The 115,343-nt window shown below is 32.3% G+C and carries 107 protein-coding genes (1 of these 107 running past the window's edge); 78 read left to right on the forward strand and 29 right to left on the reverse strand.

Annotation, left to right across the window (positions count from 1 at the left end; translation table 11 throughout):
* The first annotated feature begins 344 nt into the window (after positions 1-344).
* Entirely contained in the window at positions 345-545 is a 201-nt protein-coding gene (locus G9F72_RS03585) for a DUF1450 domain-containing protein (RefSeq protein WP_164958598.1), read from the forward strand.
* A gap of 57 nt (positions 546-602) precedes the next feature.
* On the opposite strand, the gene G9F72_RS03590 is transcribed toward G9F72_RS03585, so the two are convergent.
* On the reverse strand, positions 603-2,735 hold the full coding sequence (locus G9F72_RS03590) for an RNA degradosome polyphosphate kinase (RefSeq protein ID WP_164958597.1): 2,133 nt from the start codon (positions 2,733-2,735) through the stop codon (positions 603-605).
* 16 nt (positions 2,736-2,751) lie between these two features.
* Positions 2,752-4,293 carry an HD domain-containing protein gene (locus G9F72_RS03595; RefSeq protein ID WP_164958596.1) on the reverse strand — a complete coding sequence of 514 codons (1,542 nt, stop codon included), beginning with the start codon at positions 4,291-4,293 and terminating at the stop codon, positions 2,752-2,754.
* A gap of 225 nt (positions 4,294-4,518) precedes the next feature.
* Between G9F72_RS03595 and ppx the strand changes: the two genes are divergently transcribed.
* Both ppx and G9F72_RS03605 read left to right on the forward strand, forming a co-directional pair.
* Positions 4,519-6,021 carry an exopolyphosphatase gene (gene ppx, locus G9F72_RS03600; protein ID WP_164958595.1) on the forward strand — a complete coding sequence of 501 codons (1,503 nt, stop codon included), beginning with the start codon at positions 4,519-4,521 and terminating at the stop codon, positions 6,019-6,021.
* Positions 6,022-6,118: 97 nt separating this feature from the next.
* Positions 6,119-6,706, forward strand: a complete 588-nt coding sequence (locus G9F72_RS03605; RefSeq protein ID WP_164958594.1) for an HD domain-containing protein — start codon at positions 6,119-6,121, stop codon at positions 6,704-6,706.
* 57 nt (positions 6,707-6,763) lie between these two features.
* Here the strand turns inward: G9F72_RS03605 and G9F72_RS03610 are convergent, their stop codons facing one another.
* From G9F72_RS03610 to G9F72_RS03625, 4 genes are all read right to left on the reverse strand, one after another.
* Positions 6,764-8,368: an ATP-binding protein gene (locus tag G9F72_RS03610; protein WP_164958593.1), complete on the reverse strand. Its 1,605-nt coding sequence runs from the start codon at positions 8,366-8,368 to the stop codon at positions 6,764-6,766.
* 117 nt (positions 8,369-8,485) lie between these two features.
* Positions 8,486-9,661, reverse strand: a complete 1,176-nt coding sequence (locus G9F72_RS03615; RefSeq protein WP_202054877.1) for an NADP-dependent malic enzyme — start codon at positions 9,659-9,661, stop codon at positions 8,486-8,488.
* Between the two features lie 26 nt (positions 9,662-9,687).
* Positions 9,688-11,004: a 2-hydroxycarboxylate transporter family protein gene (locus G9F72_RS03620; RefSeq protein WP_164958591.1), complete on the reverse strand. Its 1,317-nt coding sequence runs from the start codon at positions 11,002-11,004 to the stop codon at positions 9,688-9,690.
* A gap of 177 nt (positions 11,005-11,181) precedes the next feature.
* Complete coding sequence (locus G9F72_RS03625) at positions 11,182-11,889, reverse strand: response regulator (RefSeq protein ID WP_164958590.1); 708 nt, start codon at positions 11,887-11,889, stop codon at positions 11,182-11,184.
* 172 nt (positions 11,890-12,061) lie between these two features.
* Here G9F72_RS03625 and G9F72_RS03630 point away from each other — a divergent pair, with 172 nt between their 5' ends.
* Positions 12,062-13,021: a 2-hydroxyacid dehydrogenase gene (locus G9F72_RS03630; protein ID WP_164958589.1), complete on the forward strand. Its 960-nt coding sequence runs from the start codon at positions 12,062-12,064 to the stop codon at positions 13,019-13,021.
* A 127-nt stretch (positions 13,022-13,148) separates the two neighbouring features.
* Here G9F72_RS03630 and G9F72_RS03635 read toward each other — a convergent pair whose 3' ends face one another.
* Complete coding sequence (locus G9F72_RS03635; RefSeq protein WP_164958588.1) at positions 13,149-13,649, reverse strand: hypothetical protein; 501 nt, start codon at positions 13,647-13,649, stop codon at positions 13,149-13,151.
* A gap of 306 nt (positions 13,650-13,955) precedes the next feature.
* Between G9F72_RS03635 and G9F72_RS03640 the strand changes: the two genes are divergently transcribed.
* Positions 13,956-14,138 carry a hypothetical protein gene (locus G9F72_RS03640; protein ID WP_164958587.1) on the forward strand — a complete coding sequence of 61 codons (183 nt, stop codon included), beginning with the start codon at positions 13,956-13,958 and terminating at the stop codon, positions 14,136-14,138.
* Between the two features lie 117 nt (positions 14,139-14,255).
* Here the strand turns inward: G9F72_RS03640 and G9F72_RS03645 are convergent, their stop codons facing one another.
* Complete coding sequence (locus tag G9F72_RS03645) at positions 14,256-15,575, reverse strand: amino acid permease (RefSeq protein ID WP_164958586.1); 1,320 nt, start codon at positions 15,573-15,575, stop codon at positions 14,256-14,258.
* An 825-nt stretch (positions 15,576-16,400) separates the two neighbouring features.
* On the opposite strand from G9F72_RS03645, the gene G9F72_RS03650 reads away from it, so the two are divergent.
* The 8 genes from G9F72_RS03650 to G9F72_RS03685 all read left to right on the forward strand — a co-directional run bounded on the left by G9F72_RS03650 (position 16,401) and on the right by G9F72_RS03685 (position 24,149).
* A complete protein-coding gene (locus G9F72_RS03650) occupies positions 16,401-17,252 on the forward strand; it encodes an AraC family transcriptional regulator (protein WP_164958585.1) in 852 nt (283 codons plus the stop codon).
* A 269-nt stretch (positions 17,253-17,521) separates the two neighbouring features.
* Positions 17,522-17,968: a DUF3887 domain-containing protein gene (locus tag G9F72_RS03655; protein WP_164958584.1), complete on the forward strand. Its 447-nt coding sequence runs from the start codon at positions 17,522-17,524 to the stop codon at positions 17,966-17,968.
* A 20-nt stretch (positions 17,969-17,988) separates the two neighbouring features.
* Positions 17,989-18,369, forward strand: a complete 381-nt coding sequence (locus tag G9F72_RS03660) for a GntR family transcriptional regulator (RefSeq protein WP_164958583.1) — start codon at positions 17,989-17,991, stop codon at positions 18,367-18,369.
* Between the two features lie 11 nt (positions 18,370-18,380).
* Positions 18,381-19,502 (forward strand): DUF1648 domain-containing protein, encoded by a 1,122-nt coding sequence (locus G9F72_RS03665; protein WP_164958582.1) that lies wholly within the window; start codon positions 18,381-18,383, stop codon positions 19,500-19,502.
* Between the two features lie 215 nt (positions 19,503-19,717).
* Entirely contained in the window at positions 19,718-20,596 is an 879-nt protein-coding gene (locus tag G9F72_RS03670; protein ID WP_164958581.1) for an ABC transporter ATP-binding protein, read from the forward strand.
* Positions 20,597-20,610: 14 nt separating this feature from the next.
* On the forward strand, positions 20,611-21,408 hold the full coding sequence (locus G9F72_RS03675) for an ABC transporter permease subunit (RefSeq protein WP_164958580.1): 798 nt from the start codon (positions 20,611-20,613) through the stop codon (positions 21,406-21,408).
* Positions 21,409-21,667: 259 nt separating this feature from the next.
* Positions 21,668-22,060, forward strand: coding sequence for a BlaI/MecI/CopY family transcriptional regulator (locus tag G9F72_RS03680; RefSeq protein WP_164958579.1), 393 nt, complete (start codon positions 21,668-21,670; stop codon positions 22,058-22,060).
* The gene (locus G9F72_RS03685; protein WP_164958578.1) at positions 22,041-24,149 is read left to right on the forward strand and encodes a M56 family metallopeptidase; all 2,109 of its coding nucleotides are present in this window, start codon (positions 22,041-22,043) and stop codon (positions 24,147-24,149) included. Before G9F72_RS03680 ends, G9F72_RS03685 begins: the two co-directional genes overlap by 20 nt.
* Positions 24,150-24,571: 422 nt before the next feature.
* Here G9F72_RS03685 and G9F72_RS03690 read toward each other — a convergent pair whose 3' ends face one another.
* Positions 24,572-24,928, reverse strand: coding sequence for a hypothetical protein (locus G9F72_RS03690; protein WP_164958577.1), 357 nt, complete (start codon positions 24,926-24,928; stop codon positions 24,572-24,574).
* A gap of 173 nt (positions 24,929-25,101) precedes the next feature.
* Here G9F72_RS03690 and G9F72_RS03695 point away from each other — a divergent pair, with 173 nt between their 5' ends.
* The gene (locus tag G9F72_RS03695) at positions 25,102-25,539 is read left to right on the forward strand and encodes a putative immunity protein (RefSeq protein WP_164958576.1); all 438 of its coding nucleotides are present in this window, start codon (positions 25,102-25,104) and stop codon (positions 25,537-25,539) included.
* Between the two features lie 290 nt (positions 25,540-25,829).
* Here G9F72_RS03695 and pyk read toward each other — a convergent pair whose 3' ends face one another.
* The 3 genes from pyk to G9F72_RS03710 all read right to left on the reverse strand — a co-directional run bounded on the left by pyk (position 25,830) and on the right by G9F72_RS03710 (position 30,050).
* Positions 25,830-27,263 carry a pyruvate kinase gene (pyk, locus tag G9F72_RS03700; protein ID WP_164958575.1) on the reverse strand — a complete coding sequence of 478 codons (1,434 nt, stop codon included), beginning with the start codon at positions 27,261-27,263 and terminating at the stop codon, positions 25,830-25,832.
* A 303-nt stretch (positions 27,264-27,566) separates the two neighbouring features.
* Positions 27,567-28,301, reverse strand: a complete 735-nt coding sequence (locus G9F72_RS03705; RefSeq protein ID WP_164958574.1) for a GntR family transcriptional regulator — start codon at positions 28,299-28,301, stop codon at positions 27,567-27,569.
* A 15-nt stretch (positions 28,302-28,316) separates the two neighbouring features.
* Positions 28,317-30,050, reverse strand: coding sequence for a class I mannose-6-phosphate isomerase (locus G9F72_RS03710; RefSeq protein WP_164958573.1), 1,734 nt, complete (start codon positions 30,048-30,050; stop codon positions 28,317-28,319).
* Positions 30,051-30,327: 277 nt separating this feature from the next.
* Here G9F72_RS03710 and G9F72_RS03715 point away from each other — a divergent pair, with 277 nt between their 5' ends.
* From G9F72_RS03715 to G9F72_RS03760, 10 genes are all read left to right on the forward strand, one after another.
* Positions 30,328-30,753 (forward strand): PTS sugar transporter subunit IIA, encoded by a 426-nt coding sequence (locus G9F72_RS03715; protein ID WP_164958572.1) that lies wholly within the window; start codon positions 30,328-30,330, stop codon positions 30,751-30,753.
* Between the two features lie 18 nt (positions 30,754-30,771).
* A complete protein-coding gene (locus G9F72_RS03720) occupies positions 30,772-31,263 on the forward strand; it encodes a PTS system mannose/fructose/N-acetylgalactosamine-transporter subunit IIB (protein ID WP_164958571.1) in 492 nt (163 codons plus the stop codon).
* A gap of 24 nt (positions 31,264-31,287) precedes the next feature.
* The gene (locus G9F72_RS03725) at positions 31,288-32,100 is read left to right on the forward strand and encodes a PTS mannose/fructose/sorbose/N-acetylgalactosamine transporter subunit IIC (RefSeq protein WP_164958570.1); all 813 of its coding nucleotides are present in this window, start codon (positions 31,288-31,290) and stop codon (positions 32,098-32,100) included.
* Between the two features lies 1 nt (position 32,101).
* Positions 32,102-32,923 carry a PTS system mannose/fructose/sorbose family transporter subunit IID gene (locus G9F72_RS03730; RefSeq protein ID WP_202054876.1) on the forward strand — a complete coding sequence of 274 codons (822 nt, stop codon included), beginning with the start codon at positions 32,102-32,104 and terminating at the stop codon, positions 32,921-32,923.
* Positions 32,924-33,004: 81 nt separating this feature from the next.
* Positions 33,005-33,259: a hypothetical protein gene (locus G9F72_RS03735; protein WP_164958568.1), complete on the forward strand. Its 255-nt coding sequence runs from the start codon at positions 33,005-33,007 to the stop codon at positions 33,257-33,259.
* 51 nt (positions 33,260-33,310) lie between these two features.
* Positions 33,311-34,090 (forward strand): glucose-6-phosphate isomerase family protein, encoded by a 780-nt coding sequence (locus G9F72_RS03740; RefSeq protein WP_164958567.1) that lies wholly within the window; start codon positions 33,311-33,313, stop codon positions 34,088-34,090.
* 81 nt (positions 34,091-34,171) lie between these two features.
* On the forward strand, positions 34,172-34,729 hold the full coding sequence (locus tag G9F72_RS03745) for a glucose-6-phosphate isomerase family protein (protein ID WP_164958566.1): 558 nt from the start codon (positions 34,172-34,174) through the stop codon (positions 34,727-34,729).
* A gap of 76 nt (positions 34,730-34,805) precedes the next feature.
* A complete protein-coding gene (locus G9F72_RS03750; RefSeq protein WP_164958565.1) occupies positions 34,806-35,579 on the forward strand; it encodes a GntR family transcriptional regulator in 774 nt (257 codons plus the stop codon).
* A gap of 335 nt (positions 35,580-35,914) precedes the next feature.
* Entirely contained in the window at positions 35,915-37,090 is a 1,176-nt protein-coding gene (locus tag G9F72_RS03755) for an ATP-binding protein (protein WP_164958564.1), read from the forward strand.
* On the forward strand, positions 37,080-38,687 hold the full coding sequence (locus G9F72_RS03760; RefSeq protein WP_164958563.1) for an ATPase: 1,608 nt from the start codon (positions 37,080-37,082) through the stop codon (positions 38,685-38,687). The genes G9F72_RS03755 and G9F72_RS03760 overlap by 11 nt, the downstream gene beginning before the upstream one ends.
* Positions 38,688-38,882: 195 nt before the next feature.
* Here G9F72_RS03760 and G9F72_RS03765 read toward each other — a convergent pair whose 3' ends face one another.
* On the reverse strand, positions 38,883-39,308 hold the full coding sequence (locus G9F72_RS03765; RefSeq protein WP_164958562.1) for a hypothetical protein: 426 nt from the start codon (positions 39,306-39,308) through the stop codon (positions 38,883-38,885).
* 347 nt (positions 39,309-39,655) lie between these two features.
* Between G9F72_RS03765 and G9F72_RS03775 the strand changes: the two genes are divergently transcribed.
* From G9F72_RS03775 to G9F72_RS03805, 7 genes are all read left to right on the forward strand, one after another.
* Positions 39,656-40,102: a MarR family winged helix-turn-helix transcriptional regulator gene (locus G9F72_RS03775; RefSeq protein WP_164958561.1), complete on the forward strand. Its 447-nt coding sequence runs from the start codon at positions 39,656-39,658 to the stop codon at positions 40,100-40,102.
* Between the two features lie 100 nt (positions 40,103-40,202).
* The gene (locus tag G9F72_RS03780; RefSeq protein WP_164958560.1) at positions 40,203-40,907 is read left to right on the forward strand and encodes a pirin family protein; all 705 of its coding nucleotides are present in this window, start codon (positions 40,203-40,205) and stop codon (positions 40,905-40,907) included.
* 120 nt (positions 40,908-41,027) lie between these two features.
* Entirely contained in the window at positions 41,028-41,627 is a 600-nt protein-coding gene (locus G9F72_RS03785) for a nitroreductase family protein (protein ID WP_164958559.1), read from the forward strand.
* Between the two features lie 310 nt (positions 41,628-41,937).
* Positions 41,938-43,344, forward strand: a complete 1,407-nt coding sequence (locus tag G9F72_RS03790) for a L,D-transpeptidase family protein (RefSeq protein WP_164958558.1) — start codon at positions 41,938-41,940, stop codon at positions 43,342-43,344.
* A gap of 459 nt (positions 43,345-43,803) precedes the next feature.
* On the forward strand, positions 43,804-44,238 hold the full coding sequence (locus tag G9F72_RS03795) for a hypothetical protein (RefSeq protein ID WP_164958557.1): 435 nt from the start codon (positions 43,804-43,806) through the stop codon (positions 44,236-44,238).
* A gap of 528 nt (positions 44,239-44,766) precedes the next feature.
* The gene (locus G9F72_RS03800; RefSeq protein WP_164958556.1) at positions 44,767-44,919 is read left to right on the forward strand and encodes a hypothetical protein; all 153 of its coding nucleotides are present in this window, start codon (positions 44,767-44,769) and stop codon (positions 44,917-44,919) included.
* Positions 44,920-45,282: 363 nt separating this feature from the next.
* On the forward strand, positions 45,283-46,716 hold the full coding sequence (locus G9F72_RS03805; RefSeq protein WP_164958555.1) for an MFS transporter: 1,434 nt from the start codon (positions 45,283-45,285) through the stop codon (positions 46,714-46,716).
* Positions 46,717-46,775: 59 nt separating this feature from the next.
* Here the strand turns inward: G9F72_RS03805 and G9F72_RS03810 are convergent, their stop codons facing one another.
* The 5 genes from G9F72_RS03810 to G9F72_RS03830 all read right to left on the reverse strand — a co-directional run bounded on the left by G9F72_RS03810 (position 46,776) and on the right by G9F72_RS03830 (position 52,778).
* On the reverse strand, positions 46,776-47,987 hold the full coding sequence (locus tag G9F72_RS03810) for an ABC transporter permease (protein ID WP_164958554.1): 1,212 nt from the start codon (positions 47,985-47,987) through the stop codon (positions 46,776-46,778).
* Complete coding sequence (locus G9F72_RS03815) at positions 47,975-49,201, reverse strand: ABC transporter permease (protein WP_164958553.1); 1,227 nt, start codon at positions 49,199-49,201, stop codon at positions 47,975-47,977. Before G9F72_RS03815 ends, G9F72_RS03810 begins: the two co-directional genes overlap by 13 nt.
* A 333-nt stretch (positions 49,202-49,534) precedes the next feature.
* Positions 49,535-50,704, reverse strand: a complete 1,170-nt coding sequence (locus G9F72_RS03820; RefSeq protein ID WP_164958552.1) for an ABC transporter permease — start codon at positions 50,702-50,704, stop codon at positions 49,535-49,537.
* Positions 50,691-51,833, reverse strand: coding sequence for an ABC transporter permease (locus tag G9F72_RS03825; protein WP_164958551.1), 1,143 nt, complete (start codon positions 51,831-51,833; stop codon positions 50,691-50,693). Before G9F72_RS03825 ends, G9F72_RS03820 begins: the two co-directional genes overlap by 14 nt.
* Before the next feature lie 12 nt (positions 51,834-51,845).
* Entirely contained in the window at positions 51,846-52,778 is a 933-nt protein-coding gene (locus G9F72_RS03830) for an ATP-binding cassette domain-containing protein (RefSeq protein WP_164958550.1), read from the reverse strand.
* 205 nt (positions 52,779-52,983) lie between these two features.
* Here G9F72_RS03830 and G9F72_RS03835 point away from each other — a divergent pair, with 205 nt between their 5' ends.
* The 8 genes from G9F72_RS03835 to G9F72_RS03865 all read left to right on the forward strand — a co-directional run bounded on the left by G9F72_RS03835 (position 52,984) and on the right by G9F72_RS03865 (position 60,141).
* Positions 52,984-54,066, forward strand: coding sequence for a sensor histidine kinase (locus G9F72_RS03835; protein WP_224675945.1), 1,083 nt, complete (start codon positions 52,984-52,986; stop codon positions 54,064-54,066).
* On the forward strand, positions 54,063-54,701 hold the full coding sequence (locus tag G9F72_RS03840) for a response regulator transcription factor (protein WP_164958548.1): 639 nt from the start codon (positions 54,063-54,065) through the stop codon (positions 54,699-54,701). Before G9F72_RS03835 ends, G9F72_RS03840 begins: the two co-directional genes overlap by 4 nt.
* Positions 54,702-54,861: 160 nt before the next feature.
* Complete coding sequence (locus G9F72_RS03845; RefSeq protein WP_411955947.1) at positions 54,862-55,224, forward strand: BCCT family transporter; 363 nt, start codon at positions 54,862-54,864, stop codon at positions 55,222-55,224.
* A gap of 255 nt (positions 55,225-55,479) precedes the next feature.
* Positions 55,480-55,605: a hypothetical protein gene (locus tag G9F72_RS26885; protein WP_263486723.1), complete on the forward strand. Its 126-nt coding sequence runs from the start codon at positions 55,480-55,482 to the stop codon at positions 55,603-55,605.
* A 165-nt stretch (positions 55,606-55,770) separates the two neighbouring features.
* Entirely contained in the window at positions 55,771-57,708 is a 1,938-nt protein-coding gene (locus G9F72_RS03850; protein WP_164958546.1) for a Cache 3/Cache 2 fusion domain-containing protein, read from the forward strand.
* Positions 57,709-58,531: 823 nt separating this feature from the next.
* Positions 58,532-58,978, forward strand: a complete 447-nt coding sequence (locus G9F72_RS03855) for an NUDIX hydrolase (protein ID WP_164958545.1) — start codon at positions 58,532-58,534, stop codon at positions 58,976-58,978.
* 100 nt (positions 58,979-59,078) lie between these two features.
* On the forward strand, positions 59,079-59,402 hold the full coding sequence (locus tag G9F72_RS03860) for a DUF3784 domain-containing protein (RefSeq protein WP_164958544.1): 324 nt from the start codon (positions 59,079-59,081) through the stop codon (positions 59,400-59,402).
* Positions 59,403-59,511: 109 nt separating this feature from the next.
* Positions 59,512-60,141 (forward strand): class I SAM-dependent methyltransferase, encoded by a 630-nt coding sequence (locus G9F72_RS03865; protein ID WP_187356086.1) that lies wholly within the window; start codon positions 59,512-59,514, stop codon positions 60,139-60,141.
* A gap of 320 nt (positions 60,142-60,461) precedes the next feature.
* Here the strand turns inward: G9F72_RS03865 and G9F72_RS03870 are convergent, their stop codons facing one another.
* On the reverse strand, positions 60,462-61,547 hold the full coding sequence (locus G9F72_RS03870) for a hypothetical protein (protein WP_164958543.1): 1,086 nt from the start codon (positions 61,545-61,547) through the stop codon (positions 60,462-60,464).
* Between the two features lie 85 nt (positions 61,548-61,632).
* Positions 61,633-62,706 (reverse strand): hypothetical protein, encoded by a 1,074-nt coding sequence (locus G9F72_RS03875; protein ID WP_164958542.1) that lies wholly within the window; start codon positions 62,704-62,706, stop codon positions 61,633-61,635.
* A gap of 299 nt (positions 62,707-63,005) precedes the next feature.
* On the opposite strand from G9F72_RS03875, the gene G9F72_RS03880 reads away from it, so the two are divergent.
* The 3 genes from G9F72_RS03880 (at position 63,006) to G9F72_RS03890 (ending at position 64,874) form a co-directional block, all read left to right on the forward strand.
* A complete protein-coding gene (locus G9F72_RS03880; RefSeq protein WP_224675946.1) occupies positions 63,006-63,194 on the forward strand; it encodes a hypothetical protein in 189 nt (62 codons plus the stop codon).
* A gap of 28 nt (positions 63,195-63,222) precedes the next feature.
* Positions 63,223-63,588 (forward strand): ThiF family adenylyltransferase, encoded by a 366-nt coding sequence (locus G9F72_RS03885; protein ID WP_318010970.1) that lies wholly within the window; start codon positions 63,223-63,225, stop codon positions 63,586-63,588.
* 158 nt (positions 63,589-63,746) lie between these two features.
* Positions 63,747-64,874 carry a peptidoglycan-binding domain-containing protein gene (locus tag G9F72_RS03890; protein WP_164958541.1) on the forward strand — a complete coding sequence of 376 codons (1,128 nt, stop codon included), beginning with the start codon at positions 63,747-63,749 and terminating at the stop codon, positions 64,872-64,874.
* 230 nt (positions 64,875-65,104) lie between these two features.
* Here G9F72_RS03890 and ftsH read toward each other — a convergent pair whose 3' ends face one another.
* Positions 65,105-66,904, reverse strand: a complete 1,800-nt coding sequence (gene ftsH, locus G9F72_RS03895; protein WP_164958540.1) for an ATP-dependent zinc metalloprotease FtsH — start codon at positions 66,902-66,904, stop codon at positions 65,105-65,107.
* Positions 66,905-67,102: 198 nt separating this feature from the next.
* Here ftsH and G9F72_RS03900 point away from each other — a divergent pair, with 198 nt between their 5' ends.
* Entirely contained in the window at positions 67,103-67,741 is a 639-nt protein-coding gene (locus tag G9F72_RS03900; protein WP_164958539.1) for a TetR/AcrR family transcriptional regulator, read from the forward strand.
* A gap of 207 nt (positions 67,742-67,948) precedes the next feature.
* On the opposite strand, the gene G9F72_RS03905 is transcribed toward G9F72_RS03900, so the two are convergent.
* Positions 67,949-69,400, reverse strand: coding sequence for an APC family permease (locus G9F72_RS03905; RefSeq protein WP_164958538.1), 1,452 nt, complete (start codon positions 69,398-69,400; stop codon positions 67,949-67,951).
* Between the two features lie 474 nt (positions 69,401-69,874).
* Here G9F72_RS03905 and G9F72_RS03910 point away from each other — a divergent pair, with 474 nt between their 5' ends.
* Positions 69,875-70,519, forward strand: coding sequence for an alpha/beta hydrolase (locus G9F72_RS03910; RefSeq protein ID WP_164958537.1), 645 nt, complete (start codon positions 69,875-69,877; stop codon positions 70,517-70,519).
* A 66-nt stretch (positions 70,520-70,585) separates the two neighbouring features.
* Positions 70,586-71,017, forward strand: coding sequence for an SRPBCC domain-containing protein (locus G9F72_RS03915; protein ID WP_164958536.1), 432 nt, complete (start codon positions 70,586-70,588; stop codon positions 71,015-71,017).
* Between the two features lie 134 nt (positions 71,018-71,151).
* Here G9F72_RS03915 and G9F72_RS03920 read toward each other — a convergent pair whose 3' ends face one another.
* Together G9F72_RS03920 and G9F72_RS03925 are read right to left on the reverse strand one after the other, a co-directional pair.
* The gene (locus tag G9F72_RS03920) at positions 71,152-72,570 is read right to left on the reverse strand and encodes an IS1182 family transposase (protein ID WP_164958535.1); all 1,419 of its coding nucleotides are present in this window, start codon (positions 72,568-72,570) and stop codon (positions 71,152-71,154) included.
* A gap of 161 nt (positions 72,571-72,731) precedes the next feature.
* Positions 72,732-73,139, reverse strand: coding sequence for a hypothetical protein (locus tag G9F72_RS03925; protein WP_164958534.1), 408 nt, complete (start codon positions 73,137-73,139; stop codon positions 72,732-72,734).
* A 762-nt stretch (positions 73,140-73,901) separates the two neighbouring features.
* On the opposite strand from G9F72_RS03925, the gene G9F72_RS03930 reads away from it, so the two are divergent.
* From G9F72_RS03930 to abc-f, 28 genes are all read left to right on the forward strand, one after another.
* Entirely contained in the window at positions 73,902-75,212 is a 1,311-nt protein-coding gene (locus G9F72_RS03930) for a peptidoglycan binding domain-containing protein (RefSeq protein ID WP_411955927.1), read from the forward strand.
* 35 nt (positions 75,213-75,247) lie between these two features.
* Positions 75,248-76,516 (forward strand): D-alanyl-D-alanine carboxypeptidase family protein, encoded by a 1,269-nt coding sequence (locus tag G9F72_RS03935; RefSeq protein ID WP_224675947.1) that lies wholly within the window; start codon positions 75,248-75,250, stop codon positions 76,514-76,516.
* Between the two features lie 391 nt (positions 76,517-76,907).
* Positions 76,908-77,984, forward strand: a complete 1,077-nt coding sequence (locus tag G9F72_RS03940; RefSeq protein ID WP_164958533.1) for a M24 family metallopeptidase — start codon at positions 76,908-76,910, stop codon at positions 77,982-77,984.
* 96 nt (positions 77,985-78,080) lie between these two features.
* Positions 78,081-79,880: an aminopeptidase P family protein gene (locus tag G9F72_RS03945; protein WP_164958532.1), complete on the forward strand. Its 1,800-nt coding sequence runs from the start codon at positions 78,081-78,083 to the stop codon at positions 79,878-79,880.
* A 33-nt stretch (positions 79,881-79,913) separates the two neighbouring features.
* On the forward strand, positions 79,914-81,278 hold the full coding sequence (locus tag G9F72_RS03950; RefSeq protein ID WP_224675948.1) for a peptide MFS transporter: 1,365 nt from the start codon (positions 79,914-79,916) through the stop codon (positions 81,276-81,278).
* A gap of 240 nt (positions 81,279-81,518) precedes the next feature.
* Positions 81,519-82,220, forward strand: a complete 702-nt coding sequence (locus G9F72_RS03955) for a DNA alkylation repair protein (protein ID WP_202054875.1) — start codon at positions 81,519-81,521, stop codon at positions 82,218-82,220.
* A gap of 241 nt (positions 82,221-82,461) precedes the next feature.
* The gene (locus G9F72_RS03960; protein WP_164958531.1) at positions 82,462-83,538 is read left to right on the forward strand and encodes an SGNH/GDSL hydrolase family protein; all 1,077 of its coding nucleotides are present in this window, start codon (positions 82,462-82,464) and stop codon (positions 83,536-83,538) included.
* 317 nt (positions 83,539-83,855) lie between these two features.
* Positions 83,856-85,331, forward strand: coding sequence for a protein adenylyltransferase SelO (locus G9F72_RS03965; RefSeq protein ID WP_164958530.1), 1,476 nt, complete (start codon positions 83,856-83,858; stop codon positions 85,329-85,331).
* Positions 85,332-85,659: 328 nt separating this feature from the next.
* Positions 85,660-86,574: an ATP-binding cassette domain-containing protein gene (locus tag G9F72_RS03970; protein WP_164958529.1), complete on the forward strand. Its 915-nt coding sequence runs from the start codon at positions 85,660-85,662 to the stop codon at positions 86,572-86,574.
* A 7-nt stretch (positions 86,575-86,581) separates the two neighbouring features.
* Positions 86,582-87,418, forward strand: a complete 837-nt coding sequence (locus G9F72_RS03975) for an ABC transporter permease (protein WP_164958528.1) — start codon at positions 86,582-86,584, stop codon at positions 87,416-87,418.
* 95 nt (positions 87,419-87,513) lie between these two features.
* Positions 87,514-87,831 (forward strand): hypothetical protein, encoded by a 318-nt coding sequence (locus G9F72_RS03980; RefSeq protein WP_164958527.1) that lies wholly within the window; start codon positions 87,514-87,516, stop codon positions 87,829-87,831.
* A 290-nt stretch (positions 87,832-88,121) separates the two neighbouring features.
* On the forward strand, positions 88,122-88,697 hold the full coding sequence (locus tag G9F72_RS03985; RefSeq protein ID WP_164958526.1) for a TetR/AcrR family transcriptional regulator: 576 nt from the start codon (positions 88,122-88,124) through the stop codon (positions 88,695-88,697).
* A 125-nt stretch (positions 88,698-88,822) separates the two neighbouring features.
* Complete coding sequence (locus tag G9F72_RS03990) at positions 88,823-89,803, forward strand: DUF5692 family protein (protein WP_164958525.1); 981 nt, start codon at positions 88,823-88,825, stop codon at positions 89,801-89,803.
* 123 nt (positions 89,804-89,926) lie between these two features.
* Positions 89,927-91,696: an oleate hydratase gene (locus G9F72_RS03995; protein ID WP_164958524.1), complete on the forward strand. Its 1,770-nt coding sequence runs from the start codon at positions 89,927-89,929 to the stop codon at positions 91,694-91,696.
* Positions 91,697-91,720: 24 nt separating this feature from the next.
* Positions 91,721-92,392, forward strand: coding sequence for a hydrogenase nickel incorporation protein HypB (hypB, locus tag G9F72_RS04000; protein WP_164958523.1), 672 nt, complete (start codon positions 91,721-91,723; stop codon positions 92,390-92,392).
* Positions 92,393-92,426: 34 nt separating this feature from the next.
* A complete protein-coding gene (locus G9F72_RS04005; protein ID WP_164958522.1) occupies positions 92,427-95,096 on the forward strand; it encodes an FAD-dependent oxidoreductase in 2,670 nt (889 codons plus the stop codon).
* 98 nt (positions 95,097-95,194) lie between these two features.
* On the forward strand, positions 95,195-95,536 hold the full coding sequence (locus G9F72_RS04010) for a hydrogenase maturation nickel metallochaperone HypA (RefSeq protein WP_164958521.1): 342 nt from the start codon (positions 95,195-95,197) through the stop codon (positions 95,534-95,536).
* Positions 95,537-95,767: 231 nt separating this feature from the next.
* The gene (locus G9F72_RS04015; protein ID WP_164958520.1) at positions 95,768-96,019 is read left to right on the forward strand and encodes a hypothetical protein; all 252 of its coding nucleotides are present in this window, start codon (positions 95,768-95,770) and stop codon (positions 96,017-96,019) included.
* A 424-nt stretch (positions 96,020-96,443) separates the two neighbouring features.
* A complete protein-coding gene (locus G9F72_RS04020; RefSeq protein WP_164958519.1) occupies positions 96,444-97,475 on the forward strand; it encodes a helix-turn-helix domain-containing protein in 1,032 nt (343 codons plus the stop codon).
* 653 nt (positions 97,476-98,128) lie between these two features.
* Positions 98,129-98,689 carry a sigma-70 family RNA polymerase sigma factor gene (locus tag G9F72_RS04025; protein ID WP_164958518.1) on the forward strand — a complete coding sequence of 187 codons (561 nt, stop codon included), beginning with the start codon at positions 98,129-98,131 and terminating at the stop codon, positions 98,687-98,689.
* A 1-nt stretch (position 98,690) separates the two neighbouring features.
* Positions 98,691-100,163, forward strand: coding sequence for a DUF4179 domain-containing protein (locus G9F72_RS04030; RefSeq protein ID WP_164958517.1), 1,473 nt, complete (start codon positions 98,691-98,693; stop codon positions 100,161-100,163).
* 325 nt (positions 100,164-100,488) lie between these two features.
* Positions 100,489-101,421 carry an ABC transporter ATP-binding protein gene (locus G9F72_RS04035; RefSeq protein ID WP_164958623.1) on the forward strand — a complete coding sequence of 311 codons (933 nt, stop codon included), beginning with the start codon at positions 100,489-100,491 and terminating at the stop codon, positions 101,419-101,421.
* A gap of 11 nt (positions 101,422-101,432) precedes the next feature.
* Positions 101,433-102,590 (forward strand): ABC transporter permease, encoded by a 1,158-nt coding sequence (locus tag G9F72_RS04040; protein WP_164958516.1) that lies wholly within the window; start codon positions 101,433-101,435, stop codon positions 102,588-102,590.
* The gene (locus G9F72_RS04045; RefSeq protein ID WP_164958515.1) at positions 102,587-103,699 is read left to right on the forward strand and encodes an ABC transporter permease; all 1,113 of its coding nucleotides are present in this window, start codon (positions 102,587-102,589) and stop codon (positions 103,697-103,699) included. The genes G9F72_RS04040 and G9F72_RS04045 overlap by 4 nt, the downstream gene beginning before the upstream one ends.
* A 121-nt stretch (positions 103,700-103,820) precedes the next feature.
* Entirely contained in the window at positions 103,821-104,921 is a 1,101-nt protein-coding gene (locus G9F72_RS04050; protein ID WP_164958514.1) for a sensor histidine kinase, read from the forward strand.
* A complete protein-coding gene (locus tag G9F72_RS04055; RefSeq protein WP_164958513.1) occupies positions 104,902-105,525 on the forward strand; it encodes a response regulator transcription factor in 624 nt (207 codons plus the stop codon). The genes G9F72_RS04050 and G9F72_RS04055 overlap by 20 nt, the downstream gene beginning before the upstream one ends.
* Before the next feature lie 72 nt (positions 105,526-105,597).
* Entirely contained in the window at positions 105,598-106,506 is a 909-nt protein-coding gene (locus G9F72_RS04060; protein WP_164958512.1) for a CPBP family intramembrane glutamic endopeptidase, read from the forward strand.
* Positions 106,507-107,034: 528 nt separating this feature from the next.
* Positions 107,035-109,014, forward strand: coding sequence for a ribosomal protection-like ABC-F family protein (gene abc-f / locus G9F72_RS04065; protein WP_164958511.1), 1,980 nt, complete (start codon positions 107,035-107,037; stop codon positions 109,012-109,014).
* Between the two features lie 365 nt (positions 109,015-109,379).
* Here abc-f and G9F72_RS04070 read toward each other — a convergent pair whose 3' ends face one another.
* From G9F72_RS04070 to G9F72_RS04085, 4 genes are all read right to left on the reverse strand, one after another.
* Positions 109,380-110,063 carry a class I SAM-dependent methyltransferase gene (locus tag G9F72_RS04070; protein WP_164958510.1) on the reverse strand — a complete coding sequence of 228 codons (684 nt, stop codon included), beginning with the start codon at positions 110,061-110,063 and terminating at the stop codon, positions 109,380-109,382.
* A gap of 514 nt (positions 110,064-110,577) precedes the next feature.
* Positions 110,578-111,123: a ferritin-like domain-containing protein gene (locus G9F72_RS04075; RefSeq protein ID WP_224676263.1), complete on the reverse strand. Its 546-nt coding sequence runs from the start codon at positions 111,121-111,123 to the stop codon at positions 110,578-110,580.
* Positions 111,124-111,358: 235 nt separating this feature from the next.
* Positions 111,359-111,790 carry an ImmA/IrrE family metallo-endopeptidase gene (locus G9F72_RS04080; protein ID WP_224675949.1) on the reverse strand — a complete coding sequence of 144 codons (432 nt, stop codon included), beginning with the start codon at positions 111,788-111,790 and terminating at the stop codon, positions 111,359-111,361.
* A gap of 23 nt (positions 111,791-111,813) precedes the next feature.
* Positions 111,814-112,266, reverse strand: a complete 453-nt coding sequence (locus tag G9F72_RS04085; protein ID WP_164958508.1) for a helix-turn-helix domain-containing protein — start codon at positions 112,264-112,266, stop codon at positions 111,814-111,816.
* A gap of 330 nt (positions 112,267-112,596) precedes the next feature.
* On the opposite strand from G9F72_RS04085, the gene G9F72_RS04090 reads away from it, so the two are divergent.
* The 5 genes from G9F72_RS04090 (at position 112,597) to G9F72_RS04110 (ending at position 114,590) form a co-directional block, all read left to right on the forward strand.
* Positions 112,597-112,929 (forward strand): hypothetical protein, encoded by a 333-nt coding sequence (locus G9F72_RS04090; protein ID WP_224675950.1) that lies wholly within the window; start codon positions 112,597-112,599, stop codon positions 112,927-112,929.
* Positions 112,899-113,399, forward strand: a complete 501-nt coding sequence (locus G9F72_RS27330) for a DnaD domain-containing protein (RefSeq protein WP_224675951.1) — start codon at positions 112,899-112,901, stop codon at positions 113,397-113,399. The genes G9F72_RS04090 and G9F72_RS27330 overlap by 31 nt, the downstream gene beginning before the upstream one ends.
* Before the next feature lie 35 nt (positions 113,400-113,434).
* Positions 113,435-113,968 (forward strand): sigma-70 family RNA polymerase sigma factor, encoded by a 534-nt coding sequence (locus G9F72_RS04100; protein WP_164958507.1) that lies wholly within the window; start codon positions 113,435-113,437, stop codon positions 113,966-113,968.
* A gap of 76 nt (positions 113,969-114,044) precedes the next feature.
* Positions 114,045-114,269, forward strand: coding sequence for a DUF1659 domain-containing protein (locus G9F72_RS04105; RefSeq protein ID WP_164958506.1), 225 nt, complete (start codon positions 114,045-114,047; stop codon positions 114,267-114,269).
* An 84-nt stretch (positions 114,270-114,353) separates the two neighbouring features.
* Positions 114,354-114,590 (forward strand): DUF2922 domain-containing protein, encoded by a 237-nt coding sequence (locus tag G9F72_RS04110; RefSeq protein ID WP_164958505.1) that lies wholly within the window; start codon positions 114,354-114,356, stop codon positions 114,588-114,590.
* A 467-nt stretch (positions 114,591-115,057) separates the two neighbouring features.
* Here G9F72_RS04110 and G9F72_RS04115 read toward each other — a convergent pair whose 3' ends face one another.
* Positions 115,058-115,343 carry the 3' portion of a helix-turn-helix domain-containing protein gene (locus G9F72_RS04115; protein WP_164958504.1) on the reverse strand. The gene runs 506 nt beyond the window's last position, so only the last 286 of its 792 coding nucleotides appear in the window; its start codon lies off the right edge, out of view; it ends in the stop codon at positions 115,058-115,060.

Below are 115,343 nucleotides of genomic sequence, written 5' to 3' on the forward strand. Positions count from 1 at the left end.
CTAGAATTTATGTGTGTAAATTAAAAATCATATTTGTAATACACATTATTGTACTTTTTTTTCATGTTGGGTTGTTAATTTTTAGGAATAGCTACCTATTTGTAGGGAGCTAACTTTTTATTGTCTAGCCTTTAATTTTAAAAAAAAGAAATAATAATTATTTTCGTATAATAATATATATTAATTACTTGCAAAAATGATAAGGACAAGGTAATGTATTACTATGAAGATAAATCCTACAAAAATCTTTTTAGAACAAAAGAAAATATACTCTTGGCAATTCTAAATGTAAAATTCATTTTACAAAACAATAAAAAGAAACAAATATAAGGATGTGACATAGAATGATTAAACTTTGCAAATCAAATAAAAGCTATGATGAGTTAAGTAAAGCACTAAAAGATAATAATATTGAATTTGAACATAAAAAATGCCTAAGCAAATGCGGCATGTGCCATAAATCTCCTTTTGTAAAAGTGCATGGTGAGTTTATCACCGCTGATAGTGTGGAGAAATTAGTTAAAAAATTAAAAAAAGATAAATAATAAGGTCGGATAGATTTTAAAATCTATCCGACCTTATTATTTATCTATATAGATTTCCTATATGGATTTTTCAGATACCCTTGGTGTAAAGCCGTTCTCTGACCAATATTCCTTCAAATTATGGGTTTTATCCTTTGACTCGCTATCATCTTTAAGTACAAGAGCATAAAACGCTTCTTGACTATTGATCAGTTCTTTTCCTCTTCTATCAACCCTTATATAAATCCCATCCTTATTTAAAATTCTAGCCTTCTCGGTATCTAATAGTGAAATATCTAAAATCTCTTTTATTTTATTTCTTGACTCATGATCTTCAATTGGAAATAAAAGTTCTACCCTTCTATCTAAATTTCTAGTCATCCAATCTGCACTTGATAGATAAATTCCTTCCTGTCCGTCATTATAAAAATAGAAAATACGACTATGTTCTAAAAATCTTCCTACAATGCTTCTAACAGAAATATTTTCGCTTACTCCTGGTATTCCTGGTTTTAGACAACAAATTCCTCGCACTATTAAATCAATTTTTACTCCCGCAGTGGAAGCTTCATATAAGGCTTCAATGATTTCCATATCAACTAATGAGTTTACTTTTGCGATGATTCTAGCCTTCTTACCTTTTTTAGCATTTCTTGCTTCCTCAAATATCATATGTAAAAATCTATCTCTTAACTGCAATGGTGCCAAACTAAATTTATATAAGGCTGTTGGCTTAGAATGGCCTGATAACATATTAAATAGAGCAGATGCATCTGCTCCAAAATATGGATTAGATGTAAATAAGCCTATATCAGTATAGAGCCTGGCAGTAACATCATTATAGTTTCCTGTTCCCATATGAACATAACGCTTAATTCCATCTTCTTCTCTTCGAACTACAAGCAATATTTTACAATGAGTTTTCAGTCCCACAAGACCATAAATTACGTGACAGCCTGATTCTTCTAATTGCTTTGCCCAAAGTATGTTACTACTTTCATCAAATCTTGCCTTAAGCTCTACCAAGACTGTAACTTGTTTTCCCATTTCTGCAGCCTTTACTAATGCTTCTATAATAGGTGAATTTCCACTTACACGGTATAAGGTATGTTTTATTGCAAGAACGTGTGGATCAACAGCTGCTTGCTTAACTAACTCAACAATTGGGTCAAAGGATTCATAGGGATGATGTAATAAAATATCCTTCTCTGCAATTGCATTAAATATACTATTAAATTTTAAAAACGGCTTTGGTATCTGTGGCTTTAAAGGTGCATATTCTAATTTTTCATAACCCTTAGTTCTTCCCAGCTTCATTAAAAAGGTTAAATCTATGGGACCATTTATCTCATACTCCTGCTCACTTGAGATTTCAAGCTCCCTCTCAAGAATTTCAAGTAATTTAACATTCATACCTTTTTCTATCTCAAGACGCACAGCCGTGCCCCATTTACGTTGCTTTAGAGATTCTTCAATTGCTTCAAGTAAATCTTCTGCTCCTTCTTCATCTAAGGTCATATCTGCATTTCTGGTAATACGATAACAACTTGCAGCTATAATTTCATGTCCACTAAAAAGAGAATTTAAATTCATCTTAATAATATCTTCTAAAAACATAAAGGATATTCCTTCTTCATCTGGAATTTTTATAAGTCTATCTATAACTGAAGGAGCCTTTATTGTTGCAAATATATTTTCATCCTTGCTATCCTTTAGTAGAACTGCAATATTTAAGCTTTTATTGGATATAAGTGGAAAAGGGCTGCTTTGGTTAACAACCATAGGTGTTAGTACTGGATAAATATTTTTAAGATAATAATTTTCAACATATTTAACTTGGATTTCACTCAAATTATTGGATTTTAAAAATTTAATTTTTTCTTTTTTAAGACCTTTTTTTAATGAACGATTGTAACAATTAAATTGATTATAAACAAGTTTATGTACTAATAGTCCTATTTGCTTCATTTGTTCTCGTGGTGAAAGTCCTGATGGATCTTTTTTATCAAATTCAGCTGTAATTTGATCCGATAGTGAACCAACTCTAACCATAAAAAACTCATCTAAATTTGAGCTTACAATAGCTATGAATTTTAATCTTTCCAGCAATGGATTTGTAGTATCCTGTGCTTCTTCAAGTACACGCTCATTAAATTGAAGCCAACTTATTTCCCTACTAATAAAATATTTAGGCAATGAATAAACAGTCATTTTTTATCTCCCTTTTTTATAGTATTGGTTTTACACCAATTACTTGTTCAAAAAAATCTACATGCTTAGAGAATTCCCATTCTTCTAAAATAATATCTTCCTCAGATTTTAAATTGAAAAACAAGCTATCCTTAGTTCCTACTAATTTCATTTCTTTTATCTTTTGAATATGCGATATATCTAAAGCTTCAGAAAGCTTTAATATTGCAGCTAAGGTAGATACCACCATTTTATCTGAATCACTTAAATATCTATAGTTTTTATGAGCTGTTATAGGAATGTCTTCTGCGTGGTATCTAGTTGCACTTGCAATAAGCTCAAGTTCTATGTCTGAAAATCCAATAATACTTTGAGATCTTATTATATTATAGGAATGAAAATCATGATCGTTAGCACTTATAAAGCCACCCACATCATGGAGAATAGCTGCAACCTGCAAATAAAGCCTTTCCCTATCTCCTAGCTTATGTAATTTCTTCGTGTTATCAAAAATTTCAAGTGAAAACTTTTCAACAAAAACCGAATGGTTTTTATCAATTTGATATTTGTCGCCTATATACCAAACAGAGCTAATGATATCATTTATTGATTCTTTTTTTCTTGAAATATTTAGTATTTCATCAGCTAAATTATATAAAATTCCTTGCCTAAGTGATAACTTTGGAACTTGAATTCCCTCTACCTTAGTCATTTTAAGAAAACAATAAAAAATTAGTACTGAGGGTAACAGAAGTTCTGCAGTTTTATTAGAAAGTCCAAAGATGGTTTTAATTTCGAAATTATCCATATTACCAATTTCCACTATAAGTGAAATCAATGCTTCCTTTTTAATATAATAATCTTTCTTATTAACTCCTTTCTTTTTCCTTATAATCTGGCAAATTATATTTAACTCTCCACCTAACCCTAAAAAGTGATGAATTTCAAATTTTTTAATTTGAGGTTTTAGTCCATAAATCTTACTTTCTATATACTGCTCCATAGTCTCTGAAAAATCAATTGTCTTTGATTCTAATTCAGATAGTGCTTCTCTTATTCTTAGAGATCCAATCTTTACATGTTCAGTAAATTTCAATTTACCACCTTCATATATTGATGTCTCAACTGCGCCTGAGGTAATATTAACAATTAAAGATTGTTCTGATTCTTTAATATCTATTGAATTTAAATGGTTTCTAACTGCCTTTAACATAAAAAATTGTTCTTCTGCGATGTTTATTGCTTCTATATTTAACCCAGTTCTAAGCCTTATTTGTTCTAGAACATACTGTTTATTCTCAGCGTCCCTTATACCACTAGTTGCTACCACCTTATAAGACTTGATCTTATAATCCGTCATAAGCTTCACAAACCCTTTTAAATCTTCACAAGTCTTATGTATTGTCTCAACAGAGATTCTCTCTTTAGAAAAGGTATCTTTACCTATATTTGTAGGTTTTACTACATCCTCTAAAATGATTACTTCTCCATCTGTATTTATTTCCCCAATTGTCATTTTTAAATAATTAGCACCTACATCAATAGCCGCAATAATTTCCCATGCTTTAACGATGTCCATAGAAATTCTCCTTTGTATATTAAATTAATATATATGTTAATAGTACTATATTGATTATTTTTATACAATAATCTATAGTTCATTTAACCAAACTTTGACCGAAAATTAATCCTTAAAAAATATTTCTGTAGAAGAAGCATCCTCAGTAAGACTTGCAAATACTATAATTATTAATTACTATAGATATAAGTTCTATAAAAAATCATTTTTCAAAGGAGAATAAGAATGAAGAAAATAGGCATTATTGACATAGGTTCAAATTCAATACGTTTAATAATAGTTCAAATTAATAAAGATAATTCTTTTAGAGTAATAGATGAAATAAAAGAAAGTGTTCGCCTAGGGAAAGATATGACCCCAGAGGTTGGGTTAAATCCTTCTAGAATTGATAATGCTATTTATACTTTAGCTTTCTTCAAAAAGCTATGCGTTATGCAGAATACAAATGGAATCTTAGCAGTGGCCACAGAAGCTGTACGTAGAGCACCTAATCAAATGGAATTTTTAAACCGTGTCAAATCAGAACTTTCTATTGATATTCGTGTTTTGACTGGAACAGAAGAAGCTTATTATGATTATTTTGGAGCTATTAATAGTATGGATTTTTCTGATGCGCTTATAGTGGATATTGGTGGAAGTAGTTCAGAGCTAATCTTTGTTGAAAACAGAAAATTAAAGCACTCTATTAGTTTACCTTTTGGAGCCATAAACCTTACAGAAAAATTCTCACTTCAAAAGGCAATGAATAATAAAAGTGAAAATGCTATTAAAGAATTCCTAACTTCACTTTATAAAGATATTCCTTGGTTAAAGGAGGTTAAAAATGTACCTATAATTGGAATTGGTGGTACTATAAGAAATATTGGTAAACTACATAAGAAAAAAACTAATTATCCAATAGATAATCTTCATAATTATAGAATTCCTACAAATGAGGTAATAGATATATATGATCAAATTAAGGGTAAAGATGCTTCTCAAAGAAAAAAACTTAAGGGACTTTCAAAGGAAAGATCAGATATATTTGTGGGTGCAACTTCTGTTTTAGTTACCTTAATTGAATATCTTGATCTAAAAGAGCTACATGTTAGTGGTAGTGGACTTCGCGATGGGTATTTATATGAATATATTTTTAAAAATAAGAAACCTTTAATTGATGTTCTTGATTTTTCTATAAAAAATAATTTACTTAACTATGAAATAGACATTGTACATCCAAACCACGTATGGATGCTAACTAAAACCTTGTACAATGAACTGAACCCCATTATTAACATACCAATAAATCCCTATAAAATTTTAAAAACAGCATGTATGCTTCATGATATAGGAATTATAATAAGCTATTTTGACCACAATAAGCATTCCTCTTATATGATTGCAAACTCTAAAATTAACGGGCTTACTCATAAAGAGCAACTAATGGCATCATACATAGCAGCACTTGATAGAAAAAATGAATTTAAAATAAACTTAAAATTATACCAGCATTTAATAACAGAGCAGGATTTAGACATTGTAGATAAACTAAGCATATTATTGCGAATTAGTGAAAATCTAGATAGATGCTTAAATGGCAATATAAAAATGGTTAGTTGCAATATTGAATTAGACACTGTAACCATAACTGTTGATGCAGTAGCAGATCCATTACTAGAAATAACCGCTGCCTTGGATTGTGCCTCTTCCTTTGAGAAAACATTCAATAAAAAATTAATTATTATATAATTAACAGAACATAAGAATGCTATCCATAATCTTTTCATATACTTAATATAGTTTAAGGCGTAGGTAACAAGATGCCTAATATTGGAAGGGGAATAGCATGCTTAATATTACAAACTATTTAAACGAAGAGGAGCTTCGCAAAGTTGTAGATAAGTATAATGTATTTGACATTAAAGCTCATGAAGTGAAAGTTTCAAGTTATGCGTTGCGATTACTTGACTCACTGAATCCCTACTATGAATTTAAGGATGAAGAAAGAAATCTCCTGCGTTATAGTGCCCTCCTCCACGACATAGGCTATTTTATCAATAAACAAAATCATCAAAACCATACCAAATACATTATTTTAAAGGAACCACTTCTGGATAATGTTCCAAGTGGTCTTAGGGATAACTTAGCATTCATTGCTAGTAGTCATGGGAAATTTATTGACGATGCTGTGGATTATTATCCACATGCTGAAAAAGTTGCACTGCTAAAGTTAATATCTCTCCTTAGAATTGCAGATGCTCTTGATCATTCACATAAGCTCAATGTTTTACTCGAAACCGTTGAAATGAAAAACCATACTTTAAATATTCAAATTAGGGGCGAGGATTGTGACATAATATTAAAGAAAATTAAAAAGAAATCCTATTTGTTTTCAAAAATATATAATATACCAATATATGTGGAATGCTCATAAAAGGCACCTACTTTAATAGTAGATGCCTTTTGTTTGTATCAAAAAAATAATATGCTTTTAGTTATCCACAGGTAATATTACTGTAATTATACTTCCATTATTTAATTCCGATACCACAGTTATTTCACCTTTTAAATTATCAATAGCATCTTTAACTAAAGATAGACCAACTCCTGAACTTCCCGCTTTTGTAGTATATCCTCTTTGAAATATTTTATCTATATATTCTTTTTCTATGCCAATTCCTGAATCACTAATCTCAATTTTAATTTCTTTAGCCCCTTCAAGGATTTTAACATTAACATATCTATCATCTTTTACACTTTTACTAGCCGCTTCCATAGCATTTTCTATTAAATTTCCTATTATGGTTACTAAAACATTGTTAGAAATATTTTTGTGGTTATTCTCAAGATTCGTAGCTTCATCAATGATTAAATTTATTTTCAATTCCGCTGCTCTGCTAAATTTGCCTAGTATTAATGCCGCAATGGTAGGGTTCTTAATTTTATTTGTAACCTCACTTAAAAGTTTTTGTTTTTTCTCAGTAATGGTAGTAATATATTTTTTAGCCTCCTCTAATTCCCCAATGTGTATTAATCCTAGTATGACATGAAGTTTATTCATAAATTCATGATTATTCGCTCTAAGCGCTTCAAGTATCTGCTTTACACCAGTAAGTTCTTCGGCAAGATTAGTTACCTCAGATTTATCTCTAAAGGTGGCAATTGCTCCTATTACTTTGTGCCTATCTTTTATTGGAACTCTATTGGTCATAATTAGTGTGTTGTTTATATTTTGTTCTTTGTCATATTCAGATATTCCAAGTTCTGTTATGGTTAATAAACGAGTAGTTGGGAATAGGATCTCCATTTTCTGCCCTATTATTTCATTTTTATTATATTTGTGTTCTAATTGCAATATTTTTAGTGCAGAATCATTAATAAGTGTAATTTGACCATGTTTATCAATTGCTACCAAGCCTTCGTGAATGGCATCAATTATGCTCATTTTTTCGTTATAAAGCTTTGTTATCTCTTCTGGTTCTAGCCCAAGTAATGTTTCTTTTATATTCTGAGCTAATAAAAAGGCTCCTATGATTCCTACAGTTAAAGCTCCCAAGGCAATAAAAATTAAATATACAATAGCTTTATGCTTCGAATTTTCTATACTTTGGGTGAGAGTTCCTACAGCTACAAAACCTATTTGCTTGTTATTATTCAAATTATATATAGGCGTGAAGGCTCTTAAAGATTTACCTAAGGTCCCTGTAGCTTCAGAAATATAAGTTTCACCTTTTTTTAGAACTCTATATTCGTCTCCTCCAACAAATTTTGCTCCTATGAGCTTTGGATCAGGGTGGGAATATCTTGTTCCATCCATACCAACCACAATAATATATTCTATTTGTGATACTGTCTTGAGAAGTGTATCTACGTCAGAACCTATAATTTTATTTTCATCTTTTATTTCTAATGCCTTTTTTATTTCTGGTGAATGAGCAACAATTTCAGCAACATTCATTATATTTGTTTTAACTTCACTTTCAATATTACTTGTCATCCATGAGGTTACAAAAAATATAATTATAGATATAGAAATAAAGACAACTATTATTACTAATATAGTGAGTTTTGTTTGTAGCTTCATAATTTTTTTCACTGGGGTCACCTCATTTCACTGTAATTTTATCTTTCCCTTATATCCATTATATATTTTTTCTCTTAACTTTTATATACAAAAAAAGAGGTGCAATAAAGCGCCTCTTCTCTTGTATAATTAAACTCTTGCAACACCGGATTCTCTTGCGGCTTTTGCTACTGCTGTAGCCACACAAGAACATACTCTTGGGTCAAAAGGTTTAGGGACTATGTTATTTTCATTTAATTCTTCATCTTTTAACACTCCAGCAATAGCATAGGCTGCTGCTAGTTTCATCTCTTCGTTGATGTCCTTTGCGCGAACATCTAAAGCACCTCTAAAAATACCTGGGAAAGCCAAAACATTATTTACTTGATTTGGATAATCTGATCTCCCAGTAGCTACGATAGCAGCTCCTGCAGCTAATGCATCTTCTGGAAAGATTTCCGGTGTAGGATTTGCCATTGCAAATACTATTGCTTTAGGATTCATAGAAGCTATCATATCTTTGCTTACCGTTCCTGGAGCTGAAACTCCGATAAATACATCAGCGCTTTTAATTGCATCTGTAAGGGTACCGCGAATTCTATTTGGATTGGTAGCTTCTGCAATATCCTTTTGAGCTGGGTTCATCCAGCTCTCTCCCGGGCAAAGCACACCTAAACGATCTACTAAAATAGCGTTTTTTAGTCCTGCTTTAACAAGAAGCTTAGTAATAGCTATTCCTGCAGAGCCTGCTCCTTGCAGCACTAGCTTAATATCAGCAAAATCTTTTTTTACTACCTTCAAAGCATTTATAAGTCCTGATAAAACTACTATTGCGGTTCCATGCTGATCATCATGAAAAACTGGTATGTTCATTTCCTTCTTTAATCTTGCTTCAATCTCAAAGCATCTAGGTGCGGAGATATCTTCTAAATTTATTCCTCCAAAGGTGGGCTCTAATGCTTTTATAATCATAACTAACTCGTCCACATCTTTTGTTCCTAAACATATAGGGAAAGCATCTATATTAGCAAATTTTTTAAACAATACAGCTTTTCCCTCCATTACTGGCATAGCTGCCATAGGGCCTATGTCTCCAAGGCCTAGGACTGCTGTACCATCGGATACCACTGCTACCAAATTTCCTTTGGCAGTATATTCATATACTGAATCAGGATTTTTAGCTATAACAAGACAAGGCTCTGCAACCCCTGGGGTATAAGCTAAACTCAAATCATGAGGAGTATTCACTTCAACTTTACTACATACCTCTATTTTACCCTTTAACTCTTTATGCAATTTTAGTGATTCTTCTTGAATAGTGCTCATATACATACCTCCATTTAATTAATTTATTAGGAAAAGAACTTCATTAATAATGCTGCTACGACCACCATTGAAGCTCCGCCAATTCTAGTAGCAATCTGTGCAAAAGGCATTAATTCCATACGGCTTGAAGCAGATAATATTGCTACGTCTCCAGTTCCGCCAAGTCCACTATGACATGCAGTTACAATTGCAGCATCTACAGGATACATATTTACATATTTTCCTATAAAAAATCCTGAAGCAATCATAGCTATAACTGTGGATGCACATATTGCAACGTATGATGGTGTGATGGCACTTACTAAATCTGCCCATGGTACAAATAGTACTCCTAAGCCAATCATTAGTGGGTAAGTTAATGAACCAGATATAAATTTATATAATTGATGTGCACCTTGTTCCATTTTTTCTGGCATTAGCTTTAAAATTTTTAGTAATGCTGCTGTAAATATCATAATAACTGGTCCGGGAATTGGTACGAATTTACTTGCAAGACTTCCAAAAATAAATAGACTACAAGCAATTAACAGTCCGGCTCCCATTAATGAGAAATCTATTGCTTTTTCTGGGGTGGTATCTACCATATCATCATTACCACTTTTAACTAATGTACCATCACCAGAAAGCTCTGGTTTCTTTTCACCTAAACGTTTTAATAATCCTGCTGAAACAATGGCTATAACATTCCCAAGTAATGCAGCTGGAATCATTTGTGCTACAAAGACTTGCTGACCTTGATGAAGAATTTCTGAATATGATAATGTAAGAGGTAATATTCCTTCACCTATACCTCCTGCTATAATCGGCATTACAATAAAGAAGAAAGTTCTGTAAGGTGTATATCCGAATGCCAACCCTACAAGTATTCCAGCTGATATAGCTGCAATTGTTCCAATAATTAAAGGAATGAACATCCGTGTAAAACCTTTAATTAATATTTTCCTATTCATTCCAAGTATACTTCCGGCTACTAAAACAGAAATATAAAGATATAAGAAGTTAGATGTTTTCATCACAGCCGTAATCGCTTTCACGGAGGTTGGATTTAAAATGTGAGCATATAACATATAAGATGGAACGAATAGACATAGTATTGCAGGTCCACCGATATTTTTTAATATTGGTATATTTTTACCTGCCTCACCTAAAAGTATACCCATAATCATGATTGTTGCAAAACCACCAATCATATCTGCTGGAAGTTTTTTGTATATAGAAGCGGTAAAGATAATACAAGCTAAAACAATATACAATGGTAATGGAACAACGCCTATTTTTAAAGTAGTAACCTTTGAGATAAAACTTTTTGAATTCTTTTGGGAAACGTTTTCAGCTCTTTGCATAATATAGCCCCCTATTTATTAATTTTCTATAATAAGACTATAAAGCAGAACTAAATATTAAAATAGTATATGAAACTTTTTAAAGTGTTTTGTAATTAAAGTAAGTAAAAAAACAAAAAAACATACATACCAATTAGGTTATATGTTTTTTTATGTTAAGAATTCTGTAACAATGAATTATAAATAATTATTAATAGAATTAGTATTTGATTTTATGTACTTGTATTTATAGATTGGCCTGCCTAGAGAGCCATAAATCACTTCTTTTTTTAAAGCGTTTATTTCCTCTAGAAAGTTTAGATATTTTCGGATAGAAACCCTTGATATCCCTAAAAGAACTGCTAATTCGTCTGTTGAAAAAGCGGTATCTTTTATTTCTAATATTTTATCCCATACAAGTTTTAAAGTATTTTTATCAAGACCTTTAGGAAAAGCTTCAAGGCTAGATGGTTGCTGCTTGTAATGTAAAAGCTTATCTAGTTCCTCTTGGCTTATATGCTCTTTACTATTTATAAACTTTTCCCTATTTTTATATGAAGATAATGCTGCACTAAAACGTTCAAATTCAAAGGGCTTAATTAGATAATCCACAGCTCCATGCTGGAGAGCCTTTTTTATACTTATGCTATCTTTTGCTGCGCTTACTATAATAACATCAACATTTGTATCAGTTTTTCTAAGCTGAGAAAGTAGCTCAAGGCCATTAATTCCAGGCATGTATATATCTAATAATATTAAATCTATAGGTTCTTTTTCTAAAACACTAAAAGCATCATCTGCGGAAGCTGCAACTCCCTTTAATTCAAAGCCACCAACTTGTTCTAAATAATATTTATTGAATTTTACTACCATAGGGTCATCTTCAACAATCAAAACCTTAATCAAATTTCAACACCTCCTGCTTAGTGACATGGCGAGGATTTATTTGCTACTTCGTTTTATATATTTTATCACATTATTAGAAAACTTATAAGTTATAGATTTTAAAATGCATTAGATAGTTAGGAGTGATATGATTATATAATCTTTATAATAATTTAAACTTTAGGGGGTAACTATGGAAAACACAGTATTTCTAAATTTAGAAAAATTGAACTTTGATAGCAAATTGGATTTTTCGCCAATAGAAGAACTTACTACTTTCACAAAGCACGATGAAAGCAGCAGTATTGAGATTTTAGAACGTGTTAAAGATCAAACTATTATCATAACCAAGGAATTAGCATTGGGGAGGGATTTAATCTCTCAATTTCCTCCCTCCGTTAAACTCATCTGCGAAGCTGGAACTGGATATAATAACATCGATATTGTTGCCGCAAGAGAAAAGAATATTACCGTGTGCAATATTCCTAGCTACAGCACCCAAGCAGTGGCGCATCTAGTGATTACCTACATCTTGAATTTCAGCTCCTCATTGATTCAGCAGCAGATGATGCTCAAAGAGAAAAACTTTGATAATTTCACTAAACACTTAGAACTTCCACATTTTGAAGTGAAAAATAAAACTCTTGGAGTCATTGGCGGATCCGGGGCTATTGGGCGGGAGGTAATAAAAATCGCTTTAGCTCTTGGTATGAATATTTTGACATACAGTAGAACTCAGAAACCTTATGGCGACCAAAACGTACACTTTGTTTCCCTTGAAGATTTGCTCAAACAAAGCGATTTTGTAAGCCTCCATTGCCCACTTACCCCTGATACTTTGCATCTTATTGATAAGGACCGCTTGGCGCTTATGAAGCCTTCAGCTTTTATCATAAACACTTCAAGGGGTCCAATAATAAAAGAAACAGATTTAATTGAAGCCTTACAAAACAAGAGAATTGCTGGTGCTGCCCTGGATGTTCAGGACCCAGAACCACCCAGGCAGAATAATCCATTGTTTGACATGCATAATGTTATCCTCACTCCGCATATAGGGTGGAAGCGTTTAGAGTCTAGGCAAAGACTTATTAAGCTCGTGGCTGTTAACATTCAATCATTTATTAAGGGAAAGCCAATTAATGTTGTAAATTAACATTGGAGAAGGTTTCCTTAATTCCATATTACAAACAAAGCTGACACCATTTTTATATGGTGTCAGCTTTGTTTATAATTGAAGATTTAAATATTAATTTTAGATGTTTATGGGAATTAGTTAAAAATTATGTTTCGTCACACATAACAACAATTTCATAAGGTGTGGTTTGTGCTGGAATACTCCTTGTGGTAGCACCATAGATAACAATTAGATTTCGATTTGCAGGATTTTGGGTAAAGGCCTGACCGTTTTCTAGTACTATCTTAGTATCGGGGGCAATGTTTAATTTTAAAAAATTATCGCTACTGATAAGCTTACTGTTAAAATAGTCTACTTTCACGTTTTGATAGAGTGTATTTCTTGCCATAACAATTGCCCTGAATTGTGGTGGAAAAATGAGAGGAACAGGTGCATTTGCGTCATAAAATCCAGTTACCATATCTCCAACTGCCACCATCACATGGTCTACAAAGTAAGTGCTTGGTGATACCACGAAATTCACTAAAGTTCCATTACCGTTATCTACAGACATTAATTTATAACATCCATTTCCTTTTCCGTTTGCCTCAATCCAAAAATCATTAATCATGGTAATGATACCATAAAAAGGTTGAAATTTTTTCATTTTTATTTCTCCATTTCTTCATTGATATTTAAAACCTAATCTATATAGTTTATTCATTATTAAGATTTTGTGTTACTTTTACTTTATATTAAGTTATCTTTGAAAATTGTAAGGTATATAAATTATATAAATAGTTTATTGGTATATTTATCTATTATTTTATGATATACTCTATTTAGGCAAACATATGTTCTCGTATAATGAAATAAAAATTTAAAACTACATAAAAAAAGTAGGTCAAAAGTTATATATTTTAATCAAATCCTCTTACTGGGAGCAATGATATGCCATAAAGGAGGTGATCTATTGAAAAACAAAAAACAAAAGAATCCGCCAAAAGCTCACAACCACTGTTCACTACAAGTCGGCCAACCTGTAAAAGAAGGGTTTAATGAAGCTTTGAAAGATTCCTCTAAAAAAATTTTATGTTTTTGTTTTGAAAGATTTGTTTTTTTCGTAATAAACTTTTTTGTAAATTTATTTAAATAAGAGCATTTTAAATGCTCTTATTTTCAATATATTCAAATATATTTATATTTTTATTATATACCATATTATGCTTTTCTTAAACAATAACCTAAAACAACTTCGGTTTTCTGATTTTTTTTATTTAATGGCTTTATTTTTTTTAATAAAATATATAGGTAATCCTATTATTGTGAGTACAATACCTAATCCTGCATTAAGAGGTTGAGTAATCATGGTATTTATTATTATATAAAGTCCTCCTATTATTGCTATAATGGGAACTACAGGATATAAAGGTACTATATAAGGTCTTTTAAGGTCTGGTTGCTTCTTCCTAAGAACAATTACTGCAATAAATGTCATAACATAAAAAAACCAAAGTACAAATACTAATAAATCTGTTAATTGGTTAAAGTTTCCTACAAGAGTCATTATAATTGCAATAATTCCAATCAATACACCACTGTAAATTGGAGTTCTAGTTTTAGAATTTAGTGTTGATAACAATTTGCTTCCCGGTAATCTATTTTCTAAGGCCATGGCATACGGAACTCTCATTCCTGTTAATATATTACCATTTAAAGTTCCAAATATTGATATCAAAATTCCAATTGTAATAACCTTTCCACCAACTGATCCAAAAATTAATGTTGCTACATCTGTAGCTGGTGTCTTTGTTGCTGCAAGTGCAGATGCTGGTAAAACAAATAGATACGCCAAGTTAATTAATATATAGACAGCCATTACAAAAAACAGTCCACCAATAATTGCTTTCGGTAAATCTTTTTTGGGGTTTTTTAACTCTCCTGATATATTTCCAATGTGTATCCAACCATCATAAGCAAACATAGTTGCCAAAAGTGCGGAGCCCAAACTTGTAGCTATTGGATGGCTAGCAACTGTGACTGGAAATATTCTTACTACTCCACCATTACCTTTAATAATACCAAAAACAATAATTGCAAATATAGGAACCATTTTACCTATAGTAAATATGGTTTGAATATTACCACCAACTTTTGCGCCTAAACAATTCATAACTATTAAAAATAGAATGCTTATTATTGCAATTGTAACTAACATTCCATCATTCAAGCCTAACAAAGAAACAGCTTGCGTGGCAAATATTATTCCTAGTGCAGCTATATTTGCAGGAAAAGATATCACTGTTTCAACCCAACCCAATAGAAATCCCCAAATTTGTCCATATGTTTCCTCTAGCCAAACTATCATTCCACCAGTTTTTGGTATTGCGGCGGCCACTTCGGCTGCTGTAAGTCCTCCTGCTATAGTTATAAATCCTCCTATAACCCATGCAATCATACCGAGTCCTGGTGCTCCTGTTGCGGTATAAATAGCTGTAGGCTTAAAGAATACTCCTGAACCTATTACCATACCTATAACGACCGCACTTGCTGATAAAAGGCCGATTTCTTTTTTTAATTCATTTTTTTCCATTTTAGTTTCCTCCCATTCATTTTTAGCATAAGTTGAATCCATTGAATTTGGACATGATTGATGTAGAGAATAGGAATTCAACAATCATATTTCATTTACAAAATATAGTTTGTGCATGAGTACTTGAAAATATACTTTGGCAACGGCTAAATAAAAGTAATATCATTTGTAGTAAAAATTATTGAAAGAAAGGTTAAATTGCACTAAATAGCTAATGAAATTTAGCAACACTAAAAATAAACCTTACTCTTCTTATGAGCAAGGTTCATTTTTATATATAATTATTATGTGATTGTGATAAAAAAGGAAAGTTCCTACAAGAAACAGTCCTATTAGGTGTTAGAGGCTGTACATTTACATTATTACCAATGCAATTTTTTACAGCTGTAATTCTCAGTGTTACCAGGTGTGGGATGGATAGTACTTGCACAATAGTGCAACAAATTATATAAAATTAGTTTGGTTATTAGTGTATAAAATCATTGAAAACATACACAAATAGTATTATAATTTAATTATGGAAAATAAATATAGAAGAACACAGACCGCAGTAAGTTTAATTATCATTTTGTATAGCGATATTTTGTAAGGGCTACAAAATCGTTTAGCCTATGACGTAGATCAATTGATGTATAGTCAAAAGGAAAGTAAAAAAAGTAAGTTATAAGCTTTCTATGATTCAAGAGGAAGGGATGAATTATATGAAAAATTTACAAATGAGGTTAGGTGATATTCTCCATAATCTAAACCTGTCATCAGGGAGCATTTAAAGACAGGACAAATAAGTAGAAAAGATTTAATATAGAAATAGGAAGGAGTGGTTTTATGGATTGGCTAGATTCAATGAATGATGCATTAGAATATCTAGAGGCTAACATTACCGAAAAACTTGATATTGAAAAGGTGGCTAAAATTGCTTTATCTTCCACGTTTCATTTTCAGCGTATGTATCATATGATAACCGGAGTTACAATAGCTGAATATATACGTAGGAGAAGGCTTACCCTAGCTGCACAGGATATTATATCTGGTGAAAAGATCATTAATGTAGCTTACAGGTATGGCTATGAAACGCCAGAAGCATTCACAAAGGCTTTTGGAAAAATGCATGGAATAAGCCCCACAGCAGCAAGGGAGCCGGGAGCGAATCTGAAGGCATATCCTAAACTATCCTTTCATATTTCGATAAAAGGAGAAAAAGATATGAATTATAAGATTGTAGAAAAAGGAAGCTTTACAGTAATAGGGAAACAAACAAGAATAACTATGGTAGACGGAGAAAACTTCATACAGATACCTAAATTCTGGGATGATTGCAAGAAGGATGGTTCCTACGAGTGGATTTGCTCAAAGGCAGGCAAGCTTGGTGTCCTGGGTGTATGTAAGGATTTCGATAATAGTGAAGGATTTAACTATATGATCGGAGTTGAGAAAATCAAAGAACCCCTTCCCAAAGGATATATTTCGGCAACTATACCTGCAGCAACTTGGGCTGTATTTGAATCAGTGGGAAAACTACCTGAAGCTATACAAGATATTACTAGAAGAATATTTTCAGAATGGATGCCTTCTACAGGATATCAGCATGATTGTGCACCAGAGATTGAGGTTTATCCTGAAGGGGATTTTTATTCTCCGGATTACAGATGTGAGGTTTGGATTCCTATTAAGAAGTAATAGAGATGAAAAGTGGCTATAAAATATTATAGTCACTTTTTTTTGGTGGCCCTTTATTAAATTTAAAGTAAAACAAAGGAAATAGAAGATATTAACACTAGAATGGATATTTAGGTTAATTTTGGTAAAAAAATAAAGAATAGTGATGTTGAACAATAGTTATATCTGTTATAGTATATGTATAACAGATATAACAAGAAAATAAATTCAAAGCTGAGGAAAAATTGCATATATCTGTAGAATTGATAAGTATATAGGGGGGAAAGATTATGAAAAATTCTTTTAAAAGGTTATTTGTTGTTTTATGTTCAGTGCTTGTTATAGCTTCAATATTTACTGGATGCACTAAAAAGCTAACAGAAAAGGATGTGGAATTTGCTGGACCATTAACTGAGAATATGATTATGGCAATAGATAAAGGTGATTATGCACAATTTTCAAAAGATTTTAGTGCTGAAGTAAAAAAAGCTATTACAGAGGAAAGCTTTAAAACACTTTGCACTTCCTTTAGCGAGAAGATAGGAAAGTATGAGTCTAAGAAATTTTCTGCTGCATCTGAAAGTAAAAAAGATGAAAAGATATTTAAAACTGTAATATATAATGCAAAATACTCTAAGGAAGAAAATGATGTTCAGATTACCGCTAGTTTTTCGGAGAAGGATGGTAAAATACTTGTAGAAGGTATATTTTTCAAATCTCCTAATCTTTTAAAATAAACTAAAGTCAGGTGATAATAATGATTATAAAAATAGATTTTGAAAGTGAAATACCAATATATGTTCAATTAAAAAAACAAATAATTCTTGGAATGGCAAAAGGCGAGCTTTTACAGGGGGAAAGCTTGCCTTCAGTACGTCAAATGGCAGAGGATATTGGTATTAACATGCATACCGTAAATAAAACATATAATGAACTAAAAGCTGAGGGATTTATTTCAATAGATAGAAGAAAAGGTGCGTTAATAAATAGTACAAGTACACTACTCACAGAGGAATATCATGAGCAGCTGAAGGAAGAAATGGATTTTATAATTGGAGAGGCCTATTGCAGAGGAATTACTGAAGAGGAATTTATGAAAATCACTAGGGCTGCTTTTAAACAGTATTTAAATAAATGAGGTGAAACAAGATGATTAATAATACTGAAAATTTTATCTTTAATTTTTGCGTTTTTATAGTGATTTTTTTATTCCAAATTGCTAAACCAAAGATTACAAGAAAAGAAATATATTTCGGAATAAGAATACCAGAAAATGAGAGGGATAATGCACTTCTAAAAAAAGTATATAATAGGTATCTTATACTTAACACTGTTATATTTGGCATTTTTATAGTAATAATAATGTATATTTTTCTTAACTATTATGCGTCTATTGAGTATACTATATTAATTTTATTATATTTGTTATTTACACTAATCATTTATATGTTTAGCAATAAAAAGGTCTTTAAAATAAAACAGAAGCAATGCTGGAATTCTGAAAAAAAGCAGATTGTTACAATTGATACTAATTTTTCTAAAGACAAAAGTACTAAAAGCTTGGTGTCACCTTGGTGGTTTTTCGTTTCTGTATTAATGATTGCAATTACATTTTATATTGGTTTTAAATATTATAATTTTCTACCTGAGATAGTACCAACTCATTGGGACTTTGCTGGAGAAGTAAATGGAAATATGATAAAATCTTCAAAAATTATTTATGTAATCCCAAAATTCCAAGTAGTTTTCTTAATTATTTTCTTTGGATTATATAAGGTAATTGGGTGGGGGAAACAGCAATTAAATACCTCAAGTCCACAGCAATCAAAAGAGAAAAATAAAAGATTCAGATATATATGGTCAGGCTATATGGTTTTTGCTGCAACCATTATTAATTTATTTTTTCTTTATACAAATTTAATTATATTTCAAGTTGCACAATTGTCTGGCAAATCAATGATAATTCTGTTAATTATAATCATTTCGATCCTTGCTGCTGTTTTTATTTATTTATCAATATACACAGGTCAGGGAGGAAGTAGATTAAAAATTAAAGACAATGTTGCGTCTAATGGTAATAAAATGCTGGATAGGAATGATGATAAGTACTGGAAGTTTGGAATTTTTTATATAAATAAGGAAGATGCAACAATTTTTATTGAAAAAAGATTTGGGGTAGGGTGGACAGTTAATTTAGGAAGAATGGAAGGCATATTACTAGCTGTAGGTGTGGGAATATTAATATTAATATTTCCTTATATATTGAATTAAAATTAAACGCTCTAAACTTCTAATTTGAGTTTAGAGCGTTTAATATATTTGTAATACAAGGTGAGAAGTTGAAATATAGTGGTATTAATGGTAAAATATACTTTAAACAGTCTTTAGAATATTGGTAAATTAGATAATATATAGAAAAGAATGTTAGAGAAAAAAACTAATTTTAACTTATCTATATCAAAGATATGAATGATGGAGGTAAATCTATGAAAATTGTTGATATTAATAATCTAACTAAATTTTATAATAAAAAAAGTAGAGGAATAATTGATCTGAGTTTGTCCATTGAGGAAGGTGAGATATTTGGGTTTATTGGTCCAAATGGTGCAGGGAAGAGCACAACCATTAGAACACTTTTAAATTTCATTTTTCCTACTAGTGGTAGTGCTACAATATTTGGAATGGATATTGTTAAAAAATCAAAGGACATAAGACAAAATGTAGGATATATACCCTCTGAGGTATTCTACTATGATGATATGAAGGTAAGTGATCTCCTTATCTATTCAGCCAAGTTTCATAAAAAAGAAAATCCTAAAAGAATGAAAGAGCTGGCGGATAAGCTTGACCTTGACCTAAACAGAAAGATTGAAGATTTATCCTTTGGAAATCGCAAGAAAGTAAGTATAGTTCAAGCATTGCTACATGAACCTAAGCTATTAATATTAGATGAGCCCACTAGTGGACTTGACCCTTTAATCCAAAATGTATTTTTTGAGCTTTTAAAAGAGGAGAGAGAAAAAGGGACATCAGTGTTCTTTTCATCTCATGTATTAAGTGAAGTTCAAAAGCTGTGCGATAGAGTGGGAATTATTAAAGATGGAAAGCTTATAAAAGTAGAATCTATTGAAAATTTAATGAAAAGCAGATTTAAAAATATATTTTTAACCTTAGATAAAATTAAAGATTTTGAACTTGTTATTGATGGTATTGTGAAAAAAGAAGTAACGGGCAGTAGCATTAAACTATTATACAATGGAGATATGAAAGTGCTTATTAGTAAATTGAATGATATGGAATTTAAAGATCTACTAATTGAAGAGCCTTCACTTGAAGAAGTGTTTATGCATTATTACGAAAAATAGAAAGAGGGGATAATATGATTTTTAAAAGAGAAATTTCAAGAAATCTAAAGTCTTTAATTATATGGAGTATTGTACTAGGTGGTCTTGTTTTATTAATGCTAAGTATTTATCCTCAATTTAACATGAAAAATCAAAATATGAAGGCGCTTTTAAGTGCTTATCCAGAACCCCTTAAAAAGGCATTTAGTATGGACAAACTGGACATGGGTACTATATTAGGCTTTTACGGTATAGAAATTTATATGATGACCACGCTGCTAGGAAGTATTTTTGCCTCACTGCTGGCATCGAACATTATCTCTAAGGAACAGAATGAAAAAACCGTTGAATTTTTACTCTCAAAGCCTGTTACAAGGACTCGGATTGTTACTGAAAAATTGCTGGCAATGAGTGCTAATATTTTAAGCTTAAATGGAATCACTGCTATTATAAGTATTCTGGGCTTCCAATTTGCTAAAAGTGAGACAGTATCAATAAAAACTTTTTCTTTGCTGGTTATTGCTACTATATTACTACATTTTACATTTGCTACGATTTCATTTTTCATGTCTACAATAATAAAAAAGAGTAGAAATATTCTATCAGTTTCCTTAGGGCTAGTATTTGTATGTTATTTTTTTGGTATAATTTCAGGAGTATCAGATAAATTGCAAAATTTAAAATACTTGAGCCCCTTTAAATATGTGGATGCGGGGGATATATTAAAGGCTAATGCAATAGAACCATTATATATATTCATTATGCTATCAATTATGGTAATTAGTATAGCACTAACATATGCTGTATATAGAAGGAAGGATATATCTGTTTAAAGTATAAGAAAGTAAAAAAGTAGGTAGAGTTGTGAATGCAAATCTACCTACTTTCTTATTTTTGTATTTCAATAATACTACTTATTCCAAAAACTAGGAAAAACTAACAGCAGTCGGAATCGGTTACCGCTTTGTTGGTAAATAATTTAGTATATAAAAGTAAGCTTACATTTATTCTCAGTTACCTATTGACATATAAAGGTTACGGTTGTAAACTATAATTAAGGTTACAAACGTAACTCGGAAGGGAGCAGTGAATATGAGTGCATTGGTTTCGAAAATAACAGAATCTGAAGTTGAAGTTATTCGTGTATTATGGGAAGCAGGTTGTGAACTTCCTATAGCGGATATTAGAAAAACCCTTGAGCAGACTAGCAAATGGGAAGCCTCTACAATAAAAACATTACTTCGTAGACTTTGTGAAAAGGGTGTAGTAATAGCTACTAAAAAAGAGGTGTTCTATTATAAGCCTTTGGTTACTGAAAAAGAATACAATGAATATACTACCCAAAGCTTAATTAACCGATTATATTCTGGAAGTGCAAAAAAACTTGTAGCATCTCTTTTGGGAAGTAAAAAGCTTGACGATACTGACATTGAGGAGCTACGCAATTTATTTAAGGTAGGTGATAGTGACGAGCGAAATAGTTAAACTATTGTTATCACTTTCCTTATCGGGTAGCATTCTTGCGGTATTAATATTTGCTGTGAAGCCATTTATAAAGCACAAACTTTCAAAGACTATACAATACTACATTTGGATTGTGGTAATTCTAAGATTGATACTGCCATTTTCTTTTGAAACAAGTATTATGAATGAACTGTTTTATGGTAATCAAACACCAGTGGTAGCAACCTCTCAAGGTGTAATCCAACCAGTGGTGGAGACTGGTACTAATATATCAAAATCAAATTCCCTTCCCAATGTTCAAGAAAACGTATCCAATGCTGTTAATAATGGTGAGGTTGTACAGGGTAGACATTTTGTGGATTTATTTAACCGGTATAGTGTATACCTTTGGCTACTGGGCATAATAATTACACTTATCGTTAACTTAACTGGGTATGGTCGATTTTTAAAATATCTGAATGGATCAAATATTTCAGCTACTAATAGAGAAAATGAAATGCTAGTTACATTATTGAATGGACGACGTAAGGTAAGGCTTTTCCGTAATCGATTTTTAAATACACCAATGCTAATTGGGATTGCAAGACCATATATCATTATTCCGGATGCGAGCTTTAGTGAAACGCAGCTTAAAAATATTTTACTTCATGAAATTGTGCATCTTAAACGTTTTGATATTGCGGTAAAATGGCTAACAATGATAGCGTCATCAATTCACTGGTTTAACCCACTTATGTACTTTATTAAAAAGGAAATTAATAGTTCTTGTGAACTAGCTTGTGACGAAGCGGTTATTAAAAATCTTAGTCCAGCAGAAAAACAAGCTTATGGTGATACATTAATATCCGTTGTAGCACAGTATAAATATCCTAATGGGATATTGCAGGTAACTATGTGTGAAGAGAAAAAGGGTTTAAAAGAAAGATTAGTAGCAATTATGAACCATAGTAGAAAATCCAGAGGGATAATAATTTTATCAGTTATTTTGCTAGGATGCGTTATATTTGGTGCCTTATATTTAGGTGCAGGCGTCGGGAAAGGGAAAGTTGCCACATCCAGTGTCGAAGGAGTTAAAATGTCAACATACAACTTGGAAGAAATTTCAAAATATAAAACACCCTTTGTAGGAGATAATAGCAAGGTTTCTGCTATAGTAAACAACCTGCCTGTGCCTGATAGCTACTTTAAGCAACAATATATTTCAATGGTAACAGACAAACAGCCTTATAAGCTCAATGTGTATTACGAACCAAAAGAAAATATTGTAAGGGAATGGCCAATTGTGAGTCGTGATAATGTAACTTTTTCTAATATAAGTAAAAATGCATTAGTTTTATTTTGCATGATTGATAATCTTGACGAAGTAACCTTTGCATTTCGTGGTTCTCAGTCCGACGGGAAAATAGATGAATTAAAATATAACTACACCTATTCATTCATAAGGGCTGCTTTTGAAAAGAAATACGGTGACCTTTCTGTGCTTGGTGGGAAGGCAGACTTACTTAAAGATGCATTGGTAAAAGAGTTAACTGCTAACGAAATTGATATACAAACACAAATTGATAAGCATATTGAGCTTTCACCAATTGCAGAAATAAAGCTGCCCTATTCTAAGGCAAATGTTTCAGGAAACATAGAAAAACTTGTTTATGATGCGGCAGTTAAACAATATTGTAGGCACCAGGACGGATTTACTGTTGTTGCACCTACAATATTTGGTAGTTATGAGGAAGGAAATAAACTTAAAGTTTTTGTATTTGTTTTAAGTACCAAATTTAGTTTTATTGATAAAACACTGTCCGAGGTAAGCGGTAGTGACATTCCTGCGGCAATTACTTATACTAAAAATGCCAATGGTAGCTATACATTAGATGAATATGTAGAATCTATGGATGGTTCCTACTATTCTAAATCTATAAAAAACTTCTGCATAATGCCAGTTTCTAAAAGTGAAATAAAGGGGGTTTATGATAAAATTTTGGGAGATAGTGGGGGCAGTAAGAATCGTTCAGAATTGCTCCGAAAAAATCTTATTGAGTATCTAAAATTAAACAATCAAAAGGGGATTGTCCTAAAATTAATAAATGGTGAATTGGTACCATTGACATAAATATTACAGGTTAGAAGTTAAAACGAGGAATACAATAAAATGGAAAGTAATATATAAAATAGCAAGTGATATATAAAATAGCAAGTGATATATAAAATAGCAAGTGATATATAAAATAGCAAGTGATATATAAAATAGGGTAGGAAAACCCCATGGATTACTGCTTTAGGATTACGCGGTGCAATAATATCATAAAAAAACCGACTTGTCTTAAATAGGTCGGTTTTTTTATTCCCAATATCCGAAACAATAATGTTTAACGACATTTCAGAAGGGAAGTCTCCTACTTCTATAGGTGGGAGTTACATGCTGCAACAAAGAAAAAACTTAAGTGGGAGTCTAAATCTTCTTCTGAAGTCGTTAATATTGCAGCACCGCAGGTGATGATTTAATTTGCAGTTTAAGATGGAGGCTGTAGTGGTTTATTCCTCATATTTGATTTCGAATTCTTTTATAAAATCATCTATATCATTAGACAATAACCATCCCAGTATTCTGATTTCTTCTTTATTTGGAATAAATTCTACATTTGCAGTAAATAGCTTATTAAATCTATTAACATTGAATCCAGTAACTTTATTAATTTGTTCCACAACTGTTTGATTACTTTTTCTATAATTTTTATTAACTCTTTCAACTACTCTAATAAATAATTGAGATAAATCTCTATCTCTTATACTTTTTAATTGTAAAGGGTTATCCAGCTCAGCTACTATCTCTTTATTAATCATACTAACTGATTTTTTATATTTTTCAAATGCGTTACTTTTAGCTAGCATTTTACGCCTCCCAATTATTTTAAATAAAATATAAGCTCTAACAAAATTTTTGCTTAATTATATCATTATTATTGTATAATAGATATCTACATAGAGAAAATTGATAATTAATAGCTAAGTTCCTTGCGATTAAAGATTTATATTAGCTTTAGAAAATTATAAGGAGGTATAATATGAAAAAAATAAGTTTTTCAGATAAAAAAATCGATAGTGACATTAAGAAGGAGATAGCAGAGCTCACGGTCAAGATGGATCACAGAACGTTAGCAATTTGGGCTACTGATTGTGCGGAGCATGTACTATCATATTTTGAGGATAAGTATCCCGATGACAACAGACCTAGGGAAGCTATAGAGGCGGGGAGGGCATGGGTACGCGGTGAGATATCTGTGAGTGAGGCACGCTGCGCCGCATTTACTGCTCATGCTTCAGCCCGAGATGCGGATGAAGGTGAGGCCCGTGCAGTTGCTCGTGCAGCTGGGCACGCTGCAGCAACTGCCCATGTTGCTGGTCATGCAGTTCACGCTGCTAATTATGCAGCCACAGCTATTGCAAAGGAACGTGATTGGCAATACCAGCACTTGCTCGATTTGAGGGGCAATTCCAATTAGCATGATTGTACTATGATTTAACGACATTTCAGAAGGAAAGTCTCCCACTTCTATAAGCGGGGGTCATATACTGCAACAAAAAGAAAACTTTAGTGGGAGGATAACAATTGAGAATTGTTATCTACTCCAGAGGTCTACAAGGGGGTAAATCTCCTTCTGAAGTCGTTAATATTGCAGCACCGCAGGTGATGATTTAATCTATAAAAAATGAGAACAATACAAAGAAAATGGCACTCAAAATTAATTGAGAGCCATTTTTATTGATATTTATCAATAACATCAATATCCGGTTATATTTTAAGGGTATTGCCTACTGTTTGAACCTTTAATAGATTAGTTGTTCCAACTATTCCTACTGGCCCTCCAGCTGTTATTACAATAATATCTCCTTCTTTAACTAATTTAATGCTTAAAGCTCTTTTAACTCCAATTTCAAACATTTCTTCAACATTTAAAGCTTCTCTAACTAGTAATGGAACTACCCCCCAGGAAATACATAGCTGTCTTTGAACTCTTGGATTTGATGTAGTTGCTATTATGGGACAATATGCCCTAAATCTAGAAATCATTCTAGCGGTTTGCCCAGATTGAGTTGCAGAAATTATTGCAGCTGCCTTTAACTGCAGTGCAATTGCACAAGTTGCATAACTTATAGCGTTCGTAACATTTTCCACCAGGTTAAATTGCATTGCAGCTAGTTTACTACCATAATCAATAGATTTTTCTGCCGTTTGAGCAATCTTAACCATAGTTTTTACACTTTCAATAGGATATTTACCAATTGCACTTTCACCCGAAAGCATAATTGCACTAGTTCCATCATATACAGCATTTGCTACATCACTAGCTTCGGCTCTAGTAGGCCTTGGATTGTTAATCATTGAATCTAGCATTTGAGTTGCTGTTATTACTGGTTTACCACTTTGGTAACATTTTTTGATTATCATTTTTTGAACAATTGGAACTTCCTCTGTAGGTATCTCTACCCCTAAATCTCCTCTGGCTACCATAATACCATCTGAAACCATTAATATTTCATCAAAATTACTTACGCCTTCTCTATTTTCAATCTTTGAAATTATCATTATATCCTGCCCACCATATCTTTTTAACACTTCTCTCACTTCAGTTATATTTGAAGCCTTTCTTACAAAAGAACAAGCGATAAAATCAAATTCATTTTCTATAGCAAACTTTATATCTTCAACATCCTGCGCTGTTATTGCGGGTAAATGTGTGTCTGTTTCTGGAACATTTACTCCTTTGTTATTACTTACGGCGCCACCATTTAATATTTTGCAATAGATGTCCTTGCCCACCACCTTTTCTACTTCTAATTCTATAAGACCATCATTTATTAATATTATTGTGCCAATCTTAACATCTTTATATAGCTGCTTGTGGGAAATAGTTGATCTATCCTCTGTTCCTAAAATATTTTCATTTACAAGTACAAACTCATTACCATTTTGTAATATTACTTCATCTTTTTCAAATTTACCTAATCTAATTTTAGGCCCTTTAATATCTAGCAATAATGGAACTGGGATGTTTAATTTTTCTCTAACTTTTTTTACTCTATCCAATCTTACCTTTTGTTCCTCGTGAGTACCATGAGAAAAATTTAATCTTGCTACATCCATACCTCCCAGTATTAATTGTTCTAATAAATTATCATCATCTACCGCAGGCCCTAAGGTACATATTATTTTGGTCATTCTCATTGTTTATTAACTCCTTTCCTTGGTGTATAACCAGCAAAATGCTGACTTACATAGATTTATAGTGAAAAATTAAAGGGTAATATGAAAACTAATACTATTCAATATGAAATTAATTTGCATTATTATATAAGTGTTTACTAAATTATACTTTTTTATATACTAAATATAACATAAATTTCAATTATAAGTAATGATGATATATGAAGAAAATTGAAGGGGTTTTAGTGGAAATAGGAAAATTAACCTCATAGAAAATCTATGAGGTTAATTATAATATTCTCTTATAAATTGGTGTCAAAGATATTAGGAGTTGCCATTTTTAATTTCAATATAATATTCATATCTTTCTGCTACATAATTGCAAATGGTATACTCAATTATATTATTATTAATATCAAAAGATTGTCTTTTTAAAGTCAAAATAGGATCTCCAGGTTTAATATTTAACAATTGGCTAGTTTTGTTGTCTGCTATAGCAGCAGAGATACGTTGAGTTATCTTTACCACTTCTACATTTTTTTCTTTTATCAAATATTCGTACAAAGAGCCATAATATACTTTATTATCTAAGCTCATGTCAAGTTGCTTTTTAAGATAGGTTTCAAATATCACTATAGGAACATCATTTGCACAACGTATTCTGGTAAGCTTATAGGCTTCATCACCATCATTTTGATTTAAATACTTGGATGTTTCACCAAAAGACTTAGTAATTACTATTTTTGCACTTTTGGTTGAAGGAACTATACCACGATCCCTTAATTCATTTGTAAAACTTTTAATTCTTATTAGGGGTTCTTCTATTATAGGGGGTAAAATGATAGTTCCCTTACCTTTAATACGTTTAATATAACCCTTTAATACGAGCTCACGTATTGCTTGCCTTACAGTTATTCTACTTAAATTATATTTTTCTACATAATCAAACTCAGTAAGAAGCAAATCGCCAGGTTTATATTTGTCAGAGTTTATTTCTATTTCTAATATCTCAGATAATTGTAAATATAATGGTTTTGCTCCTTTGGACTTATCAAACATATTTTACCTCCATAGCTATCGTACATAGGCTTTAATTGTAGCTATTCTATTTCCAATTGATTTTCCGCAAGGTGTAATCAAATATTCCTCTACGCAGGCTGGAATTATAAAAGTTTCAGCGTAATGTACTATAAAAGGTTCAAAACTATTATTGGGGCTTTCTACAATAGCTTCTTCTCCTTGGACTAAGTTTAAAACATTAACACTGCCATTTGTGATATGGTGAACTGTTTTGTCGAACCAATTTCTTCTAGTTTCGATAAATTCTCTTTCATGTAACCCTGTCTTTTCTTCAATACAGTTGTTTTCAGTATTAATAATATCTATTTTATTTATTAAATTTGCCTTTACCCAAGTCGTGTTTCTATCCCATTGAATTACTTTTTCACCGTGCTTCAAATGAATTGGCCTAGGCAGTCCGTCGAGTCCCAATCTTCCCCAATCCCATAATTTAAAAGTAAATATATAAGGAGTTGCACTTATTTCCAAAATCATTGCGTTGGATCCAGAACAATGAATAGTTCCAGCAGGAATTAAAAAGTGATCATGTTTCTTAGCTGGAAATCTGTTAATATATTTTCCGTCTGGGAAAATCAATTCTCCACTTTCAGATTTTTTTAAATCAGATAACATTTCTTCTTTGTTTATTCCATCTTTTACTCCTAAATAAACAGTGGCATCTTCCTTCGCATCTAATATATAGTAGCTTTCATCTTGAGTATAATGCATACCAAAATTTTCTTGTATATATTCTGTTAATGGATGAACTTGCAATGATAGATTTTGTCCGTTTATGGTATCTAACAAATCAAATCTAATTGGGAATTCTGTTCCAAAACGAGCGTGAACTCTTTCACCTAATAACTTTTGTGGTTGAAAAAAAACCAGATTAATTGCAGGAATTTGAATTTTTACATCTCCGTACTTTAAATATAAACTATTTTCTTCAGGAACGCCATCGAAACTCCATGCAAAATTAGGCTGTTTTTCATCTAAATCAAAGTGCTTTTTCATCCACTGACCTCCCCACACACCTACATCAAAGTATGGGACCATTCTAAACGGTCTATGGACAAGTTGACGGAGTCCATCTCTAAGGGCTTCGCCTGAAACTAGTTTTGGTAAATTGCTAATATTTGTATCCAAAAGATAATCTATTTTATGAAAGATTTTCTTTTTATGTCTATCTGCTAAACGCCATTCTACAAAGTATCCTCTCTTATATTTAGATAATATTGGAGCATCATAATTATCCGTGTTCCAATTAGCCAGACCATTTCTATATCGCGTTTGGATCTCCCAACGAGTAAGATCTGCATAAATCAATATATCCCCTGATGTAATTAAAGAAGCACCCACCCCGTATACTAATATAACGCCTTCAGCTACAGCATCTATTTTATTTCTATATATTTGGAGTTTGTCCTCTATAAAGAATTCATCGAATTCTTTTGTTGATAAAACACCAAATACTCGATCTTCGGTTAAATAATCTTTAATCATTTTCGTTATAGTATCACCGTCGATGCAACATTCATTAGAATTTATAATTAGAGCGGGTTTTAATTTTTTAAATTCACATAAAACTTCGATTTCGTTTACTCCGGGATAGCAATCTATTACAATGATAGATTTGCTTTTTTTTGAGATATCACATTTAATTTTATTTAAAATATTCTCGTAACCTTCTAATGCAGATTCATCATATCCAAAAATTTTATTTTCTGGAAATTTATCATAATTTGACATGAAACTCACCTTCCTATTGATTAATATTACTATCATATTGTTTTAATATTAACATATGTTATAACATATATCAATTATATTTAAATATATATATAGAACAATGGATATAATTACTAACATATATGGATATGTTATAACCTTATTAAATAATGTTATAAAGAAAAAGGACTAAAAACTGAAAAAAATGTATTGACAACCATTACATAAGGGACTTATAATCAAAACAAGAATTATAGTTGATATGTAATTACATATGCATAATTTAAAGGAGGAGCTAATGAAAAAAATACTTATTGTGAGTCATGGTACACTAGCAAAAGGAAATTATGAGGCAGCTAAGATGTTTTTTGGAGAATTAACAAATGTTATTTATTTGTGCCTAGAAGAGAACATGGGAATCGAAGACTATAAGAAAAAGCTAACAGATGTAATTCAAGACATTAGTGGTTCGGAACAGATAGTAGTACTATCAGATATAAAAGGTGGGTCACCTTATAATTCTGTAGTAAGTATTTTATCTGAAAAAGGGTTGTTAAAAAAGTCGAAAATATTAACTGGGTTAAATCTGATCATGTTAATAAGCGTTTTAATGATTGAGAATGAAATTACTGAAAAAGAAGTAATCGATATAATAGCTACAGCTAGAGAGGGCATAATAAACTTTAAAATAGAGGATAAAGGTCAAGATGAAGATACAATATGAATAAAGGAGTGAATCGTAATGAGCATTAGCTTTATAAGAATTGATGATAGAATTATTCATGGGCAAGTTGTAACCAGGTGGGCAATGGAAAAACCTTGTGATGGTATTATTGCTGTGAATGACAAAGCTGCAAATGATCAAGTATTAAAAACAGTTCTTAAGTCAGCATCTGATAAAAAGACTTTGATTTTTACATTAGAAGAATTTTTAAATAAAAAGGAGCAAGTTATTAATAGCGAAAAGAAGTATTTTCTTATTACGAAAGAACCTATGACAATGGCAAAAATACTAGTAGATAATGATTTAAAGGTAAATATAAAAAAAATTAATGTGGGTCCGCAGAGTGCTAGAGATAATACTAAAAATATTAATAATAATGCTGACATTACAGATGAAGAAGCATTGGCTTATGAAAAATTGTTTCAAAAGGGATATGATATAGATTTTAGACTTGTGCCAGATGGCAAGAGTGTACTTTGGAATCAAGTAAGAAATAATTTTATAAAATAAATATTAGAAAGAGGGGGAAAAAGTATGACAGTAAGTATTTTACAGGCAACAATTATAGGAGTTCTTGCTTATTTAGGATCACTTTCAGTTCCTTGGATTTTAGGTCTATCTGGAGGATGGTATACATTAAGTAGACCACTAGTATCTGGTTTATTGATAGGTATAATTCTAGGCGATGTACAAACAGGAATAATAGTTGGTGTAGCAGTTCAAGTTGTATATATTGCACTTGTTACTCCAGGTGGATCAATGCCTCAAGACTTAAATTCTGCTGCATATATAGGAGTAGGGCTTGGCGTATTAGCTGTTAAAGGTGGCGCATCTGTAGGATCTGCTGTCGCAATTGCTACAGCTGTAGGGGCTGTAGGTACAATATTTTTTAACTTTATGATGATAACAAATTCTTTTTGGAATCATAAAGCCATAGCCTGTATTGAAAAAGGTGATGAGAAAGGATTGAGGTTTAATCATTTTGTAGGTCCTCAAATAACAACTTTCTTATTAAGATTTATACCAACTTTTACGGTGCTATATATGGGATCATCAATTGCAACTAATATTTTGAATATGTTTCCTACAACTTCATTTGTAATGAGAACTCTTACTGTTTTAGGTGGGATGCTCCCAGCAGTAGGTGTAGCGATTCTTTTAAGACAAGTAATTAAGAAAGACTTAGAATTAATACAATTTCTATTTGGATTTACATTAGTTGCAACTCTTAAAATAAATATGATTTCTCTTGCATTTATTGGAGCTTTCTTCGCTTATCTCTATTTTAAACAAAGTACATTGAAACCAAGCTTTAGTGGAAAAGATGATGAAGAGGAGGACATATAGTATGACACAGATTATAAAAAAATTAGATAAAAAAACACTTAGAAAATCTTGGTTTTCATGGTATATAGGTAATTTATCATCCATGTCTTATGAATGGTTAGAAGCATTTGGATTTGCAGTTTCTATGATGCCTGTTATAAATAAGCTGTATGGAGATAACAAGGAAGAGAAACAAAAAGCCATGAAAAGACATTCGACATTTTATAATTCTGAACCACAACTCGGATCTGTAATTAACGGAATAGTGTGCGGAATGGAAGAAGAGCGTGCAAATGGGGCTGAAATTGACGATGAAGTTATTAATAGTATAAAAATAGGGCTTATGGGACCATTAGCAGGAATTGGGGATGCGATGATTCCTGGAATGTATATACCTCTACTTATATCTATTGGTATGGGACTTTCTGAGGGGGGAAACCCTTTAGGACCAATCTTCTACATTGTAACATACTTAACAACCATAACAGCTTTAAGTTATTTTGTATTTATGAAGGGATATAAGTTAGGAACAAAATCAGTTGATCTTATTGTTGGGGAAACGGCTAAACGTGCAAGAGAATCTTTCAACCTTTTAGGAGGAATTGTAGTTGGTGGTGTAGCTGCTTCTTTTGTAAATGTCACAACCAGTTTGGTAATAGATACTGGTGCAAAAAAAGGGATTGCAGTTATGGGTATTTTAGATGGAATTTTCCCTAAACTTTTACCATTAATTTTAGTTCTATTCTGCTGGTGGTTAATGGCTAAGAAAAAGATGTCATCATTAAAGGTTATGGGGATACTTGTAATTTTATCTTGCATAGGAGTAGCACTTAAATTTTTCTAATAATTAAAAATGAGATTGAGTCTGGTACTCAATCTCTATGTTTTACCAGTGTTTAAGTAATAATTAGTGGAGGTAAATATTATGGATTGTAAAAAGGAGATAGTTCAAAGATACTCAATGTTACTTAGGATTAGAAAAATGGTTATTACTCTTGCGGTGTTAACATCTATATTATTGAGTATATATTTTTTTACGAGGAGCTTCATAGGTGGAATATTTAGTTTAACAATACTTCTATTTACATCAGTTAGTTTTATTTTATTTGTTACTATGTGGATTTCTATATTGCCAATAAAAAAAAATGTTCTTCTTTTAATAAAAAAATCTGAAAACTAAGTTATTAACAATAGTGAATTTACTAATATTAATAATAAGTGGAGGCTAAAAATGAAATTTAATCCAGGATTTAATATAGAATATAAATCTAATCCATTGGGTTTTATATATGGTGATGGAACATTTGGACCAAAAATTGAAAATAGGTCAATTAATGATATAAGAAAAAGTTTGATAGATAGCAATTGTAGCGGACCAGAAATAGTTTATTCTATTGCTATGGATGTAGGGAATGTTAAAGATAGAGATGAAATGATAAAGAGAAGTTTGTTATATGGTGCTGTTACTTATTCAAAAGGTAAACTGGGCAAAGAACCAGTAAGGTCTCAAGGACACATCCATTGGGTATCTCCTTCCTGTGGAACTTCTACGCCAGAGTTATATGAAATATGGGATGGTAAAGCTATAATATATATGCAGGAAACTGCTAAAGACAACCCTAAAAGGTGCTATGCTGTATATGCAGAAGCTGGCGAGGTTGTGCTAGTACCGCCCAATTGGGCTCATTGTACAATTAATGCTAATCCACTTGAAAATATGACGTTTGGAGCATGGTGTGTTAGAGACTTTGGTTTTGATTATGAGGATGTTAGAAAACACGAAGGGGTGGCGTGGTTTCCAATATTAGACGAAGCTAACAAAATTAATTGGGTTCACAATTCCAACTATATGTTAGGCGAACTTATCGAAAAGGCTCCTCGAAACTATACGGAATTTGATTTGAAAAAAAACGTTTCAATTTATACCCAATTTCAAAAAAATCCAAATGCATTTCTATTTATATCAAAACCCTATGAATCTGGAGTGAGTTGGGATAACTTCATACCATAATATTTATTGTGATTACAGTATTTAGTTTTAAAATATGTAAATTAAACAAATTAAGCCTTCTAAAAGATAGGAGTGGGTTAAATGAAAATTTTAGAACCTATATTATGGCATAAAATGCAAAATGGTATAATTGAAGGAGAAGGTGTAAAACATACAAAAAAATACCTAAAAGATATATTTAAAATATACAAGGCAAATTATAAACTAGAGGGAATAGATGATAACACTGTAATGTATGAAGTCTATTCGTACTCTGAGGGAAAAGAGGTACCTGGTAATTTAAATTGGGGATTAACTGTTATGAGCCCTGTAAGGATTAATGGAGAATGTAATATGACAAAAGGGCATTATCATGAGGATAGAAATTGTGTAGAATATTATTTTGGAATTTCAGGCGAAGGACTTTTATTATACATGAATATAGCTGGTGAAATGTGGGCAGAAAAAATACTTCCAGGCTCTCTTCATTATATTGATGGGAATTTAGCGCACAGATTAGTAAATATTGGTGATAGTCAATTAAAAGTAGGGGCATGTTGGCCTTCATCTGCAGGTCATAATTATGAGGATGTTGAAAAAAAAGAATTCCCAGAGAGGATTTATAAGGAAAGTGGAGAAATAGTTTTTAAAGATAGATAATAATAATATTTTTTACTTGAATAGTTAAGATTACTTGTGATATTTTTATATTAGTGAATAAAGAATGGACGGGGAGATGAACATTATTATAATAGAAAAATTTGAATTAAATAAGAATAGTTCAATTCCTTTGTATTTTCAATTGCAAAATCATATTATAAATAATATAAAGAATAATAAAATAAAGGAAGGTGATATGCTACCAACTGAAATTAAAATCAGTAATATTCTTGAAATCAGTAGACCTACAGTTAGGCAAGCTCTAGCTAATTTGGTAAATGAGGGATATTTAAATCGAATTAAAGGTAAAGGTACTTTTGTTACAAAGCCTATAATTACTCAGGAATATACCAGTATTATCGAAAGCTATAATGTGGAAATGTCTAAAAAAGGATTTATACCTAAAACTAAGGTTTTAGAGCTAGAGGTTATTGATGCAGATGAAAATATATGTAAAAAACTTCAAATTAAAAACAGTGATAAAGTAATTAAATTAAAAAGATTACGATATGCAACCCAGCAAAACGACAATAGATATAAACCAGTGTTAGTAACAACAGTGTATATGCCATATAAGTTATTACCTGAGTTAATAAGCTATGATTTTGAAGTTTTTTCATTTTATGAAGTATTAGATAAATACAATCTCTCAGTAAAAAATGTTATTAGGGAGTTGGAAGCTAAAAGGGTAGAACAAGATGATATTGCAAAGCTTTTGGATATCGAAACTGGCGCGGCAGTACATTTTATAACTTCTATTGGCTTTTTATTAAATGGAACTCCTATAGAATATTCTGAGAGCACTTATCCAGGAGAAAGAAATAAATTTATTATAAAGATATCGAAGTAAAAGAATATCTAAGAGGCAAACATGGAAATAATGAAATAATTTATTGAAGAATTACAATCAAAATTTTAAACCCATCGAATTCGACGGGTTTAAAAAAGATGCCACTTGCCACGTGAGTGGCACCTTATTTTACTTCCATAAAATAATCATTTCCTTCGGTTCCAACTTCACAAGCCTTTTTTAAGAGTGCTGTCGACGATTCAAGTAGTATACACATATGTGTTATTTTTTCTTGTATAGAATATAAACTGACAAAAAATATTTTGTTAAAACACTTGACAAAATATTTTTTGTTACGTAATATGTAAATATAAGGAATGTAGGAGGTGCTAAGTATGAAAATCATCACAGGGCAAGCAGCAAGAGGAAAAAACTTTTTCAAAAGGCCTGTTTTAATAAATAAATTATGGAGAAAAATTGATTCAGACAGTAGCATTATAATCTCAGCTCCAAGGAGAGTTGGAAAAACATCTTTAATGAGATATTTAGAAGATAATCCAAAGGATAAATACTATGTAGTCTATGTAATCACTGAGTCAGTACATAATGAAAATAAGTATTATAAGGAAATTGTAAAGGCAATTTTAAATTGTGATTCAATAAGGAAAAGAGATAAAGTAATAAATTCAATTAAAGATTTAGCTAAAAACATTTTTAAAAGTGTAGAGGAAGTTGGTATAGATTCCGTTAAGTTTAGCAAAATTACTGAATTCGATTATTATGAAAAGTTTATAGAAATTATGAGGTCTATTGATTTAGACGGTCACAAATTAATTATAATGATAGATGAATTTGCTCAAACAATAGAAAATATTCAACAAAAGGAAGGCGCCGCAGCTGCAGTTCAGCTGCTTCAAAGTAATAGAGCATTAAGACAAAATAGTGATATAAATAGTAAATTTCAATTCATATATACGGGTTCCATAAGCCTAGAGGGCATTGCTAGAAGAATGGACGCTTCAAAGTTTATAAATGATCTGGATATATTAAAAGTAACTCCGCTAAGTGAAGAAGAAGGCAAAAATCTTGTAAATGAACTACTTAAAGGGCTTTATTTTACAATGGATGAGGATACTATAGATCATATGCTTTATGAAATTAAGTGGTTAATTCCTTTTTATATTCAACTTGCTATGGATAAAATTCTGGATATTTGTGATGAAGAGAATTTAAATGCTATATATAATAACTCAGTTGATATAGCAATTAAACGTATGATAGAAGAAAATAATAAATTTAGCAGTTGGCATGAGAGGCTTAAGGTGTACAAAAATAATGACTATAAGTTCATTATAGAAGTATTAAACATAATATCCATAACCGAAGCTAAAGTGATAACTTATAATGAAATATATGATTTAGCTGTAGCATATGATCTTGAACAAACATATAAAGAACTCTTAAATACTCTTATAGATGATGGATATATAAATAATGATGAGGAAGGGAAATTATATACATTTACCTCTCCTATATTAAGAATGTGGTGGTGTAAAAAAATTGCAAACTAGTAGTTTAAGCCTTTATAATCCCAATAATTTAACCCGGGAAGAATTAGTAGATAGATTTGTAATTAGAAAAAAAGAATTTCAAAAAATTTACAAAGACATAGTGGATTCTGACATGAAGTACCCAGAGCAGCATTATATTATAGAAGCTCAAAGAGGCTATGGTAAAACTACCCTGCTAAAAAGATTATACTTTGAAATAAAAAGATATAGTGAATTAAAAGCAAGGCTTATTCCAGTTATTCTACCAGAGGAGCAATACAATATACGTAGACTATTTAAACTTTGGGAGGTAACGGCGCAGCATCTTGAAATGGAAAGTGATGAATTTATAGGGCTTTATGATGAAATGGATAAATACTCAAAGCAAGATGACTATGAAGATATTTGCTTTAAAATTCTTGAGGGAAAACTTCAAGAAAAAAATAGAAAATTAATACTTCTAATAGATAACATTGAAGGTATTCTAAAGAAGTTTAAAATCTATGAGCAGCAAAAACTTAGAGAAATTCTCTTAACTTCTGCTGAAATTCGAATTATAGGAGCATCTTCAGAGATCTTAGGGTTTACTTATGATTACAATAAGCCCTTTTATGACTTCTTTAAGCAGATTAAATTAAAAGGATTAAATGCAGAAGAAACTGTGGAATATCTTAAAAAATTAGGTGAGATTTTCAATGAAAAAGATATAGATGTGATACTTAAAAATAATCGTGGGAAAATAGAAGCTTTAAGGCGATTAACCGGTGGTGTGCCAAGAATCATGATATTAATTTTTGATATTTTTATAGATAATAGTGCACCTGTGTTTAAAGAACTAGAAATATTAATAGATAGGGTAACACCTATTTATAAACATACAATGGATAGGTTATCTCCAGTGCAGCAGGAAATTGTTGATGTTATAGCTTTAAGTTGGGATCCCGTAACCACAAAAGAAATAGGGGACAAAATAAGAATGCAAAGCAAAGAAGTATCAGCACAGCTAAATCAATTAGAAAAAAGTGGAGTAATAAACAAAATACCTGTAAACAAGAAAAATTATATGTACCAAATCAAAGAAAGATTTTTTAATATATGGTATCTAATGAGGTTTGGAGGAAAAAAAGAAAAATATAAGGTGCAATGGCTTGTAGATTTTATTGAAACTTGGTGCAGCAGAGAAGAACTAGAGGAAAAAGCATATTCCTATCCTATGGCTGAAAATCTTGCAAGAATAAATATATCTAGTGATGATTTTGATATTATCTATACTTTAGCCCAAAACTTACTTTGGAATGATCAAATAGAAGAATCCTTAGAAAAAGCTCAGTTATTTTTGCAATTAGCTAATAATATTGATAAATATAATAAGTATATTAATGAATATTTCATATTCTTAATGGCTAGAAAACAATATAATTCATTATTTAAACTTTTTAATGAAAATGAATTTATGCTAAAGGATAAATATAAGCCTACTTATTATGCGATAATGTACTTTATGAAAAATCAGAATGAACAATTTGAAATTGAGTATAGGAAGGTGGGTGAAGAATTAGAGGAAACTGTTGAAGAAATTATTGAAGAAGTTAAGAAGCGGGAAGAAAGATATAGGTAAATGAGACTTAATCCAAATAACTATCATATAGTTGTATGAACAGTTGCAGACCCACTTGTATCACATATGAAATCTATAATGAAAAAATAATTAAGAGACGGTAAGCCCAGGGATTACCGTCTCTTTCTCCTTTAAAATATAGTACCGATCAATAATTTAATATTCCGCGCAAAAGCATATGTTGGTTATACTATTTTAAAAGCATTGGAAACTACTAATATTTCTCAGGTCCATTCCAAAGTATCTCCAACCATTTCTATCCCAACGAAAGCCTGCTACAGATCTAGGGCCCACAAATGTAAGCCAAGCCCAGAATCCACTGCCTCTACGTGGCCAAATATATACGAATCTAAAGGTACAAGGTCTAATTGCACCTGGATCTACAGCTAGAGGAGTGGCACTAAGTTGTTGTGCTTGAGACTGTGATGGTGTAAAGTTTGGAGGACCAGAAGATGGTGCTCCTTGATGCCCTTGAGACCCTTGAGACCCTTGAGACCCTTGAGGGAAGAATGGAAAAGGAAGCATTTGCCTATATGGAGATGTTAAGGGAAGATCTTGAGTTTCTAGTTCATACATATAGTTTTGATAAAAAGATCTAATAGTATCCTCATCGATATACATTAAATTAACTCCTTAAAGTATTTACGATACAGTATATGATGATTTATAAGTTTTTGTTATTAAAATTTCACTAGATTACCTGCTAAGAACAAGGCCTCAACCTTTTCAAGGTGAGGATTATTTTACGCTACCACCCTGTCTATCAAAAGCAACTCCAGGAGTTCGAATTCCTTAGTTACCCTTCGAAAATGCATCTCAGGGAGGGTCTATTAGTTTTAGAAAACAGGCGTGGGATATTCTTCAGCAGCGTATTGTTAGTGTAACAAAATATTTATTAGATTTATGGCTATAAAAGTTATTTATAAAAAAAGCTTGACGATATTACTAATTAGTAATATATTATAGGTATGGATAAAGAAAAGAATACTTATGGAGAATTAGTAGATTTAAATTTAAAGGCATTAATAGCATTAAGTAGATGTACTCAAAATGTTCATAAAAGAGAATATAAAACTATTAAAGAGGGAGGGTTAACAGTTTCTCAGTTTGCAGTACTTGAGATTTTATATCATAAAGGAGATTTAAAGGTCTGCGAAATAATAGATAAAATTCTTTCCACTGGTGGAAACATGACTGTTGTTATAGATAATTTAGTTAAGGTAAATCTCGTTATGAGATGTACTGATCCAAAGGATAGACGAGTTAATTTGATAAGTATTACTGAAGAAGGGAAAAGCCTCATGAGTGATATATTCCCAAAACATTTAGAAAATATAAATGAAATCTTTAGTTACTTAACATCAGATGAAAAGAAAAATTTAATAAGTTTACTCAAAAAATTATCAGGTGTATAAATATTTACACCATATATTTTAACTATTTACTACTAATTAGTAATAAACTAATTAGTTATATAATAATTAAGAAAATTATTTAATGAAAGGAGATTTTACAATGTTAAGAAAAATAGAGAGTGAAAAAATGGGATGGAGTGATCTTGGATGGCTAAAAAGCAAATTTCATTTTTCATTTGCGCAGTATTATAACCCAAATAACATGGGATTTGGAGTATTAAGGGTAATAAATGATGATTTAGTTAATCCTCATACAGGATTTGATACCCACCCTCATCGAGATATGGAGATTATATCCTATGTTATTGAAGGAGAATTAACCCATGGTGATAGTATGGGAAATAAAGGTACATTAAAACGTGGTGATATTCAATACATGAGCGCTGGTACAGGTGTTTATCACAGTGAGCATAATTTAGGAGAAAATACAGCAAGATTCCTTCAAATATGGATACTTCCTGATAAAAATGGACATAAACCAAATTACGGTGAATATAGATTTGAATGGAATGAAAGAAAAAATAAATGGCTCAATATGGTATCAAGTAATCAAGGCAATGCAAGTATAAAAGTTAATCAGGATGTAAATATATTTGCATTGCAATTAGATGAAAATAATGAAATAGATTATTCAGTTAAAGCAGATAGGCAAGCGTATTTAGTTCAAATAGAAGGAAGATCAAATATTAATGGAATTACTCTAAATGAAAGAGATTCATTAGAAATCGTTGAAGAAGATATAAAAATAAAGGCAGAGGTACTTTCACACTTTATTGTTGTAGAGATGAGAAAGTCAGAAGATTAATATTAAATTACTCATAAGTGAATCATCTTATGATTTAGTTAGATATAAATAGGGATAGATTAGCTTGTATTTGTAAATAATGAAAAAATAATAGTTAATAAAAATTGGAGGAATAATAATATGAAAAAAGATTTTTACACTGCTGTAGCAGACAGACGTTCATTTTATGCAATTAGCAAAGAAAAGGTAACAACAGACGAGGTAATAAAAGAAGTTATTCAGCAAGCCGTAAAGAATACACCATCACCATTTAATGCTCAAAGTGCAAGAGTAGTTTTACTCTTAGAAAAACATCACGATAAATTATGGGATATTACAAAAGAAACTTTAAGGAAGATAGTTCCTGCTGACCAGTTCGGAGCTACTGAGGATAAAATAAATTCATTCCGTAATGGATATGGAACAGTTTTATTCTTTGAAGATGCTAGTGTAATTGAATCTCTTCAAAGTCAATTTGCTCTTTACGCAGACAATTTCCCAGTTTGGTCTCAGCAATCAAGTGGAATGCATCAATTCGTTATATGGACTGCCTTAGAAATGGAGGGTTTTGGTGCATCATTACAACACTATAACGTACTCATTGAGGACGATGTAAAAAAAGAATGGAATATTCCAAGTAACTGGAAACTCATTGCACAAATGCCATTTGGAAAACCAACAGCACAGCCTGATGAAAAACAGTTCCAACCATTAGAAGATCGCATTGTGGTATTTAAATAATTTGTATTTTAATTAACCAATAAAAATGTAAATGAAGGGAATGTAGGTAGATTTGTTTAAACAAATCTACTTGCATTCCCTTTATATTTAAGTTTCAAGGTTCATTTGTTAAACCTCACTTACCAATATCAGTATATTATGGTAGTCATTAATGTTAGACATAGATATCCTTTTATATTGGCCAAATATATAAAACAAAATTTGTAATATTAGTTTTAAGTAGGTCGGTTAGCACATAAAATGAAATGTAGATTTAAAAATGACACGTACTAATTATTTATTTTGGTGTAATTTAAAGGAGTGGGGTAGCATGGAAAATGAAGTAGAAAAGCCAATAATAGGGCTAATAAAAGTGCACAAGAAAATTGTTATAGGTATTATAATTTCTCTTTTTACTTTACTTGTTATATATTTTGGTATGGCAATATATTTCAATAATCATTTTTATTTTGGCTCTGCAATAAATTGCATTAATGTTTCAGGCAAAAATGTGGAAATAGTAAATAAGCAAATGGCGTCAGAGCTTCAGAATTATGTGTTAAATCTAAAAGAACGGGGCGGTAAAAACGAACAAATTAGAGCCGATGAAGTTGGTTTAAAATATAATTCAGATGGGCAATTTAAGGAATTAAAGGATAGACAGAATCCTTATAAATGGATTTCAGTATTTTTTAATTCGGATGCTTCTAAAATGATAGAAGGAGTTAAATATGATAAGCAATTATTAAAAGAACGATTAGACACGCTCTCTTGTTTTGATAGCGTTAATATAATTGAGCCTAAGAATCCTAGCTTTAAGTATATAGATGATGGATATGTGATTGTAGATGAAGTTAATGGAAACAAGGTTAATAAAGAAATTTTATACAAGCATGTATCAGATGCAATAATTAATGAGGAAACTACAATAGATATGGAGTCAATTAATTGCTATGTTAAACCACAATATACTTCAACTTCTCAAAAAATTGTTGACGCCAAAAACACACTTAACAAATATGTATTTTCAAAGATTACCTATACTTTTGGAACAAACAAAGAACTTTTAGATGGTACTACAATAAATAAGTGGCTTACAGTTGATGAGAATTTTAAAGTAACATTTCATGAGAGTGAAGTCAAAAATTATATAGACGTACTTTCTACCAATTATAATACAATTGGTAAGAGTAGAAATTTTGTTTCATCATCAGGAAAGACAATAAATGTAGTTGGTGGTGATTATGGCTGGTCCATTAATAGAGCTAAAGAAACGAAAGATTTAATTTCGATTATAAAAGAAGGGCAAACTATAGCAAAAGAACCGGCATATATTCAAACTGCCTTAGCTCATGGCAACAATGATATTGGGAATACCTATGTAGAAATAGATCTTACAAAACAGTACTTATGGTTTTATAAAAATGGCTCGCTAATATCAAAAGGAGATATTGTTACAGGCAATGTAAGCTCTAATCATATAACACCAGGAGGTATTTATACATTAAAATACAAACAAAGAGATGCTGTCCTTAGAGGATCAGGTTATGCTGCTCCTGTTACCTTTTGGATGCCCTTTAATGGAGGCATAGGAATTCATGATGCAAGCTGGCGAAGTGAGTTTGGAGGAAAGATATATAAGACAGATGGTTCCCATGGTTGTATAAATTCACCATACTATTTAGCAAAAGCAATATTCGATAATATTGAGGTAGGCATTCCAGTTGTTTGTTATTAATAAGTATGTCTTGACAAACATATGCTTTAATTTCATATTTGTTTTTCACTTGCAATGAGTTTTCAATAAAAAAGCTTATAGATATGCTGGTATGAAGAACAGCATATCCTAGTTCATACGCGCAAGGCCCAGCTTTATAGCATTTGTAAGAGCTATTTTATTTCTTATCTTCACAATGATGTATGTTATAAAATAAATCTATTGGATTAATTGACAATATATAACATATATCATATAGTATACAGTATATAATATACGTGGAAACAAGCGTATTGAGCTGTTAGAAAACACGGGGAAAGATATACTCGTTGCGGCTTATTTAAGAAAGGAAGATGAAAATATATGCATTTGACCTTTATTAACGGCATACCTAATGATGAATTTGAAATCCATTGGTAGAAGTATATCTCAATACAAAGAGTTTGAAACAGTCGATAAACTTAAGGAGCGGTGAATGAGATGAATTGGATAGAAGAATTAGTCTTACAATTAAGAGATTTGAATATTGATAAAAATGTTATTAATAGAGCTATGCAAAACTTTGTTGACGAATTTAATAGTAATCTAGACAAATATAATATAGTAGATATTCGAGCAACAACAGATTTAAATGAATATATTGATATAAAGTTTTATAAAAAAATTGAAATAAAATCTTCTAATAAAAATGTTACTTTTACCTTATTTAATAAAGACAGACTTATGCAAAATATATCTATTAAAATAAGTATTGCCGAAAAAGTTGGGGGTTACTTTATCCAGTACATTAATACGGAAGAACGTATCCCAAAATTGAGAGCATTTATTGATGAAAATACTATTGATGGAATTTTTCAAGATTTATTTGAATTAAATGAAGAAGTAAAAGCTATAAATGAAGAAATAATCAATTAAGAGCATCCATTTGGATGCTTTTTTACGGATAAGTTTCATTAGTAAGGATACGGAAAATTGTCTCCCATATTTTATACAATAAAAAAGAACTGATTATATTCACCAGTTCTTTTAAGGGGTAATATTAAATTTATATCTAATTAAAGGGGGGACTCTAATTAAAAAAAATTAATTACTTTCTATGCATTTATAATAACAATTCTATGTGTCATTATAGTGACAAAATTAATAATTAATTGTAAATTAAAAAGAGGACTAACATCTATGACTTATTCCTTGCGATAAGTCATATTTCATTTGCTATTCCTTATAAATCTGAATTTTGAAAATATAATAAATATTTGTGTATTTTGAATAAAAAAAATATTAGTTAATATGTGTCACTTAAAGTACTGTTTTTGGGGTATAATAGATTAATAAAATAACAAATGATACCTTGCAAATATTCCTTGCTAATATTAATTTAGAAGGTAGCAGTTAGTTTTAAATGTAGAAGGTATAAAAAATAAAAAAAAGATGGTGAAAAATATGAAAAATGAAGTAAACAAGAACATGGAATTAATGAAAAAAGTTATTGAAGAAAAAAAAGCAAAATCTTCAAAGCAAAAAAACACTAAGAGAGCACCAATTTACGGACCACAAAGTCCAATGTCAGGTGGTCAAGGCTTATTTGGTAAATAATCTATATGTATAAAATAAAAATTATCGTAATTAACAAGGGAATTCGAACAGATTCCCTTGTTAATTTTTTTATTCTACAAAAGGCTGCTGTCATTATAAAATTACAATTTTAATCTTCATCCTTCGCAAACACCCCAGAGGTATTTGATAAGTGCTAGGAACTTGCCTGAATGAAAAAATTAAATGTTGTAAAAATTCAAAATAATGATTAAAATTAACAAAAGGATATAATTTTTACACTAAATGAGGTGCTTGAATATGGATATTAATAATGAGTTTTGGGTGAAGGAAGTACAGAAAAATTTTGACTAAATATGTTACTTAAGATGTTTAAAATAATAATACAAGAGAAGGAGTGTTATCTTGAATAAGCTTCAAAGCAGCAGCCATAGAAAAATCCCTCTTTTAGATAAAATAGGCTATGGGTCCGGAAACTTCAGTGCAGGTATTTCTGGCCAAGTTATAGGAACCTATTTAGTGTTTTATTGTACAGCTATTCTTAATATCCCTGGTAGCCTTGTTGGTTTAGCTGTAAGCCTAAGCATAATTTGGGATGCCATCACTGATCCTTTAATGGGATACTTTTCAGACATGACTAAATCTAAACTTTTCGGAAGGCGACATCAATATATACTTATAGGGGGTATAGGCCTAGGTATATCTAATTACCTTTTATGGAATATAAACTCAGGATTATCGGATTATTTAAAGTTTGCTATTATATTCTTTCTAATACTAGTAATCAAAACCTTCAGCACAATCTATGTAACTCCTTATACTGCTCTTGGTGCTGAATTATCTAATGATTACAATGAACGAACTAGCATTCAAGGGATTAAAACTATTTTCTTTCTTCTTGGACTTGCCTTTGTATCAGTTTTTGGAATGTTTGTTTTTTTTCGTTCTACTCCAGAGTTTCCTTCTGGGCAACTAAATCCTGGTTCCTATAGTTCTATGGGGATTTTTTCCTCAATTCTAATTATTATTTTTGCCCTTATTTGTTTTTACTCTACGAAGAAATATATTCCTATCCTAAGTGGGCATGCTGTAAAGGGAACAGGCAATGCAAAACTAAAAACTCTGCTGTCAGCCTTTAAGGAAATTTTTCTTAACAAAAGCTTTAGACATGTGGCTTTTGCATTTATGTTTACAAATATAGCTTCAGCACTGGTTGCAAATACAGGATTACATGTGTTTACCTACACATTTTCACTAAGTAGCCAGCAGATTGCCCTTATCGTTGGAATACAGCTTTTTGTTTCCATATTATCTCAGCCTATATGGGCCCTAGCAGCTAAAAAATTAGATAAGAAGCCTTCAATGATTTTAGGTATTATACTTTGCATTATAAGTAGCTTACTTTTTCTTATACTAGTGGTTATGAAGCAACATATAATGGGTAATGGATTTTACTTCATTCCATTTGCAGTACTTGCAGGCTTTGGTACAGGAGGATTGTTTACGCTACCTTTTTCAATGATTGCAGATGTCATTGATTTAGATGAACTTAATACTGGAAAAAGGTCTGAAGGGAGCTATTACGGTTGTCTAACATTGTTTTATAAACTCTCTCAATCTATAACCTTGCTACTTATAGGTTTTGTATTAGATTTAGTTAAATTCGATGCCAATTTGCCCCATCAAACTGAAAGCACCGTAATTATTCTTGGCTTAATGCTAAGCATAGGCTCAGGTTTAAGCTTTATAGCAGCACTTGTAAGCATCTCAGGCTATAATCTTAATAGATCCAGCGTTGAGAATATTCAAAAGAAGATTGCTGAAAAGTTGAATTCTTAAAACATTTTACCACCTACACAAAGCCAGGTGTAGGTGGTAATGTTGCTGAGAGTCCTTTATTAATACACTATATTTTTTTCTGTTATAAAATTTATAATCATAAATACTATTCCATAGCCAATTAAAAAAATTAAATTTAATGTGATATCACCAATATTTCCATTATATAATATCAAATTAGTTATAGCGTTATGTATCCAGTATGTGGGCATTAGGTGTGCTACCGGGATTATTTTTTGTGGCATCAGCTCCATACTCCACAAACAACCTGAAAGCAAACCCATAAACAAAATAAACACCGGCATAATGCTTTGAAAAGAAATATGGCTTTTGAAAATACGAGTTAAAAGCACAAAAAAATTAGACATACAAAACATATAAATTAAACAACTTAGAATAACTAAACCAAAAATTTGAGCATCCTGCATATCCATTACTTTATATAAAAAACTAAATTGCAGTAAAACCACAAAACTTCCACTTAGCATAATACTTATTACATCACTTAATAGTAAATAAGAATAGGGAACTCCAGCCACCTTAATTCTTTTATAAACTCCTGAGGATCTAGTTTTCATTATTGTTGCACATCCTGATAATAAAAACAAGGTAGACAAAATTATAACCATTCCGAGTGAAAACTGCTTGGACACAATATCTCCTTTAGTAATAGCTGTATTTTCCACTTTAGTATTTGGGGAAATAGAGTTTATTTTTAGCGGTAAGTTAAAATTAGGATCATCAATATGATTTAAATTATACATTATAATATCATCATAAACTTTTATATCATCATTTTTACTCATTGACTCTTCACCTGTGCTAGCAGATTTAACAGCGCAAACATAATACAATAGCTGACTGGCAATTACATCTGTAATTCCGGGAGCAAAAACATTATGTGGCAAATAATGAACAGTTACAAGTTTATCAAATTTTTGTTTTTCTATATTTTCCTCTAGTCCAGAATTTAATATGTATACTCCCTGAACAAAATTATCATTAAGATTTTTATTAATATCTGTTTTTTTAATTACTGTACATTTCAGCGAGCTGCTATTGCTAAGCTCCGCTACTATTCTCTTAGAAGTTACAGAATTATCTTCATCAATTACAGCTATAGGCACTTTATTAAAAAAAGATGGCCTAGTAAAAATACTATCAACAAACATTAATGCAATAAGAGGTGCAAGGATACTAAGTAGAATAAGTATTTTCTTTCTCATTATTAGTTTCATTTTTGTAGATATTAGTATTCTTATATAATCCATTTTAATTTCCTCGTACCTCTTTTCAACATAAACATGGAGGTCATTAACATAAATATAGTTAGCAAGAGCATACCCCCTATAATATATTTAATATCATTAAGAGAATACGAATTTATTATGTACAATTCCCCTTTTATTATCCAATAGTTAGGGGTTATTTTAGAAATGTTTCTTATTGTTTCAGGCATAAGTTGTAATGGTATAAAGCTTCCACCTATAATTGCAGATATAAATACATATATATTAGCCATTAAAATATAACTCTCCTCATTGTTAAAAAAAGTAGCAAGCATTATGTAAAAACTTATTATAAGACCTACACTAATAATTATAAACACAAATAAATTGTGACATATATCCAGGTTATATAATAAAGATATAGGCGCTATAAAAAGCATTAAAAGCACACTGCAGTATATGGAATATGCTATCCACTTACTTAAGATAATCTCAAAGGTAGTAACAGGAGTGATGAGAAGCCGTTTAATCACCATTGAATTTCTCTCCTTTATAAGTAAATTCCCTAAAGCTATTCCCATATACATTAACAAAAGTACAGCTATTGCAATAATATAATATTCTACAGATGTGGTAGAGGGAATATCGTTATGAGGCTCATAGGCAAAAAATCTAGATCTACCTAAAGCGGTAAAAATCAAATTTCTTGATAAATAATCATTTACCTTAGCTTTATGTTCTTGAGGCTCTTCATATTTATCCATATAATACTGAACAGAACTAACTCCTATTCCTACAGCCCCAATAATTCGTGAATATCCTTCCATAACGTTTTTTAGTATGGAACTTTTAAGAGGCTCATCTGAATTCAGGGTTATCTCCAAAGGTAGATTTTCCATAGCCAGCAAACTTCCAGAAAAGTTTTTAGGTATCTCTATTACTCCAGTTAATAAATTGTTATTAAATTTAGCCATAGCCCCGGTGCTTGTACATACCTCTACATTTATAAAATCTGAAAAGTTTTTGCTATTCCTAAAGTTATCTAATAGCAGTTTACTTGCAATACTATTATCTTTATCTACTATTGCAACCTTTATTGGAGGTATATCAGATTCTCTTTTCATCATGTCTTTAAATGAGAAAGAAAGTATAAAAAACACTATAAATGGAAGACATAAAGAGGCGAGTAACCACTCCTTATGTCTTATAATAATCATTAATTCTTTTAATATTAAAGTTTTTAGTCTTATAATCATAAATTTTCACCCGCCAGCTTAACAAACTTCCTAATAATAATTCGAATTTATCCATTGTTTACTAATATTATTAGTATTCTTCATAAATTTTGATTATCCTCTTTTATACATTGCAGGCAATCTGCTGAGGCAGTAGGAAATATATCTAGATTAATACATGAAATTAAATAGCAAGCAATAACTTCTGGTTATTGCCTGCTATCATTTTCTTTAAACTTCTAAATTTTTGATGATTTCAACATTATTTGTGCTGTATTTTACAATGCCTACAGTCAGCATAATAGATGCTATAATGAAGATATAAAGTCCTATTCCTGATCTGCTAGAAAGAAGCTAACTATTAGTTATTCTATTTTGTTTACTTACAACTAAAGCTACTGAAAAAATAGCCATGGCAAAGCCTAGTTCTATTAACATATAAGTAAATATTGGTGAAAGATTATTAAAACTGAAATTTGACAGCGCACCTATCATATTGTTGGCTTTTACATACCAGTAGGTAGGAGTAAAGCTAGCTATAGCTATGGCTTTATCACTTAAAAATTGCTGTGGTACAAATACTCCACTTATGAAGGAAAATCCTAGTGATAGGACATTGGCTATGGCAGATTGAGCGTTTTTGTTTTTTATTAAAATTCCTACAAGGTAGCTTATACTTAAGGCTGCTATAGTAAACACTAGAGCATTGACACATAACAATAAGCCATTATAAGACATCATATGGTCTCTATTGAGGATGAATCCAAAACCGGCCAAAACTCCATAAGAGGCAAGAGCAAAAACTAGATTTCCCATAATCAATTGTAAATTAAAGGAGCTATTTTTCATTGGGGAGCATAAGTTTCTTCTCTTTAAGTTTTTATTATTAAATACCATTGAAATTGAACTTACGCCAAGGATTAGTATTGAAAATAGTGAATAGGCAAGGTAATTAAAGGAGGCTACAGCAAAGCCATTATTTTGTACTTTAGCTCCGAAGGATTTTAATTGCACCGTTGTCTCAGTGGATGCCCCTTTAGAAACTTCTTTTACCAAATTTTCCTCTGTTATTCCTGGGATATTATTAGCATATACTCTTGCCATATTAAAGTATTTATTGATTGCCATATCGACATACATCCGAGTTGTAGAGTTTGGCACTACAGTCTTTTGCACCTCTAAGGGTTTTCCCTTTAAAAAATTAGAAGTAAAATCCACAGGTATGGTTACTATATACTCCACGTCCCTAAAAAATAGTGCATCTTGTAATTTTTCTGGTTTATTCTCTACGTCAATAAAGTTTGCATTTTTTGATAAATACTCCTTAAATCCTGTAAGTAGTGCAGTGTTTCCGTCCAAATTTATGAAGGCTACATTGGTCTTAGTTTGAGAGAAGCTTTTTTCAGTTTTTGTGGTTGCCATCGTAGAATAAAGCAAGGAGATTGATAAGAAAACTACTAAATATATACTCATTTGTCCCATATTTGCTTTGATAATTTTAAAATAAACTTTAAATACTTGCATATTTTTGCCTCCTTATAATTAAGTAGGTTATTAAACAAAATACTATGGATAAAAAGGTTAGAATAGAAATATTTATAAAGAATCTTTGGTGGTTATTATAATAATATAAGGTGTAAAAACCATCGGTAATAAGTGCTGCTGGATTAATATATGATAATATTGGCATGCTCTTTTCTACAAGGTATTTTATATTCGCATACATCATCCCTGATAAAACAGTTCCTATCATAGTAGTGCTTATTAATATTCCTACTTTTAGACCTTCACTTTTTTTAATAAGTGCACTTATCATAGTCCCAAAGGAAATTCCTGCGGCACAACCTACAAAACAGAGAAGCAGAATATAAAATAGTTGATTACCAAAATCAATCTTTAAGGCAAAATGTAAATATGAAAGCAGAATGAGAATTTCTGTAAATTGAATCAAAAATGCTGCGCACAGGCTATAAATAAACATCTTCATTTTATGAACTGGAGCCATATTAATTCTAGCTGCTCTTTTTGACAAATCTCCTTGTATATCAGTAACTTCCTTTAGTCCTGAAAAGCCTCCATATAAACATGCCATGGCAATAAGTGCATAAAAATAATTAAGAGTTGTGTTTGGTTGTCCTACCGACGCTGAAATTTCTTTAGTGTATTCTTTAAAAGTTGTGGCATCCTTCACTAAATTATCATGATTTGCCATTGGACTAGACGCTATAATGGTGGCTATGGTACTTGCACTCCCTTTGTAATCATCTAAGAATGTCTTAATCACAGTTTGATTGAGTCCCTCTGACTTAACTACTAGATTTACCTCTGGATTTAGATATATATATCCTTCTATTTTACTATTTTTAAGAAGCTCCTCTGCATTTTTTTCAGAAGTTTCGGTCACATTAAAAAGTTTACCTGTGCCATCCTTAGATACCTGAGCTATTGCCCCTTTAAACCCCACATTTTCCTGGTAGTACTTACTACTTACCACCGCAATATCAATAGTTTTAAATACCTCACTGGCAGAAATATTAGCAAAAGCTACTTTAAATAAGGTGGCTAAAACTATTGGAAACATTAAAGACCAAAAAACCAGTTGCTTATCTCTTAATAAACATTTTATTCTTGTAGTAAATATATGATTAAACATGATTATTCCCCCTTAATCTCTAAGCTCTTTGCCAGTTATCTCTAAGAAAACATCATTTAAAGTGGGTAATTCAGAGTATATTTTTCCAAACTCAATATTATGGTCACTTAAAAATTCTATAATTCTAACTATATTATTTTTACCTTTTTTAGACCTAATAACTAGAGTATTTTCTCTATACTCGGCTTTATCCACCGTGGATAATTCTCTAATCTTATCTAAATCACTGGTGGATAAATTAAATATCTCTACGGTGATTTTTTCTCCAATTTTAATCATAGCCTTTAATTCCTCTTTTGTTCCAAGAGCTACGGTTTTACCCTTGTCTAGTATTGCTATTCGGTCACAAAGCTGCTCAACTTCTTCCATATAATGAGTGGTGTATATAATTGTTGTCCCTTGCTCATTCAGCTTTTTAATCCCGGTTAGAATATTATTTCTACTTTGAGGGTCTACTGCCACAGTAGGTTCATCAAGGATTAGAAGCCTTGGCTTATGAGCTATACCACAAGCTATATTGAGCCTACGCAGAAGCCCTCCGCTTAACTTTTTAGGATAAAATTTTTTATAATCATTTAGTGCAACAAAATCTATAGCTTCCTCTACAAGTGCTTTTTTCTTACTCTTATCCTTTATATAGAGTCCACAAAAATAATCTATATTTTCATATACTGTCAGTTCCTCAAAGACAGCCACATCTTGCATAACAACGCCAATATCCTTTTTAATATCATAAGCATCGGGTCCCATAGGTCTGCCAAAAATACTTATTTCACCCATATCATACTTTAATAGTGAAAGTATACAGTTTATTGCGGTAGATTTACCCGAGCCGTTAGGTCCTAGGAGCCCAAAGATTTCTCCTTCTTTAACTTCTAAATTTAAATGATCTAATGCTAAAAGCTCCTTGTATCTTTTTACTAAATTATTAACTTTTACTATCATAAAATTCTCCCAACCTTTCACTCAATATTAATTCAAATGGATTTTGTCTATAGATATATAGTACGTTCTTATGGTATGATTTGTAAGTGTATATAATCATTATTTATGGTGACAAATGTCATATAGTAATATAATACATGGCCAAATATAAAATAATATTAAAGGGGGTTTCAATGGAAATCTAGGATTACTTACTCTATTTCCATTGGTAAAACAAATGCTTGAAATTGTAGATAAACTAGTTGTTTTTCTCTGTTGCACAGGTATATATCTATTGGAATCAGCCCATGGTTTATGGATTTTTACAATAATTTTAGCATTAACAATAAGTAGTCTAAATAGCTATTTTGAAAGCAAAGAGTTACATATGCTATTTTTTGTTGTTTATATCATACTTTGTGTGTTTTTTAGTGAATTATTATTATTTCTTCCATTGCTTTTATATGATGTTATAGGGAATAAACACCTATTCATTTATCTCATTGCCCTTATACCAATAATAAGCAATCAAGGATATTTAGCTAATAGGATTATTTTTATAACCCTTGCATTTATGGCGTTAACTATACTTTTAAAGCTTCGTACAAGTTCTGATTCTAAGCTTAAAGCGGATTATATAAATTTTAGAGACAAGACTTCAGAACTTTCCATACTGCTTGAAGATCAAAATGCTACACTGATATCCAACCAGGATTACGAGATAAACCTTGCCACATTAAGTGAAAGAAATAGGATAGCAAGAGAAATTCACGATAATGTGGGGCATATTTTATCGAGGTGCCTTTTGCAAATAGGAGCTTTAATAGTTATTAATAAGAATTCTATTGTAAAAGAAAGCCTTGACGCAATTAAGGATACCCTGTCACAAGCTATGGATAGTGTCAGGACAAGTGTACATAATCTTCATGATGATTCTATAGATTTGCATGACCAGATTTATGCCCTTACAAAAGAATTTTCCTTTTGCCCTATAAAGCTTTATTATGATATTAACAAAAATCCTGAAAAAATGATAAAATATTCATTTATATCCATAGTTAAGGAAGCCATATCTAATATTATTAAGCACTCTAGTGCCACAGATGTGTCTATCACACTTAACGAGCACCCTGGATTTTATCAGCTTATTATTGAGGATAATGGAGTTGTAGAGGACTATAACATTGAAAATGGTATTGGTATTAGAAATATACTAGATAGAGTCGCCGCTTTTAATGGCAATGTTAATATAAACATTGAAAATGGGTTTAAGATATTTATATCTATACCAAAGGAGATTATAAAATGAAGGTTTTAATTGTCGATGATGATAAATTAGTCTGTGTCTCACTAAAGGTTATATTAGAATCAGATGCAGACATAGAAGTGGTTGCATTGGGGTATAACGGAAAAATGGCAATAGAGCTATATGAAACCCTAAAGCCAGATATATTATTAATAGATATTCGAATGGACACAATGACAGGCCTTAAGGGAGCAGAAATAATCCTAAAGGACCACAAAGATGCTAAAATACTATTTCTCACCACTTTTTTAGATGACGAATACATTATAAAAGCTTTAAATATAGGCTCAAAGGGTTATCTTTTAAAACAAAACTTTGAAAGCATCATCCCTTGCCTAAAAGCAGTGCAAGCCGGGCAAACAGTCTTCGGTGATGAAATAATAACTAAAATACCATCACTAATCACAGAAAGAAGTAAATTGAAATTCTCAGACTTTGATATAAATGAAAAGGAGTTTGAAATAATAGTCAAGGTAGCTGACGGCTTAAATAATAAAGAGATATCTGAGAAACTATATTTAAGTGAAGGTACTATAAGAAATTATATTAGTGCCATATTAGAAAAGCTCAGTCTACGTGACAGAACTCAACTGGCAATTTTTTATTATAAAAATAAAAATCCCAAAAGTACAGGTTAACATACCTGTGTTTTTGGGATTTTTGTTTAGGTAATAAAGTTGATTTCTAATCAATTTTATAAGCCTTAAGGGTTCTTGAAATATACGTTAAAGTTTTTTCAACTGCAATTTCTACTGTATAGTCATTTTTTCCACTTAATAATCTAGACAACATGCCTTCATAGCTGCTCCTGAAACCGCATTTTTCGTTATTATGGCTAAATATAAGCTAGGATCATTATTATCATTAATTGCGGTATTTTTGCTAGGAACTTTCTTTATTACATCAGCTAACTCTGCTACCTTTGTTTTAGGTATGCTTACATCTGGTGGAGATTTAAACCCATCAAATAAAAAGAAAATAATATGGGGAGTGGTCCAAGCATTGCTGGCAACTAGTTTGTTACTAGCTGGAGGATTGAAGGCGCTTCAAACTATTTCAGTAGCTGCAGCTTTCCCATTTATATTTGTAATGATATTTGCATGTATATCTTTGTGGAAAGCTTTAAAAAGCGAAGATATCACGTCTTATTCTAATGAATAATAAAAGAGGGCACTTTTTATATAATTTATAAAACAATTATGGAAACTTTTATATAATATTCAACAGTTATCAAAAAACAAAGAGTGGATTTCAACCCTAAATATGGGATGAAATTCACTCTTAATCAATGTAACATTATAGTTAGCTACTACCCATTCACTTTAATTTTAAAATATTCAGGATATATTGATAATGCGTGATAATCCTTATGAGTAACGCCGTCTTTAATTACTTCTTCGATTTTGGGTGGATTTAATGAGTACATGCATTTACGAAGAAACTAACAGTTTCGAGATTGTTCATGCCTTTAGAAAAACAGGCATAATCATGCATAAATATGCATTTACAAATAAAGTTTTAAATGCTAGAATTAATCCATAATTGTTATGAATTACGAAGTAATAAATTGTAGAAACTACTAAATTAAAAGTAAAAACTTGAAAAATATCACATAAAGTGAGAAATCTTAACTTATAAATAACCGCAACAGAAATGTATAATTATAGGACTTTGTTCTTTTATCATTAAAGGAGAAGTGATTATTGTATGAGTATTAAAATTAAAATAATTATTAGTTACTTAATATTAATTCTACTTACAGTAAGTTTTTTAGGGGTTTTAATTGGTAAGATAACAAAGGATGCAGTATTTAACGAAGTTAAGGAAAAAAGTAAATCTGTAACGGAATTACTTAAAACTACAATAAGCGTAAGAAATGATTCCCTTATAGAAAAGTCTTATAGCGATTTGAATTCCGCTGAGAAGTTATTATATAGTTTGGGTAATATAAATGTAGATAATACTCAAAGTATAAAAGTAGGGGATTTTTATTTACCAGTTTTATATGCTGGAACACACAAGATATCATTAGATACTAAGATTGTTAATGATATACAAAAATCTACAGGTAGTACTGCTTCTATATTTTTATTAAATAATAATAAGTTAATAAGAGTATCTACAAACCGTATTGAAGACAACCAAAGAATTGAAGGAACATACTACTCTGCAGGCTCTGATGTTTACAATAAAATAATTAATAATCAAGAGTATTTGGGTACACACTCATATGAAGGGGAAAGTTATTTATCAAGAATTAAGCCATTACTTAATAAAGATAAAAAGGTTATAGGAGCAATAGGGGTAGGGAATACACTGCTTAATAATTATTTAGAAAAAACATTAAATAACGTTAAAATCGGAAAAACAGGTTATGTATACATAATGGATTCTAATGGAAAAGCAATTATCCATCCTACTGATAAGGGAAAAAATCTAAGCGAATATGACTTTAGTAAAAAAATAATATCAAATAAAGATGGACTAATTGAATACACATATAAAAACGTACATAAATTAGCTTATTATATGTATTTCAAACCTTGGGATTGGTATATTGTCACTACAGCTAACTATGATGACTTAACATCGTCAAGTAAATCAATTTTGTATACCACATTATTAAGTGGGTTATTAATGATTTTCTTAGGTGGGATTATAGCTGTATTTATGGCCAACAATTTAGTTAAACCCATTAATAAATTAAAGTCATATATGGAGATAGCGGGTAAAGGTGATTTAACAGTACGTTCAGACATAAACAATAAAGATGAAATAGGGGTATTATCCGATAGTTTTAATAATATGATAGGTGAAAATAAGCGGTTGATGGAAGAATTAGTACAATACGATAAATTAAAAACCGAATTTATTGCCAATATGTCTCATGAATTAAAGACTCCGTTAAATATAATTTTTTCTACAGCACAGTTATTTTCAGTATACATAAGCAAAGATGTAGATTCAAATAACATTGAGAAGTTAAACGAATATACAAATTATATAAAACAAAATTGTTATAGATTGTTAAGACTCGTAAATAATATAATTGATATTAGTAAAATTGATTCTAAATTTGTGGAGTTAAATTTAAAGAATCAAAATATAGTACAAGTTGCTGAGGAAATAACCCTATCGACTATTCTGTACGTACAAGGTATGTCAAGAACAATTATTTTTGATACAGATATAGAAGAAAAAATCATGGCCTTTGACGAAGAACAGCTGGAGAGAATTTTACTTAATTTAATTTCTAATGCGACTAAATTTACGAGGCCTGGAGATACAATTGAAGTTGGAGTGTACGATAAAGATAATCACGTTATAATTTCTGTAAAGGATAACGGCATAGGAATTCCAGAAAACAAGTTATCACAAATTTTTAAAAGGTTTAAGCAGGTGGACCCTTTATTAAGTAGAACACATGAAGGTAGTGGTATAGGCCTTGCTATAGTTAAATCTTTAGTTGAAATGCATGGAGGTTTAATTAATGTAAAAAGTAAATATCAAGAAGGCACAGAATTTACAATAAGCTTGCCTGTTAAGCTGGTTGACCATAATGATAATCAGGACTCAAAAATAGATTTAATTTATCAAACAAATAGTGAAAAAATATTGATTGAATTTTCCGATATTAGTAAGTAAAAACTGCATTTAGCAAAACAAATTGCTTACAATTTGTGCAAGAAGTTTTGCTTTATTAATAATACAAAGCCAATACGAAACTTACTATTATCTCAGACAATGGTCTTTATAAAATAAAAAAGTAGAATTAGTATCTTCAAATCAATAATAATATTAATTCGCATCTATCATTTTAGACGTCACAAACAATAAAAGTTTGTGGCGTTTTTAGTTGTGATACATTGGGAAAATATGGTTAGGTAAAGTTTGGACTATTACAATCTTTACTATTATGTTATATAATGGTAACAGTGATTCGGAATCGTATAAAAAGGCGAAGCAATCCAATTCCCTATACCTAGTGTAATCTCTTTTAGCGGCATTTTTTAATAATGAGGTGAAATCTATATTTAACGACATTAAATGTATTTTATGAGAATTAAAGAGAAGTTAAAGTATTGAGAAAAAAATATGTACTCTACCCGACCTCTGACCCCTGTAATAAAAGTAGTAGTTACTAAATTAACTAATAAACAAGCTACCATATTACCAACTCCTCCCATGATACAAGCAGCGATAAATAACAGTACATATGATGAAATTAATATACTCAATTTGTCAAAAGCTATTATTTTATCACAGAGATCGAGTGCACCAGCATTCGATTTTAAGGTATAGTTATGCATGTATAGCCATAATCTTTCTTTTTTTGTTAGTAAAGGATTTCTCTTTATTCTTAAAGGGATTATTAAAATAAAAGTTTATCAGAAATACTTTACAATATACTTAAAGTTCGTCTTTAATTGTAATTAAAGAACTAATAAGTATCAATGGAGGAAAATGTATGGCTACGCAAGGGGGATTTACTATAATACTTAATGAAAATAATAATAGAATTTTACTTGTTAAAAGAAAAGATATTCCAATATGGGATTTGCCAGGTGGTAAGGTAGGTATTGAAGAAACTCCAACTGCATGTGCAGTAAGAGAAGCAATTGAAGAAACAGGCTATATAACAAATGCTTATAAAAAAATAGGTGAGTACAACAGAATTCAGTTTAATGATATTCAACATATATTTTTAGGAAAGGTTATTGGTGGACAAGAAATCGAAAATGGAGATGAAACAAGTAAAGTAAAATGGTTTAAATTAAATAAATTGCCTTTTTTTATGGTTCCTCATAGAAAAGAACAAATTAAAGATTATACAAGTGGTAATTATAACTTAATAAAGACATTAAAAGATTCTAATCTTATTATAAAAGTTATGAGGATTTTAAAAAAACATTAATTTTCGAAAGAAGTTAAATACGTATCTTTCTAAGGTTGCGTCACAACTGTAAAAAACTAAGAACTTGAAATTATTTATATTTAACTAAGGAGATGATTATATGTCTGAATTAATAGTTATGATGCTTATATTATTACCTGTAGGATTATATTTTATTTTTATAGGATGGCGTATTTGGAAAAAAGAACAGATAACGCTAATACATGATTATCATTATACAGGGGTTGCTGAAAAAGATAAAAAATCTTATACAGAAAAAGTGGGTAAAGCATGTATTATAATGGGAATAGGAATGATACTGATGATGGGTATTATTAAATTCACATCAAATACTGCATATGGTGTGATATGCTTTGGGATATTCATTGTATGGGGCTTAATTATGATATTTATGGCACAAAAAAAATATAATGGTGGACTGTAATGAGCATTCGCAATATTCATTTCATGCGTCATAACTGTAGATTATTTCAATGTGAATTTAAGAAAGAGGCAGTTAGAATTTTTTTCAACTATTTGGGGAGGTAAAAATTATGTTAGATAGTACAGGATTTGATTTATGGGCTAATGGTTATGATAAGAGTGTAAATCTTAGTGAGAAAAATAATGAGTATCCATTTGCAGGTTATAAAGATGTGTTAAATTATGTTTATAACCAAGTAAGAAAAGAAGACGGTGCAAATGTTTTAGATATTGGGTTTGGAACTGGAATTTTAGCAACTCAACTATATAATAATGGATATAGTGTAACAGGCATTGATTTCTCAAGTAATATGATAGATATTGCAAAGCAGAAAATGCCACAAGCAACATTGATAAATCGGGATTTTTCCAAGGGCTTATCAGATGAAATTAAAAATCATCATTTTGACTTCATAATTAGCACATATGCAATTCATCACTTGACAGACAAAGAAAAAATCAATTTTATAAAGTCATTTTTCCCTTTGCTAAATAAAACAGGAAAGATATTTTTGGGTGACGTTTCTTTTGAAACAAGAAATCAACTAGAAAAATGTAAGGCTAAATACAATGAGTATTGGGATAATGATGAATTCTATTTTACAGCAGAAGAAATTAAAAATAATTTAAATGATGAATATTTCTGTGAGTATATACAAATATCTCATTGTGCTGGAGTATTAATTATTGCTAATAAATAATTTTATCTAATAATATAATCTTCAAGTAAAATAATACGGATTTTTTTTATTAATAATGTAAAAATAAGCGCGAAGGGTTTATTATCTCTACCAGCTAATTTTTATTCAATAAAAAAGAACTGATTATATTACCAGTTCTTTTAAGGAGTTATATTAAATTTATATCTAATTAAAGGGGGACTCTAATTAAAAAAAATCAATTACTTTCTATTCATTTATAATAACAATTTAATGTGTCAGTATAGTGACGAAATTAAAAATTAATTGTAAATTTAAAAGAGGACCTCCTTAAATTACATACATGATCATAGCTTCTTCAACTATTTAATTAATCCTTCTGCTACGTTAATTATAAAGTCTTGAGTATTTGTAACTAATGTCTTTACTTCTAATGTTCCTCTATCAGATAGTTTGTTTACAGAGAACTCTTGTATATCTATAGAATATATATATACTGGTCTAACAACCCCATCTTTTACAGTGTACGATGGTGTCATATTTCCTGCAGCTATGGTATGAAGTACTGTTGACAAACATATAAGCATAGTTGCCTTTCTAGTATGTTTTCTCATAGCATTTTGAGATTCATACACATTATCATAAACGTTTGGCAATGTATATCTATCTCTTATACTACCAGCAAGTACTACAGGAACATCATTTTCCGCGCAAGCTTTTAATATGCCATCTTTAACTACTCCTGAATTTATAAGCGCTTCCAGGGATCCTGCGCGTCTAGCCTCATTTATAGTTGCAATATAGTTGTAATGAGCACTTTCATGAGACTCAAAAGTTTCTTGACCTGAAACTGTTTTGAACATTGCTTTTTCTAAATCATAAGTAGCAAGATTATTTCCAGATAAAACAGCTTGAGCATACCCATTTTCGACTAGCGAGGTAAAGGCAGCTCTTGATTTATCATCTAATGCAATTGAGGGTCCTAAAACCCAAACTATTTTTCCATCATGTTCCTTTTCATATTGCATAATTTTATATAATTCATCGTAATCTTTAGAGAAGGCTGTTTCTCTTGATCTTCCACTTCTAAATGCAAAGGTATCACTATCTACATCGTCAGTAGCAAACCCTCTAGTATACATATATATACCTTCACTTCCATCTTCAGTTCTTCCTACGACAACTTTATCTCCAACTTTTAAATTTCTAAATTCAACAACATTTATGTCATCATTTGGAGTAACAATAGCAACGCTATCCATACGGCTCTCATTAGCTATTACCCATTTCCCTTTAATCTTAAAATATTCAGGATATATTGATAATGCGTGATACTCCTTATGAGTAACGCCGTCTTTAATTACTTCTTCGATTTTACAGTCTGGAGCATTAGCAAGGAAATCTTGCGAGAAATCCGGTGGTGTAAACTTTGGTAATTCAAAACTCATTTAAAATCTCCTCCTACTAATATAATAATGTATGTAGTGCGTTTAGAAGTAAATAGGTTAAATCATCTTCTTCAAAGTAGTTATATCAAATCAAGTTTTTTTGAAGATTAACAACAAAATCTTGAACATTAGTAACTATTGTTTTAACACCTACGTATTCTCTAGCAACGGCTACTTGATTAACTGCATATTCAGCAATATCTACAGAATAAAAATATACCGGTCTTACTTTCCCATCTACTACTCTATAGGATGAAGCTAAGTTTGCAGTTGCTACTGAGTGAAGAACTGTAGCAAGACAAATTACTACTGTTGCTTTATCTGTTTGTTCTTTCATTGCATCCAGTCCACGAGATACATTATGATAAACCGATGGAAGTGGTCCGTCATCCCTTATAGATCCAACAAGAACTATAGGTATATTCTTCTCTATGCAGGTTTTCATGAATCCATCTTTTATATTTCCTTCTTCAAGCAATGCTTCTATAGAGCCCGCACGTCTAGCCTCATTTATTAAATCTAAATGGTTATAATGACCCATTAAAACAGATTCTTGAGTATATATATTTTGGCCCAGTGCAGTTCCAAGGAGTCCTCCCTCTAGATCATGGGTTGCCATAGCATTCCCAGCCATAAGAGCGTTTACATACCCATTTTCAGCAAGTGCAGATAGTGCGGCTCTTGTATCATAATCAAAAACAACGGCTGGTCCTAGAACCCAAACTATATGTCCATTATTTTCTTTTTCGTATTCGAGTAATTCATATAACTCACTGTAATCCCTTGAAAATGAAGATTCAACAGATCTTCCAAGTCCTACATTTGGTAAGTTATCAAATCCACTGGTATACTGGAATACACCTTCACTTCCATCTTTAGATTTACCTAAAACTACTTTATCGTAAGCTTTAAGGTTTCTAAATTCCACAATTTCTACAGTGTTGTCATCGCGAACAACGGCAGCACATTCTACAGATGTTTGGGTTGGAAGAACCCACTGTCCTTTAATTTTAAAATATTCAGGCAATATAGAAGTTATTAGGAAACCTTTAGGAGCAACCCCATCTTTTTTAACCTCGCTTATTCTAGCATCTGGTGCGTAAGCTAGAAAATCTTGTGTGAAATCTACTGATGCGAATTTTGGTAATTGAAAACTCATTTAAAAGTTCCTCCTTTAACGTAAGGTATTTAAAATAATGTCTAGATTATTTTATAAAATACAATTCATTATAACTAATAATTATATAAAGATAAAGTACAACTAAAATTTTTGGTTGTAATTATGTATTATTTTATATGTTTTATTAGCAAAACAAACTGCTTATAATTCCTTCATTACCACTGGAAGTATTCGTAAAGTATATTAGGTGGAAGTATATAAAGATAATTCACTTTGGCGCTTTTGATGTTAAAAATATATTGGTGGGTAGTGTAAGACTTATAATACCTGAGAAAGGCATGACAATCCCAATAGAAAAAATTTTTGACATTACCCCTAATTATAATCAAAAAAGATTGGAAGTTTCTAGATTAGTAATACCTAAAGATAGAAGAGGTTTAAACATTGTGATAGGACTCGTTCGCACAATTTATGCCTGGGCAATTAAAAATGGGATAACACACTTAATTACAAAACTAAATACGTAACACAACTATTCTCATAGCTGGTTGTGGAATTGGAGGTTCATTTGCTGAGGTTGCAGTTAGAATAGGGTTCGAAAATTTTATTTTAGCAGATGGTGATATAATTAATGATCATAATTTAAATCGCCAATGTTTCACTGCTGGTGATATTGGGAAACTTAAGATGAAAGCCTTGTCAGAAAGGCTTAAAGAGATTAATCCCTCGGTAAAAATCGAAGAATTTACTGAATATATATCTGGAAAAAATGTTACTAAAATTGTTAATAACGCAGATATTGTCTTTGATACAATCGATTTTCTAGATTTGACAGCAATTATAAGCTTACATGACGAATGTAAGAAACATCGATATGACAATATATGTAATGAAACAATACTTACAAGAGAAATATTGTAAATAATACTTGTATTTACCAATAATGTTTTGTACAATGTAAATGTAAGATTTTAGGAATAAGATATTTTTATAGTTTAATAATTAACAAACTATGTTGTTATTTTTTAAACTTAGAATAAAATGTTTTTATTCTAAAAAAATATAATGGGGGGGAAATGATGAAAAAAACATTAGTAACAGTTGCCTGTGCATTAACAGTAATAAGCACACTTTCATTTGCAGCAGGCAATATAAGACTAGCAGGGTTTGGTGGAGTGGATGTTGTTTCAGCAGCTACTACAACAACGCCAACAACACCAACAACACCAACAACGCCAGTAAAACCATCTACACCTGCACAAACCACTACATTTAGTGCATCTTTGACTTCATTAAACATAACCCATATAATTACATTTGGCTCATATTGGGATGATGTTAAACGTCTACAGAATTCTCTTAACACTGTTGGGTACAAGCTTAATGTTGACGGTATCTTTGGAAAAACTACTCAAACTGCCGTAATGAATTATCAAGGGAAAAATAGTCTTTGGGCTGATGGAATAGTAGGTCCAATTACTGCTGCAAGCTTAAATGCAAAAGTAGCTGCACTAAAACCAACTGTGCCAACAACTGCAGTAACTCCAAAAGCTATAAAGGTTTATCAAGGATTAGGACATAATGTAGCATTTAGAAATGGTCCTGGCGCTGACAGTGAAAAAGTACCGGTTTATAGTTTTACCGTTGGTATGGCAGATGTTAACTTTGATGCGGATGGAAGAATTCTAAGTGCATATTTAGATGCATATGAAGTTTCCACTCCAAATTATGATGGTGCATCAATGCCGCATTTTTCAGGATGGCCTAATACACCAGGATATAATGTAACAGACCATGATACAGATAAAGTAACGGGTGTATCTAAAAACACACTAGAATCAGCAACTGCTGAAGTCAACGGATGGCAAACGAAACGTCAACGTGGAGATGCTTATGGTATGAATGCAGCTAATGAGTGGTATAAGCAAATGGATTTCTACCAAACATTCTTTGTTGGTAAAACTATCCCTGAATTAGAAGCATGGTTTGCAAAGAATACAACTGCAGCTGGTCGTCCAATAAAAGCTACTACAACCAAGCAAGACGAACTTGATAAATTAGCTAAACTTACTGTCAAAGAAAAGGCTGACCTTGCAGATGTGGTTTCCGGTGCTACTATGTCACTTAAAGATCCTCATGGAGATTTCTTAGGTGCGATTCAAGATGCCTATAAGAATCGTGTTGAAGTAGTTATACCAGTTAAATAAGTCTTTATAAAGTTATCCTTTTAGATATAGATTAAGTATATTAATCAACCCCCATCTCCAGCTTCCTTGTATACACAGGGAAAGAGGGAGACGGGGGTTGATTTCTTTACAACTAACCTTGGATGAAAAAATGGCGTCTTCTTATCTTAGTATAAGAAGACGCCATTCTTTTGCACCCCTAACGTAAAGCCGTTAAGCATAGCGGAGAACATTTTATTACCTGCTATAAATTAGCTTCTTGCAAATATTTCTTGGAAATCCACTGCTTCAAGCTTCTCTCGTACTAAAAGCTCTTCCGCAACAGCATTAAGTTTACTCCTGTTTTCAGTTAGAAGTGTCAATGCTTTTTTATATGCTTCATCTATAAGTTTTTTTATTTCTAAATCTATTTTGTTTAGAGTTTCTTCACTAAAGCTTTTACTTTTACCCATGTCTCTTCCAAGAAATACCTCATCACTACCTGAACCAAAAGCAATCGGTCCAAGGGTATCACTCATGCCATAATCCATTACCATTTTTCTTGCGATTGTTGTTGCTCTTTCAATATCATTGCTTGCACCAGTACTTATATCTCCAATAACTAGTTTTTCGGCAACTCTACCACCTAATAGTCCCACAATTTCCTCTTCAAGTCTTGACTTAGACATGTATGATCTGTCCTCATCTGGAAGACGCATAGTATATCCGCCAGCCATTCCTCTTGGAACTATACTTATCTGGTGAACAGGATCCGACATTGGAAGTAAATTCATTACAATTGCATGGCCTGCTTCATGATACGCTGTGAGCCTTCTATCGGCCTCAATTATAACTCTGCTTTTCTTTTCAGGTCCAGCAATTATTCTTGTAACTGCTTCTTCAAGTTCATTCATTCCAATAAGTTTTTTATCTTTTCGTACAGCTAAAAGTGCTGATTCATTCATTAAGTTTTCAATATCTGCACCTGTAAATCCAGGTGTCCTTTTCGCAAGCACACTAAGTTTAACTTCTGGTGCAAGATGCTTATTTTTTGAATGTACTGCCAAAATTTCTTCTCTACCCTTTGCATCAGGAACACCAACAAGTATTTGTCTATCAAATCTACCTGGTCTTAGTAGTGCTGGGTCAAGTACATCTGCTCTATTTGTAGCTGCAATCATTATTATTCCTTCATTTTCTCCAAAACCATCCATCTCAACTAACAGTTGGTTTAATGTTTGTTCTCGTTCATCATTTCCTCCACCAACTCCTGCACCTCTTTGTCTCCCTACAGCGTCAATTTCATCTATAAAAATTATACAAGGCGAGTTCTTTTTCGCCTGCTCAAATAAATCTCGCACTCGGGAGGCTCCCACACCGACAAACATTTCTACAAAATCTGAACCTGATATGCTGAAAAATGGGACTCCGGCCTCTCCTGAAATAGCTCTTGCAAGAAGTGTCTTACCAGTTCCAGGCGGTCCTATTAGTAAAACTCCCTTTGGTATACGCGCACCCATTTCTATATATATTTTAGGTTGTTTTAGGAAATCGACTATCTCTGCAAGCTCAGCTTTTTCTTCATCTGCTCCAGCAACATCATTAAAACTAACTTTTTTCTTATCAGGATCTACAAGTTTCGCTTTACTTTTACCAAAATTCATTACACCACCGCTTCCACCGGCGCCCTTCGATTGTTTCATGAATATAAACACAAAACCTACAAGCATTAATATGAATAGTAAATTGGGCAAAATTTGCAACCACATTGACATACTGGATGGTGCTACGTATGTTTCCTGAATAGTTGGATTCTTTGGATGAGCGTTAATAAACTGAAATAATCTAGCGGATGGAACGATGGTTTTATATGTAGTTCCATCTACTAAAGTTCCAGAAACTGACATCTGATCTTCTTGAACCACGAAGCTTTTTATAGTATTATTTGTCCAATCATTCTGAAATTGATTAAAATTAATAATTGTTGAATTCTGATTTGGTTTAGCAAGCATAAATACTGCAATAATAACAAAAATTATAGCCCAAACAGCAATACTTGATTTCTTTTTCATCAGAGAACACCTCTCTTTCTCAATATATATTTAACTTTTTTAAGTTCTTTACGTTCTTAGTATTTCACTTATTATAAATGAGAGTATATCATAGCTAATAATAAAACACAACAGTTTCAAAACTATTTTGTTCAGTTATGTTGAAAAGATGTTTACACTGTGTTATATTTATGGAAAACAGAGAATGGAGGCAAGGGGATGGATATAATAAATAAATCCGATTTCATTAAAAATTTTGAAGGAAAAGTCCCAGGTAAGATAGGAAGACCTGTAGATAAACTGCGGGATTTTGCCATTCTAAAAGCTGCTTTGGAGCTCGTTGCGGAGCAGGGGTATGATTCGGTTACCATGGATTCTATTGCACTAAGGGCTCATGCAGGAAAAGCTACCTTATATCGTAGATGGAAATCTAAACCGTATCTTATAGCAGAAGCCATAAAATCCATGATGCCTTGTGAGCAGAAGGTTGATACGCAGCGCTGTGGAGATAATTTAAGAGATTATTTGTGTGAATCACTTAGCATATATTTTGGGATAAGAGACCAGGTTAGGCAAAAGGTAATGCTGTCCATCGCAACAGCAATAAGCAGAGATAAATTATTATCTGAAGTGATTCACTTGGATTGTATAACCAATCAAACCTGTATATTTAGTGATGCCATAGAATGTAGCATCAATAAGAAATTAGACAAGGCGCAATTGAAACTTCTGGCAGATGTGGGCCCAGCGTTATTATTTTATCAGCTCATAATTACTGGCAAACCCATTAAAATGGCCTATGTAGAACATATAGTTGATCATTTGATAATGCCACTTATCGAACTGAATAAAAAATGAAAAACTCCCTTTCAAGCAATTAAATTTGCAACCCGCAAGAAATAGTATTAATAATATAAAAAACACAAGGAACCCCTTGTGTTTTTCTAAATATCCACTGTACTAATGAAATGGGGCTTTTATTTGTTCAAAATAAAAGAACCTATTCTCTATTTTAATATTATATCTAAATCATATGGAGTGTACTTCCTATATAGTTTAATTTCCCTAAAGAACTTCCACTGATTCCGTTAAGCTATCAAAAGAACTATCACAATTTTCCACTGTTGAAATTAGCGGTGTAGTTATTTTTGAAAGTTCTATGTTTGTTCCAAAATCAGAGTATTTTTTCTTTGCAGAGAAATAAAATACTAGCCCTAGTGCGACCCATATACCTACGATTGTCCATTCAGCAAAAATCATTCCAGGTAAATATAGCAGAAGCATTAATACTGTTAAAACTATTGCTGTGTATCCTACAAATATGTGGTTTTTTATCTTGTAAGGTCTGTTCATATCAGGATGTTTCTTTCTTAAAGCCACGAAGGACATAGCCACCATTGCATAAGCCATAACAATTCCGAAGCTACCTGCATCAACCAGCCAAACCATCATACTCTTTCCAAAGAAAGGTGCGATAGTTGAAATACTGCCAATTAAAAGAATTGCATTTGATGGAGTATTATATTTCGGATGTAATTTTCCAAGAGATCCTGGAAGCATTTTATTTTGAGCTAATGCATACATTGCTCGACTTCCTCCAATAAGGAATGCATTCCAACTGGAAATGATACCTGCCATACCTGCAACAATTAAAATCTTAGCAGCTAAATCACTACCACCAAACCCTATTTTCATTGCATCTGCTGTTACGAGTACAGATGACCTTATTTGCTGATCAGTCATTAAATAACCTACTGCGAAAATAATTAATACATACCATGCTACTGCCATAAATATAGACACCATGATGGTTTTACCAATCTTATCAAAAGGCAGATCGATTTCAGCTGCTGTTTGAGGAATTACATCAAAACCTATAAACATAAAGGGTGTTGCAATAGTAACAGTTAAGATGCCATTCCAACCATGTCTTAAAAGAGGTATTGAATTAGAAAGATGGCCAGTAATTGGAGCACTTGCAACTAATGCAATTCCAGCTAAAGCAATAATTACTACTAAAATTTTTTGTAAAAAAGCTGAGTCTTTCGTTCCGCGATAATTTATCATTGTAATAATAATGGAAATTATAACGCCTATTCCTACCCAACTACCATATACATCAAATCCTGCAATCGTATACATATGACCTTGTAAAAAATTAGGCATTATATACTCAATTACATTAGGAAAAGCACAGGCTTCGAAAGCAACAACACCTACATATCCTAGTATCAGAGCCCAAGTACATATAAAAGATCCATTTGACCCAAGTGCTTTATAACTAAATACAGTAGCCCCACCAGCATGGGGTAGCGCAGATGTAAGCTCTGCATAAGCTAAACCTACAAAGATTATCATAATGCCGCTGATTCCAAATGCAATCATTGCTCCCAAAGTACCTGCCTTTTGAATCCATACGCCAGTTAAGATTACCCATCCCCATCCAATCATTGCGCCAAATGCAAGGGCCAAAACATCCTTATTACTCAATACTCTTTTTAAATTGTTATTCTCCATTAAATACCCCACCCCATTTTTATTTTAGGATAAATTGCGTTTTTATATAAATACTAATACTCTGAATATATGAAGCCTCCGTAATTATTTTACTAATATTTGACATTATATTCAAATTATTCTTATCGTCATTTTGTCTCTATATGCCCAGTATTTAGACGTTATTCTGTATTTAATGATTGCGAAGATATTACTAAAGCATTATTTTGTAAAAAAATGCTTTAATTAGTGCTGTATATATATAATTTTCTTTAAATTGCCATCTTCATTAAATTCTAAAAAGATTTGTGATTATGGACTTAAATACTAGAATAAATCTATGTAGCTAGCGTAGCACCCTATTGAATTGACAATTAATACATATGCTAGGGTGTTTTTGTGTTAATAGTATTGACAACAAATAATAGATTTGATATCTTTTAATAAACGATATTAATAAATAAATAATATTAATAAAAAGAAAGTAGTGATTTTATGAATATCAATTTAGAATATAATATTTCTCTTCCTTCTAATTTGGAAGAAGGGAAAAAATATCCTGTTATTTACGCCATGCATGGTATGGGAAGCAATGAAAAAGATATTATTAGTACAATTGAAGAGCTTAAAGATGATTTTATTATCATAGGGATTAGGGGTCCTCTAACCATGAAATCTGGTTTTGCTTATTTTACGATTAAAAGCTTTGGTAATCCTGATATTGTTTCTTTTGATGAAGTTATAGAGAAACTCGAGGTCATCATTGATAATTTCCTAAACAGGTACCCAATTGATTCCTCCAGACAGTTTTTATTTGGATTTAGTCAGGGTGCAATTTTATCTATGACTCTAGCACTGAAAATGGGCAATAAAATTAAAGGTATAGTTGCATTAAGTGGCTATATTCCGAAACATGTTAAGGAAACTTATCCAATTAAAAATGTTCATGAGCTTTCTATTTTTATTGCTCACGGTGAGTTTGATCCAGTTTTTCCATTGAATATAGGAAAAGAAAACTATGAATTCTTCAAAGCAAGAAATGAGTTATTGAGTTTTAATTCATACCCAGTAGGTCATGAGATTTCATTAGAAGAAAAAAATGATTTTATTGCATGGCTACAACTTGAAAAGGTAAAGTAGGTCCATGCAAATATTGTGGCACCGACGATTTCACTTAGAAGATATAAAATAGAAAGGGTGATAGAAATGAATAACAAATATTCTTCAACAAGTATGGTGATGATTAAATCTCCTCTTAACAAAGTATGGGATGCTTTAATAAATCCGGAATTAGTAAAACAGTACTTTTTCGGTACAAATTTAGTTACTACATGGGAAGTTGGTTCTCCCATATTATTTAGAGGGCAGTGGGAAGGAGCAACCTACGAAGATAAAGGAGTGGTGCTCTCATTTATTACAATGGAATCTTTATCATATAGTTATTGGAGTAGTTTTAGCGGTATTTCTGATATTGCTGAGTTGTACCAAATAATAAAGTTTTCTGTAGAAGCGGTTAGCGAAGGGGTGAATGTTACAATATTTCAGTCAAATGTAGATACACAGGAGAGAGCCGAACAATCGGGACAGAACTGGAAAATGGTGCTTAATAGTTTAAAGGAATTGTTGGAAAATAATTAAAGGTGACATACTTATTATTATCAAGCATAAAGGATTTTTGGATTTTTTAAAAAAAGATGCCACTTGCATGTGGCATCTCAGGTTGTTTACAAACCCAGTATAATTTTTTATTATACTGGGTTTTTTACGTGCAATTATGCGATAGCATTTTGAGATATGTACAAATTAGAAATAACTACTAAATTTTTAGTTAAAAAATCAAAAAACATGGAAGATAGTAGTTTAGCTATCTTCTTCATGTTTTGCACTGCTGCTGTAAGCAGACACTGCTCTTGCACATTTTCTAATCCACGCATATGGCAATAGCGAAGCCCGTGCAGCTGTTTTGAATCTGCAAAGCTTCGCTCTATAGTCTCTTTTCTTCTTTTATATATTTTTTTACCTTTATCAGTTTTGGTAAACTTTACTACATCTTCTTTATACGTTTCCCAAACATGCCTTCTAATAGTTTTAAACTTACTTTTATCAGAAAAACATTGAGCCCTATTTGGGCATTGCTCGCAGTCTTTTGCATTTCCAACATATTCTTTATATCCATCTCTTGTTGTAGTTTTATAATGCAAAGCCCTTAAGTCAGGGCATACGTATATATCTTGCTCTTTAACATATTGAAATTTATTCTTTGTGTACATTCCTTTTGTATGTGGAGACCTACGGTATCCCATTACGGATTTTAGTTCTCTCTCAAATAGTTCTTTGCATATAAGATTTGTAGCATACCCAGCATCAGCACCAACATATTTTGTACTAAAATTGAATTTTTTTATTTGCACATCCAATCTATCGATATAAGGGTCAACATCATTTATGTTTCCAGGGGTAACATATACATCAGTAATTATATTATATTTGCTATCAACAGTTCTGTGATCTAAATATGAGAAGCCTTCCGGCTTACCATCTCTCATCATATATCCACTATTGGGGTCAGTTGTACTAACTTTAATTTCTTTCATTTCTGGAACAACTTCTTTTTCCTTTAAAGGTTTTTTACCATGGTTTATTCTATCTTCTTCTACTGCTTTATTGAGTTCAGCTACATATTCTTTTGGTGTTTTTTCAACTTCAATTTTAACAAGCTTTCGCTTATTAGCATTTGCCTTTAGGTGTGTAGAATCTGTGTAAAGTATTTTTCCGGTTACCATATTAAGATTTATAGCTTTAAACACTATTTCGTCAAATATATTTTGAAACACATCTGTCCCTTTAAAACGTCTACGCCTATTTTGACTAATTGTTGAGTGATCTGGAATAGTATCGGTAAGGTTTAATCCTAAAAACCATCTATAGGCAACATTCACTTCAACTTCCTTTACAAGTTGCCTTTCAGATCTTATTCCAAATAAGTACCCAATGAACAACATCTTAAAAAGTAAAATTGGGTCTATACCAGGTCTCCCATTATCTAGGCAGTAATATTTATGAGTCAATTCTTTTATAAAAGAGAAATCCACGTATTTATCTATATTTCTTAAAACATGGTCTTTAGGAACTAAATTCTCTAAATAAACCATTTCAAGTTTTTGCTGTGTGAAGTTTTTTTCATTAATCATAATTCAGACCTCCGAATAAAGTTTGTATACTATATATATTCGACATTCATGGTCCAAAATCCTTTTTGCCTATAAAAAAATATCCCAATTAAAAATTGGGATATTTAACATTTTATGTTTGTCAACAGTCTGAGATGCCACTTGCATGTGGCATCTTATTTCTAATTAATTTTAGCATCAAATGCACCAGTTATATTCGTATATACACGGATTATTTCTATCTTTAAAATATCTGGTACAGATTTTATATTCGGAAATTCTAATGTTAAAACACCATATTTTTTACCTGTTAAGAGATCCTTCTCCTCATACCAGGACACCATATTTATTAAATAGCTATTGCCGTTGCTATCATATACATTTCCATTTACTTCTAGTGGTCTACTGTAGTCTTTATTGTTTAACATTTTTTCATCAGATATCTTTATTCCCAGTTGAAAAGCATAGGCTTTTTTTTCGTCATTAACTAAATTTCTCTTACCATATAAATAATCAAAATGTAAGCTTGAATCATTTATGATTTTCTTATTCTTTAAATCCACTTCAATGTATTGCTTGTCTTTTGGCATAATATAGATTCCATCACACTTTAGTTGTAAGTGTTTTTTTTTAGCAGTTAAACTTATGATTTCTAGTAATGGAATAATTATATACTATAATTTTATATTTTTACTTCTTTATACCTATTAGACCATAAAAAATGTAAGAGTGTTTTTTGTTTTTAAGATTTATTTTATAATCTTATATTTTAAAATAAATAAGTTTTAGGAGACCGCACAGAGCAAATAAGAGTAGGAATTATAAATTATGTTATTAACTATAAAGGAACAAAATCAATTTCCTAAATTATGGACACGTTTACAGTGTTGCTACCATTGAATTTTATATCTTTTACTTTATTTTTTAATTTTAGAGTGCCACATAATTTGATAAAAAACAAAGAGGAATTTAGAGAAGAGGAAAAAAAAAATGTCTCTTTCATAATGTATATAAAAGAGGTATTATTATACTTGCGTTGTTATTTGTAGTAGCTATATTTGGTGCATTATCGCATTGATGGTTCGCTCAATTTATATAAAATACCAATATCATATATCTAGTGGAGACAAGTCCGAAAATACTGAAGATTAGAACACAAAATGAAATGCAGACTTAAAATGGGAACGTACTAAGTCTGTATTTTATTGTGATTAGAAGGGGTGGGCATTACGGAAAATGAATTAGAAAAGTCAATAATAAGGCCAATAAAAAAGCACAAGAAAATTGTTATGGGTATTATAGTTTCTATTTGCACTTTACTTGTTATTTATTTTGGAGGGGCAATTTATTTCATGAATCATTTTTATTTTGGTTCAGAAATAAATGGCATTAATGTTTCAGGTGAAATTGTGGATAATGTAAATAAAAAAATGGCATCTGAAATTCAAACATATAAGTTAAATATAAAAGAACGAGGCGGTAAAAATGAGCAAATCAGTGGTAATGAAGTTGGGTTAAAGTATAAGTCAGATGGACAATTTAAGGGCTTTAAAGATAGACAAAATCCCTATAAATGGATTTCATCAGTTTTTAATAAAAAAGATTTTAAAATGATAGATGAGGTTAAATATGATAAGAATCTATTGAAGGAAAGGGTGGACAAGCTCTCTTGTTTTGATAGCAGTAGTGTAATTGAGCCTAAAAATCCTAGTTTTAAGTATACAGATAATGGTTATGTGATTGTAAGTGAAGTTGCTGGAAACAAGGTTAATAAAGACATTTTATACGAACATGTGTCAGATGCAGTAATGAAGGGGGAAACTACAATTGATTTGGAGTCAATCAATTGCTATGTTAAACCAAAATATACTTCAAAATCTCAAAAAATCGTCGACACTAGGAACATGCTTAACCAATATGTATCCTCAAAAATTACCTATACTTTTGGAGACAATAAAGAATTTTTAGATAGTTCTACAATAAATAAGTGGCTTACCGTTGATGAGAATATTAAAGTCACATTAGACGAAAAAGAAGTTGAAAATTATATAGATGTACTTGCAAGCAAATATAATACAATTGGTAAGAGAAGAAATTTTGTATCATCATCAGGAAAGGCTATGAATATTGACACTGGTGATTATGGCTGGTCCATTAATAGAGTTAAAGAAACTCAAGCTTTAATTTCGATCATAAAAGAAGGGAAAACTATAGCAAAAGAACCAGCATATACTCAAACTGCCTTATATCATGGCAACAATGATATGGGGAATACCTATGTAGAAATAGATCTGACAATACAGCACTTATGGTTTTATAAAAATGGTTTGCTGATAGTACAAGGGGACATTGTCACAGGTACTGAGGGGTCGGAGAATGCAACACCAGAAGGCATTTATAAGTTGAAATATAAAGAAAAAAATGCAATCCTTAAAGGTCAAGGTTACGCTTCTCCTGTTAACTTTTGGATGCCCTTTAATGGAGGGATAGGAATTCATGATGCAAGCTGGAGAGATAAGTTTGGAGGAAAGCTATATATGACAGGAGGGTCACATGGTTGTATAAATTCACCATACGATTTAGCAAAAGCAATATTTGATAATATTGACGCAGGTACTCCAGTTGTTTGTTATAATGAGCAAGGAGTTTTGGTGAGTAAGTAGGTACACAATAAATTAAAGTAATGGAGAGATGAAAGTTGAAAAACAAAAGATTTTTTATTTTGATTGTATTATTTCTAGTATTTTCTATGAGTTCAAATATTTTCGCTGCGGGTATAGATGGTACTACTAATTTATCATCAATATATGGGGAAGCAGCCATCACTGTAGATGTTGCAACTGGGGAAATAATTTATGCAAAAAATGTAGATAAGCAAATGTACCCAGCAAGTACAACAAAGCTAATGACTGCACTATTGCTGGCTGAGAACCTGGGAAAAAATGATGAATTAAAATATACGCAAAGTGCAAAATCTCAGCCCGCGGATTCATTAAATGTTAATTTTCATCCAATCGAGCTTTACGAAACCATGTCAGCTGTGGACGTAATGGATGGACTGTTACTGTATTCAGCAAATGATATGGCCTATATGATTGCAGACAATGTTTCAGGAAATTCTACAAGCTTTATGAAAATGATGAATGACAAGGCGGCAAAATTGCACATGACAGGTACTCATTTTGTAACTTCTAATGGGCTTCATAGTCCAGATCATTATACTACGTCTTATGATATGAGTATATTGGCGAGAACCTCATTTTTAAATCCATGGGTAAAAGAGTCAATGAATAAAAAGCAAAATACTATATCAACATCAAAAGGTACAACATTTGTTATTGAAAATAGTAACAAACTTCTTGGAACCGATGGTTGTATTGGTGGGAAAACAGGGTATACTTCAAAAGCTGGGAGATGTCTTGTAGCTTTTTATGAAAGAAAAGGAAGACAAATTATGGGAGTTGTTATGGGATCAGTCAAAGATGCCAATGACACTTATGTTTTCAATGATATGAAAAAAATAATTGACTATAGCTATAATTTACAACCCACAATACTACATGCAAAAAATGACATTATAAAAACTGAAACATTAAAATACAAACCGCTTGGCTCCTTTGGACCAGAGAAAACTGTTAGTGTACCACTTGTAGCTAAAGAAGACATTAGCTATTTCAACAACGAAGCAAACAAAAAAGATTTGCAGGAAAATATAAACTTAACCAGTATTGACCCTACTAGTCTTAAAGGGGATAAGAGCATTGGAACCTTGTCACTAACTGAAAAAGGGAAAGTCAAAACTTACAAGCTTTATTCAATGGCTTCGAAAGGAACTTTAATAAAAAATACTATAATTATTTATCTTATGATTGCTGGAATATTTATTTTATTTTTAATAGGAATAGCAGTTATAATAAGGGCCGTTAATTTAAGTAAAACGAAAAAAAGGAAATTTAAAAGGAATTAAAATTGACACAAACAATTTTTAACCAGATAAAAGAGATAAAAGGGAATTCACTTATGAATTCCCTTTTATTATAGAAATATATTTAATTTGGTACAGAAGAAGGCTTTGCCTTTGGTGTCTCTTTCAATTTCGAGTATACTACTATTAGAATTAGTATGATGTATATAAAAAAATTATTGTTAGAATTAAATAATTACAGTATTACTTAAAAAAACGTATACATTGTTAAATTATTATGATAAAATAATAAAAAGATTGCAATTTTCTGAACATTAAAGTGCTGTGTTTGCACTATCTAGCGCAGAAATTACTGATTCAGAAGTATATAATTAATTGTATGTGAAATCAGAGAGTTAATTATATAAATAAAATATTTCAGGAGGGATTTCCAATGATAAAACAAAGACTTGATAAGGTTCTAAAGATTATGAGTGAAGAGAAAATACCGCAAATGATAGTTTCTGATCCATCAGCAATATTTTATCTTACAGGAAAATGGATTTTTCCAGGAGAGAGAATGCTTGCATTGTATATTAATTTAAATGGAAACAACAAATTAATTATTAATGAGTTATTTCCTATAAGTGAAGATTTAGGTTTGGAAAAGATATGGTATAACGATACTCAAAGTCCAGTGAAAATTCTTGCAGACAACATAGATAAAGAAAGCCCAATGGGTATAGATAAAAACTGGCCAGCACATTTCTTAATAAAATTAATGCAATTAAAGGGTGGAAGCTCATTTGTCAATGGATCTGAAATTCTTGACAAAGTAAGAATGTGTAAGGATGAAAATGAAAAAGAATTAATGAGAGCAGCCTCAAAATTAAATGATAGTGCTATGGGCGAAATGATAAAACTTGTGCCTGATAAGCATTCAGAAACAAAAATGGGAAAATTACTTGGTGAGTTATGGGATAAAATGGGAACTGAAGGTCATTCCTTTGATCCGATTATAGGATATGGTGCAAATGCAGCAGACCCTCATCATGTAATGGACAAATCAACAGTAAAGCCAGGAGATAGTGTAGTTATTGATATCGGCTGTAAAAAGGATTCATACTGCTCAGATATGACTAGAACTGTATTCTACAAAAGTGTATCAGACCACAGCAGAGAAGTTTACGAAATTGTTAAAGAAGCAAACAGAAGAGGAATTGAGAAAGTTAAAGCAGGAGTTAGATTTTGCGATATAGACGCAGCAGCTAGAGACTATATAACGGAAAAAGGCTACGGAAAATACTTCACTCATAGACTGGGACATTCAATAGGTATTGAGGTTCATGATTTCGGTGATGTTTCATCTGTTAATACAGATGAAGTTCAGGTTGGACAAATATTCTCCATAGAACCAGGTATTTACTTGCCAGGAGACGTAGGAGTTCGTATAGAAGATTTGGTAATAGTAACAAAAGATGGTTGTGAAGTATTAAATCATTATACAAAGGATTTAATTATTGTAGAATAGAATATTGGGAATTAGATCTATGTATAATATATACACTTTTATCGAACACACGGAGCAGTAACTTACATGTGAATTTTATGAAGGGAAGGGAAAGTAATGAGTGAAAGTGTAAAAGAAAGAATTTCAAAACTGAGAGCATTTATGGAGGAAAAGGGAATAGATACCTATGTTGTTCCATCCGCAGACAATCATCAAAGCGAGTATGTAGGAGAATACTTTAAGGCAAGATCCTATGTAACCGGTTTTACGGGCTCTGCCGGAACGGCGGTCATTACAAAAGACAAAGCGGGTCTTTGGACGGATGGAAGGTATTTTCTTCAGGCCGAGCATCAGCTTGAAGGCAGTGGAATTAAGCTCTTCAAGATGGGAAACCCTGGAGTCCCTACTGTATTGGAATACATAAAAGCTGAGATGACTAATAATGGAAAACTCGGATTTGATGGACGTCTCATGGCGATGCAAGAAGGGGAAGATTTTGCTTTGGCACTTGCCCATAAGAATGCTACCATTGAGTATGCTTACGATCTCGTAGGTAAGGTATGGGAAGACCGTCCTAAGATAGCAAATGAACCTGTTTTTCTTCTTGAGGAAAAGTATTCCGGCGAAAGCAGATTGTCCAAGCTGTCTAGGATAAGAGGCACAATGAAAGATGTAGGAGCAAACTACCATATCATCACAACCTTGGATGATATCGCATGGCTTCTCAACATCCGAGGAAATGATGTTATGTATTCACCGCTGGTGCTATGTTATGCGGTTGTTAGCATGGAAAAGGTAGACCTGTTCATTAAAGAAAGTAGGCTTAATGTAAATGTCAGGGAAGCTTTAGTCAAGGATGGTGTGGAGTTAAGGCCTTACAACGACATTTATGAATTTGTCAAGGGCTTTAAGGCTGAAGATGTTGTGCTGATTGACCCGGACAGGATTAATTATGCGTTGTATAAGAACATTCCAGTTCAGACAAAAAAAATCGAAGCAGATAATCCTAGCATCCTGTTCAAGGCAATAAAAAACCCTGTGGAGCTAGCCAATATTGAAAAAGCCCACATTAAAGACGGTGTTGCCATTACGAAACTCATGTATTGGTTGAAAACAAATATCTCAAAAACAACAATCACAGAAATTAGTGCGTCAGAAAAACTGGAAGAGCTTAGAAAACAGCAAGAGGGTTACTTGTGGCAAAGCTTCGCACCAATTTGCGCTTTCAAGGAACATGCAGCCATGATGCACTATTCGGCTACACCTGAAACAGATGTGGAACTTGCAGAGGGACACTTATTATTAATGGATACCGGCGGAAACTACTTTGAAGGCACAACAGATATCACTAGAACATTCGCCCTTGGCGAAGTGAGCAAAGAACTTAAAAAGCACTTCACGGCCGTGGCTAGAGGTATGATGAATTTGGCCCGTGCTAGATTCCTTTACGGATGCAAAGGCTATAACTTGGATATATTGGCTAGAGAACCAATGTGGAGTCTTGACCTGGATTATAAATGCGGAACTGGTCATGGTGTCGGCTATTTGCTGAATATTCATGAAGGACCAAGCGGTTTCAGATGGTCTATCGTACCATCAAAGCATGAAACTAATACCTTGGAAGAAGGCATGGTCATAACCGATGAACCTGGAATTTATATTGATGGATCCCATGGCATCCGGATAGAGAATGAGCTCATTGTAAGAAAAGGCGTTGAAAACGAATCTGGTCAATTCATGCACTTTGATGCTGTAACTTATGCTCCAATCGATTTGGATGCTATAGCTGCAGAAGACCTTAACCGTGATGAGAAACTGTATTTAAACAGTTATCATAAGCTTGTGTACGAGAAATTAGCCCAGTACCTGAGTATTGAAGAGAGAGAGTGGCTAAAATTGTATACAAGAGAAGTTTAAACAAAAGAAAAAATTAGTTTAGGGGGGGAAATTATGAGTGAAATTGTAGTTAAAAACAAAAGACCTTTTGGTTTTTACATTTGTTGTGTCGCGTTCATGTTCGAAAGGATGGCTTATTATTCTGCGAAGTATCTGATTTTTGTTTTTGTTATGGCTACGGTGGTAACAGGCGGATTAGGTCTTACAAAGTTTGAAGCTGCACTTATTCAATCAAATCTTGTTGCGTTTACCTATCTTGCACCTATTATTGGCGGATATCTTTCTGATAGGCATATTGGTGCTAGATACTGTGTTCCGGTTGGACTAATTTTGATGGCCGGCGGGTATATAGTGGGTGGATCTGCAACTAGTGCCGTAACCATGAATGTGATGGTGGCACTTGTAGCCATCGGTACAGGTCTATTTAAAGGTAACGTTTCTGCAATCAGCGGCGCTTTGTTTGAAGACGAAAGTCAGCTGGATTCAGCATTTTCAGTTCAGTACTCATTCGTCAATATCGGAGCGTTTATCGGAACAACGGCGGTTGGTATTCTTATAGCCACAACTTTTGCCCATGGTGGCGTTCAGGGCTTCAGACCTGCGTTCCAATTGTGCGGTCTCATTTGTGCAATTGATGCTGTGTGGTTCCTGTTCGGTATGAAATTCCTTGGAGAAGTAGGCAAAAAACCCTTCAAAGAAGGCAAGCACATGGAAAAGAAAGCTGTAACTGAAAATAAGCCATTAACAAGGGTGGAAAAAAGAAAGGTCTTTGCTATTGTCTTGGTATCTATATTCTCAGTTGTATTCTGGGTGTTCTGGTACCTGACTTACCTAGCTGTTTATGATTACGGCGGTCAGTTTGTTAACATGAATGTAGGCGGATTCGCAGTGCCACTTTCATGGTTCGACTCCTTGAACTCATTTGTATGTATTGCTATGGGACCAATTTTAGGTATACTGTGGTTCAAGCTGTCCAAGAGGCCTAAAGGCGATCTGAGCTTGTTTAAAAAATTGGCTCTGGGTCTTAGTTTACTTGGGATGTCATTTTTAATGCTTGTAGGTGCAGAAATTTCAAGAGGCACATCCAAGGCAAGCATAGTTTGGATTATTGCATTCGGTGTGCTCCTCAGTATGGGTGAAATGCTGTTCTCACCACTTGGTAACTCCTTTGTTACTAAATATGCACCGAACAAGATTTACTCGGTACTTATGGGTGTTTGGATTTTAGCTTCCTTTATCGCAGGTAAATCCTATGGCTACCTGTATGAGTTTGCTTCAAAATTCCCGATTATACAGTCCTATGTTGTCATCCCGATCATTCTGTTCGTATGCGCAGTATTGCTGTTTATCTTTGACAAAAAGCTTGTAAAACTGCTGGAAGATGAAGAACCAGCAAAAAAGGTTAATATACCAGCATAATAGGTTTATTTTCTAAAAGAAAAAGATGGCTGCTGTCTTGCACAGTAGTCATCTTTTTTCTGTATTTTTGCGCAGTAACCATTTATATGGTGAAATAAACTTAAATTATGTTTACGATTTGTTTTGCCACCACGGGACATTTATGAGTGAAGCAAATTTGCTAATGGGTTCAAAAAAGTAGTTGATAACAATTATCAAAAGATATATGATCAACATATAAATAATTAAAGAGGTGATTGTATGGAAATTGAAGAGGTAATGTTGTATTTAGAGGAGCATGGGAGCGAACAAACCCGTCGTATTTATGGGAACCATGGTATACCAGATCCTAAATATGGAGTTAAAGTTGTAGATCTTAAAAAACTTCAAAAGATCATAAAAAAAGATTATAATTTATCACTGCTACTGTTTGATACAGGTAATTATGATGCCATGTACTTAGCAGGGCTTATTGCTGACGAGACGAAAATGACACTAAAGGACCTTAATCATTGGGTAGTCAATAGTCAATGTGAAAGTATAGCATGTACCACAGTTGCTTGGATTACTTCAGAAAGTTCTTTTGGTGTCCAGTTGGCTAGAGAATGGATACAGTCAGATATTGAGACAATTGCAGCAGCAGGGTGGTCAACCTATGGTAGCATTTTAGCCACACTGCCTAATGAAGTCATAGATATGGATGAGATAAGGCAGTATCTTGATCATATAGCAAAGGTTATTCATGATGAACGTGAAGGAGTTCAGTATCAAATGAACTTATTTGTTATTGCAGCTGGTGGTTATGTGCCAGGTTTATCAAAAGAAGCTAAGGAACTAGGAGACAAAATAGGGAAGGTGACTGTGGCTATGGGTAACACTGCTTGTAAAGTACCTATGATTAGACATTACATTGAAAAGATGGAATCTCGTGGCGTTAAGAAAAGGAAACAAGCACGTTGTTGAATACTTTCAATAAGCGAAGGAAATAAGTTATAAAATTGTAGAAGCCTAAGATAGAGTAAAATCTATCTTAGGCTATTTTACTAGACTCTTTTATAAAAAAAATATCAAATATTAATTAATAATGAATATTGACAAGTAGTTTAATTCAGTATACAATAAAAATACGAATATCATGTAAAAATTTATAAATATAGGAAAAATATTATAAATGGAGGAAAAATATTATACATGGAGGGAAAATATGAATAAAAAAATTATAGGTTCGTTTCTTGGTGTATTAATGGTATTGGGATTAACATCTATCCCAGCTTTTGCTTCAATGCCTAATGGTACTGTTATAATGGGCAATAAAGCATTCGACTTAAATTACGCTAATAATACAGCAAATATTAAAGAAATCAGTAATGCAATAGCTGCAGGCGGAGAATTATATGTTAAGGATTTTAGTGGAAAGTGGATTAACAATGTAAGTGGACAAACAGTAGATGCAAATGTAATACCAGCTGTAGTTTATAAGAATTCAGTTGGAGTAATTAACTATGACGCAGCAGATATAGATCAAGTGGCTATATTAGCAGCACTGGGAGACTCTATTACTAATGGAATGAGCGCAACGAAGGGTAATGGGTATGTTGATCTTTTCTATAATAACTCAAAATCAATTCAGGGAAATGAAGGGATTAAGCTTATTAACCTTGGTATACCAGGAGAAAAAAGTAGAGATCTTTTAAGCAATCTACAGAATGATGCAGCTACCAAAGATGCTGTAAGCAAAGCTAAGATGATAACAATAAGTGTTGGAGGGAATAATCTTTTAGCACCTGTCATCAATGCAGTTGCAACTTCATTCAATCTTGCCACAACTTCACCTACATTTGCTAGTGATCTAAAATTGGCTTTAGCGAGTCCGAATAATCAGCAGACGTTGAATCTCACATTGAGTAAACTACCATCTGCATTAGCGTCAGGTGTGCAACAATTTGGTACGGATTGGGTAGGTATAATCGGAGCAATAAAGACTTTGGCTCCCAAGGCAGATATTTATGTAACAACATTATATAACCCCTTAAATCAGCTAGATCCCCTTTATATTGTATTTGATCCAGCAATACAAGGAATAAATAAAATAATAAAAACACCAAATGCAGGTTATAAAGTGGCAGATGTATACACAGCATTTCATGATTACAAGGGTACAGAACCTTTGATAAATTTTAGTTTATTCACAGGAAATCTGGATCCTCATCCGACAACAAAGGGTCATGAAGTTATATACCAGAGTCATGTTAGTGCTAAGGAAATAGTAGTTGCAAAATAACCGCCAAAAGATAGGCAGTTAAATAATGAGAAGTCTCCATTAGAGATTTCTCATTTTTGAATTTTAAAATAGTAGCAGGCAAGAGTCGCTTTATGTTTTAGCCCTAACGTCTCTAATTTGAGTACATACCTAAAAAATATTTAAAGGGCACCATGTGAAGAGGGTATAATAAATTGATAGAAGTAAACACTAAAAGTGACTGACTAGTGTTTGTATAGAAAGTAGATAACTAAAAATATCATAGAATTGCATGATTTTTGATTTATGTAAAATAAAAAGATAGTATATAAAAAGATATAAGAAGAAAAGGAGATACGATGACAGAGAGAAAAGTAATAATAGAAACAGGATGGAACTTAGACAACAGTTATGCCCGTCTACCGAAATCATTTTTCACCATAATCAAACCAAACCCAGTACGCTCACCAAAGTTGATCATTCTCAATTATACCTTGGCAACATCCCTGGGTTTGAATGTCCAGGCGTTGCAAAGCAATGATGGCATAGCGGTGCTTGCTGGCAAGCAGATTCCCAAAGGAGCCTTACCTCTTGCCCAGGCTTACGCAGGGCATCAATTCGGGCATTTTACGATGCTTGGGGACGGCAGGGCTATGCTTATTGGTGAACAGATTACGCCTTTAGGTGAAAGATTTGATATTCAGCTTAAGGGTTCAGGTAAAACTCCATACTCTCGTGGGGGCGATGGTCGAGCAGCTCTTGGACCGATGCTTCGTGAATACATCATAAGCGAAGCAATGTATGCGCTTGGTATTAACACCACCCGCAGCCTAGCGGTGGTGACAACCGGTGAGTCAGTAATCCGCGAAACCGAGCAACTTGGTGCAATTATGACTCGTGTGGCTACCAGTCATCTGAGAGTCGGCACCTTTCAATACGTTTCAAAATGGTGCACTGCTGAGGAGCTACGGGACCTAGCTGATTACACATTGCAAAGACATTTTCCAGACGTTGTAGCTGATGAGAACCAATATATTTTCCTTCTTCGGGAAGTTATTAAGCGTCAGGCCGCTCTGATTGCCAAATGGCAACTGGTTGGCTTTATTCACGGGGTGATGAACACGGACAACATGGCCATTAGTGGAGAAACCATTGATTATGGTCCTTGTGCCTTCATGGATGCCTATGACCCGGCAACGGTATTCAGTTCCATTGACATTCAAGGCCGCTACGCATATGGCAATCAGCCCCATATTGCAGAGTGGAATCTAGCGCGATTTGCTGAAACCCTATTGCCGTTGCTACATGTTAATCAGGAGCAGGCTGTCAAACTGGCCCAAGAAGCGATTTCAGATTTTTCTGAGTTGTATCACCTCAATTGGCTCACGGGAATGAGAGCAAAACTGGGAATATTTAATGAGGAGTTGCAGGATGAAGCCCTTATTGAAGGCCTCCTCAGTTTGATGCAGAAGTATCATGCGGACTATACCAATACCTTCCGCTCACTAACTTTTGATACACGGTGGGATACAGACTTATTTGGCACCACGGAATTTGCTCAGTGGCATGAACTGTGGCAGGCGAGACTAGGCAGACAGAAAGAACCGAAAACCGCCTCGCATCAGTTGATGCGGAGTTCAAATCCAGCGATAATCCCTCGTAACCACCTGGTTGAAGCTGCACTAGAAGCCGCAGTGAAACAAGGAGACTACAGCGTGATGGAGCGTCTTCTAGTTGTTCTTTCAAGTCCCTATGCGCACTCTCCAGAACAGAGTAATTACTCCACACTGCCTGCTTTATCAACCCGCCCTTACCGAACCTTTTGCGGTACTTAATTTAGAAGCATTAGACCAGCTAACTGATGTCGAAAGAAACTTTAAAATAAATGTTTACAGAAAAGGGCAGGTAAGTTGGCCCTTTTTATTTATCTTTCAATTTATGAATAAGTTAACTTGAACCCGTTGCTTGATAGAATTCTAATGGTCACTGATTAACTTTAAGTGAAAACTGCTAGTGATAAAAGCTACCATCATTGTTTTTCTAGCAAATTATTGGTATAATTTTATTTATAAAAAAGTCGACCACATAAGCGAAGTATACTTAAATTTGAGCATATTACAACGTGACTTCGAAAAGCTAGAAACAATTGATAGGAGTGATACCATGAGAAACATAATAGAAGTTCGGGATTTTGTAAAGAAATATGATAAATTTACAGCAGTGGACAATGTGACCTTTGAGGTAGAAGAAGGAAGTATTTTTGCATTTTTAGGGCCAAATGGAGCAGGTAAAAGCACAACCATCAATACACTGTGTACCATATTCGATAAGACCTCAGGAACCCTGAACATTGACGGAAAAGATGTTTCCCGAGAAAAGGACGCCGTTAGAAGTGTTATTGGGGTTGTTTTTCAGGAACCCACATTGGATAATAAAATGACCGTTCTTGAAAATTTAATTATGCATTGCCATTTTTATGCTATCCCCAAAAGTGAAGCCACTGAGCGTATCCAATTCGTTTTAAATTTAGTGGATATGCTGGACTGGAAAAAAGCAATGGTAAGCAGTCTGTCAGGCGGGATGAAACGGCGTGTTGAAATAGCCAGAGCACTGCTACATTACCCAAAAGTATTGTTTTTAGATGAACCAACCACAGGTCTTGACCCTCAAACAAGGGCTCACATGTGGGAATATATTGTAAAGTTGCAAAAGGAGAAGAATATAACCATTTTTCTAACAACACATTACATGGAGGAGGCCGAGATTTGCAGCAAAGTTGCAATTATGGATGCCGGTAAAATTGTTGCAATAGACACTCCTTATCATTTGAAACAGCAATATACAAAGGATAAAGCAAATATTACAACTCTAGACGAGCAAGGCCTGGAGGTACTGCTAGACACGGCAGGTTTTGTTTACAAGAAAAAAACCGGTTATTATTCAATTGAAGTTAATAATTTACCAAAACTTATGGACATAATAAGTAAGCACAAAGCTGCTATAACAGATTTGGAAATTAATAAAGGCACATTGAATGATGTATTCTTAGAAATTACCGGAAAAGATATAAGAAAGTGAGGAATTTATGGATATTATAATAGCTTTATGGTTTAGAAACATTAAAATTTTCGCTCGCAATCGTGTTCAACTTATTTTCACGATTATCATGCCATTCTTCTTTTTATTTGTGTTTAGTTCGGTATTTAAAAATCAAAATATTGAAAATCCAGTAAACTATATGTTAGCTGGTATTGTTATAACCACCGTATTCCAGACCTCCCTTACCGTTGCCACAAGCACAATAGAAGATATTGTGTCGGGATTTATGAAGGAAGTGCTAGTAAGCCCAGTTAAACGAATCCAGATAGCCGCAGGTCAGCTATTATCAGCAGCAACAATAGCAACAATGCAAGGGATTATTATTTTATTCATTGGTTATTTTATAGGTCTTAAATTCACCTCCTGGATAACACCATTTGCGGTAATCGGCGTGATGATTGTGGTTGGACTAGTATTTTCGGGGCTAGGATTATACATAGCGACTCTGGTTAAGAATTCACAAACATTTCAAGTTGTAATAACGGCGATTACAATGCCACTTACATTTCTTTGTGGCGCATATATCCCGCTTTCAATGTTACCAAAAATATTGCAATATATTGCTTATCTCAATCCCATGACATATACAACAGCGTTTTTTAGAACCATCATACTGGAAAAGACATCTTTAACAACTAATCAATTAGTTGCGGAACAGCTTGCTTTTAAAATAGGAGATTTTGTAATTACTCCTCCTATCAGTATGGCCATTGTAATTATTTTTGGACTCATATTTTTATTATTATCAACTTATGTCTTCTCAAGGGTGGATTTTTCAAGAATTAATCGCTCAAAAAGTAAAGAAGGAGATATATTTAGTTAATATTAGTAATGAGTATTAGCTTAGGTGATATTTGGGTTAAGGGAGAAATCTCTTAACCCTTTAAAATAGCAACTGTTAAAGATGCTAATAAAGTTTTGAAAACTACAATTATTAAAAATGCAGAAGCAGTTAAGGTAGAATTAAAAAGAATTGAAGATAGTAAGATAGTATTAGATCCAACAGTAAAAACTGAAGCTGATTCAGTTTTGTTAGCTGTAAAAGATGCAACCACTAAGAAAGCTTGTGTAAAACCAGTAGTTACACCAGTGGTACCAGTAGAGAAAACTTACTTAGAAAAATTAAATGAAAGATTAGACAATGTGTTTCAACATTATACAGAAAAAAATACACAGTTAACTACTTTAGGAACTAGACTTTTAAGTCTTTTAAATGCTTTAACACTTATAAAATAGAATACTTGTAAAAAATAAAAGGCTTGAATTCAATTCAAGACCTTTATTTTTTAATTTGAAAGTAGTATAAATACAAGAGTTCCAATATATTATCTGAATGTTTATATGAGAGCTGTGCTAATATTGGTACAGTCCTTTTTCTTTCAAAAATAATATAGTTTAAATAATATTGAAAAAAATTGAAGGAAACGTGTGGGTTATATCGAATTACTTAGTTTATTGATATATACTGTAACAGTAGATTTATTGATTTTTATGAGAATCGAAAGCTTAAATTAGAGGAGAAGTTTATGAAAAAAAACGCTAAAACTGCAATAATTGACTCATTTAAACAATTATTAAACAAGAAATCTATAGATAAGATTACTGTGAAGGAAATTTGTGAACATTGCGATGTAAATAGGCAGACTTTTTATAATCACTTTACTGATATCATGAACGTTTTTAAATTCATATTTTTTGAGGAATTATCATTAGAAATTGCACAAAACAGAACATTTGAAACCTGGGGCGGCGGGTTCCTGGCTACAATGAATTATCTGAAGAAAAATTCGAAAATGATTCTGCATGTATACAACTCTTCTTATTGGTATGAGTTTAATACATACTTTACAAATCTTTCTACAAGATTACTAGAGGATGTGGTTGATGAGTGTGTTGAAAAAACGGCAGTAAAATTAAAGGATAAAGATCATGATTTCATTGTTAATTTTTATAGACATGTGTTTAATGGGTTGATTATAGATTGGGTAAGTGAAGGAATGGAAGAACAACCGGAAACTATCCTTAAAAAGCTTTTGATCATGATAACAGGAAGTATTCCCCGCTCAGTGGCTGCATTTATAAAAGAAGAAATAAAAGAATAATTAATTTTGATAAATGAAAGTGTCTAAAATAGACACTTTCATTTTTTTGTCTATTGAATAGGGTTTGACAAAAATTATACAATAGATATATAAAATACTAATGTATTTATAAAGGGGGTAATAATATGTTTGTTTTCAACTACGCAGAGGGGGCATCAGCATTAAGTGTATGGGGTGTTTGGATAATTGTTTTTATAGCACTCTTTGCTTTTAATGAAGTAGCTCGTAGATTTAAATATGTTGGACTTTTCAGTTTTGTTATTTTACCACTAGCGCTTTCAATATTATGGTTTACAGTACTCAGGGATACAACTTATACAGACTGGTTCCATTTAGCAAAGGTGTATTCTTCTACAGCTGGATGTATAGGTTTTTGGTGCATCAGGCATGTTAAATGGAAGAATAAAAGAACAGGTAAAGAGTGGAGATTATCTGATAAAAAATGGGCATTATGTTTCCCAGCACTTATCCTTGCTATCAATATTATGGAGGCAGTAACCCGTGATTTTCAGGTTGGTATTCAATATGCTGGTGGAGGGACTTTAGCAGATGAAGCCATGTATGTACTTGGCGGTTCCTGGAATTTCATAAATGGTATAGCAGGCATACTGAATATAATAACTATAACCGGATGGCTTGGAATTTGCATAAGAAAACACACTACTAAAGATGGAAGCAAAGATATGCTATGGCCTGATATGTTATGGTTTTGGATTATAGCCTATGATCTATGGAATTTTGCTTATACCTATAACTGCCTTCCAGGTCATGCATGGTATTGCGGTTTTGCACTGCTACTAGCGCCAACCCTTTGTGCATTTACTGTGGGAAAAGGAGCATGGCTGCAACATCGTGCACAGACACTTGCCATATGGTGTATGTTTGCACAGACATTCCCATTATTTATTGATAAGGGTGCCTTTGCGGTGTCATCATCTTACAATGAACTAGCACTATTTGCATTTAGTTTCGCAGCATTAGTTGCAAATATAGCAGTATTTGGTTACATGATTTACAAAGTAGTTAAGACAAAGAGAAATCCTTATCTTGGCGAGCTTTATACAGATTTAAAGGAGTATAAGGAAATCAAAGTACTTGCAGAATAATAAGCATAGCAAAACTTTAAAATTATGAGGTGTTTTGGACACAATGGCTTTTTTGTATATTGTTATCCTCAGAATAAGTTTTTATAATATAGTTATTAAGTAAAAGACTAGGAGGTATGTTCAATGTATTATAGCAATGGAAATTATGAAGCATTTGCTCGACCTTTAAAACCCGCTGATGTGGATAAGAAATCTGCATATCTGGTTGGTGCTGGTTTGGCATCATTGTCAGCTGCGTGTTTTTTGGTACGGGATGGTCAGATGAAGGGTGAACACATTCATATTCTGGAAGAACTTAATCTCCCAGGAGGAGCTTGCGATGGCATTAACGATAGTCAAAAAGGGTTTATTATCCGTGGTGGGCGTGAAATGGAAAACCACTTTGAATGCTTGTGGGATTTGTTCCGTTCTATTCCTTCTATTGAGACAGATGACGTTTCCGTTTTAGATGAGTTTTATTGGCTGAACAAGAAAGACCCGAATTATTCTTTGATGAGAGTAACTGAAAGCAGAGGTGAGGATGCTCATACCGATGGAAAGTTTGGTCTGAGTGAAAAAGCTTCAAAGGAACTTGTGAAGCTTTTTATGACTCGAGATGAAGATTTGTACGATAAGAAGATTTCTGATGTATTTACAGATGAAGTTCTTAAATCTAACTTCTGGCTCTACTGGAGAACAATGTTTGCCTTCAGAGATTGGCACAGCGCATTGGAAATGAAACTCTACCTTCAGAGATTTATTCATCATATCGGCGGCCTTCCAGACTTATCTGCTTTGAAGTTTACTAAATACAATCAGTATGAGTCATTAATTCTACCAATGGTAAAATATCTTGAAGGTCATGGTGTTCATTTCCAATATGATACCATGGTAAAAAATGTTGTTTTTGATATTAAAAATGGCAAAAAGCTTGCGAGGGAAATTGTTTGTAACCATGGCGGAAAGGAAGAATCCATTGAACTTACTAAAGATGATTTGGTATTTATCACTAATGGAAGCTGTACAGAAAATTCTTCACTGGGTGACGATAACCATGCACCCGAGTTTAACAGCTCTACAGGAGGATGTTGGGAGCTTTGGAGAAATATCGCAAAGCAAGATACAGCCTTCGGTAAACCTGATAAATTCTGCACGAGTACTAAAGAAACAAACTGGGAATCTTCTACAATTACCACACTTGATGATAGAATTCCTAAATATATAGAGAAAATTTGCAAACGTGATCCATTTAGCGGAAAGGTGGTTTCCGGTGGTATCATTACGGTGAAAGACTCAAATTGGCTTATGAGTTATACTTTGAATAGACAGCCTCATTTCAAAGAACAACCAAAAGACCAGATTGTGGTTTGGGTATACGGTCTATTCTCAGAGATTCCAGGAAATTATATTAAAAAGCCAATGAGGGAATGTACCGGAGTGGAAATTACAGAAGAATGGCTTTATCATATGGGTGTGCCTGAATCTGAGATTCACGATATGGCTACAAAATCTGCTCATAGCATACCTTGTATGATGCCATATATTACTGCATTCTTTATGCCAAGAAGAGAAGGGGACAGACCTAAGGTTGTACCTGTTGGAAGCCAGAACTTTGCTTTCCTTGGTCAGTTCGCCGATACAACACGAGATACCGTGTTTACAACGGAATATTCAGTGAGAACAGCTATGGAGGCAGTTTACACATTGCTAGACATAGATCGTGGTGTGCCAGAGGTATTTGGTTCATGTTATGATATCCGAGTACTTTTGGATTCTACAGTAAAGATGATGGACGGCAATAAGCCTGGCGATACAAAACTGCCATTTATCTTGAACTTTGTTAAAAAGAAAGGCTTAAAGAAGATATCAGGAACAGTCATTGAAGATGTATTGAAACGGTATAATATAATCTAACTATGATTAATGGAGGTGAATGATATGGACAAATATAAGGTTCTTGAGATAAAAAAAAGTGTTTTCGAAGACAATGACAGGCAAGCGGATTTGCTTAGGAGTGAATTGAAAAAAGATAAGACCTTTTTACTCAATTTAATGTCATCACCAGGTTCAGGTAAAACAACAACGGTTTTAAGAACAATAGAAGCTTTGAGTGATGAAATGAGCATTGGAGTATTAGAAGCCGATATTGACTCAGATGTGGATGCTTATACTGTTGCGCAGACTGGTACAAAAGTAATCCAATTGCACACCGGTGGCATGTGTCATCTGGATGCAGATATGACCAAGCAAGGTCTATCAGGACTTGGCACAGAAGGAATTGATTTCGTAATTTTAGAGAATGTAGGAAATTTAGTATGCCCAGCAGAATTTGACACTGGAGCAGTAAAAAATGCCATGATTTTAAGTGTACCAGAGGGAGATGACAAACCCTTAAAATACCCTTTAATGTTTTCTATTGTTGATGTTTTATTAATTAACAAGATGGATTCAATAGGCTTTTTTGATTTTGATTTAGAGGCAGTGAAAGAGCGTGTAAAAAAATTGAATCCAAATATTAAGGTCATTCCAATCACGGCTAAAACTGGAGAAGGAATTGATGAGTGGGCTGAATGGATACGTACCGAAGTGAAAAATTGGAAGACCAATTAGAGTACCCAGGTTTCGACCGAAAGGAGAAATGAATATGGTAAAGAAAAAAGTACTTGAACTGGCCAATAAGATCGCTGCTGGGATTACTGGCGGGATAGTAAAAGTAAAACCAACAGACCCAGAATATAGAATTCTTGAGCCCGTTACTACAGATGAAATGGCAGAAATAGCACTTAAGCTGGAGATTCGTAAATATAAAACCGTAGAGGAAGTTGCGAGGCTCTGTGGCAAACCTGCAGATGAAGTAGAGAAAATTCTATACAAAATGGCGGTTGATGGCTCAATTAAAGTAGAACAAGAGCATGGTGTTGATAAATACTGCCTTGAGCTTTTTGTTCCTGGTGTTATGGAATATATGGTTGTAAACAAGGAAAATGTAGAAAAGTATCCGGTAATTGCTGAGTGTTTTGAAGAATATACAAGAAAATTAGGTGGATTAATGGCAGGAAACATTCCAATTGGGCTTGGCGTAATGAGAGTTATCCCAATCGAAAGCGCCATTGAAGGGGATACCAGAAGAGCCTCTTATGAGGAAATTGCATACCTTCTTAATAAACATGAGGTTTTCTCTGTTGCGGATTGTGCATGTCGTACATCCATGAGAGTTATCGGCGAAGGTTGTGGACATACTGTTGAAGAAATGTGTGTTCAACTTGGACCAGCTGCTGAGTACTATATTCGTACAGGAAAAGGCAGACAAATTACTAGGGAAGAGGCTATTGCTATATGCAAGCAAGCTGAAAAAGAGGGTATGGTACATTCCATACCAAATTTATCAGGACCAGGAAATGCCCTTGCCATTTGTAATTGCTGCGGATGTTCTTGCTTCGGACTCCGAAATACAAATCTTTATAAAAATCCTGATTGGTCCAGGTCTAACTATGTAGCACAAGTGGATAAAGATAAATGTGTTGCTTGTGGAGAGTGTGTAGAGCATTGCCAAGCTAATGCAGCAACACTAGGACAAAATTTATGTACAAAAGTACCTGCCCACGCTCCTAAGGAAAAAGAAACTCCATACGATACTCAGTGGGGAAAAGACAAATGGAATCCTGATTATCGCCACCGCAAGGTTGTTGATGAGAGTGGAACAAGCCCATGTAAATCCGAATGTCCAGCGCACATAGCTATCCAAGGGTATATCAAGATGGCATCTCAAGGAAAGTATAGAGAAGCATTAGAGCTTATTAAGAAAGAAAATCCGTTTCCAGCAATCTGTGGACGTATTTGTCCAAGAAAGTGTGAATCTGCTTGTACAAGAGCAGGTCTGGATGAAGCAATTGCCGTTGATGATATCAAAAAATTCATTGCAGACCAAGATTTAAATTCTAAGGAGCGTTTTGTACCTGAAAAGAACGCACCAAGACCAGAAAAAGTTGCTGTAGTTGGTGCTGGCCCAGCGGGACTTTCTTGTGCTTATTTCCTAGCTGCTGAAGGTTATAAGGTAACAGTCTTTGAAAAGCAAAAAGTGCTTGGTGGTATGTTAACACTTGGAATTCCGTCCTTTAGACTAGGAAAAGAAGTAGTAAATGCGGAAATCGACATTTTGAAGGAATTAGGAGTAGAATTTAAAGTAGGAGTTGAGGTTGGCAAGGATGTTACACTTCCTAACCTTAGAAAGAATGGCTACAAAGCATTTTATGTAGCCATTGGTGCTCAAGCAGGTAGAAACCTAGGTCTTGAGGGTGAAAATGCAGTTGGGGTAATAACAGGTGTAGATTTCCTTCGCAAAGTAAGTCTTGGTGAAGATTTGAAAATGGAAGGACCAGCTATTGTAATTGGTGGAGGAAATGTTGCTATTGACGTTGCCAGAACTGCAGAAAGAGTTGGTGCTTCGCAAATAGATATGTATTGTTTAGAAAATAGACAAGAGATGCCTGCTCTTGAGGAAGAAATTGAAGAAGCATTGTCAGAAGGCATTGCTATCAACAATTCTTGGGGTCCAAAACGAATTCTTCATGAAAATGGCCATGCTTATGGTGTAGAATTCAAAAAATGTATTTCTGTCTTCGATGAAAATAGAAGATTTAATCCTAAATTCGATGAAAATACAACAAAGATTGTTAAAGCAAACAATGTGTTAATTTCAGTTGGCCAAGGAATAGACTTAGGTGGATTATTAAAGGATTCCAAAATGGAATCAAATCCAAATAAGACAATAAAAGCTGATCCAATCACTTTCCAAACAGGTGAACCGGATGTATTTGCCGGCGGAGATGCTGTAACAGGTCCTAAGTTTGCTATAGATGCTATTGCACTCGGAAAGCAAGGCGCAATTTCAATTCATCGTTATGTTCATGGAGATAACTTGACAATAAGCCGTGAGAGAGAATACCATGCTCTTGATAAAGAAAACTTAAACATGGATGGCTATGACCGTCTGCCAAGACAAAGAGCACTTCATGTGGATGGAAGCAAATCAAAAGAAACCTTTAAGGATTTGCGTACATCATTTACAGAAGAACAAATAAAGAAGGAAACTGAACGTTGCCTTGGCTGCGGTGCTGTGGTTGTGGATCAATACCAATGTGTAGGCTGTGGAGTTTGTACTACAAAATGCAAATTTGACGCAATTTCACTGGTAAGAAAATATGATAGTGCTGGTGTAGATTTTAAGGATATGAAACCTTTAGTTATTAAACATGTTATCAAACGTCAAGGAAGAATTGCAGTGAAAAATGTGAAAAAATTATTCTCAAAATAAGAAGAAAGCATAGAATAATTAGCCTAGTATAGGGCATAAAAGATGGGGGGAGCACGGATTCTCCCGTTCTTATACTTTGACAAGAGAGGTGAGTTAATTTGCATGAACTGGGAGTTGTGTTTGAAATTATAAAAACCGTTGAAAATTTTGCAGAGAAAAATAGATTAAAAAAAATAGATACATTGGTTCTTCAAATTGGTGAGCTCTCATCGATGATTCCGAGATACATTGAAGCCTGTTACCCAGCTGCAGTAGAGGGTACGTTATTACAAGAGACGGAATTGAAAATTGAAATATTGCCAGGCAATGCTATTTGCAAAAGGTGTAATAAAGTTTTTAATCTCATTGAGAATAATAGTAAATGTCCAAATTGCGGAAGTAAAGACTGGGAGATATTATGCGGAAAAGAGTTTATGATCAAGGAAATCATTGCTTGCTAAAATGAGACTCAGAAGCTGACTATAAAGACCTCTTTTAGTTGTTATCATGACCAAAAGAGGTCTTTTTTGTTTTTGTACAATTACAAAGCCATATAAAAATCGATTTATGAAAATTTTTTAAACCTCAGAGATATACAATTTTTATAAACTATATTTTATAGCGAAATGGGTAAACTATATAGTACACACTATGTATATAGTGTAGTTTTTATATTCGAAGGGAGATTACTTATGAATAAAAATGATTCAGAAAAATCAGAAGAAAGTATGAATACTATTGAAATTACAACCACTAATGGAGTCATTTCAGTTGCTAATAAAAGTTCAGACTCTTCAGATAATGGTATGTCTAATATGAATAGCAACGATAATGATGCAATATCAAAAAAAGAACAAAAGAGTAATCAATCAGATGCAAGTGATTCTTCTCAGGACACTACTTCAAAAAAAAGACAAATAATAATTAATATATCAGAAAAGTAGTGTGTTTACAGACAAGATTATGTTGAGTAGACTATGGAAAGAAAGGAAATGTGTGGGTAATTACAAGAATGGGCATGATTAAGGTTATAGTTTATGGAGAATTAAAAGGCATATGAGAAATCATATGCTTTTTTTAATACTAAAATTTAATTCTCTCTATAGGGTGAAATTACTACATATACCACGAATTGTAAGAAATGACTCTAACCATTGATATAACCGGGTTAGGGATATGCTTGCAAGTGGAAATACTGTATCACAAGTAAGATTCTAAATATTTTTATTAGGAAAATTAACTAATAGTTAATTTTTATGAATAAAAGATGAAAATGCCTCAATTGTTTAAATTATATAGCTTTGATATAATTTAATTAACGAAGCCCTAAGTTAATTAAATGTACAAATAAATGGAGGAGTTAATTTTATGAGAATAAGTGAGGTTATTAGAAATTATAGAAAAAAGGAAGATCTTACTCAAGAGCAAGTTGCTAATTATTTAAATATAAGTGCACCAGCAGTAAATAAATGGGAAAACGGAATATCATGTCCAGATATAGCACTGTTAGCACCTCTTGCACGTGTTTTAAAAATTGATGTTAATACTTTATTAGCATTTAATGAGGAATTAACAGATGTAGAAGTAAAAAACCTTACAAAAGAGGTAGGTGAAATGGCATCAAAAGAGGGATTCCAAAAGGCTTTTGAAAAGGCCAGTGATTTAATTAAAAAATATCCAAGTTGTGATGAGTTGATATATTGGATATCAGTAGTATTAAGAATACATTTATTGGGGTCTCAAATTGAGGAAAAAGATAAATATGAAAGAAAAATCATTGTTTGGCTTGAACTTGTATCAGGAAGCAGTAAAGAAAAGACAGCTTCTATGGCAAAATTAGAATTATCGGCAATGTATAGGGCGAAAAAAGAGTATAAAAAAGCTCAAGAAGCATTAGATAAAATTCCAGAAGTAGAGGTGGATAAAAAAATTCAACAGGCGTTATTATTTGAAAGTAGCGGGGGAATTGATGAGGCTTATGGCATTTATGAAGGCATATTAAGGAAAAATGCTCATGAAACATTTACTGCTTTATCTCTTATAATACAGCTGTTATACAAAGAAAAGAAATTTACTGAAGCAGAAGAATACATAGAGCGTGCTAAAAAGGTTGCTGAAGTATTTGATTTTGGAGCATACCATAAATATCAATTAGATTTATCTTTAGCAAGAGAAAAACAGGATAAAGAAAAAGCTATAGCAATGATTATAAATATGGTAAATGAAGCAAGTAGCATGGATGATTCTATGAAGTCAAAATTATATAAGCATATGAAATTTAATGTGACCAACAGTTGGGGCAAAGATAAATATGAAAGATTAGTAAAAGAGGCATTTAAAATAGATAAAACCCTTGATTTTGTCAAAAATGATTCTAGGATAAAATTTTTGTTGGAATAACCCTAAAGTTGGTAAAAAGAGTTGAGTGTATCAGTTTTCAATGAAAAAAAACTATATATGATTGATGATGGATATTTTATGATATAAAAATATTAACTTCTAATTGCGGTTTGGGGCTACTATCTCTTGATATTTCACATTGTTCTTAAAAGGCGCACTACAAAGCGATGTGCCTTTTTTATTTTGACTACTTATGGTAATCATTATATTTAAGTCGCTTTGCCATGGTTACACACCTTAGAGTATAAAAATTAAGAACTTCATGATTTTTAAATCCTTAGAGTATAATTTCCGCGTTTTGATGCCAGTACCCCGTATATAGAGAATAGTGTTATTCATTCTCTATATACCTTTTTAAACCTTATTTTTTAATTCTTTTAGTCGATATATATTATAGGAATAGTTACAAATGCATGTAAGTAGAATCAGGAAGTCAGTATGAAACTATGTATACGGTGCAGGCACAATACTATGTGTAACCTGGTAGCAAAGCAAATTGTTCGCAATTTATTTATAACATCATTTGAGTATATTAGGTAATTATGACTTTCCTTAATAGTATAATCAAGAATCCATGCTTAATTAACATGGATTCTTTTATTTGAGAGATTTTGACTGTTACGTGTGTATTACTATATGAGAGGTGTTTAAAGATGATAGATGAATTGATTAACCGACTAAAAGCAAAAGATGACAGTGCAGTAGATGATCTATATGATATGTACTTTGACAGAATATATTATTATTCAAAAAGAATTCTGGGTACCCTTGGAACCAAAGAAGATATTGAAGAATGTGTAAGTGATGTATTTTTAGCCATATGGAAAGAAATTGATAAATTTGATTTAGAACGAGGTTCTTTTAATACCTTTGTAAATGTAAAGACAAGAACCATAGCACTTAACTTAAGAAGAAAACTTCAAAAGCATACACAAAAGTATTTAAATGATTCTATTGATGATATAGACATAGGGGATAATGCATCAATTAGCCTTGAAGGGGAAGTGTTTGATAAAATTAATGAACATGATTTTTTAGACCTGATTGATAAATTCAAAGAACCTGATAAGACATATTTTCACCTTAGATATTTCATGAATTATGAAATAAAGGAAATAGCTAAGGCCTTCAATACTACTGTTAGCTCTGTAGATAATAGATTATATAGATGCAGACTTTTGCTCAAAAAAATTAGATGTGAGGAGATAGTGTGATATGAATGAAAAGGATATACTTAATATGGTAGATAATATTTCTGAAGATGATTTGAGTATAATAATGGACAAGACGTACACAAAGAGATATATAGAAAATTCTGTTTCCGATTATAATGAAAAAGAAATAATTAGAGAAAAGCTACATAAGAAAATCAACCTGGATACAAAGCAACAAGGGGTATCACAACAAAATATTATTAATAATAAAGATTCCCAAATGGTAAATTTAGAAGATACTAAATTGAATTTGAAAAGAAAATATAAAAAAGAAAAAGTCACCTGGAAAAATAAAGTTATTAACAATCTAATAAAATCAGTAGTAGCCGCAATGTTAGTATTTGTAGTATCAGTTAATATTTTTCCTGATTTAGCACTAGCTTTAGTCAAAATACCAGTATTAAATAAGCTAATAGAAGTAGTGACATTTGACAAGGGATTTAAGAATGTAGTTGATAATGGCAACATTCAAGAAGTAAATACTACTATAGAAGATAAGGGGGTAAAATTCACGGTAACAACAATAGCAGGGGATGACTTAAAGTTATGGATTGGGTATGAACTTCAAGGCGAAAATTCAACACTGGGAAAAGTAGTAAAATTTAAAAATGAAGCTAATGGTAAAGAACTTCCCTGGATTGGTTATATACCAGAGGAAGGTAAAAACTATATAGAAGTTCATATGGACAGGTTAGTTAAAGATTTTAAAATGGAAGTAGAGATTTATAAAGATGATCCATCATTTCATATACCATATTCAGAGTTAGATGAAAAAGCTAGAAGTGATGTGAAACAGCTTATTGAAAAAAATAAAATTACAACCTTAAATATACCTATATCACTAAATGATAAAATTTATAACAAGGACTTAAGAGTTTTCAATATACAGGGAAAAGAGTTTAAAAGTGAAATCGGTACATTTAAGATTGAAAAATTGGAATTGGCTGAATCAAGGAGTAGAGTTTATTGCAAATTGGTAAGTGAGGAAAATGAGTTAGCTGGTGTCCTAGTTCCAAGGCTTGTTGATGGAGAGGGTAAAGATTACTCAAGTCCTTATGATTCTGAAAAATACATTGATAATAATACGCTTTGCTTAGAACTGAGTGGTGGAATAAGTAGCATAAAGGGATTGAGTTTTACGTGTAATGGATTAAAATATATAAATAAGAAGGATAAGCATATTACTATAGATTTAAAAAATAAAAGGATAGAGCCTAATAATTTAGGTATATCTCTTATTAGTATTGTCAGTTCTAATATTATTTTAAATGTACCTAAATATGGAGTAGAGTTTAAGCTAGAGGCAAAAAATGAAAAAGGCAGTAACGTCGAAGTTAAAGAAATAAGAACAGAGTTTTCTAAAGAAACGGTTGAATTCAAGTTTAAGGAATTGAAAGCTGAAAAAATAATTTTAGATGTAAAGAGCGTACAGTATAATGAACCAAAAGGTTTTAGTATGAGGTTGATAGATTAAATCATCAGCTGCGTAGCTGTTAATCATCTTCCATTAGGTCCTATCCTATAGTCACAATTTTCTTAAATAAAGTTATAAACAAATGTACGATTTTAATTAAAATCGTACATTTGTTTATTATCTCCAATATACGGTAAATATGGTATAATAAAATAAAGTTTATATAAAAATTGCGGTAAATTACAAATAACTAAGAAGGCAGCTCTGCCTTTTTTTACGTTTAACATTACAAATGTCATATTCAAAGGTGATTTAACTCACTATTTTCATTACCTGGATTCAAGTATTATAAGATTAGAAAAAGGAGTTGGAGGTATAAAAAATGATGATTGTTGAGATTAAAAATCTTGTTAAGAGGTATAAGGATTTTATAGCAGTAGACAACTTAAGTCTGTCAATAAAAGAAGGAGAGATATTTGGGCTTCTGGGGCCAAATGGAGCAGGCAAGACTACCACTATAAATACTATTTTGGGATTGAGCAAAAAAGATAGTGGGGAAGTAAAAATTTTTGGGAAAAGCATGGATAAAAGTGAGGGGGAAATCAAGAGGAATACTGGGATAGTTCCTCAGAACATTGCACTTTTTAATGATCTTAAAGCATATGAAAATGTAGAGTTTTTCGGAAGACTTTACGGACTGAGAGGTAGACTGCTAAAGGAAAGGGTAGAAGAAGCTCTAGAATTTACAGGTCTTCTTGATAGAAAAAATGATTATCCGCTCAAATACTCCGGTGGTATGCAAAGGAGATTAAATATAGCCTGTGCCATTGTGCACAAGCCGAAGCTGATAATAATGGATGAACCTACCGTAGGGATAGATCCTCAATCAAGAAATCATATACTGAATTCAGTAAGAAGGATGAATGAAAGCGGATCCACTGTGATTTATACCTCCCACTATATGGAGGAAGTAGAAGAGCTGTGCACTGATATAGCTATTATGGATCACGGAAAGGTTATAGCTAAGGGAACGAAAGAGCACTTGAAGTCATTGGTAGAAAAAGAAGAAAAATTAACGGTTACACTTTCAAATGTCAATTATACAATGGTTGAACAAATTAGAAAGATATCAGGAGTTATAGACTGCGAGCTTGGGGATAGAAAACTTACGGTAACATCACAAAATGGTAGCAAAAACTTGAGCAGAATAATAGATTCCATTAATAATTCAAATAGTGAAATATTAGGAATAGATGTTGATAAACCAAGCCTTGAAGGGGTGTTTCTTACTCTCACAGGAAAAAAGTTAAGAGATTAGGAGGGTGAACAATGAATATATTGTATATAGCTTTTAACACTATAAAACGCAACTTTAGGGATAAAAAATCAATGTTCAGGTCTATGTTGATGCCCATACTGATGATAATAGTTCTTGGAACCGCACTTAACAGTGCCTTCCAGAGTCCAAAGTTAGATAAAATTGATATATGTTATCTTAATAAGGATGGTGGAGCGGCAGCTGGGGAGTTTGAAAACTTCCTGAGCAGTAAGCAAATTAAAGAAATATTGAATGTTAAGGAGGTATTATCTATAGAAGAAGGAGAAAAATTAATTAATGATAAACAGGCGACTTCAATGATAGTTGTGCCAAAGGATTATTCAGTAAAATTAAAGTCTGGAGAAGAGACTCCAATTCAAATTTATAATTCAAAATATGCGGATTTCAAAAATATTATGGTTGAAAATATAGTGGAAGCCTATAATTCTGTAGGAAATGTAATGACTGTGGTGGCAAAGCTTAATTCAGAGAACTTGGGTTATACAAGTTACAGCGCAGTTGATGAAAATGTGATTTCTACTGAAGGCACGTCTCCAAGGGCGATAGATTATTATTCTATAGCTATGCTTGTTTTGGCAATAATGAGCTCTGCAACCTTTGCTGCTGATATGCTTTCAGAGGATTATTTTGAAAATGTGGGTATAAGAATTAAGGCATCTCCTGCAAAACCTTATGAGAGATTAATTGGTATGATACTTGGATGTGTGCTTGACATATTTATTAAAGGCGTAATTATAATAGCTTTCAGCAAATTTGTCTTTAAAGTGAACTGGGGAAATAACTTAGGCATGGTAGCAGTTATCATATTAAGTGCTGCAGTCTTTTCTACTCTATTCGGAATGTTTGTTGCCGTGGCTGCGGGCAGCGGAAACAAGGCCTCAGGAATACTCCTCATACTAAATATTATTTTTACCTTCCTTGCAGGTGGTTTCGCTTTGATTTTAACACAGGATATTCATATGTCAGCCATAATGCATCTTTCACCGAATTTTTACCCGCAAACTGCTTTGTTGAATGTGATATATTCCAATAATTACAGGGTTAACATTCATTTTTTTAATACCTTTGGATATATTTCAATGCTTTGGATAGTTTCAGCACTATTATTTATAGGATGTATTGAAATTGAAAGGAGGAGAATAATATGACAATTTTTTTCTCGAATTTAAAAAGAATATTAAAAAAAAGAATAAATAGAATAATGATAGTTGCTGTTCCAGTAATTTTAGTACTCATGGTCTTTAACTTAAATATGAATGCAGTCGTCAGTATAAATATTGGAGTTGTAGATAATGACAATACAGAGTTTACCAAGGCTTTTATTAAAGGTTTGCAAGAAAAAAGTGAAGTAGAAATTATATCCGAAGATACTATGAAAGCGACTATTAAAAATAATCACTTGGCTTATGGAGTTGTAATGGATAAGGGTTTTACAGAAGCTATTTTAAATGGTGAGGATGTTAAGCTTAAAACCTATAGAGCCGATGATGTAGACTTAACTTCCGCTGTTAAACTATACATAGAAAATTATATCAGTGCCGCAAGGAATATTGCTAAAAATACCAAAAATAATAAGGAAGTTTTCTACTCGTCTCTTAGAGCGTATGAGAAGGGAACTTTTAAGAGTGAAACAATTGTATTTGGAGATAAGGGTGGAGACGGACGAAAAGAAAAATCTGCTTTAGGACTGCTCGGCTATGCTATGCTTATCATTGCAACATTTTCAACCAATCTTATCCTTGAAGACAAGAAAAATAAAACCTATATCCGTATGTTTGCCTCCCCACTGAAAAACTTTAACTATATGCTGCAAAATATTTTTAGCTTCCTATTTATAGTTCTGATACAGGTATATATTGCCTTCAAAATCATGACAGGTACATTTAAGGCTCAACTTGGAGCATCAGTAGAAAATATGTTTGTTCTATTCGTAATTTATGCAGCTACCTGTGTAGCTTTGGCTCTTGCCATAGGAAGTGTTTCAAAAAATATTAAGCAAGCTTCAGCTTTAGGAGTACTTGTAAACACACTTGTAGCCATGCTGGGAGGGTTGTTCTGGCCAAAAGAACTTATGCCTGATATACTATTAACCATGGGAAAGTTTACTCCGGCATACTGGCTTACGGATGGTATAGATAAGCTGCTGACTTCGAGATCGATTACTTCAGCAGCACAGGATATAGGAATTCTGTTATTATTCACAGTAGTATTTTTCATGATATCTTCCTGGGGGAAGGTCTATGTTGAAGATATTTAACATCATTTTAGAGAGAACGTCTCCCATTTCTACAAGTGGGAGTTACATAATATAACAAAAAAAGAACTTCAGTGGGAGGTAAATCTCCTTCTGGAGTATTTCAGTTAAAAGGGTGAGGTATATGGAATATTTAATAAGAATTTTATTTTTCATTGTAGTAATTGGAAAGTTTATAGTTCAGGGCAATACTTCAGCTACTGAAGTTTCCCTGCTACTGCTTTTAGCTGCAGTTAATATATTTAAGCAGAAAAACAGGGTTACCTGGCATGTTTTGATAATAGAGGCAACATTCATAACCGTTGGATGCAATTACAGTCATAATTTTTCACTACTGTATGCCCTGATTGCATATGATGCCGGTAATAAGGATATGAAACCCTTTACTTTGGTTGCAGCTACACTAGCAATTTGTTTTTCAGGCTTAAATAATATTATGGAAGTTTTAGCACTTATTTTTATTGCTTTTATGTTTGGAAACCTATCCCTGAAGTTTAGAGAAAATATAAACTCTTTTAAAGAAACTTATGATAACGAAAGAAGATACAGATATGAGCTTGAGGCTGCCAAGCAGAAGCTTTTAAACTCAGCTAAAGAGGTGGCTTATATCGCAGAAATCAAGGAAAGAAATAGAATTGCCAGAGAGATTCATGATACTGTGGGACACAGGATTGCAGGCATTTTGCTTCAGCTTCAGGTAGTACAAAAGCTGAGGCACAGGGATGAAGAAAAATCTGATAAGCTGCTTAAGGATTCAGTTGAAAGATTGGCTGAAACATTAAATGTAATGAGAAATACTGTACATAATATCAGGCCAAGCAATTCAATGGGTTTGGAGTATATAGAAGGCATTATTAATAATTTTAACTACTGTATTGTAAATTTCAAGCATTTAGGAAATTTTAACAGTCTCTCCGCAAATGTGTTGGAGACTATAAGCTCGGACATTAAGGAGGCATTAACAAATGCATATAAGTATTCCAAAGCAACAGCTATTGATATTAAAATTGATATTAGGGACAGCTTTGTAAGGATATATATTAAAGACAATGGGGAAGGGTGTCCAAACCTAAGGGAAGGCTTTGGCCTGCAGGGTATAAGAGAAAGGATCGAAAACCTTGGCGGCACAGTTTCCTTCAGCGGAGAAAATGGGTTTATGATAGTTTATATAATTCCACTTGGAAAAGAAAAGGGGGAAGAACTACATGAAAATAATAATTGTTGACGACGACGGCCTGATTCGAGACAGCTTAAAGCTACTTATAGAGCTTGAAGAAGATATGGAGGTAATTGGCACAGCTAAAAATGGAATGGAGGCCTTTGAACTTTGTAAGGCAAATAACCCAGATATAGTGCTTATGGATATACGGATGCCTGTTATGGACGGTGTGCTTGGCACTAAACTTATAAAAGAAAATTTTCACGATATTAAAGTAGTGCTTCTGACTACCTTCAAGGATGATGAATATATAAGAGAAGCTGTAATGAATGGTGCTGAAGGTTATATATTGAAAAATCAGTCTTCAGACAGTATTATAGAAAGCCTTAGGACGGTGTTTAAAGGGAATGTAGTTTTCGAAAAGGATATAATTAGCTCAATTAAAGGCATGTTAAAAGAGGAAAATAAGAAAGAGCCTTCTCATTTTAACTTGTCTGAAAGAGAATTTGAAATCCTGGCTTTAATATCTGATGGGCTATCAAATAAGGAAATAGCAGAAAAACTTTTTTTAGGTGAGGGAACAGTAAGAAACTATATAACAAATGTTTTGGGGAAGCTGTGGCTTAGGGATAGGACTCAACTGGCTATATTTTATTTGAAAAACTTTTGAGTTTTTTATGCCGTTCATTTATAAATAAGGTGTATAGTCTAACATAGCATAAATTAAAGAAGGAGTGAAAATATGTTTTCAAATCAGAATGGGTTATTTGGAGAAGCGAAACAAGCGAAGGTACTACCTAATATTATTACAAGTCTACTTTGGGTATTCCTCTTTCTAATGGTCGGACAAGGAATTGGTGGAATCTTGGCTCATTTTACAAAAAAAATTATTGGTAATGATCCTGCAGTTTTATTGTTAAATGAGCTTATTTGTGGGTTTATATTTATAACATTACTTGTATTTGCTAGAGTAAAGTTTAGAGAAAAAAGAAGTATTTCAAGTATTGGTTTAAAAAAAGAAGGACTTATAAAAAAGTATTTAGTAGGTTTTGGAATAGGGATTTTAATGTTTTCAGTAGTGGTTTTATTGCTTAGTATTAGTGGACATACTGTAGTAAATAGCAATCCAGGAGGTCTTTCGGGTATAGCAGCTTTAAGTGGTGTCCTAATTGTTATACCAGGTTGGATAATACAAAGTGGTACAGAAGAGATTCTTTCACGAGGCTGGCTTATGAATGTTTTAGGTGCAAGATATAATGTAGCTGTAGGTTTGATTATTTCGTCTTCATTTTTTGGACTTATGCACTTTGCAAATCCAAATGTAAACATTTTAGCTATAATAAACATTGTTTTAGTAGGTTTGTTTTTTGGTGTATATGTTATAAAAACTAATGATCTATGGGGGGCTTGTGGACTTCATGCGGCGTGGAACTGGACTCAAGGAAATGTTTTTGGTTTTGAGGTAAGTGGACAAAAAGTAGCAGCAGGTAGTTTATTAAATTTGAGGTTAACTGGTTCAGAATGGTTTACAGGTGGATTATTTGGCCCTGAAGCTGGTATCGCAGCAACTATAGTTCTTTGTATAGGAATTGTTATTGTATATTTTATTCCATGTCATAAAAATTTAGGTACTGTGAGGAGTTTAATGTAAAAAATACATTAATTGAACTTATTTACAATAAATACAAAAGGTGATATAATAAAAAAAAGTGTTGAAAGGGGATAGTAAATTATGACACCAACTAATTGCTAATATTAATTTAAAATTAATATGTATTTTATAATGAGTTTTAATTTGCCTAATTATATTTAGGTTTTATTGTTATGCTCTTTATGGAATAAGGCATTTAGAAGGTAACTTACTTTACTGGAATTCAACATTGTAATTTATAGGATATTTCAAGAGTTATTTTGAAGTATTAAGCCAGGGTTTTTTGAAAAATTTTGGTGCAAGATATATCAGCATAAAGATGGCGTTATTAACGCCCATAAGCCTTTTGCTTATATCTGATTTTAATAAATTATTATAGTAATAGAGTTTTTCAGACTGTAAGAAGAGATGATCTTCTTATGGTCTTTTAATTTTCAATATTACTTAAAAAGATTATAGTAGATAAGAGCTTTTTCTGCCTGTCCATAGAGTTCTAAATTTAAAATATGGATGAAAGAAGGAATTTTTATGTTCGAATTATCATTAAATGGTGTAAAAAAATATATGGATGCCACACTTGTTGTTAAAAATATAAGCTTTCAAGTTTACTCAGGAGAAAAAGTTGGTATAGTAGGTGTAAATGGAAGCGGGAAGAGCACTATCCTTAAGCTAATTGCGGGAATAGAACCTATGAATTACTATCCAGGTTACCCGCAAACCTCAAGCTATGGATATGATGAGGGGTTAATTAATATGCCCAGAGAAGCCACTAGTGCTTACCTTGAACAAATACCGCAGTATCATGAGAGTTTAAAGGTTATTGATGTTTTAAACTTAGCTTTTGAGGAAATTCATAGTATAGAGGATAAAATGCGTAAACTAGAAGAAGAGATGAAATTTTTAGAAAATACAACATTGGAAAAAGCCTTGAAACAGTACAGTGAATTGGTTCAATTATATGAAGTTAAAGGCGGATATAATACAGAAGAAAAATTAAGCAAGATTTGCACGGGCCTGAAATTTGGTGATAGCTTTTTAAATAAAGACTTTAGTTTATTAAGCGGTGGTGAAAAAACCACGGTTGTACTTGGTAAGCTCTTGATTGATGATCCAGATATATTACTACTGGATGAACCTACAAATCATTTGGATATGGATTCAATTGAATGGCTTGAAGGATATCTTAAGGCATATAAGGGAATTGTAATTATCGTATCTCATGACAGATACTTTTTAGATAATGTAGTAACAAAAATTATAGAAATAGAAGATATGGAAAGTAAGACTTATAAAGGAAATTACTCTGATTTTGCGAAGCAAAAAGAGGAGAATATGCTTGAACAATTTCATCAATATAAGGAACAGCAAAAGCAGACTAAGATTATACAGAAGACTATAAAGGAGTTAAGGGATTGGGCAATTAGTGTAGATAATAATAAATTCTTTAAAAGAGCTGTCAGTTTACAAAAAAAACTTGATAAAATGAATAGTAGTGACACTGAAAGTAATAAGGATTATCGATCCAGAGGTCAATATGTAAGAACTGAAAAACCGAAGTTTGAAAGAAAGAATATGAAGCTTAACTTTAAAGAAACTGAAAGATCTGGTAATGAGACAATCAAGGCTATAGGGCTGTCTAAAAGCTTTGAAGATAAAGTTATTTTTAAGGATACAGATTTAATGATTAATTTTGGTGAAAGAGTGGCGCTAATCGGCCCAAATGGTAGCGGGAAAACCACCTTCTTAAAACTGCTATTAGGTGAAGAGTGTCCAGATGATGGTGTAGTGGAATTAGGTGCCAATGTAATGGCGGCATATTTGCCTCAGAAAATTACTTTTAAAAACGAGGAACTCACTGTGCTGGATTGTTTCAGGGAAGATGTTTTTCTGCCAGAGGGGAAAGCACGGGAATACCTGTCCAAATTCATGTTTTATGGGAGCAGTGTCTTTAAGAAAGTAAAGCACTTATCCGGAGGAGAGAAAATAAGGCTGAAGCTCAGCAAACTGTTATATGAAGATGTGAATTTATTGATACTAGATGAGCCCACTAATCATCTTGATATTGATTCCATAGAAACCTTTGAGGAAGCGCTGGAAGAGTTTAAAGGAACTATATGCTTCATCTCTCATGACAGATACTTTATAAATAAAATCGGTGAAAGAGTTATTGCTATTGAGAACAATGCGTTTAAAAGTTATCCTGGTAATTATAATTATTATAAAAATGTAAAAGATGAGCAGAACCTTCAGTCTCTTAAAGAGCCAGTAGTGAAGAGTGAAAAAGTTAAGAAACCAAGAAATATTGATGAAAGTAAAAATAAGGAAGTGGAAAAGGCTAAAGCTCTAACCCGTGTTGAAATTCTTGAAGATGAAATAAGAGAGATTGATTTAGCTATGGCTGACTCAAGGTTGCATTATGAGGAGCTTAATAAGCTGTACTCTAGGAAAGAGGAGTTATGTAAAGAGCAGGATGGAGTTATGGAATTGTGGTTAAATTTTAATAATTAAAGGCAAGAATAAATTTTACGACCCTCTATATTGCTTAGGGGGTCTAAATTTTGTGAATAACAACACACCGCCCTATAAAATTTTAATTTTGTAGGGCGGTGTGTTGCTACCTTTTTTTAAAGTCGAAATTTAGCAAGCGAAAATTTCCTTAATCATAAACTCTCTTCCGCTTAATAACTCCCAGTCCTTACTGCCACAGTTTGGACATGTTTGACTATTTTCAATGATACGTTATTTTCTTTCAAAGCATGTTTTAAAATCATATATTTGTTGTGTGCATTAAAAACTTCAACTTTCATAACAGCGCCTACCTTTTAAAGATTAAAATGCGTCACTAATACATAAACAAAATAAACTGCAGTATCCTATATATTTTTATTTTCCCAGATAACCTGCATTTGATAACCATTTTTGGAAATTCTACATCCTGGCAAATAAGTAGTAAATAAATTTTTGAATTTCTGTTCTGATAAATATCTATCTGAAGCTAAATGCTTTAGCCAATCCTTTGAAATATTAAATTTAAATATTCTAAATCCAATCTTTACACCAAACATTTTACAATTTGGTATAAGTCTTGAAAATGCTTCAATAATACTAAATATTGTTGGTTCTTTTTCAAAGTTAGATATAACATCTACAATTACAATTTTACCGCCAGGGTTAACCATATCCTTAATTTTTGTGATTAATAATGGAATATCATTTATATGATGAAAAGTTGTCCGACTTGTTATCAAATCAAATTTTTCATATAACTTCAACTCATTAGCATCCATATTTATATATTTGATATTTAATGATTGTCTTTTACTCGAAGCAATATGTAACATTTCTTCTGATATATCAATACCTATTACTTTATCGTAATACTTTGACAACTTATATGCCAAAATACCTGACCCACAACCTATATCCAATGCTGAACCTTTGTTATCTGACATTTCTAAAACGAAAAATTTACTATTATCAAATAATGATTCCATAAAATCATATTCTTCTGCTACTTTATTAAATTGCATTTTAGTTTTGTTTGTTGAATTATTCATATTTGTTTCCCCTTAATAAATTTATATTTGTTGTTTACTTATATAAGAAATTTTAAATAGTTTGTAACATTATAACAGTAGAACACAAATCATTTATTCAATTATACCATTATTACCGTAAATTGGGTTAGAGAAACAAATGTATGATTTGATGTAAAATCGTACATCCGTAACCAGGAGGAATGCTTACAACAATAGGAACATTATTTTCTTTGAAACCTTTACTAATTAGCATTTTGCGAAATATACCTGGCCTGTATACCCATTAGCTGTTGCTATAGGATTATTTCAGCTATATTTGTTTGGTGGAAGAAAGCGTGGACTACTTGTTTAATGAGTAGCTAGTAAAACTTATTGCTTTTACTAGCTATTTTTCTGTCCACTAAGGTCATAATATAAATGGGAACGTAGTGGAGTACTTCTGTTTGCTAATGGAATGCTTGTGCTTGGTAATCTCGGAGGTGGTAGAGGGGGACGAAGTGGACCGCTTGCTAATAACTCATCCCTAGCTAAGTTAATTTAGCGGTTTGTAAGTACATCCACAGAACTTAAGAAGTGCCTCATTAAAAAGACGGATATGAATTTTTTCATCTAGTATAATTCTCCTTAGGATAGCCTGAACATATGGATCAGAAATCATTCGTATGTGCTTTTGATATCCTGCGATAGCTTTATACTCTGAATCAATATCTGCTTTTAAACGATCACAGAGTTGAACTCCGTAATAAACAAAGCTTCCATTCCAAAAATTGCCGCAAGTACTGTATGAACCTGCTATTATTGGATTTCCTCCTAATTTTTTAACTGTAGCTGCTATTATCTCCATATGATGCATTTCGGTAATAGCAACATTTTCTAGTAATTCTCCGAGATTCTTATCGATAAGCTTAAAAAAGAAATAGTGATAAAGATACTGGCTAATGGCAGTAAACTCGCTTACTAAACCTGCATAATCATCCATCAATAATGATGCATAGTAGAGATTTGGGCTAAGTACTTGTACCTCAGGGTAGGGAGATGGGTCTGCATACTTATCTTTTTTATGCATTTCATAGTCCATTTCACTCAAAATAAATTCCTCCTATATTAATAGCACTGTTAATATATATTTATATGGAGTATATATTATGAGTGGACAATAAAGAATTATTTTTCGATTTAAAAAATATTAATAAATGCTGTGCTGTAAGAGCGGTACGAAGTCCTTTTATTTTTCCAAAGTCACAGTTGCCTTAGCGGGTCATGATGTGACCCACGTGCTGAGTGAAGATGCCACTTGCCACGTGGGTGGCACTCTACTTATTATATTTAAGATTGAAAAATTCAACGGGTACATTATGCAGTGCTGCAATCTGTTCTAGGTTGTATTCGGGATATTCTTTCAGTAATTCATTAGGAATAAGCAGTTCTGCAGCAAAAATATTAGCTTCACGTTCAAATTTATCTTTTACACAAAAGGTGTGTCTTTGGAGAAATACTATATTTAATTTAGAGTGAAGAATAGCATGTCCAAGTTCATGGCTACATACTATTTTTTTGTTTACATAGTCTAAGTTATTATGGATATGTATAATTTTAAGTTTAGGACATGCCTGATAAAACCCCCTAGTACGGGCGCCTAAGTCGTCATACATAATCTTTATCTTTAGATATTCTGCAAGTTCAAAAGGGTCATTTGTTTTATATTTTTTTATCAGATGTTGTGCAACATTCCGTATATGCTCCAATTGAAAACCTCCAAATTAATCTATTAATCGGTATTGCTTGTATATTTTTTTGGTGTGTATTTCTTTTTATTTGAAATTTTAGCGTACTCTAGCCCCGCTCTTATGGATCTTGCTAAAATCTCTAGATCCTCTTCATCTAATATATCTCCATTTAGCATTATTGCATCCTGGGATTTAATCATATCTAATGTTCGATTAAGCAACTTACCAATATCTCGTTCATTGCTTTGGGTTAAACTCGGAATATATTGCGGGCTTAATCCATCACTTCTTATATCTGTTCTACCTAATAAATAGTCCATAGAAACCTTGAAAAAATCTGCAAAGGCTTGTAATGCTGGATTTTCAGGCACTTGAGCATTTTTCTCATATCTAGATATTGAACTTTTATTTATAGAAAAATTCTGAGCAAGTTTATCTTGAGTTAATCCTTTTTCCATTCTTAATTTTTTAAAACGTTCACCAAAGGTTGCCATAAAATCACCATCCTATATTTATTATCTCATAAATTTTGATAAATGTAATTATATGTTACATAAAATAAATAAGTTATATTTTTCTATTGACAAGTTGCGTTTAAAACAATAAAATATAGTAAAGATAATGTGTAAAATAAATACAAATAAGTAATATAAATATATAATCTTAATGTTTAAGCTTATTTATAGAAATTTATTTGAGAATAATATAATTTTACTACATTAAATCCGTTCACTGATGACCACAGTGAATATTTTTTGAAAGATAAGTTGTTTTAAAAACATCATAACATGAAATTATAACGTATATCAAGGGAGGAATAAAAAATGGCTAAATATAGGCAACTTCATACCGAATTTTGGAGTGATAGCTTTGTGCTTGAACTTACGCCAGAGGAAAAATACTTTTATTTGTATCTAATGACAAATACTAAAACAACGCAGTGTGGAATCTATGAAATATCGAAAAGAACTATTGAGACAGACACAGGCTATAATAGGGAAACTGTAGAAAAGTTAATTAAAAGATTCTGTGACTATAAAAAAATCTTATATTGTGAGGACACAAGGGAGCTTATGGTTATAAATTGGATAAAATATAACCTGCCTAACAATCTTAACTCTATAAAGTGTGTGCAACGAGAAATAAAGAAGAAGTAAGAAGTAATAAACAAAAAGCAATAAATAAAGAAGAAGAAGTAAGAAGTAGCAACGAAGTAGTAATAAAATTTGAAAATAATTCTGATGTTGATTCTGAGGGGCTTAAAAATATAATTAAAATTTTCGAGGAAAATGTACATGCTATCACCCCACTAGAATATGAAAAAATATTAGAGTTTACAACTCATGTAACTAATGAAGTTATCATTATGGCCATAGAAGAGGCTGTTATTTATAATGCGAAAACTATTAAGTATATAGCTGAAATACTCAATAGCTGGATTAGTCATGGCATAAAAACTGCAGATGAAGTAAGGGCCTATCAAAAAAAATGGGCTAATAAAAAGACAAATAGCCTAAGTCAAAATGTGAAAAAGGGTAGCTTCTGTGACTATGAGCAAAGAATTTATGATTTTGATGCTCTAGAAAAAAAGTTATTAGGCTATGCGGATAGTGAAGATCTAGAGTAATCAAGATAGAAAAATTAAAAGGCGGTGTATTTATCATGGAAAAACTAGTTGAAAAGGCTAAAACTAAAGAAAATGGAGCCACAGAAGAGATAATAGACAAATTCAAATATCTCATATTCAAAGAGGCATCAAGATATCACATTCCAGGTTTTGAGCTAGAAGATTTGGTGCAGCATGGATATCTGTCTGTTATAAAAGCCATAGATATGTATAAGCTAGGAAGCAATAGTTTTAATGGCTACTGCATAAATGCCATAAGAATGAATTTCAAAGCTCTTTTAAAAGGTCAAATAAAACATTTTAGAGAGGTTCCAAACAATGAAATGCTAGATTTTGATACCTTTGGAGATTATGAATTTACCTTAGAGGATGAAGTAATAGCCTATGATGAAGTTAAAAAATTATCTATAGCTCTTGATAAGCTTGCTCCTTTAGAACGTGATATTGTAGAGAGATATTATGTTTTAGACCAGTCCCTTGGAGAAATAGCCTGTGATAGTGATAAAAGCTACCATCAATTTGCAAGAATAAAAAGAAAAGCCCTAGAAAAACTGAGAGCACTTATGTAATTTTTTTAAAAACTCCGCACAAAACTTCGAAGGGGCATATATATTCAATGAAAACAAAATGAAAGGGGTGATTAACATGGCAGTTAAATCAACAAAGGTAGCCAGTGCGTTAAAGCTTACTATGATAGTAGGTGTTGACACCAAAGGCAAAGACAAATATGCAACAAAAAGGTTAAGCAATTTAAAAGTTGCTGCATTAGACGCGGACATATTTGAAGTAGGACAAGCTATCTCTAACATTAAAACTTACCCACTATTCGGACTAGACAGAGAAGATCAGTACAGCTTAGTTAATGCTTAGTTATTAGCTGAAAATTTAAAGCTAAAAATGAAAACCTAGAATTCAAAGCCCTTGAGTTAAATAATTAAAAGGAGGTAATGTGATATGCATAAATTAGCTATGAGATTTTTAACATCTACAGAAGGTAAGTATTTTACTTTAACGGTAGATGACATTAAAGCTGATGGAGATGGAGTTCCAACTGTGACAGAAGCTGAGGTAAATGCTCTTATGGATTTAGTAATTGCAAAAAACATTTTTGCATCAGCTAATGGTAACTTAATTGGCAAGAAAGATGCGAAGATAGTTACTACGGATACTAGTACAGTTGATGTAGCTTAGAAAAAAAGTAGTGCCTATTAAAGGGTAACAGGTTCCGTTTTGAAGTTCTTTTGAATAAATATCATGAATTTTCACTTAAATAAACGCTATGATTAAATCATAGCGTTTATTGTTGATATAACTACATTTAGGTATAGTTTCATTACATTATACATGTATTTTATCATATGTTTTCACATAAAGAATCACACTGTTAATAGATTTTTCCCATATATATACTGATTTATTTCTCAACTTTAGAAACATACTAAGGTTGAGGGGAAGTGATATTATGAAAAAAAGGTGTTTTTGTATATTTCTATTATTCTTTTTTATGTTTTTTCAATATTCTAGAACAGGCTTTGCTAAAAGTGAACATACACCTATGACATGCGAGGAAAAGTTAAATTTATTAGAACCCGCAAACCCAAAAACTATTTACGATTTACTAATTCAACTACAAATTATGCTTATTAGTGAGGTGATTATTAATCTAACTGAAAGAATCTCACGATACTACCATCAATTGTTGTTACATCACATTCTTTGCCTCCCCAATGCTGAGTTTTAACTTCTGTTATTTGATCCCAACCATTTTTCTTCACAAATGAATATAGTTGGTCTACGCCTTCAACACGCATGAAAGCAACAGTTTGTTTTGAATGTTCGCCAAAAAACATGTGAATACCATTAAATGTAGTTATTTTCATATTAACTAATTCCCCAGGTATTGGCAATGCACACCCATAGGTTCCCATTCCATCTTTATTTCTT

It is taken from the genome of Clostridium estertheticum (assembly GCF_011065935.2).
In the GTDB taxonomy this organism is placed as follows: Bacteria; Bacillota; Clostridia; order Clostridiales; family Clostridiaceae; genus Clostridium_AD; species Clostridium_AD estertheticum_A.

Bases quoted from the DNA above. Each gene is read 5' to 3' on its own strand.
- G9F72_RS03860 (WP_164958544.1), top strand. From the start codon at position 59,079: ATGTCTGAATTAATAGTTATGATGCTTATATTATTACCTGTAGGATTA.
- G9F72_RS03745 (WP_164958566.1), top strand. From the start codon at position 34,172: ATGAAAATTTTAGAACCTATATTATGGCATAAAATGCAAAATGGTATA.
- G9F72_RS03930 (WP_411955927.1), top strand. From the start codon at position 73,902: ATGAATCATTTTTATTTTGGTTCAGAAATAAATGGCATTAATGTTTCA.
- G9F72_RS03975 (WP_164958528.1), top strand. From the start codon at position 86,582: ATGGATATTATAATAGCTTTATGGTTTAGAAACATTAAAATTTTCGCT.
- G9F72_RS03655 (WP_164958584.1), top strand. From the start codon at position 17,522: ATGAAAAATTCTTTTAAAAGGTTATTTGTTGTTTTATGTTCAGTGCTT.
- hypB (WP_164958523.1), top strand. From the start codon at position 91,721: ATGGACAAATATAAGGTTCTTGAGATAAAAAAAAGTGTTTTCGAAGAC.
- G9F72_RS03630 (WP_164958589.1), top strand. From the start codon at position 12,062: ATGGAAAACACAGTATTTCTAAATTTAGAAAAATTGAACTTTGATAGC.
- G9F72_RS04025 (WP_164958518.1), top strand. From the start codon at position 98,129: ATGATAGATGAATTGATTAACCGACTAAAAGCAAAAGATGACAGTGCA.
- G9F72_RS03635 (WP_164958588.1), bottom strand. From the start codon at position 13,649: ATGAAAAAATTTCAACCTTTTTATGGTATCATTACCATGATTAATGAT.
- G9F72_RS03585 (WP_164958598.1), top strand. From the start codon at position 345: ATGATTAAACTTTGCAAATCAAATAAAAGCTATGATGAGTTAAGTAAA.
- G9F72_RS04030 (WP_164958517.1), top strand. From the start codon at position 98,691: ATGAATGAAAAGGATATACTTAATATGGTAGATAATATTTCTGAAGAT.
- G9F72_RS03940 (WP_164958533.1), top strand. From the start codon at position 76,908: ATGATAAAACAAAGACTTGATAAGGTTCTAAAGATTATGAGTGAAGAG.
- G9F72_RS03690 (WP_164958577.1), bottom strand. From the start codon at position 24,928: ATGCTAGCTAAAAGTAACGCATTTGAAAAATATAAAAAATCAGTTAGT.
- G9F72_RS03780 (WP_164958560.1), top strand. From the start codon at position 40,203: ATGTTAAGAAAAATAGAGAGTGAAAAAATGGGATGGAGTGATCTTGGA.
- G9F72_RS03850 (WP_164958546.1), top strand. From the start codon at position 55,771: ATGAGTATTAAAATTAAAATAATTATTAGTTACTTAATATTAATTCTA.
- G9F72_RS03900 (WP_164958539.1), top strand. From the start codon at position 67,103: ATGGATATAATAAATAAATCCGATTTCATTAAAAATTTTGAAGGAAAA.
- pyk (WP_164958575.1), bottom strand. From the start codon at position 27,263: ATGAGAATGACCAAAATAATATGTACCTTAGGGCCTGCGGTAGATGAT.
- G9F72_RS03890 (WP_164958541.1), top strand. From the start codon at position 63,747: ATGAAAAAAACATTAGTAACAGTTGCCTGTGCATTAACAGTAATAAGC.
- G9F72_RS03650 (WP_164958585.1), top strand. From the start codon at position 16,401: ATGGATTGGCTAGATTCAATGAATGATGCATTAGAATATCTAGAGGCT.
- G9F72_RS03695 (WP_164958576.1), top strand. From the start codon at position 25,102: ATGAAAAAAATAAGTTTTTCAGATAAAAAAATCGATAGTGACATTAAG.
- G9F72_RS03775 (WP_164958561.1), top strand. From the start codon at position 39,656: ATGGATAAAGAAAAGAATACTTATGGAGAATTAGTAGATTTAAATTTA.
- G9F72_RS03605 (WP_164958594.1), top strand. From the start codon at position 6,119: ATGCTTAATATTACAAACTATTTAAACGAAGAGGAGCTTCGCAAAGTT.
- G9F72_RS04035 (WP_164958623.1), top strand. From the start codon at position 100,489: ATGATTGTTGAGATTAAAAATCTTGTTAAGAGGTATAAGGATTTTATA.
- G9F72_RS03795 (WP_164958557.1), top strand. From the start codon at position 43,804: ATGAATTGGATAGAAGAATTAGTCTTACAATTAAGAGATTTGAATATT.
- G9F72_RS03740 (WP_164958567.1), top strand. From the start codon at position 33,311: ATGAAATTTAATCCAGGATTTAATATAGAATATAAATCTAATCCATTG.
- G9F72_RS03870 (WP_164958543.1), bottom strand. From the start codon at position 61,547: ATGAGTTTTGAATTACCAAAGTTTACACCACCGGATTTCTCGCAAGAT.
- G9F72_RS03970 (WP_164958529.1), top strand. From the start codon at position 85,660: ATGAGAAACATAATAGAAGTTCGGGATTTTGTAAAGAAATATGATAAA.
- G9F72_RS04045 (WP_164958515.1), top strand. From the start codon at position 102,587: ATGACAATTTTTTTCTCGAATTTAAAAAGAATATTAAAAAAAAGAATA.
- G9F72_RS03765 (WP_164958562.1), bottom strand. From the start codon at position 39,308: ATGTATATCGATGAGGATACTATTAGATCTTTTTATCAAAACTATATG.
- G9F72_RS26885 (WP_263486723.1), top strand. From the start codon at position 55,480: ATGAGTACATGCATTTACGAAGAAACTAACAGTTTCGAGATTGTTCAT.
- G9F72_RS03665 (WP_164958582.1), top strand. From the start codon at position 18,381: ATGATTAATAATACTGAAAATTTTATCTTTAATTTTTGCGTTTTTATA.
- abc-f (WP_164958511.1), top strand. From the start codon at position 107,035: ATGTTCGAATTATCATTAAATGGTGTAAAAAAATATATGGATGCCACA.
- G9F72_RS03965 (WP_164958530.1), top strand. From the start codon at position 83,856: ATGACAGAGAGAAAAGTAATAATAGAAACAGGATGGAACTTAGACAAC.
- G9F72_RS03830 (WP_164958550.1), bottom strand. From the start codon at position 52,778: ATGATAGTAAAAGTTAATAATTTAGTAAAAAGATACAAGGAGCTTTTA.
- G9F72_RS03840 (WP_164958548.1), top strand. From the start codon at position 54,063: ATGAAGGTTTTAATTGTCGATGATGATAAATTAGTCTGTGTCTCACTA.
- G9F72_RS03595 (WP_164958596.1), bottom strand. From the start codon at position 4,293: ATGGACATCGTTAAAGCATGGGAAATTATTGCGGCTATTGATGTAGGT.
- G9F72_RS04070 (WP_164958510.1), bottom strand. From the start codon at position 110,063: ATGAATAATTCAACAAACAAAACTAAAATGCAATTTAATAAAGTAGCA.
- G9F72_RS04110 (WP_164958505.1), top strand. From the start codon at position 114,354: ATGCATAAATTAGCTATGAGATTTTTAACATCTACAGAAGGTAAGTAT.
- G9F72_RS03950 (WP_224675948.1), top strand. From the start codon at position 79,914: ATGAGTGAAATTGTAGTTAAAAACAAAAGACCTTTTGGTTTTTACATT.
- G9F72_RS03620 (WP_164958591.1), bottom strand. From the start codon at position 11,004: ATGCAAAGAGCTGAAAACGTTTCCCAAAAGAATTCAAAAAGTTTTATC.
- G9F72_RS03750 (WP_164958565.1), top strand. From the start codon at position 34,806: ATGAACATTATTATAATAGAAAAATTTGAATTAAATAAGAATAGTTCA.
- G9F72_RS03920 (WP_164958535.1), bottom strand. From the start codon at position 72,570: ATGATTAATGAAAAAAACTTCACACAGCAAAAACTTGAAATGGTTTAT.
- G9F72_RS03955 (WP_202054875.1), top strand. From the start codon at position 81,519: ATGGAAATTGAAGAGGTAATGTTGTATTTAGAGGAGCATGGGAGCGAA.
- G9F72_RS04085 (WP_164958508.1), bottom strand. From the start codon at position 112,266: ATGGCAACCTTTGGTGAACGTTTTAAAAAATTAAGAATGGAAAAAGGA.
- G9F72_RS03855 (WP_164958545.1), top strand. From the start codon at position 58,532: ATGGCTACGCAAGGGGGATTTACTATAATACTTAATGAAAATAATAAT.
- G9F72_RS03730 (WP_202054876.1), top strand. From the start codon at position 32,102: ATGACACAGATTATAAAAAAATTAGATAAAAAAACACTTAGAAAATCT.
- G9F72_RS03880 (WP_224675946.1), top strand. From the start codon at position 63,006: ATGACAATCCCAATAGAAAAAATTTTTGACATTACCCCTAATTATAAT.
- ppx (WP_164958595.1), top strand. From the start codon at position 4,519: ATGAAGAAAATAGGCATTATTGACATAGGTTCAAATTCAATACGTTTA.
- G9F72_RS03670 (WP_164958581.1), top strand. From the start codon at position 19,718: ATGAAAATTGTTGATATTAATAATCTAACTAAATTTTATAATAAAAAA.
- ftsH (WP_164958540.1), bottom strand. From the start codon at position 66,904: ATGAAAAAGAAATCAAGTATTGCTGTTTGGGCTATAATTTTTGTTATT.
- G9F72_RS03660 (WP_164958583.1), top strand. From the start codon at position 17,989: ATGATTATAAAAATAGATTTTGAAAGTGAAATACCAATATATGTTCAA.
- G9F72_RS03735 (WP_164958568.1), top strand. From the start codon at position 33,005: ATGGATTGTAAAAAGGAGATAGTTCAAAGATACTCAATGTTACTTAGG.
- G9F72_RS03905 (WP_164958538.1), bottom strand. From the start codon at position 69,400: ATGGAGAATAACAATTTAAAAAGAGTATTGAGTAATAAGGATGTTTTG.
- G9F72_RS03590 (WP_164958597.1), bottom strand. From the start codon at position 2,735: ATGACTGTTTATTCATTGCCTAAATATTTTATTAGTAGGGAAATAAGT.
- G9F72_RS04015 (WP_164958520.1), top strand. From the start codon at position 95,768: ATGAATAAAAATGATTCAGAAAAATCAGAAGAAAGTATGAATACTATT.
- G9F72_RS03680 (WP_164958579.1), top strand. From the start codon at position 21,668: ATGAGTGCATTGGTTTCGAAAATAACAGAATCTGAAGTTGAAGTTATT.
- G9F72_RS03800 (WP_164958556.1), top strand. From the start codon at position 44,767: ATGAAAAATGAAGTAAACAAGAACATGGAATTAATGAAAAAAGTTATT.
- G9F72_RS04100 (WP_164958507.1), top strand. From the start codon at position 113,435: ATGGAAAAACTAGTTGAAAAGGCTAAAACTAAAGAAAATGGAGCCACA.
- G9F72_RS03715 (WP_164958572.1), top strand. From the start codon at position 30,328: ATGAAAAAAATACTTATTGTGAGTCATGGTACACTAGCAAAAGGAAAT.
- G9F72_RS03810 (WP_164958554.1), bottom strand. From the start codon at position 47,987: ATGGATTATATAAGAATACTAATATCTACAAAAATGAAACTAATAATG.
- G9F72_RS04005 (WP_164958522.1), top strand. From the start codon at position 92,427: ATGGTAAAGAAAAAAGTACTTGAACTGGCCAATAAGATCGCTGCTGGG.
- G9F72_RS03990 (WP_164958525.1), top strand. From the start codon at position 88,823: ATGTTTGTTTTCAACTACGCAGAGGGGGCATCAGCATTAAGTGTATGG.
- G9F72_RS03875 (WP_164958542.1), bottom strand. From the start codon at position 62,706: ATGAGTTTTCAATTACCAAAATTCGCATCAGTAGATTTCACACAAGAT.
- G9F72_RS03705 (WP_164958574.1), bottom strand. From the start codon at position 28,301: ATGTTTGATAAGTCCAAAGGAGCAAAACCATTATATTTACAATTATCT.
- G9F72_RS03865 (WP_187356086.1), top strand. From the start codon at position 59,512: ATGTTAGATAGTACAGGATTTGATTTATGGGCTAATGGTTATGATAAG.
- G9F72_RS04020 (WP_164958519.1), top strand. From the start codon at position 96,444: ATGAGAATAAGTGAGGTTATTAGAAATTATAGAAAAAAGGAAGATCTT.
- G9F72_RS03945 (WP_164958532.1), top strand. From the start codon at position 78,081: ATGAGTGAAAGTGTAAAAGAAAGAATTTCAAAACTGAGAGCATTTATG.
- G9F72_RS03710 (WP_164958573.1), bottom strand. From the start codon at position 30,050: ATGTCAAATTATGATAAATTTCCAGAAAATAAAATTTTTGGATATGAT.
- G9F72_RS03790 (WP_164958558.1), top strand. From the start codon at position 41,938: ATGGAAAATGAAGTAGAAAAGCCAATAATAGGGCTAATAAAAGTGCAC.
- G9F72_RS03915 (WP_164958536.1), top strand. From the start codon at position 70,586: ATGAATAACAAATATTCTTCAACAAGTATGGTGATGATTAAATCTCCT.
- G9F72_RS03820 (WP_164958552.1), bottom strand. From the start codon at position 50,704: ATGCAAGTATTTAAAGTTTATTTTAAAATTATCAAAGCAAATATGGGA.
- G9F72_RS03995 (WP_164958524.1), top strand. From the start codon at position 89,927: ATGTATTATAGCAATGGAAATTATGAAGCATTTGCTCGACCTTTAAAA.
- G9F72_RS04075 (WP_224676263.1), bottom strand. From the start codon at position 111,123: ATGGACTATGAAATGCATAAAAAAGATAAGTATGCAGACCCATCTCCC.
- G9F72_RS03985 (WP_164958526.1), top strand. From the start codon at position 88,122: ATGAAAAAAAACGCTAAAACTGCAATAATTGACTCATTTAAACAATTA.
- G9F72_RS03910 (WP_164958537.1), top strand. From the start codon at position 69,875: ATGAATATCAATTTAGAATATAATATTTCTCTTCCTTCTAATTTGGAA.
- G9F72_RS04040 (WP_164958516.1), top strand. From the start codon at position 101,433: ATGAATATATTGTATATAGCTTTTAACACTATAAAACGCAACTTTAGG.
- G9F72_RS03825 (WP_164958551.1), bottom strand. From the start codon at position 51,833: ATGTTTAATCATATATTTACTACAAGAATAAAATGTTTATTAAGAGAT.
- G9F72_RS03960 (WP_164958531.1), top strand. From the start codon at position 82,462: ATGAATAAAAAAATTATAGGTTCGTTTCTTGGTGTATTAATGGTATTG.
- G9F72_RS04055 (WP_164958513.1), top strand. From the start codon at position 104,902: ATGAAAATAATAATTGTTGACGACGACGGCCTGATTCGAGACAGCTTA.
- G9F72_RS03785 (WP_164958559.1), top strand. From the start codon at position 41,028: ATGAAAAAAGATTTTTACACTGCTGTAGCAGACAGACGTTCATTTTAT.
- G9F72_RS03645 (WP_164958586.1), bottom strand. From the start codon at position 15,575: ATGGAAAAAAATGAATTAAAAAAAGAAATCGGCCTTTTATCAGCAAGT.
- G9F72_RS03815 (WP_164958553.1), bottom strand. From the start codon at position 49,201: ATGATTATAAGACTAAAAACTTTAATATTAAAAGAATTAATGATTATT.
- G9F72_RS04090 (WP_224675950.1), top strand. From the start codon at position 112,597: ATGGCTAAATATAGGCAACTTCATACCGAATTTTGGAGTGATAGCTTT.
- G9F72_RS04060 (WP_164958512.1), top strand. From the start codon at position 105,598: ATGTTTTCAAATCAGAATGGGTTATTTGGAGAAGCGAAACAAGCGAAG.
- G9F72_RS03720 (WP_164958571.1), top strand. From the start codon at position 30,772: ATGAGCATTAGCTTTATAAGAATTGATGATAGAATTATTCATGGGCAA.
- G9F72_RS03925 (WP_164958534.1), bottom strand. From the start codon at position 73,139: ATGCCAAAAGACAAGCAATACATTGAAGTGGATTTAAAGAATAAGAAA.
- G9F72_RS03615 (WP_202054877.1), bottom strand. From the start codon at position 9,661: ATGAGCACTATTCAAGAAGAATCACTAAAATTGCATAAAGAGTTAAAG.
- G9F72_RS03755 (WP_164958564.1), top strand. From the start codon at position 35,915: ATGAAAATCATCACAGGGCAAGCAGCAAGAGGAAAAAACTTTTTCAAA.
- G9F72_RS03675 (WP_164958580.1), top strand. From the start codon at position 20,611: ATGATTTTTAAAAGAGAAATTTCAAGAAATCTAAAGTCTTTAATTATA.
- G9F72_RS04105 (WP_164958506.1), top strand. From the start codon at position 114,045: ATGGCAGTTAAATCAACAAAGGTAGCCAGTGCGTTAAAGCTTACTATG.
- G9F72_RS03725 (WP_164958570.1), top strand. From the start codon at position 31,288: ATGACAGTAAGTATTTTACAGGCAACAATTATAGGAGTTCTTGCTTAT.
- G9F72_RS04050 (WP_164958514.1), top strand. From the start codon at position 103,821: ATGGAATATTTAATAAGAATTTTATTTTTCATTGTAGTAATTGGAAAG.